The organism is Pseudomonas sp. FYR_7 (assembly GCF_043106155.1).
In the GTDB taxonomy this organism is placed as follows: Bacteria; Pseudomonadota; Gammaproteobacteria; order Pseudomonadales; family Pseudomonadaceae; genus Aquipseudomonas; species Aquipseudomonas parafulva_B.
On record NZ_JBICMI010000050.1, the window covers coordinates 1 to 80831 of the forward strand.

At 63.1% G+C, this 80831-nt stretch carries 78 protein-coding genes and 1 pseudogene; 47 read left to right on the top strand and 32 right to left on the bottom strand.

Translation table 11 applies throughout. The features are described 5' to 3' along the window. Window positions 1-492 precede the first annotated feature (492 nt). Entirely contained in the window at window positions 493-870 is a 378-nt protein-coding gene (locus ACF8R3_RS12470; RefSeq protein WP_392515676.1) for a hypothetical protein, read from the top strand. Window positions 871-943: 73 nt separating this feature from the next. Here the strand turns inward: ACF8R3_RS12470 and ACF8R3_RS12475 are convergent, their stop codons facing one another. Beyond that, a complete protein-coding gene (locus tag ACF8R3_RS12475) occupies window positions 944-2929 on the bottom strand; it encodes a hybrid sensor histidine kinase/response regulator (protein WP_197844435.1) in 1986 nt (661 codons plus the stop codon). A 262-nt stretch (window positions 2930-3191) separates the two neighbouring features. On the opposite strand from ACF8R3_RS12475, the gene ACF8R3_RS12480 reads away from it, so the two are divergent. The 8 genes from ACF8R3_RS12480 to lnt all read left to right on the top strand — a co-directional run bounded on the left by ACF8R3_RS12480 (window position 3192) and on the right by lnt (window position 10687). After that, the gene (locus tag ACF8R3_RS12480) at window positions 3192-3989 is read left to right on the top strand and encodes a hydroxymethylpyrimidine/phosphomethylpyrimidine kinase (protein ID WP_058638963.1); all 798 of its coding nucleotides are present in this window, start codon (window positions 3192-3194) and stop codon (window positions 3987-3989) included. A gap of 13 nt (window positions 3990-4002) precedes the next feature. Next, window positions 4003-4626 (top strand): thiamine phosphate synthase, encoded by a 624-nt coding sequence (thiE, locus tag ACF8R3_RS12485; protein ID WP_058638962.1) that lies wholly within the window; start codon window positions 4003-4005, stop codon window positions 4624-4626. Between the two features lie 16 nt (window positions 4627-4642). Next, window positions 4643-5926 (top strand): glutamate-1-semialdehyde 2,1-aminomutase, encoded by a 1284-nt coding sequence (gene hemL / locus ACF8R3_RS12490; protein ID WP_058638961.1) that lies wholly within the window; start codon window positions 4643-4645, stop codon window positions 5924-5926. Between the two features lie 254 nt (window positions 5927-6180). Beyond that, on the top strand, window positions 6181-6726 hold the full coding sequence (locus tag ACF8R3_RS12495) for a tetratricopeptide repeat protein (protein WP_058603547.1): 546 nt from the start codon (window positions 6181-6183) through the stop codon (window positions 6724-6726). Between the two features lie 105 nt (window positions 6727-6831). Continuing rightward, window positions 6832-7830: a PhoH family protein gene (locus tag ACF8R3_RS12500; RefSeq protein WP_028687151.1), complete on the top strand. Its 999-nt coding sequence runs from the start codon at window positions 6832-6834 to the stop codon at window positions 7828-7830. Next, window positions 7823-8296 carry an rRNA maturation RNase YbeY gene (gene ybeY, locus ACF8R3_RS12505; protein ID WP_058638960.1) on the top strand — a complete coding sequence of 158 codons (474 nt, stop codon included), beginning with the start codon at window positions 7823-7825 and terminating at the stop codon, window positions 8294-8296. Before ACF8R3_RS12500 ends, ybeY begins: the two co-directional genes overlap by 8 nt. 25 nt (window positions 8297-8321) lie before the next feature. Next, window positions 8322-9161: an HlyC/CorC family transporter gene (locus tag ACF8R3_RS12510; RefSeq protein ID WP_023534628.1), complete on the top strand. Its 840-nt coding sequence runs from the start codon at window positions 8322-8324 to the stop codon at window positions 9159-9161. Window positions 9162-9169: 8 nt separating this feature from the next. Next, window positions 9170-10687: an apolipoprotein N-acyltransferase gene (gene lnt / locus ACF8R3_RS12515; RefSeq protein ID WP_100850736.1), complete on the top strand. Its 1518-nt coding sequence runs from the start codon at window positions 9170-9172 to the stop codon at window positions 10685-10687. A gap of 45 nt (window positions 10688-10732) precedes the next feature. Here the strand turns inward: lnt and ACF8R3_RS12520 are convergent, their stop codons facing one another. Continuing rightward, a complete protein-coding gene (locus ACF8R3_RS12520; protein ID WP_058638958.1) occupies window positions 10733-11494 on the bottom strand; it encodes a YdcF family protein in 762 nt (253 codons plus the stop codon). Between the two features lie 115 nt (window positions 11495-11609). Next, complete coding sequence (locus ACF8R3_RS12525; protein ID WP_078477937.1) at window positions 11610-11924, bottom strand: hypothetical protein; 315 nt, start codon at window positions 11922-11924, stop codon at window positions 11610-11612. Window positions 11925-12148: 224 nt separating this feature from the next. On the opposite strand from ACF8R3_RS12525, the gene leuS reads away from it, so the two are divergent. The 5 genes from leuS to ACF8R3_RS12550 all read left to right on the top strand — a co-directional run bounded on the left by leuS (window position 12149) and on the right by ACF8R3_RS12550 (window position 18196). Beyond that, the gene (gene leuS / locus ACF8R3_RS12530) at window positions 12149-14755 is read left to right on the top strand and encodes a leucine--tRNA ligase (RefSeq protein WP_145253606.1); all 2607 of its coding nucleotides are present in this window, start codon (window positions 12149-12151) and stop codon (window positions 14753-14755) included. Between the two features lie 61 nt (window positions 14756-14816). Continuing rightward, on the top strand, window positions 14817-15422 hold the full coding sequence (lptE, locus tag ACF8R3_RS12535) for an LPS assembly lipoprotein LptE (protein WP_145253609.1): 606 nt from the start codon (window positions 14817-14819) through the stop codon (window positions 15420-15422). Between the two features lie 40 nt (window positions 15423-15462). Then, a complete protein-coding gene (gene holA, locus ACF8R3_RS12540) occupies window positions 15463-16500 on the top strand; it encodes a DNA polymerase III subunit delta (RefSeq protein WP_058603540.1) in 1038 nt (345 codons plus the stop codon). Window positions 16501-16660: 160 nt separating this feature from the next. Continuing rightward, on the top strand, window positions 16661-16825 hold the full coding sequence (arfA, locus tag ACF8R3_RS12545) for an alternative ribosome rescue factor ArfA (protein WP_027915252.1): 165 nt from the start codon (window positions 16661-16663) through the stop codon (window positions 16823-16825). 60 nt (window positions 16826-16885) lie between these two features. Continuing rightward, window positions 16886-18196: a lytic murein transglycosylase gene (locus tag ACF8R3_RS12550; protein WP_196141696.1), complete on the top strand. Its 1311-nt coding sequence runs from the start codon at window positions 16886-16888 to the stop codon at window positions 18194-18196. A gap of 82 nt (window positions 18197-18278) precedes the next feature. Here ACF8R3_RS12550 and ACF8R3_RS12555 read toward each other — a convergent pair whose 3' ends face one another. The 13 genes from ACF8R3_RS12555 to ACF8R3_RS12615 form a co-directional block, all read right to left on the bottom strand. Continuing rightward, window positions 18279-19217, bottom strand: coding sequence for an LD-carboxypeptidase (locus tag ACF8R3_RS12555; protein ID WP_196185787.1), 939 nt, complete (start codon window positions 19215-19217; stop codon window positions 18279-18281). A 108-nt stretch (window positions 19218-19325) separates the two neighbouring features. Next, window positions 19326-20342, bottom strand: a complete 1017-nt coding sequence (gene lipA, locus ACF8R3_RS12560; RefSeq protein ID WP_058603537.1) for a lipoyl synthase — start codon at window positions 20340-20342, stop codon at window positions 19326-19328. 2 nt (window positions 20343-20344) lie between these two features. Then, window positions 20345-20992, bottom strand: a complete 648-nt coding sequence (lipB, locus tag ACF8R3_RS12565) for a lipoyl(octanoyl) transferase LipB (protein ID WP_058638951.1) — start codon at window positions 20990-20992, stop codon at window positions 20345-20347. Continuing rightward, complete coding sequence (locus tag ACF8R3_RS12570) at window positions 20992-21267, bottom strand: DUF493 domain-containing protein (RefSeq protein WP_058603535.1); 276 nt, start codon at window positions 21265-21267, stop codon at window positions 20992-20994. Before ACF8R3_RS12570 ends, lipB begins: the two co-directional genes overlap by 1 nt. 72 nt (window positions 21268-21339) lie before the next feature. Next, window positions 21340-22500 (bottom strand): D-alanyl-D-alanine carboxypeptidase family protein, encoded by a 1161-nt coding sequence (locus tag ACF8R3_RS12575; protein ID WP_023534573.1) that lies wholly within the window; start codon window positions 22498-22500, stop codon window positions 21340-21342. Window positions 22501-22767: 267 nt separating this feature from the next. Continuing rightward, the gene (locus ACF8R3_RS12580) at window positions 22768-23775 is read right to left on the bottom strand and encodes a septal ring lytic transglycosylase RlpA family protein (RefSeq protein WP_058603534.1); all 1008 of its coding nucleotides are present in this window, start codon (window positions 23773-23775) and stop codon (window positions 22768-22770) included. Next, the gene (gene mltB, locus ACF8R3_RS12585) at window positions 23775-24785 is read right to left on the bottom strand and encodes a lytic murein transglycosylase B (protein ID WP_196136079.1); all 1011 of its coding nucleotides are present in this window, start codon (window positions 24783-24785) and stop codon (window positions 23775-23777) included. Before mltB ends, ACF8R3_RS12580 begins: the two co-directional genes overlap by 1 nt. Window positions 24786-24802: 17 nt before the next feature. Then, window positions 24803-25906: a rod shape-determining protein RodA gene (rodA, locus tag ACF8R3_RS12590; protein WP_049773313.1), complete on the bottom strand. Its 1104-nt coding sequence runs from the start codon at window positions 25904-25906 to the stop codon at window positions 24803-24805. A gap of 38 nt (window positions 25907-25944) precedes the next feature. Continuing rightward, window positions 25945-27834: a penicillin-binding protein 2 gene (gene mrdA / locus ACF8R3_RS12595; RefSeq protein ID WP_058603532.1), complete on the bottom strand. Its 1890-nt coding sequence runs from the start codon at window positions 27832-27834 to the stop codon at window positions 25945-25947. 16 nt (window positions 27835-27850) lie between these two features. Further along, window positions 27851-28318, bottom strand: a complete 468-nt coding sequence (rlmH, locus tag ACF8R3_RS12600) for a 23S rRNA (pseudouridine(1915)-N(3))-methyltransferase RlmH (RefSeq protein WP_027915262.1) — start codon at window positions 28316-28318, stop codon at window positions 27851-27853. Window positions 28319-28328: 10 nt separating this feature from the next. Continuing rightward, window positions 28329-28748 (bottom strand): ribosome silencing factor, encoded by a 420-nt coding sequence (rsfS, locus tag ACF8R3_RS12605; RefSeq protein WP_027915263.1) that lies wholly within the window; start codon window positions 28746-28748, stop codon window positions 28329-28331. A 43-nt stretch (window positions 28749-28791) separates the two neighbouring features. Further along, a complete protein-coding gene (nadD, locus tag ACF8R3_RS12610) occupies window positions 28792-29451 on the bottom strand; it encodes a nicotinate-nucleotide adenylyltransferase (protein ID WP_196185789.1) in 660 nt (219 codons plus the stop codon). Window position 29452: 1 nt separating this feature from the next. Beyond that, window positions 29453-30724, bottom strand: a complete 1272-nt coding sequence (locus tag ACF8R3_RS12615) for a glutamate-5-semialdehyde dehydrogenase (protein ID WP_058638946.1) — start codon at window positions 30722-30724, stop codon at window positions 29453-29455. A gap of 246 nt (window positions 30725-30970) precedes the next feature. Here ACF8R3_RS12615 and ACF8R3_RS12620 point away from each other — a divergent pair, with 246 nt between their 5' ends. After that, complete coding sequence (locus tag ACF8R3_RS12620; RefSeq protein WP_058603529.1) at window positions 30971-31639, top strand: DNA-3-methyladenine glycosylase; 669 nt, start codon at window positions 30971-30973, stop codon at window positions 31637-31639. A gap of 3 nt (window positions 31640-31642) precedes the next feature. Then, a complete protein-coding gene (locus tag ACF8R3_RS12625; RefSeq protein ID WP_392515677.1) occupies window positions 31643-32959 on the top strand; it encodes a bifunctional DedA family/phosphatase PAP2 family protein in 1317 nt (438 codons plus the stop codon). Between the two features lie 13 nt (window positions 32960-32972). Here ACF8R3_RS12625 and ACF8R3_RS12630 read toward each other — a convergent pair whose 3' ends face one another. From ACF8R3_RS12630 to ACF8R3_RS12640, 3 genes are read right to left on the bottom strand one after another with little or no spacing between them, the layout of a single operon-like run. Then, a complete protein-coding gene (locus ACF8R3_RS12630) occupies window positions 32973-33563 on the bottom strand; it encodes an LON peptidase substrate-binding domain-containing protein (protein WP_058638979.1) in 591 nt (196 codons plus the stop codon). A gap of 9 nt (window positions 33564-33572) precedes the next feature. Next, window positions 33573-34289, bottom strand: coding sequence for an LrgB family protein (locus tag ACF8R3_RS12635; protein ID WP_058603527.1), 717 nt, complete (start codon window positions 34287-34289; stop codon window positions 33573-33575). Then, window positions 34286-34648, bottom strand: a complete 363-nt coding sequence (locus tag ACF8R3_RS12640; RefSeq protein WP_392515678.1) for a CidA/LrgA family protein — start codon at window positions 34646-34648, stop codon at window positions 34286-34288. The genes ACF8R3_RS12635 and ACF8R3_RS12640 overlap by 4 nt, the downstream gene beginning before the upstream one ends. Window positions 34649-34778: 130 nt before the next feature. On the opposite strand from ACF8R3_RS12640, the gene ACF8R3_RS12645 reads away from it, so the two are divergent. The 8 genes from ACF8R3_RS12645 (at window position 34779) to ACF8R3_RS12680 (ending at window position 45143) form a co-directional block, all read left to right on the top strand. After that, on the top strand, window positions 34779-35234 hold the full coding sequence (locus ACF8R3_RS12645) for a MaoC family dehydratase (protein ID WP_058603526.1): 456 nt from the start codon (window positions 34779-34781) through the stop codon (window positions 35232-35234). A gap of 113 nt (window positions 35235-35347) precedes the next feature. Then, on the top strand, window positions 35348-36226 hold the full coding sequence (gene prmA, locus ACF8R3_RS12650) for a 50S ribosomal protein L11 methyltransferase (RefSeq protein WP_392515679.1): 879 nt from the start codon (window positions 35348-35350) through the stop codon (window positions 36224-36226). 42 nt (window positions 36227-36268) lie between these two features. Further along, complete coding sequence (locus tag ACF8R3_RS12655; RefSeq protein WP_392515680.1) at window positions 36269-37597, top strand: DUF3426 domain-containing protein; 1329 nt, start codon at window positions 36269-36271, stop codon at window positions 37595-37597. Window positions 37598-37804: 207 nt separating this feature from the next. Beyond that, entirely contained in the window at window positions 37805-38818 is a 1014-nt protein-coding gene (gene dusB / locus ACF8R3_RS12660; protein WP_058603523.1) for a tRNA dihydrouridine synthase DusB, read from the top strand. Then, window positions 38815-39135, top strand: coding sequence for a DNA-binding transcriptional regulator Fis (gene fis / locus ACF8R3_RS12665; RefSeq protein WP_023534526.1), 321 nt, complete (start codon window positions 38815-38817; stop codon window positions 39133-39135). Before dusB ends, fis begins: the two co-directional genes overlap by 4 nt. Before the next feature lie 81 nt (window positions 39136-39216). After that, window positions 39217-40824, top strand: a complete 1608-nt coding sequence (gene purH / locus ACF8R3_RS12670; protein WP_058638216.1) for a bifunctional phosphoribosylaminoimidazolecarboxamide formyltransferase/IMP cyclohydrolase — start codon at window positions 39217-39219, stop codon at window positions 40822-40824. 99 nt (window positions 40825-40923) lie between these two features. Further along, window positions 40924-42213 carry a phosphoribosylamine--glycine ligase gene (gene purD, locus ACF8R3_RS12675; RefSeq protein ID WP_058638217.1) on the top strand — a complete coding sequence of 430 codons (1290 nt, stop codon included), beginning with the start codon at window positions 40924-40926 and terminating at the stop codon, window positions 42211-42213. 149 nt (window positions 42214-42362) lie between these two features. Further along, window positions 42363-45143 carry a response regulator gene (locus ACF8R3_RS12680; RefSeq protein ID WP_392515681.1) on the top strand — a complete coding sequence of 927 codons (2781 nt, stop codon included), beginning with the start codon at window positions 42363-42365 and terminating at the stop codon, window positions 45141-45143. A gap of 8 nt (window positions 45144-45151) precedes the next feature. Here the strand turns inward: ACF8R3_RS12680 and ACF8R3_RS12685 are convergent, their stop codons facing one another. The 7 genes from ACF8R3_RS12685 to cobG all read right to left on the bottom strand — a co-directional run bounded on the left by ACF8R3_RS12685 (window position 45152) and on the right by cobG (window position 51691). Continuing rightward, entirely contained in the window at window positions 45152-45808 is a 657-nt protein-coding gene (locus ACF8R3_RS12685; RefSeq protein ID WP_196185793.1) for a hypothetical protein, read from the bottom strand. Beyond that, a complete protein-coding gene (locus ACF8R3_RS12690) occupies window positions 45801-46487 on the bottom strand; it encodes a hypothetical protein (RefSeq protein ID WP_196185794.1) in 687 nt (228 codons plus the stop codon). The genes ACF8R3_RS12685 and ACF8R3_RS12690 overlap by 8 nt, the downstream gene beginning before the upstream one ends. A gap of 55 nt (window positions 46488-46542) precedes the next feature. Next, window positions 46543-47226: a hypothetical protein gene (locus ACF8R3_RS12695; protein ID WP_392515682.1), complete on the bottom strand. Its 684-nt coding sequence runs from the start codon at window positions 47224-47226 to the stop codon at window positions 46543-46545. A 116-nt stretch (window positions 47227-47342) separates the two neighbouring features. Next, entirely contained in the window at window positions 47343-49040 is a 1698-nt protein-coding gene (gene cobJ, locus ACF8R3_RS12700; RefSeq protein WP_196126325.1) for a precorrin-3B C(17)-methyltransferase, read from the bottom strand. Then, on the bottom strand, window positions 49028-49759 hold the full coding sequence (locus ACF8R3_RS12705) for a precorrin-2 C(20)-methyltransferase (RefSeq protein ID WP_058603631.1): 732 nt from the start codon (window positions 49757-49759) through the stop codon (window positions 49028-49030). Before ACF8R3_RS12705 ends, cobJ begins: the two co-directional genes overlap by 13 nt. Next, window positions 49759-50385 carry a precorrin-8X methylmutase gene (locus ACF8R3_RS12710; protein WP_027915280.1) on the bottom strand — a complete coding sequence of 209 codons (627 nt, stop codon included), beginning with the start codon at window positions 50383-50385 and terminating at the stop codon, window positions 49759-49761. The genes ACF8R3_RS12705 and ACF8R3_RS12710 overlap by 1 nt, the downstream gene beginning before the upstream one ends. Continuing rightward, entirely contained in the window at window positions 50378-51691 is a 1314-nt protein-coding gene (gene cobG / locus ACF8R3_RS12715; protein ID WP_058638223.1) for a precorrin-3B synthase, read from the bottom strand. The genes ACF8R3_RS12710 and cobG overlap by 8 nt, the downstream gene beginning before the upstream one ends. Before the next feature lie 157 nt (window positions 51692-51848). On the opposite strand from cobG, the gene ACF8R3_RS12720 reads away from it, so the two are divergent. The 11 genes from ACF8R3_RS12720 (at window position 51849) to cycA (ending at window position 63027) form a co-directional block, all read left to right on the top strand. Then, entirely contained in the window at window positions 51849-53060 is a 1212-nt protein-coding gene (locus ACF8R3_RS12720; protein WP_058638224.1) for a bifunctional cobalt-precorrin-7 (C(5))-methyltransferase/cobalt-precorrin-6B (C(15))-methyltransferase, read from the top strand. Continuing rightward, window positions 53053-54147 (top strand): cobalt-precorrin-5B (C(1))-methyltransferase, encoded by a 1095-nt coding sequence (locus ACF8R3_RS12725; protein WP_058638225.1) that lies wholly within the window; start codon window positions 53053-53055, stop codon window positions 54145-54147. Before ACF8R3_RS12720 ends, ACF8R3_RS12725 begins: the two co-directional genes overlap by 8 nt. Next, window positions 54144-54866 (top strand): cobalt-precorrin-6A reductase, encoded by a 723-nt coding sequence (locus ACF8R3_RS12730; RefSeq protein ID WP_058638226.1) that lies wholly within the window; start codon window positions 54144-54146, stop codon window positions 54864-54866. The genes ACF8R3_RS12725 and ACF8R3_RS12730 overlap by 4 nt, the downstream gene beginning before the upstream one ends. A gap of 135 nt (window positions 54867-55001) precedes the next feature. Then, window positions 55002-55439 carry an NfeD family protein gene (locus tag ACF8R3_RS12735; protein WP_058638227.1) on the top strand — a complete coding sequence of 146 codons (438 nt, stop codon included), beginning with the start codon at window positions 55002-55004 and terminating at the stop codon, window positions 55437-55439. 25 nt (window positions 55440-55464) lie between these two features. Continuing rightward, on the top strand, window positions 55465-56319 hold the full coding sequence (locus ACF8R3_RS12740) for an SPFH domain-containing protein (protein WP_058638228.1): 855 nt from the start codon (window positions 55465-55467) through the stop codon (window positions 56317-56319). A 138-nt stretch (window positions 56320-56457) separates the two neighbouring features. Further along, window positions 56458-56847: a DUF2946 domain-containing protein gene (locus ACF8R3_RS12745; RefSeq protein WP_058603509.1), complete on the top strand. Its 390-nt coding sequence runs from the start codon at window positions 56458-56460 to the stop codon at window positions 56845-56847. A gap of 47 nt (window positions 56848-56894) precedes the next feature. Continuing rightward, a complete protein-coding gene (locus ACF8R3_RS12750) occupies window positions 56895-57374 on the top strand; it encodes a copper chaperone PCu(A)C (RefSeq protein WP_058603508.1) in 480 nt (159 codons plus the stop codon). 19 nt (window positions 57375-57393) lie between these two features. Beyond that, entirely contained in the window at window positions 57394-57825 is a 432-nt protein-coding gene (locus ACF8R3_RS12755) for a DUF2946 domain-containing protein (RefSeq protein ID WP_058638229.1), read from the top strand. Window positions 57826-57887: 62 nt separating this feature from the next. Next, on the top strand, window positions 57888-59948 hold the full coding sequence (locus ACF8R3_RS12760; protein WP_392515683.1) for a TonB-dependent copper receptor: 2061 nt from the start codon (window positions 57888-57890) through the stop codon (window positions 59946-59948). Between the two features lie 57 nt (window positions 59949-60005). Beyond that, window positions 60006-61373 (top strand): PepSY domain-containing protein, encoded by a 1368-nt coding sequence (locus ACF8R3_RS12765; RefSeq protein WP_058638230.1) that lies wholly within the window; start codon window positions 60006-60008, stop codon window positions 61371-61373. 238 nt (window positions 61374-61611) lie between these two features. Next, entirely contained in the window at window positions 61612-63027 is a 1416-nt protein-coding gene (gene cycA, locus ACF8R3_RS12770) for a D-serine/D-alanine/glycine transporter (RefSeq protein ID WP_058638231.1), read from the top strand. Between the two features lie 65 nt (window positions 63028-63092). On the opposite strand, the gene ACF8R3_RS12775 is transcribed toward cycA, so the two are convergent. Next, the gene (locus tag ACF8R3_RS12775; protein WP_230375031.1) at window positions 63093-63254 is read right to left on the bottom strand and encodes a hypothetical protein; all 162 of its coding nucleotides are present in this window, start codon (window positions 63252-63254) and stop codon (window positions 63093-63095) included. A gap of 579 nt (window positions 63255-63833) precedes the next feature. Here ACF8R3_RS12775 and urtA point away from each other — a divergent pair. From urtA to ACF8R3_RS12805, 6 genes are all read left to right on the top strand, one after another. Beyond that, a complete protein-coding gene (gene urtA / locus ACF8R3_RS12780; RefSeq protein ID WP_027915294.1) occupies window positions 63834-65099 on the top strand; it encodes an urea ABC transporter substrate-binding protein in 1266 nt (421 codons plus the stop codon). Between the two features lie 86 nt (window positions 65100-65185). Next, window positions 65186-66673, top strand: coding sequence for an urea ABC transporter permease subunit UrtB (gene urtB / locus ACF8R3_RS12785; RefSeq protein WP_058638232.1), 1488 nt, complete (start codon window positions 65186-65188; stop codon window positions 66671-66673). Further along, window positions 66673-67752 (top strand): urea ABC transporter permease subunit UrtC, encoded by a 1080-nt coding sequence (gene urtC / locus ACF8R3_RS12790; RefSeq protein WP_058638233.1) that lies wholly within the window; start codon window positions 66673-66675, stop codon window positions 67750-67752. The genes urtB and urtC overlap by 1 nt, the downstream gene beginning before the upstream one ends. Next, on the top strand, window positions 67749-68606 hold the full coding sequence (gene urtD / locus ACF8R3_RS12795) for an urea ABC transporter ATP-binding protein UrtD (RefSeq protein WP_058603499.1): 858 nt from the start codon (window positions 67749-67751) through the stop codon (window positions 68604-68606). The genes urtC and urtD overlap by 4 nt, the downstream gene beginning before the upstream one ends. 72 nt (window positions 68607-68678) lie before the next feature. Next, window positions 68679-69377, top strand: coding sequence for an urea ABC transporter ATP-binding subunit UrtE (gene urtE / locus ACF8R3_RS12800; protein WP_027915298.1), 699 nt, complete (start codon window positions 68679-68681; stop codon window positions 69375-69377). Window positions 69378-69408: 31 nt separating this feature from the next. After that, window positions 69409-69930, top strand: coding sequence for a GNAT family N-acetyltransferase (locus tag ACF8R3_RS12805; RefSeq protein WP_058638234.1), 522 nt, complete (start codon window positions 69409-69411; stop codon window positions 69928-69930). 90 nt (window positions 69931-70020) lie between these two features. On the opposite strand, the gene ACF8R3_RS12810 is transcribed toward ACF8R3_RS12805, so the two are convergent. After that, window positions 70021-70326 carry a chaperone modulator CbpM gene (locus tag ACF8R3_RS12810; protein ID WP_023534557.1) on the bottom strand — a complete coding sequence of 102 codons (306 nt, stop codon included), beginning with the start codon at window positions 70324-70326 and terminating at the stop codon, window positions 70021-70023. Window positions 70327-70328: 2 nt separating this feature from the next. After that, complete coding sequence (gene cbpA, locus ACF8R3_RS12815; protein WP_027915300.1) at window positions 70329-71285, bottom strand: curved DNA-binding protein; 957 nt, start codon at window positions 71283-71285, stop codon at window positions 70329-70331. A gap of 163 nt (window positions 71286-71448) precedes the next feature. On the opposite strand from cbpA, the gene ACF8R3_RS12820 reads away from it, so the two are divergent. Beyond that, on the top strand, window positions 71449-72717 hold the full coding sequence (locus tag ACF8R3_RS12820) for an Hsp70 family protein (RefSeq protein WP_058638235.1): 1269 nt from the start codon (window positions 71449-71451) through the stop codon (window positions 72715-72717). 120 nt (window positions 72718-72837) lie between these two features. On the opposite strand, the gene ACF8R3_RS12825 is transcribed toward ACF8R3_RS12820, so the two are convergent. Both ACF8R3_RS12825 and ACF8R3_RS12830 read right to left on the bottom strand, forming a co-directional pair. Then, window positions 72838-73845 carry an AI-2E family transporter gene (locus tag ACF8R3_RS12825; protein WP_182140183.1) on the bottom strand — a complete coding sequence of 336 codons (1008 nt, stop codon included), beginning with the start codon at window positions 73843-73845 and terminating at the stop codon, window positions 72838-72840. A 71-nt stretch (window positions 73846-73916) separates the two neighbouring features. After that, complete coding sequence (locus ACF8R3_RS12830) at window positions 73917-74204, bottom strand: PsiF family protein (RefSeq protein WP_100850707.1); 288 nt, start codon at window positions 74202-74204, stop codon at window positions 73917-73919. Window positions 74205-74396: 192 nt separating this feature from the next. Between ACF8R3_RS12830 and osmE the strand changes: the two genes are divergently transcribed. Continuing rightward, complete coding sequence (gene osmE / locus ACF8R3_RS12835) at window positions 74397-74738, top strand: osmotically-inducible lipoprotein OsmE (RefSeq protein ID WP_027915304.1); 342 nt, start codon at window positions 74397-74399, stop codon at window positions 74736-74738. Between the two features lie 49 nt (window positions 74739-74787). Continuing rightward, window positions 74788-75318: a bacterioferritin gene (locus tag ACF8R3_RS12840; RefSeq protein ID WP_058603494.1), complete on the top strand. Its 531-nt coding sequence runs from the start codon at window positions 74788-74790 to the stop codon at window positions 75316-75318. Between the two features lie 446 nt (window positions 75319-75764). Here the strand turns inward: ACF8R3_RS12840 and ACF8R3_RS12845 are convergent, their stop codons facing one another. Next, entirely contained in the window at window positions 75765-77831 is a 2067-nt protein-coding gene (locus ACF8R3_RS12845) for an AsmA family protein (protein ID WP_392515684.1), read from the bottom strand. Window positions 77832-78170: 339 nt separating this feature from the next. Between ACF8R3_RS12845 and ACF8R3_RS12850 the strand changes: the two are divergent. The 3 genes and pseudogenes from ACF8R3_RS12850 to ACF8R3_RS12860 form a co-directional block, all read left to right on the top strand. After that, window positions 78171-78419, top strand: a pseudogene (locus tag ACF8R3_RS12850) (phage infection protein); the annotation flags it as partial. 143 nt (window positions 78420-78562) lie between these two features. Beyond that, entirely contained in the window at window positions 78563-79195 is a 633-nt protein-coding gene (locus ACF8R3_RS12855) for a TetR family transcriptional regulator (RefSeq protein WP_196121428.1), read from the top strand. Window positions 79196-79257: 62 nt separating this feature from the next. Beyond that, window positions 79258-80358, top strand: a complete 1101-nt coding sequence (locus ACF8R3_RS12860) for an AGE family epimerase/isomerase (protein ID WP_145253655.1) — start codon at window positions 79258-79260, stop codon at window positions 80356-80358. Window positions 80359-80831 lie beyond the last annotated feature (473 nt).

An 80831-nucleotide genomic window follows, 5' to 3' on the forward strand; every position in this document is an offset into this window, starting at 1 on the left:
GCTCATAGCATTTCCAACCTACCACATTCGCAAAGGTGCGCTTGATCCACTCGATTACCAGAATTTTCCAGCCTCCCTTAAAAAGAAGATCAACACCGCATCCTGGCTGAACACAGTAGCGTTCACTTGGCTAACAGTCGGTTACTTTTTCCTACTACCAAGGTGAAACTGTTTACTCATTACACGCACCATGGATCCACGCTGATGATTGGGTATTCGACGCATCTGGGCGAGCTGGCAAGTAGGCCAGGTACTCGAAGCTCGCACGGCGGACGGGAATACAAAGCCATGTTGAAGAACACTATTTACTGAGCCTGACGATTTTGGCTTGCCCAAAATGGTCGGGGCCAAAGCAGCTAATGAAGTGATACTTATTTCTTCCAGAAGAACTGCCTTGACGGTGCTGCATATGACATCTTGACCCCTGCAACAGCGCCTCTGACGGGAAGCCTTCGTGCATGCAATTAAGCGAAAACTTTCGAGGCCTTGAGAATGATCAAGAATTTTGACATTACGTTTCAATTACTTTTTCTTGCCACTCCCTTTGCCCTCGGACTGACTGGCCTCGTCATGGATCTGCGTATCGCAGGCTCCAAAGAATACAAAATCATGATTGGGGCCCTGCAGCGCAGTGCGTGCCTACCCTTTATTGTCACCCTTTGTGGTGAAAAGACTTTGCGTGCGAGAATGTTTGTGACATTCATGGTCGCCGGGGTCATAAAGTATCCAAAATCAGGTATTCGACAAGGCATGCTTGACGCACAAGACTATGAGCAATTTCCACCATCCATGAGAAAGCGGATTGTGGCCGCCTCATGGCTGAACACAGTCGCCTTCGGCTGGTTAATCATAGGTTCTTACTTTCTTTGATACCCCGAGTCGCACGCCCACGTTATCGCACTGTCCATTTAGCTAACAGCAAATCGTCCTAACCTACCGATGCTTACCGCCAACGCCGCCCCTCACTCCCCTGCACAGCCACCTGCCCCTGCGAAATCGCCAACTCCACACTCATCTCGAACCGACTGCCCACCCCAGGCGCCGATTGATGTGACAGCCGTGCCCCCAGCAATTCGCTCATCTGCCGGCAGATGGCAAGGCCAATGCCCAACCCGCCGTAGCGCCGGGTCATGGACCCATCCACCTGGAAAAACCGCTGGTAAAGAATCGACTGGTCAAGGTCTTCGAAACCGATACCCGTGTCGCTCACGGTAAACGTCAAGGCCAGTTGATTAGGCCCCCTGTGCTGTCCGCGAACCTGGATCATCACACCACCCTGATGGGTGAATTTCAGGCCATTGTCCACCAGACATCCCAGGCAGCGGGCCAGCTTCGGCCCATCGCCCACCAGTCGGTCGGGCAGGTCCGCCGGGATGTCCACACTTAAATACAGGCCCTTGCCCAGTGCCTGGCCGGCATAGCCAGCGCGCACGCCGTGCAGCAGTGCCCGCAGGTCGAAAGGTGCTGGCTGCGCACGCAGCCGCCCTGCCTGGAGTTCGGACAAGGTCAGGATGGCGTCGACCATGTTCATCATGCCCTGGGCCGAACCCACCGCTGTCTGATGAAAGCGGGCCATTTCCGCGTCCATCGGCAGGGTATGCATCAACTCCAGGGAACCGATCACGCCATTCATTGGGGTGCGCAGTTCGTGGGTGGCGCAGGCCAGAAACTCGTCTTTGAGCCGGTTGCTGTTGGCCAGTTGCTGGTTGAGTAGCTCCAGTTGCTGCCCCGTTTCACGCAGGGTACGGGCCTGCTCATCGCGCAGCGTCTTGATGCGGTCGGCCAGGGCCAGCGATAGCAACGCCACTTCCAGCGCAGCACCCAACTGACTGGCATACATGGTCAGGAACATGTTCGGCAGGTAGCCCAGCACCATCAGCGTGTTGACCAGCCCCCCGAGCAGGAACGCGGTCCAGGCGATGATGAACCAGCGCGCCACGCGCAGCCCGCGCCGCCAGGCGTTGAGCCCTGCACACAAAACGCCCAGGCTGAACACGAGCGCCAAGGCGGTGGCAAGGCGCATGGCCACGCCATAGGGCACGCTCACGGCCAGCACCATCACCACGGCACCGCCCAGCATCAGCGCCTGCAGCAACCGGTCGAAGCCGCGGCTTTGATGGCGAAGTTGCAGAAAATGCCGGGCGAACTGGGAGCCGAACAGCGCAGCTGCGCCGACGAACAACGGTGTGCAGGCATTGGCCCACCATGGGCTGTCGGGCCACAGGTAAGCGATGCCGGCGCCATTGACCGAGACCTGGTAAAGACCGAAGGAGGCGATGTAGAGGATGTAGTACAGGTAGCTGACGTCCCGCACGCTCAGGTACAGGAACAGGTTGTACACCAGCATCACCAACAGCACCCCGTAGATCATCCCCAGCACATACAGGCGCGTGGCCTGGGCTTCCAGGTAGGCCTGGGGCGACCAGAGGGCCAGCGGCGCCTGCACCGAGCCCTGGCTATGCAGCCGCAGGAAGACGGTGGTGACCTGCCCAGGCGGCAATTGCAGGTTGAACAGGTAATTGTCCTGCCGAACCTCCCGACTTGAGTAAGGCAGTGCGTCACCGGTGCGCTGGGCCAGGTGAAAGCGCCCGTCCGGGCCCTTCAGGTAAAGCTCGAGGTGGTCGAGGGGTGGGTAGGCCAGTTCCAGCAACCAGTGCCGGGGCATGCCCGGCTCCGCGTCAGGGTGCAGCTCGAGCTTGAGCCAGAACACCGACTTGGAAAACCCGGCATTGAGCACGTCTTCAGGGTGGGAAAGAAAATGCTGTGCGAAGTCGGGCGCACTGACCTCCGTGATGCTGGCGCTGCCGTCCGGGTCTTCGTAGACCTGCATGACCTTGCCCAGAGGCAGGTGACGGGTGGCCGCGGTGATGTCCACCGCCTCGGCGAATGCGGGCAGCAAACCCATGAGCATAATCAGCAAATAGCGCATACAGCCCCAGCATGGCCTGTCCGGTCGCGTCGCGGTTGCCCCCTTTCCGTTTGAGACGACGAAATCCTGCAGAACCTGTTTATCGATTTATCTGCGCACTCTAGCACAGCTTCTAGGTGCATCGAGCGGCGGCACAAAACCCACAGGACCGCTCTGGCACGGGCATAAGCGGCGTTGAGCGTTGCCCATCTCGCACCAAAAAATCCACCGACCTGCACGGGCAAGGTCCGCACAAACAGGTTTGGTGGTAAGCTCGCCGACCATGAATACCTACGCCTCCCGCCCCGTTGTCCTCTGTCTCTCCGGCCACGACCCCAGTGGCGGCGCCGGCTTGCAGGCAGATATCGAAGCCCTGCTTGCACAAGGTTGTCATGCCGCGCCCGCGGTGACCGCCCTGACCGTGCAGGATACCGTCAATGTCTCCGACTTCCGCGTGCTCGACCGTGAGTGGGTGCTGGCCCAGGCCAATGCCGTGCTCACCGACTCCACGGTGGCTGCGGTCAAGCTGGGCATGCTCGGCTCGATCGACATGGTCGATACCGTGGCCGAGCTGCTGGCTGCGCACCCGCACCTGCCGTTGGTGTGCGATCCGGTGCTGCGCGCAGGCGGCGGCGGGCGCCTGGGCAAGGATGAAGTAGGCTATGCCCTGCGTGAACGCCTGTTGCCGCTGGCGACCATCACCACGCCAAACCTGCCCGAAGCCCGCATTCTCGCCGAGTTGCCCGAAGGCAGCGCCGACGAGTGCGCTGCCAGGCTGCTGGAGTTCTGCCCGCACGTGCTGATCACCGGCGGACACGGCGACGAGGTCGAAATCCACAACCGTCTGTACAGCCGCGACGGTCACCGCAGCACCTCGACCTGCCAACGCCTGCCGGGCAGCTACCACGGTTCGGGCTGCACCCTGGCCAGCGCCCTGGCGGGTCGACTGGCCTTGGGCGAGCACCTGGAAAGCGCCGTGCGCACCGCCCTGGACTACACCTGGCGCACCCTGCGCGATGCGGAGCAGTTGGGACGGGGCCAGTTCGTGCCTCGGCGCCTGCCTCTGGATTTCTGCTCCTGACTCGAGGTGCTCGATGACCCTACGCGGCCTGTATGCCATCACCGACAGCCAACTGCTGGCCGGCCGATTCCTGTCTCATGTGGAGGCAGCGCTCGAAGGGGGTGTATGCCTTCTGCAGTACCGGGACAAAAGCGATGACGCCGCGCGGCGCTTGCGTGAAGCGCAGGCACTCCAGCAATTGTGCGAGCGCTATGGCACTCAGCTGCTCATCAACGACGATGCCCAACTGGCCAGGCACCTTGGCGTGGGCGTACACCTGGGGCAAACCGATGGGCCGCTGACCCCTGCACGCGCCCTGCTGGGCAGCGCGGCGATCATCGGCTCGACCTGCCATGCCAGCCTCGACCTGGCCGACCAGGCAGCCCGCGAAGGCGCCAGCTACGTCGCCTTCGGCCGCTTTTTCACCTCCAGCACCAAACCCGGCGCTCCGGCTGCCGACGTCCGTCTTCTGGCGCAGGCTCGCGCCCAGGTGAACCTGCCGATCGCCGCCATCGGCGGGGTCACCCTCGACAATGCCGCCGCACTGGTGCACCACGGTGCCGACCTGCTGGCGGTGATCCACGGCTTGTTCGGTGCCGACAGTGCGCAGGAAGTCACCCGCCGCGCCCGCGCCTTCAATGCCTTGTTCGCATCCTGATTCGAGAGAACTTTCCATGTCCCGTTCCGAAGCACTTTTCGCCCAAGCCCAGAAACACATCCCCGGTGGTGTGAACTCGCCCGTGCGCGCGTTCAAGAGCGTGGGCGGCACCCCATTGTTCTTCAAGCATGCCGAGGGCGCCTACGTCGTCGACGAAGATGACAAGCGCTACGTCGACTACGTGGGCTCCTGGGGCCCGATGATCCTGGGCCATGGCCACCCTGACGTGCTGGACTCGGTACGTCGCCAGCTGGAACACGGGCTGTCCTATGGCGCCCCGACCGCCATGGAAACCGAAATGGCAGACCTGGTGTGCTCGCTGGTGCCTTCCATGGAAATGGTGCGCATGGTCAGCTCGGGTACCGAAGCGACCATGAGCGCCATCCGCCTGGCCCGTGGCTACACCGGCCGTGACGCGATCATCAAGTTCGAAGGCTGCTACCATGGCCACTCCGACAGCCTGTTGGTCAAGGCCGGTTCCGGTCTGCTGACCCAAGGCGTGCCCAGCTCGGCCGGCGTGCCCGCCGACTTCGCCAAGCACACCCTGACGCTGCCCTTCAACGACATCGCCGCCGTCGAGAAGACGCTGGCTGAAGTGGGCCAGACCGTAGCCTGCATTATCGTCGAGCCGGTTGCCGGCAACATGAACTGCGTACCGCCGGCGCCGGGCTTCCTCGAAGGCCTGCGCGAGCAGTGCGACAAGCATGGGGTGGTGTTGATCTTCGATGAAGTGATGACCGGTTTCCGGGTTTCGCTGGGTGGTGCGCAGGCGCACTACGGCATTACCCCCGACCTGTCGACCTTCGGCAAGATCGTCGGCGGCGGCATGCCGGTCGGCTGCTTCGGCGGCAAACGCGAAATCATGGGCTGCATCGCCCCGCTGGGCCCGGTCTACCAGGCGGGTACGCTGTCGGGCAACCCGCTGGCCATGGCCGCCGGCCTGACCACGCTCAAGCTGATCAGCCGCCCGGGCTTCCACGCCGAGCTGACTGACTACACCAGCCGCATGCTCGACGGCCTGCAACAGCGCGCCGATGCTGCCGGCGTGCCGTTCGTGACCACTCAGGCTGGCGGCATGTTCGGCCTGTACTTCAGCGGGGCCGACGACATCGTCACCTTCGATGACGTAATGGCCAGTGACGCCGGTCGCTTCAAGCAGTTCTTCCACCTGATGCTCGAGGGTGGCGTGTACCTGGCGCCGAGCGCGTTCGAGGCTGGCTTCACCTCCATCGTTCATGGCGACAAAGAGCTGCAGATCACCCTGGATGCGGCTGAAAAGGCCTTCGCAGCCCTGAAGTAACCCGGCGCCTTCCCACCTTGGTAGCTGGTAGTACCCGCTATCACGGTGGGTATACCGGCCATCGCCAGGGGCATACCCCATGGGAACGGGCGCATGTGCAATGAGGCCATACAGGTAACGAAGGGGTCCTGCCATCAGCCTGTTTCGCCACGCCGACATAAATTCGAGTAAAACTTTGTAAGGTTGGCGCTGCTTATCCCATAATGTGCCACCAGAGACATTGGCCGCAGCTTTGCAGAGGTAAGTCGATCCCCATGAACCGCACCGGCCGCGCCCTCACCCTGGGCTGCCTGTTGCTTCTCCAGCCCCTGCTGGCCCTGGCGGAGGGCGGTAACTCGTTGCTCATCCCGACGACGGGTCGCTGCACCTTGAACGTGCAGCCGCAGGACCTGGCCAGCGCACTCAAAACCTGTGAACAGGTGGCCGATGCCGGCGATGCCCAGGCACAGTACGAGCTGGGCGAGTACTTCTATGCGCAAGCGCCGAAAAACCTCAATAAGGCACTGGACTGGTACCAGAAAGCGTCCCTGCAAGGCCATGCCGAGGCCCAGTACCGCCTTGGGTCGATGTTTTTCCGCGGCGAAGGGGTCAAGGCCAACAACGTGCAGGCCTACATCCTGTTGAAGATGGCGGCAGTCAACGGCGCTGAAGATGCCCTGGACATGGCGGACGAAGTCACCGAACAGATGCCCAGGGACGACCTGGAGCATGCGACGCAGGTGCTCGGCCAGATCTTCCGCAAGTACCTGCTCGAGCTGCAGAACGCCGAGGGTCGCTCGCCGTTCTCCCCGCTGCCCTAGGCTTTGCTTGCAGAATGCCGTTGAGCCCATCAGGACTTTCGCCACTGCCATTCAAGGGTTATTCTTGAGCTCACACTCATTGCCGTCGGGCGGCTAAAAACGACCTTGAACGCACCCATCGAACCCCATCGTTTCATCCTCGAACCTTTCGAGGCCCACCGTTTCGCCAACTTGTGTGGCCAGTTCGACGAGCACCTGCGCTTGATCGAACAACGCCTTGCCATCGAGATCCGCAACCGCGGCAATCAGTTCGAACTGATCGGCGAATCCAAGACCACCCATGCTGCCGAGCAACTGCTGCGCCGTCTCTACCGCGAGACCCAGGCCACCGAGCTGTCGCCGGAAACCGTGCACCTGTACCTTCAGGAATCGGCCGTCGAGCACATCGACAACCCGGCGGTGAACGAGGTCAGCGTCTCGCTGCGCACACGCAAGGGCAATATCCGACCACGGGGCGCCAACCAGCAGCGCTACGTCAAGGAGATCCTGGCCAACGACATCAACTTCGGCATCGGCCCGGCCGGTACCGGCAAGACGTACCTGGCCGTGGCGTGTGCTGTCGACGCACTGGAACGTGAACAGGTTCGCCGCATCCTGCTGGTGCGCCCGGCCGTTGAAGCTGGCGAGAAGCTCGGGTTCCTGCCTGGCGACCTTGCACAGAAGATCGACCCTTATCTGCGCCCGCTCTACGATGCCCTTTATGAAATGCTGGGCTTCGAGCACGTGGCCAAGCTGATCGAGCGTCAGGTCATCGAAATTGCGCCGCTTGCCTACATGCGCGGTCGCACCCTGAACAACAGCTTCATCATTCTCGACGAAAGCCAGAACACCACGCTCGAGCAGATGAAGATGTTCCTCACCCGTATCGGCTTCGGCTCCACGGCGGTGATCACCGGCGACATCACCCAGGTCGACCTGCCCCGGGGCACCAAGTCGGGCCTGGCGCATGTGATCGAAGTGCTGCGGGACGTGCCGGGCATCAGTTTCACCCACTTCCAGCCCAAGGACGTGGTACGTCACCCCTTGGTGCAGCGCATCGTAGAGGCCTATGACCGCTTCGAAGCCCGCCAGGCCACTCCCGAGGCGCCCGGCAAAAATGCTTGAACTGGACATACAACGGGCGACACAGGCTGTCGCCCCGGTCGATGCCGACTTTCGCCGCTGGTGCGAGCTGGCCTTGCAGCAACGCAAGGCCGACTCGGAGATGACCATTCGTCTTGTGGACGAAGCGGAAGCGCGCGAGCTTAATCACACGTATCGGCACAAGGACTATGCGACCAACGTGTTGTCCTTCCCGGCCGACGTGCCAGACGAATTGCTCGACATCCCCTTGCTGGGCGACCTGGTGATCTGCGTCGCGGTGGTCGAACGCGAGGCGGCCGAGCAAGGCAAGTCGCTGGCGGCGCACTGGGCGCACCTGGTCATACACGGCTGCCTGCATCTGCTCGGTTACGACCACATCGAGGATGAGGAAGCCGAGGAGATGGAAAGCCTGGAACGAGAATTGCTAGCGCAACTGGGTCACCCGGACCCATACGCCGATGACGAAACCGAATCAACCCCACACTGATAGACCAAGGATCACGAGAACCGCCATGAGCGAAGATCGATCGAGCAACGGGCAGAAGTCCTGGCTGGGTAAACTGACCCAGGCTTTTGCCCATGAGCCGAAAAACCGCCAGGAGCTCCTGGAGCTGCTGCGCGAAGCACATCAGAACAAGCTGCTGGACAGCGAGGCGCTGACCATCGTCGAAGGTGCCATCCAGGTGGCGGACCTTCAAGTGCGTGACATCATGGTGCCGCGCTCGCAGATGAACAGCATCAAGGCTGGCCAGTCGCCTCGCGAGTTCCTGCCGGCGGTGATCGACGCGGCGCACTCGCGCTACCCGGTAATCGGCGAAAGCCATGACGATGTGCTCGGTGTCCTGCTCGCCAAGGACCTGCTGCCGCTGATTCTCAAGGAGAACGGCGACAACTTCGACATCAAGACGCTGCTGCGCCCGGCCACTTTCGTGCCCGAGTCCAAGCGCCTGAACGTGCTGCTGCGCGAGTTTCGCGCCAACCACAACCACATGGCCATCGTCATCGATGAATACGGCGGCGTGGCTGGCCTGGTGACCATCGAGGATGTGCTCGAACAGATCGTCGGTGATATCGAAGACGAACACGACGTCGAAGAGGACAGCTACATCAAGCCGCTGCCCAACGGCGACTTCCTGGTCAAGGCGCTGACGCCGATCGAGCACTTCAACGAGTCCTTCGACAGCGCGTTCTCCGACGATGAGTTCGACACCGTCGGCGGTTTGGTGATGAGTGCATTCGGCCATCTGCCCAAGCGCAACGAAACCACCGAAATCGGCGCGTACAAGTTCCGCGTGCTCAACGCCGACAGCCGCCGGATACACCTGCTGCGCCTGACCCCGATCAACCGTTAAGGAACGACATGCGCTGGATCACCCGCCCCGGCTGGCCCGGTAACCTGCTGGCCCTGGCGGCCGGCGCTTCTACCCTCCTGGCCCTGGCGCCATTCGATCTGTGGCCACTGGCGCTGTTGTCCATCGCCGTGCTCTACCTGGGCCTGCGCGAGCTTAGCCCGCGCCAGGCCCTGTGGCGTGGCTGGTGGTTCGGCTTCGGCCTCTACGGCGCCGGCACCTGGTGGATCTACGTCAGCATGACGAACTACGGCGGCGCCTCGCCGCTGTTGGCCATCGCGCTGCTGGTTGCGTTCTTTGCGGCCTTGGCCTGGTTCTTTGCGCTGCCCACCTGGTTGTGGGCACGCTGGTTGCGGCGCAACGAGGCGCCGCTTGCCGATGCCCTGGGCTTTGCTGCCCTGTGGGTGGCGCAAGAGGCGTTTCGTGGCTGGTTCCTCACCGGCTTCCCGTGGTTGTACGCAGGCTACAGTCAGCTGGACGGCCCGCTGGCCGGCCTGGCGCCTCTGGGCGGGGTGTGGCTGGTGTCGTTTGCGTTGGCCCTGACGGCTGCGCTGCTGTGCAACCTCAACCGTTTGCGTACCCGCCCGGGCTTTCTTGCCATCGCCTGCGTGCTGCTGCTCACTCCCTGGGCAGTAGGATTGGCACTCAAAGGGCATGCCTGGACTACTCCGGCAGGCGACCCACTCAAGGTCGCTGCCATTCAGGGCAACGTCGAACAGGACGTGAAGTGGGACCCGGCGCATATCGACGCCCAGTTGGCCCTGTACCGCGACCTGAGTTTCAGTTCAAAACCTGCGGACTTGTTGATCTGGCCGGAAACGGCGGTACCTGTGCTCAAGGACCAGGCGCAAGGATACATCGACATCATGGGGCGCTTCGCCGCAGACCGGCATTCGGCCCTGATCACCGGCGTGCCGGTTCGCGAGGTGGTGCACCGTCAGCGTCGCTACTTCAACGGCATCACCGTCACGGGCGAAGGCGACGGCACCTACCTCAAGCAGAAGCTGGTGCCCTTTGGTGAATATGTCCCGCTGCAGGACATGCTGCGGGGGCTGATCGAGTTCTTCAACCTGCCCATGTCGGATTTCGCCCGGGGCCCTGAGGACCAACCGCTGCTCCAGGCCAAGGGTTATCAGATCGCGCCTTATATCTGCTACGAGGTGGTCTACCCCGAGTTTGCCGCCGGCCTGGCGGCACGTAGCGACTTGCTGCTGACCATCAGCAACGACACCTGGTTCGGCACTTCCATAGGCCCGCTGCAGCACTTGCAGATGGCCCAGATGCGTGCGCTTGAAGCCGGCCGCTGGATGATCCGGGCCACCAACAATGGCGTGACGGCCTTGATCGACCCGTTCGGGCGCATCACGACCCAAGTGCCTCAGTTCCAGCAGGCAGTGATGTACGGCGAGGTGGTGCCGATGCAGCAGCTGACGCCTTATCTGCAATGGCGTTCCTGGCCGCTTGCAATCGTTTGTGGGTTGCTGCTGGTCTGGGCGTTGATGGCCGGGCGTGTGGCCAGGGCAGTGTGACGGGGCTTTGAAGTTGACGTTCCAAGGGGCTGTTGCTCAGCCCTTTCAGTAGAACAACCGATACCCCACCAGCCCAGCCACCTCATTGAGCAACTGCCCGCTCTGCCACATGGCCCGGCTTTCCGGCAGCCAACCACCGAATGGCCGCGCCGGATCACGGCCGAGGAAGCCGACTGGCGCGGGTACCACTTCGAAACCTGCCTGCTCGAAGCTCCAGCGTGAGCGCTGCATGTGCCAGGCCTGGGTCACCACCACGACGCGGCGTATCCCCAACGGCTCAAGCACACTCGCCGAGTGCTGGGCATTTTCCCAGGTGGTGCGGCTCGCCTGCTCCAACCACTTCACCTCAATGCCGAAGTCGTCATGCAGGCTGTCGGCCATCAGCTGCGCCTCGCTGGGTGGTGTGCCGTAGTGCAGCCCGCCGCTGGTCAGCACCGGTAGCCCGGACGCCTTGGCCAGGCGAGCGGCAAAGCGCAGCCGCTCCAAGGCCGTGGGCGTCGGCTGGTCGACACCCGCCCAGGCAGGGTCGCCCCGTTCACGCCCTGCGCCCAGCACGACGATGGCATCGGCCCGCTGCTTGAGGCCAGCCCAGTCCTGCCCGGCTAGCGCAGGCTCCGTCTCCAGGGCTCTTGCCAGGTACTGAACGGCCACCGGCAAGCTGGTCATCCACAGCCCGCCTAGCCCTGCCACAAAGCACACAGCGGCCAGCCGGGGGCGACGCCTGCGCAGCCACCAGGCTGCAAGCAGCAGGAGAAACAGCACGCCTGGGGGTAACAACCACTGTTTGATGAAATACCGAATGGGCATGCACACCTCCTTCGAAGGTGTGCAGACTAAAAGCATCGGCGCCGGCCAACAACATGGCCGGCGTCGATCAAGGTCGGATTACTGTGCAAACCCTTGAAAGGCGCCGCGCAAACCCCTAGCGGCGGGAGGCCTTGCGTGGGCGTGGCGTGCGCACTGTGCGCTTGATGTCCTTGAGCCAGATGATCCTGGCCGACGCAGGTTCAGCTTGCGGCCTAAGGTTTGCAGCCTCGTCGGCGCGTTTCTGGAAGGTATCCAGATAAGTTTTGATCACCTCGAACTCGGCGCGGCTCAAACCACGCAACTCCAACTCGGCTGGCGCCTCGTCCCGAAGCCGCATGGACGTTCTGGCTGTATCCAGGGCAAGCCCGAGCCTATCGATCAGGCGCTCATAGAGTTCTGGTTTTCCTGCAGGTAGCTGCGACTCTCCCATTCGTTCACCTCATTGAAGATAACGATTATCTCCCCCACCCGAGAGCTTAGCGTCGTTGCGAAAAGCAGCCCGACGCTGCGACCAGCGGCCATTCGCAACGAACGTTTCCCACGATGCGCGGCGCTGCTGTATGCTACGGCGTTCACTCCCGATGACACCGGAGTGCCGGACGCAGCGAGGTTCGCTGCCTGGAAAGGTCTCCTCTCTCTCAGCCAAAAGTAGCCATGCACGAACAATACACGCCCCGTGATATCGAAGCCGCCGCCCAGACATTCTGGGACGAGCAACAATCGTTCGCTGTTACCGAACAGCCAGGCAAGGACACGTACTACTGCCTGTCGATGTTCCCGTACCCGAGCGGCAAGCTACACATGGGCCACGTGCGCAACTACACCATCGGCGACGTTATTGCCCGCTACCAGCGCATGCTGGGCAAGAACGTCCTGCAGCCAATGGGCTGGGACGCTTTCGGCATGCCTGCCGAAAACGCGGCGATGAAGAACAACGTCGCCCCGGCCAAGTGGACCTACGAAAACATCGACTACATGAAGACCCAGCTCAAGAGCCTGGGCCTTGCCATCGACTGGGCCCGCGAGGTCACCACCTGCAAGCCCGACTACTACCGTTGGGAGCAGTGGCTGTTCACCCGCCTGTTCGAGAAGGGCATCATCTATCGCAAGAACGGCACCGTTAACTGGGACCCGGCTGACCAGACCGTGCTGGCCAACGAACAGGTCATCGACGGACGCGGCTGGCGTTCCGGCGCGCTGATTGAAAAGCGCGAAATCCCGATGTACTACTTCCGCATCACCGACTATGCCGACGAGCTGCTGGAAAGCCTCGACGAGCTGCCGGGCTGGCCTGAGCAGGTCAAGACCATGCAGCGCAACTGGATCGGCAAGTCCCGCGGCATGGAAGTGCAGTTCCCGTACGATCAGGCCAGCATTGGCCACACCGGCACGCTGAAAGTCTTCACCACCCGCCCGGACACGCTGATGGGCGCTACCTACGTGGCAGTCGCCGCCGAGCATCCGCTGGCCACCCAGGCGGCCCAGGGCAACCCGGCGCTGCAAGCCTTCATCGATGAATGCAAGGGCGGCAGCGTGGCCGAAGCGGACATGGCCACCCAGGAAAAGAAGGGCATGGCCACTTCCCTGCTGGTTGAGCACCCGCTCACCGGTGAGAAGCTGCCGGTATGGGTCGCCAACTACGTGCTGATGCACTACGGCGACGGTGCAGTCATGGCTGTGCCAGCCCACGACGAACGCGATTTCGAGTTCGCCCGCAAGTACGACCTGCCGGTCAAGGCCGTGGTGCGTACCAGTGCCGGTGACGAGGTCGGTGCCCAGTGGCAGGCCGCCTATGGCGAGCATGGCCAGCTGATCAATTCCGGCGAATTCGACGGCCTGGATTTCGCCGGCGCCTTCGACGCCATCGAAGCGGCGCTGGTGCGCAAGGACCTGGGCAAGTCCCGCACCCAGTTCCGCCTGCGCGACTGGGGCATCAGCCGCCAGCGTTACTGGGGCTGCCCGATTCCGATCATCCACTGCCCGTCTTGCGGCGATGTGCCGGTGCCGGAAGACCAGTTGCCGGTTACCCTGCCCGAAAACGTGGTACCGGACGGTGCAGGCTCGCCGCTGGCGCGCATGCCCGAATTCTACGAATGCAGCTGCCCCAAGTGCGGCGCTGCGGCCAAGCGCGAAACCGACACCATGGACACCTTCGTCGAGTCCTCGTGGTACTTCGCGCGCTACGCCTCGCCCAACTACGAAGGCGGCATGGTAGACCCGAAAGCGGCCAACCACTGGCTGCCGGTCGACCAGTACATCGGCGGCATCGAACACGCCATCCTGCACCTTCTGTATGCGCGCTTCTTCCACAAGCTGATGCGTGACGAAGGCCTGGTGACCTCGAACGAGCCGTTCAAGAACCTGCTGACCCAGGGCATGGTCGTGGCCGAAACCTACTACCGCGTCGCCAGCAACGGCGGCAAGGACTGGTTCAACCCGGCCGATGTCGAAGTCGAGCGCGATGCCAAGGCCAAGATCGTCGGCGCGCGCCTGAAGACCGATGGCCTGCCGGTTGAAATCGGCGGCACCGAAAAGATGTCCAAGTCCAAGAACAACGGCGTCGATCCCCAGTCGATGATCGAACAGTACGGCGCCGATACCTGCCGCCTGTTCATGATGTTCGCCTCGCCGCCCGACATGAGCCTGGAGTGGTCCGACTCAGGTGTGGAGGGCGCCAGCCGCTTCCTGCGCCGCGTCTGGCGCCTGGCTCAGGCCCACGTTGCCCAGGGCTTGCCTGGCAAGCTGGAGGTGGCAACCCTGGATGACGCGCAGAAAGTGATCCGCCGCGCCATCCACGCCGCCATCAAGCAAGCCAGTACCGATGTAGGCCAGCACCACAAGTTCAACACCGCCATCGCCCAGGTGATGACCGTGATGAACGTGCTGGAAAAAGCGCCACAGGCCACCGCGCAGGACCGTGCCCTGCTGCAGGAAGGCCTCGAAGCCGTCACCCTGCTGCTGGCCCCGATCACGCCGCACATCTCCCACGAGCTGTGGAAGCAACTGGGCCATGACCAGGCCGTCATCGATGCCGCCTGGCCTGCAGTGGATGAAGCCGCGCTGGTACAGGACACCGTGACCCTGGTGGTGCAAGTCAATGGCAAGCTGCGTGGCCAGATCGAGATGCCAGCCGCAGCCAGCCGCGAAGAAGTCGAAGCCGCCGCGCGCAGCAACGAGAATGTCCTGCGCTTCATCGATGGCCTGGCTATCCGCAAGGTCATCGTAGTGCCGGGCAAACTGGTCAATATCGTCGCCAACTGATGGCAACGCCCGTTCGCAGGCTCTGCGCACGGGCGGAACAGGCTCACGAGGGAGCAACAACATGATCAAACGCAATCTGCTGGTAGTTGGCCTGGCGGTCATGCTCAGCGCCTGCGGGTTCCAGCTGCGCGGCACGGGCACCAGCGAAATGAGCGTCAAGGAGATGGACGTCAGCGCGCGCAACGCTTACGGCCCGACCGTGATTCAACTGCGCGAAGTGCTCGAGCGCAGCGGCGTGAACGTCCACGCAGGCGCACCTTACCGCCTGGTGCTGACCAACGAACAGGAGCGCCAGCGCGCCGTTACCTACAACAGCGGCAACCGCACGGCGGAATTCGAGCTCACCACCGAGCTGGACTACAGCATCCAGGGCCTGAACAACCTGGAGCTGACCAGCGACAAGGTCGAAGTGCGCAAGGTCTATGTGCGTGACGCCTCGAACATCACCGGTTCCGAGCAGGATGCCAAACGCGCCCGTGACGAGATGCGCCGCGACTTGGTCAATGCCATGATCGTGCGCCTGCAAAACCTCACCCCTGCCCAGCTCGATGAATTGCAGCGCAAGGCCGATGAGCGTGCCAAGGCCGAAGCGGATGCGCTGGAAGCCGCGCGTCGCCAGCAGGCCGAGACACCGCAGCAGTCGCCGCTGGAAGTGCCGGGCAACTGAGCCCGTGCAGGGCGCTGTCTGGCGCCCTGCCCCCGATGCCATGAAACTCGCCCCCGCTCAACTCACCAAACACCTGCAAGGCTCACTCGCGCCCGTCTACGTGGTCAGCGGCGATGACCCGTTGCTGTGCCAGGAAGCGGCCGACGCCATCCGCAGCGCCGCCCGCCAGCAAGGTTTCGACGAGCGCCAGGTATTCAGTGCCGATGCCAACTTCGATTGGGGCACCCTGCTGCAAGCGGGTGCGAGCCTGTCGCTTTTCGCCCAGCGACGCCTGCTGGAACTGCGCCTGCCCTCGGGCAAGCCGGGTGACAAGGGCGCTGCCGCGTTGCTGGAATACTGCGCCCGCCCTGCCGAAGACACGCTGCTGCTGATCAGCTTGCCAAAGCTCGATGCCAGCGCGCAGAAGACCAAATGGGGCAAGGCACTGGTCGAGGGTGATCATTGCCAGTTCATCCAGATATGGCCCGTGGACGCGCATCAGTTGCCCCAATGGATCAATCAGCGGTTGCAACAGGCAGGCCTGAGTGCCCAGCGTGACGCCGTGGACCTGATTGCTGCGCGCGTGGAGGGCAACTTGCTCGCGGCCGCGCAGGAAATCGAAAAGCTCAAGCTGCTGGCCGAGGGCAACGTCATCACCCTGGAAACGGTCCAGGCCGCGGTGGCGGACAGCGCGCGCTTCGATGTCTTCGGGCTGGTCGACGCCATTCTCAAGGGTGAAGCCGCCCATGCCTTGCGCATGCTCGAAGGCCTGCGCGGCGAAGGCGTGGAGCCCCCGGTGATCCTCTGGGCCCTGGCCCGTGAACTGCGGCAACTGGCGGGCCTGGCCCAGCAGTTCAGCCAGGGCGTTCCCCTGGACAAGGCCTTCAGCCAGGCACGCCCACCCATCTGGGACAAACGCCGCCCCTTGGTTAGCAAGGCCCTGCAGCGGTTACCCGCCCAGCGCTGGTCGCAGCTGCTGCAGGACGCCCAGCGTATCGACGCCCAGATCAAGGGCCAGGCGCAAGGTTCTCCCTGGACAGGCCTGGCGCGCCTGGTGCTACTGATGGCCGGCCAGCGCCTAGCGCTGCCTGCCCAATAGTCGAAGCCCTGCCTATAGAGCCCGCGCTTGTTGGCCATGGCCGGCAAGCCGCCTCATGAGGCCTGGATGACACTCACGACCATATAAACAATCAATTGGCCTGCCCACGGCCAAGCCTGCACAGTGCAGCCCGCACCGTCCCAACGCAGGAACCACCTTCATGAGCAAAAAACCAAACAAGCAAGGCCATAACAAGGCCAAGTCCATCGTCGCCCAGCCCCTGTTCCGTTGCCGTCAGGAACGGCCGGAGAAAGGCAAGGGCAGCTACCGCCGCGAAGCCTTCCAATCGAGAGATTGGGAGGCTTCTTACTTTTTGGCGGCATGAAGGCATCCGTAGCGCAGGCATGATATGGTCATCACCTGACCTGCAGACCTGGACCTGTGCATGCTCTACCGTCTTTTTCCTCGTTGGGAAACCCGCCAGCTCGTTGCGGCCTCCAGCTTCATCCTGCTCGTTGCCTGTGCGGAAAAACCCACGGCAGCCGATGCATTGCCCCTCGCCCAGGCGCAGCCGGCACCTGTCGTGAATGCACCTGGCAAGGCGCCAGACAGCAACCCAGATATCCAGCCGTCCCAAACCTTTGCCCAGTGGCAAGCAGGTTTCCGCCAACAGGCCCTGCAAGCGGGCATTGCCCCGGAAATTTTCGACAAGGCGTTTCTCGGCGTCACGCCGGACCTGGACGTGATCAAGGCTGACCGAAGCCAGCCAGAGTTCACCCGGCCAGTCTGGGAGTACCTGGAAGGTGCCTTGTCCCCCGTGCGCGTACGCAACGGCAAAAGGCTGCTGGAGCAGAACGCCGAGCTGCTGACCCGCCTGGAACAGCGCTACGGCGTTGATCGCCAGATCCTGGTCGCGGTATGGGGTATGGAAAGCAACTTCGGCCAGTTCCAGGGCAGCAAGTCAGTGATCCGCTCCCTGGCCACCCTGGCCTACGAAGGACGACGCCCACAGTTTGCCCAAGACCAGCTGATTGCCGCCCTGCAGATCATCCAGCACGGTGATATTCAGCCTGATGCGATGCGCGGCTCCTGGGCCGGCGCCATGGGCCAGACCCAATTCATCCCGACCACCTACAACACCCATGCCGTGGATTTCGACGGCGATGGCCGCCGCGATATCTGGAACAGCACGCCCGATGCCTTGGCCTCCACTGCACACTACCTGCAAAGCTCAGGCTGGAAGCGTGGCCAACCCTGGGGGTTCGAGGTGCAGGTACCGGCAGGCTTCGATTATTGGCAAGCTGACGGGACCTCGCGCAAGCCGATCGCCGAATGGTTGGCCATGGGCCTGACACTGCCTGCTGGTACGCAGTTGCCAGCCGGTAGCAATGAGTTGCCAGCCGCCCTGTTGCTGCCCGCTGGCGCGCGAGGCCCGGCATTCCTGGTTCTCGACAATTTCCGCGCCATTCTCAAATACAACAACTCATCGGCTTACGCGCTGGCCGTCAGTCTCCTGAGCGATCGCTTCACCGGCTGGGGCTTCATCGCTGGCAGCTGGCCCAAGGACGACACCCCCCTGAGCCGTAGCGAGCGCATGGAGTTGCAGAATTTGCTCAATGCCAAGGGCTTTGAGGCGGGCAACGCCGATGGGATCATTGGCGCCAACACCCGCAAGGCCATCCGTAATGCCCAGCAGGGCCTGGGCTGGCCAGCCGATGGCTATCCGACGCACAAGCTCCTGGAGAGCCTACGGTAGCCACACGCTCTCGCTGACTGGCAACAATGCGGGTCCCCCTGGGCACGGTAACCGTGACCCTGGGGTGGCCTTGGCGCCAGGCTCATGCCTGGAACAACGCCTGCTCCAGCACCAGGCGCTGCCGCTCGCTGTCCAGCGTTACTCGGGCACCTAGCGGCAGGCAGATATTGGGGTCACAGTGCCCACTGCGCCATCCGGCCAGCACAGGGACGCCCAGTGGGCCGAACGTGTCGCGCAGCAGCGGTGCCAGCGCCGCCGCGGTAATGCCAGCAAAGTCCCCTACCAGCACACCCCTGATGCCTTCTAGCTTGCCGGCTAGCCGTAACTGCGTCAGCAGGCGATCGACTCGGTACAACGGCTCGTTCACGTCTTCGATGAACAGGATGCAGCCCTGGGTATCCAGCTCTGCCAAGGTCCCAAGGGTCGCACCCAGCATCGACAGGTTCCCACCCAGCAGCGGGCCACTGGCAAGGCCGGGGAAGACCGTGTGCAAGGTGAACTGCGTCGGGTGCGTGATCGGGTCACCGGCTGCCACCTGCCCGCTCAACTGCGCCACCAGCGACGATTCGGTCGGTGCCTGCTTGCCACCCAGCAGGTCGGCGTTGAGCATGGCCCCGTGGAAGCTGATCATCCTCGTGTGACGGTAGAGCGCCGCATGCAAGGCGGTGATATCGCTGTAGCCAATCAAAGGCTTGGGGTGGTGTTGCAACAGCTCGAAATCGAGCTTGTCCAGCAGGCGCATGCTGCCGTAGCCGCCACGCATGCACAGAACCGCGTCGATGGACGGGTCCCGGAAGGCGTCGTGCAGATCCTGTAGCCGCTGCGCGTCGGCGCCTGCCAGGTAGCCCTCGGACTGAGTCGCACCTGGATAGACCCGGCAGCGGTAGCCGCGCTCGGCGAACCACTGGGCCGCTTTGTGCACATCCAGACGCGCCGGGCCTGCCGGGGCAACCACGGCAAAGCAGGCATCGGGCTCAATGGCCTTGCGCAGTGGCAAGGCAGAAGGTTCTACGCAGTTCATCGGGCAACTCCATACGGCTTGTCACAAACAGCTTACGGCTTGGCTGGTAGAAAAAAAAATGCCGACGCGGCCTTGCGGCGCATCGGCATTTCTCTTTTTACGGTCAGATCAGAGTTTGATCTTGGCTTCGTGCGCTTGCTGGTCGGCATGGTAGGACGAGCGCACCAGCGGGCCGGAAGCGACGTTCTTGAAGCCCATGCGGTAGCCTTCCTCGGCGAACCAGGCGAAGGTGTCAGGGTGCACGAAACGCTGTACCGGCAAGTGGCTGCGCGATGGCTGCAGGTATTGACCCAGGGTGAGCATGTCGATGTCGTGCTCGCGCATGCGGTGCATGACCTCGATCACTTCTTCGTCGGTCTCGCCCAACCCGAGCATCAGGCCAGACTTGGTAGGAACATGCGGTACCAGCTGCTTGAACTTCTGCAGCAGGTCCAGCGACCAGTCGTAGTCCGAACCCGGGCGAGCGGCCTTGTACAGACGCGGCACGGTTTCGAGGTTGTGGTTGAACACATCCGGCGGCTCCTGAGCCGTGATCGCCAGCGCGACGTCCATACGGCCCCGGTAATCCGGCACCAGGGTTTCAAGCTGCACGCCTGGCGACAAAGCGCGGATTTCGCGGATGCAGTCGGCGAAATGCTGGGCGCCGCCATCGCGCAAATCATCACGGTCAACCGAGGTGATGACCACGTACTTCAGGCGCAGGTCGGCAATGGCCACCGCAAGGTTCTTCGGCTCGTCCACGTCCAACGGCTTGGGACGGCCATGCCCCACGTCGCAGAACGGGCAGCGGCGCGTGCAGATGTCGCCCATGATCATGAAGGTGGCGGTGCCGCCCGAGAAGCACTCGCCCAGGTTCGGGCAGGAGGCCTCCTCGCAGACGCTGTGCAGCTTGTGCTTGCGCAGCAGTTGCTTGATGCGGTCTACCTCGGGCGAGACCGGGATACGCACACGGATCCAGTCAGGCTTCTTGGGCAGCTCGTCAGTGGGGATGATCTTGACCGGGATGCGCGCGACCTTGTCGGCGCCTCGCAGCTTGACCCCAGCTTCGACCTTCTTGGGGGCGGAGCGCGGCGTAGCGTCCTGGGTTGGGATCAGGTTCGGCACGGCTTCTTGCACAGTAGTCATATTCAGTCGATTCCGCCCGTGAGGGTCGTCTGCTCTGCGTAGTCGAGGTGCTTGACCAGCTGTTCGCGCAGCCTTGTCCTGACCTCGTCGAGTTCGATCGGGCCTGCCAGGTCACGCAGCTGGGTCATCGCCAGCCCCGCATAACCGCAGGGGTTGATTCGGCAAAAGGGCGCCAGGTCCATGTCCACGTTCAAGGCAAGGCCATGAAAGGAGCGGCCGTTGCGGATACGCAGGCCAAGCGAAGCGATCTTCGCGCCGTCGACATACACACCGGGTGCATCGGGTTTGGCAGCGGCCTGCACCGCGTAGCCATCGAGCAAAGCGATCAGGCTGCGCTCGATGCGGCTGACCAGGTCGCGTACGCCAAAGCCCAGGCGGCGTACATCCAGCAGCAGGTAGGCCACCAGCTGGCCTGGCCCATGATAGGTCACCTGGCCACCACGGTCGGCCTGCACCACGGGGATATCGCCCGGCACCAGCAGGTGCTCGGCCTTGCCAGCCTGCCCTTGCGTGAAGACCGGCGGGTGTTCGACCAGCCAGACTTCATCCTGGGTATCGGCAGTGCGCTGCTCAGTGAAACGCCGCATGGCCTCGAGCACCGGCTCATAGGGCTGCAGGCCAAGTTCGCGGACACCGAGGCAGCCGGGCATCACAGCACCATTTTCACGATGCCGGTGGCACGCAGGGCGCTGTTGATGTCGTGGAGCTGGTTTTCGCTTTCGGCCACGATGTGCAGTTGCACGGTGGTGTACTTGCCTTCCTTGCTCTGGCGTTCGGCCAGCGTGGAAAGATCGACCTTGGCGTATTTGCTGAGCACTTCGATCACGGTGTCCTTGAAGCCGACACCAGTGTCACCAATGACTTTGATCGGGTAGTCGGCACAGGGAAATTCGATTTTATGAGACTTGACGTCTGGTTCGCTCATGGCGGAAACGGCCTCGCAAGCCGTGGCAACAACAACACCCCTGCGATCACGCGGGGGTGTGCAGGTCACGTGTCAGTTGAACAACCCGTAGAAGAATAGACGGATGCTATCCCACATACGGCGGAAGAAACCACCTTCCTCGACGCCATCGAGGGCGATCAGGTCGGCGCTGTGAACCACTTTGTCGTCCAATTTGACTTCAACCTTGCCGATCACGTCACCCTTGGCAATAGGTGCGGTCAGTTGTGGGTTCATGGTCATCGAAGCCTGCAGGCGCTTAAGCTGGCCCTTGGGCATGGTCATGGTCAGGTCTTCGGCAAGGCCTGCCTTGACTTCGCTGGTGGCGCCTTTCCAGACCGGCGCCTTGGTCAGCTCGGTGCCTTTCTGATAGAAGGTCTGGGTTTCGAAGAAGCGGAAACCGTAGGTCAGCAGCTTCTGGGTTTCGGCAGCACGGGACTGCTCGCTATTGGTACCGAACACCACGGCGATCAGGCGCTGCCCGTCACGTACGGCCGACGCCACCATGCAGTAGCCAGCCTCTTCGGTGTGGCCGGTCTTCAGGCCGTCCACGGTCTTGTCACGCCACAACAGCAAGTTGCGGTTAGGCTGCTTGATGTTGTTCCAGAAGAACTCTTTCTGCGAATAGATGGCGTAGTGAGCCGGATCGACGTTGATGATCGCACGGGCCAGGATCGCCATGTCGTGAGCAGAAGAATAATGCTCCGGGTTCGGCAGGCCGGTGGGGTTCATGAAGTGACTGTTGGTCATGCCCAGGTCGGCAGCGGTCTTGTTCATCATGTCGGCGAACGCGTCTTCGCTGCCGGCGATGTGCTCGGACAGGGCGACGGACGCGTCGTTGCCGGACTGGATGATGATGCCGTGCAGCAGGTCGCTGACGGTCACCTGGCTGCCCACCTTGATGAACATGCGCGAGCCCCCGGTGCGCCAGGCGTTTTCGCTGACGGTCACTGGGTCGTTTTCGCCGATCTGGCCACGGCGGATGTCCAGCGTGGCGATGTAGGCGGTCATCAGCTTGGTCAGGCTGGCTGGCGGAAGACGCTCGTCACCGTTGTTCTCGACCAGCACGTTGCCGCTGGACGCGTCCATGAGTACGTAGGACTTGGCTGCCAGTTGAGGCGGCGCGGGCGTCATCTGCTCGGCCGCGAAGGCTACCGGAGTGAGCAGGAGCAATACGGGCAAGCAAAGTCGTTTGGCAAGGTTGGTGATGTTCATCCGTCTCTCGAAAATCGCTTAATGGTCTGGAGATGTTTTCTGGGCAAGCACACGGCCCAGCACCGGTCAGTCTAGTTATTGGCCTGAGGCCTGGCCCGGCAACGTGCGACAGGGTGCCGCTGCGGGCAAAACCGGCATTGTACATGGCTGGGCCTGTCAATTCATGACAAAACCGCCACATTGCACCGTGCTTGCCCTTGGGTGAACCCTACACGCAGGCTGTTCATACCATGCGCGAGGGGTCGGTCATCCTGCCGGTACGCCTGGTCAGTCAGCTGTGACCAGCTTGGCCTGCCCTAGGTTCGCCAGGCGAATGCTGTTCTGCGCCTGCTGGACTTCACCCTGGCTGTTGATCGGCCCCAGGCGTACACGATGCAATGTCTGCTGGTTACGCACGACCGAGCTGATGAATACCGGTGCGCTGACCATGCTGCTGAGCTTGGCGCGCAGCAGCTCGGCCGCATCCGGGTTGGCGAAAGCGCCGACTTGCAGGAAGCTGCCGCCAGTGCCAGCAGGCACGTTGTTGCCGCCCACCTGCACCGGCACCACCGGTGCTGCATGCTGCTGTGGCGGCGGCGTCCACTGCTCTACCCGACCGGAGCTGGCCGGGATCGCCTGGGTCTGGGCCACCTGGGGCTCCTTTAGCACCATGGGTGGCGTCTGGCCACGTTGTGCCCACCACTGCTGGGGGTCGATGCCTTCGACGCGCACATGGGCAGTGCCGATCTCGGCGTAGCCCAGCTTCTTCGCCGCCGCGTACGACAAGTCGATGATGCGATCGGAATAGAACGGGCCGCGATCGTTTACCCGCAGGATAACGCTGCGACCGTTAGCCAGGTTAGTCACCTTCACATAGGCGGGCAGTGGCAGTGTCTTGTGCGCGGCACTCATGCCGTACAGGTCGTACAGCTCGCCGTTGGCGGTGTTCTGGCCATGGAACTTGGTGCCATACCACGACGCCGTGCCCTCGGCGCGGTAGTTGCGCGCATCCTGCATCGGGTAGTAGGTCTTGCCCAGAACGGTGTAGGGGTTGGCCTTGTAGTTGCCGGTGTGCAGGGTGGGCGTGGCATCGGGGATCTTGTTGACGTCCACATCCCACCACGGTGCACCGTCCTTGTGGGCACGGTTGATGTCCAGGCCGGGCTGGCTGCGCACCACGCTCGCACCGCTGGAACTCTTGGGCGCCGGGCGGCTGGAGGAGCAACTGACCAATGCCAGGCCGATGGCTGCGCAGGTGATCAGTTTGAAGGAAGTGGTAGAGAAAATTGCGCGCATTAGTTGACGCCCCGTGCTTGGACCAGCTGTTGCGCAAGCTGATGCACCGCCATGGCATACATCACGCTGCGGTTGTAGCGAGTGATCGCGTAGAAATTCTTCAGCCCCACCCAGTACTCGGGGCCGTTCTCACCCTCCAGGCGGAAGGCCGTGACGGGCAGATCATCGCGCAGCGAATCATGAACCGACCAGCCAAGGGCACGCAACTGTCCGACCGTGCTGGCCGGCTCGATACCGGTGGTCAGGCCTTGATCGGCGCGCTCGCCCTGCACCGTTGCGCGGCTGACCACTTCCTGTCCGGCCATCCAGCCATGGCGCTTGAAGTAGCTCGCCACGCTGCCGATGGCATCATCGGGGTTGGTCCAGATGTTGATGTGCCCATCACCGTCGAAGTCCACGGCATAGTTGCGAAAGCTGCTGGGCATGAACTGCGGCAGCCCCATGGCCCCGGCATAGGAGCCCTTGAGGGTCAGGGGATCGAGTTGTTCTTCACGGGCCAGCAGCAGGAACTCACGCAGTTCCTTGCGAAAGAATTCGGCGCGGGGGGGATAATCGAAGCCCAGGGTGGACAACGCGTCAAGCACCCGGAAGTTACCCGTGTTGCGCCCGAAGAAGGTTTCAACGCCAATGATCGACACGATGTATTGTGCCGGCACCCCGTATTCCTGCTCGGCCCGCGCCAGCACGGCCTCGTGCTGACGCCAGAAGTCCACGCCCCGCGCGATGCGCGCGTCGGTGAGGAACATGGGGCGATATTCCTTCCAGGGCTTGACCCGTTCGGCGGGCCGCGAAATCGCATCGAGGATCGACTGCTTGCGCTGCACTTCACGGAACACGCCCATCAGTTGTTCTGGGGCAAAACCATGGTCGCGGCTCATCTGGCCAACGAATTCGGCCACCTGGGGCGAGTTGTCGTAGTCGCCGGCCTCGGCCAGCTGTACAGCGCCAAACAGGCTCACCGCACCAAACCACGGCGCACAACGGGTAGCCCAGTTACGCACTGCTTGCATGTAATTGTTCACCTTATTCAAACCTGTGCGATCCACTTTCGATGCGTGTGGATCGACATCAGAACGCCAAACGCTGACAGCAGCGTCACTAATGAAGTTCCGCCATAGCTAATGAAGGGCAACGGCACGCCGACGACGGGCAAAAGGCCACTTACCATCCCGATATTGACGAACACGTATACAAAGAACGTCATGGTCAAGCTGCCTGCCAGCAGCTTGCCGAACAATGTCTGTGCCTGCGCCGTGATCATCAGGCCCCGGCCGATCAGCAGCAGGTAGACGATCAGCAACAGGCAAATGCCCACCAGGCCGAACTCCTCGCCCAGCACGGCGATGATGAAGTCAGTGTGGCTTTCAGGCAGAAAGTCCAGGTGCGACTGGGTGCCCAGCAGCCACCCCTTGCCGAACACGCCGCCAGAACCAATCGCTGCCTTGGACTGGATGATGTTCCAGCCCGTACCCAGCGGGTCGCTCTCCGGGTCGAGGAAGGTCAGCACCCGCTGCTTCTGGTAGTCGTGCATCACGAAGAACCACATGGCCACCGCCACCGGCACCGTGGCCGCCAGCACGCTGAGAATCCAACGCCAGCGTAGGCCGCCCATGAACAGGACGAAGGCACCGGAGGCCAGGATCAGCAACGCCGTACCCAGGTCCGGCTGGCGCACGATCAGGATGAACGGCACGCCAATCAATACCAGGCTGATGGCCACATGCTTGAGGTGCGGCGGCAGGGTGCGCTTGGACAGGTACCAGGCGATGGTCGCCGGCATGATGATCTTCATGAACTCGGAGGGCTGGAAGCGAATCACCCCGGGTATGTTGATCCAGCGCGTCGCACCCATGGCGTTGTGGCCCATCACGTCCACCACCACCAGCAGCAACACCCCGGCGAGGTAGGCCAGTGGCACCCAGCGCGCCATGAACCGTGGCTCGAGCTGGGCGATGACGAACATCGATACCAGGCCGATGCCAAACGAGGTGGCCTGCTTGAGCAACAGGTCCCAGTTCTTGCCGCTGGCCGAATACAGCACGAACAGGCTGCCTGCGGCCAGGGTCAGGAGGATGATCAGCAAAGGACCATCGACGTGGATGCGCTGCAGGAAGCTGGCGCGCCGACGCATCACATCCTCGCTGGAGAGCATGCGATCGAAATTGTTCATCACAGCGGCGACTCCTGAGTAGCGGTAGCCGGCGCAAGCTCAGGCTTGAGCCGGCCGTTTTCGTCCAGCAGCCAGGCATCCATGATCTGGCGCACCACTGGCGCAGCCACCCCAGAACCCGACTCACCGTTCTCGACCATGACCGACACCACGATCTTGGGGTCGTCTGCCGGAGCGAAGGCCACGAACAAGGCATGGTCGCGGTGACGCTCCTGAAGTTTGTTGCGGTCGTACTTCTCGCCCTGCTTGATGGCCACCACCTGGGCGGTACCACTTTTGCCGGCGATGCGGTATTGGGCGCCGATGGCGGCCTTGCGGGCAGTACCGCGCGCGCCGTGCATCACCTGCTCCATGCCATGGGTCACGCGCGCCCAATCGGCCTTGTCGCGCAGCACGATGTCCGGCATTGGGTTTTCGTCCACCGGCGGTTCCCCTTCGATGGTCTTGGCCAGGTGCGGCCGATTCCACACACCCTTGTTGGCAATCAGCGCCGTCGCCTGCGCAAGCTGCAGCGGCGTGGCCTGCATGTAGCCCTGGCCGATACCCAGGATCAGGGTTTCGCCCGGGAACCAGGCCTGCCGGCGCGTGGCCCGCTTCCATTCCCGCGACGGCATCAACCCTGCGGACTCTTCGAACATGTCCAGCGACACCCGCTGGCCGATGCCGAACTTGTTCATATAGCTGGACAACCGGTCGATGCCCATCTTGTGGGCCAGGTCGTAGAAGTAGGTGTCGTTGGAGCGCATGATGGCGGTATCCAGGTCCACCCAGCCGTCACCCGAGCGGTTCCAGTTACGGTATTTGTGATCGTAGTTGGGCAGCTGGTAGTACCCAGGGTCGAACACACGGCTGCTTGGGGTCACCGCGCCGCTGTCCAGGCCGGCGATCGCCACGGCGGGCTTGATCGTCGAGCCGGGCGGGTAGAGGCCGCGCAGGATGCGGTTGAACAGCGGCCTGTCGATCGAATCACGCAGTTCGGCATAGGCCTTGAAGCTGATGCCAGTGACGAACAGGTTGGGGTCGAAGCTAGGCTGGCTCACCATGGCGAGCACTTCACCGGTGCGTGGGTCAAGCGCAACCACCGCGCCACGGCGCCCGGCCAGGGCGGCCTCGGCCGCTTCCTGCAACTTGATGTCCAGGCTCAGCACGATGTCCTTGCCAGGCTTGGGATCGGTACGCTTGAGCACCCTGAGCACACGGCCGCGGGCGTTGGTCTCGACTTCTTCGTAGCCGACCTGGCCGTGCAGCGTGGCCTCGTAGAACCGCTCGATGCCGGTCTTGCCGATGTGGTGCGTGCCGCTGTAGTTCACAGGGTCCAGGGTTTTGAGCTCTTTCTCGTTGATACGGCCGACGTAGCCCACCGAATGCGCGAAATGCGCCCCCTGTGGGTAGTGACGTACCAGCTGGGCGACCACTTCCACCCCTGGCAAGCGGAACTGGTTCACCGCCACACGGGCGATCTGTTCCTCGTTGAGTTCGAACAGGATAGGTACCGGCTCGAACGGCCTGCGCCCCTGGCGCATGCGCTTTTCGAACAGCGCGCGGTCGTCTGGGGTGAGTTCCAGTATCTCGACGATGCTGTCCAGTACCTGCTGCCAGTCTCCGGCACGCTCCCGGGTCATGGACAGGCTGAAGCTGGGCCGGTTGTCGGCGATCACTACCCCGTTGCGGTCGAAGATCAGCCCGCGTGTCGGCGGGATCGGCTGCACGTGCACCCGGTTGTTCTCCGACAGCGTGGAGTGGTAGTCGTACTGGATGATCTGCAGGTAGTACAGCCGCGCAATCAGCACGCAGATGAGCAGCATGACCGCCACGGCGCCGACCACGACGCGGTTGCGCACCAGACGGGCGTCTTTTTCGTGGTCCTTGAGGCGGATCGGCTGCGACATCGGGCTGCTTACAGGCTCATTTGTGGTAGGGATGGCCGGACAACACCGTCCAGGCCCGGTAGACCTGCTCGCCGATGAGTATCCTGACCAGCGGGTGCGGCAAGGTCAGCGGCGACAGGGACCAGCGCTGATCGGCGCGGGCGCACACTTGCGGCGCAAGCCCTTCGGGCCCGCCCACCATCAAATTCACCGTGCGCGCATCCAGGCGCCAGCGGTCCAGCTCACCTGCCAGCTGCTCGGTGCTCCACGGCTTGCCATGAACCTCAAGGGTCACGACGCGCTCGCCGGGTTGCACCTTGCTGAGCATGGCTTCGCCCTCCTGGCGAATCAGGCGGGCGACGTCGGCATTCTTGCCGCGGGTGTTCAGCGGTATTTCCACCAGCTCGAGCGACAGTTCGGCCGGCAGGCGCTTGACATACTCATGCCAGCCCTCCTCGACCCACTTCGGCATGCGCGAGCCGACCGCGATCAGGCGCAGACGCACGGCGCTTTCCTTATTCGCGATCTTTGAGCTTGTCGGAGTACTCGTGGACATGGTCCGGGCTGTGGTGCTTGCCATCGGCGGCGCGGCTCTGCTCGGCACCCTGCCACAAGCGTTCGAGGTCGTAGAACTGACGTGCAGCCGCGGTCATCATGTGCACGATGACATCGTTGAGGTCCAGCAGCACCCAATCGCTGTCGCCCTTGCCTTCCTCACCCAGCGGCTGGGCGCCCTTGGCCTTGACCGCCTCGCGGACCTTCTCGGCCATGGCGTTGATCTGACGGTTGGAGGTACCGGTGGCGATGATCATGTAGTCGGTCAGGCTGTGCTTGTCACGCACGTCGATGACCTGGATATCCTGGGCCTTGACGTCTTCCAGCGCTGCCGTGGTCACTGCGACCAGTTCGTCGCCGTAAATTTTCTGCTTGGTCATATAAAACTCGTTCAACTCGTAGGATGAGGTGCCAGGGGCACCGTCAGTTGGGCGCACGATACAGTTCGTGCGCCTCGATGTAGGCCAGTACGGCGTCCGGCACCAGGAACCTCACCGACCTGCCGCTGGCCAGCAGCTGTCGGATCTGTGTAGCCGACACCGCAAGCGGTGTCTGCCAGACGAACGAAATGTTTCCCGCCGGGCCGGACATGGCGGTGGGATCGCTCTGCGAACGGGCAGCCAGCAGGTTGCGCAGTTCGTCGGGGGGGTCTACGTCCGCATCCGGGCGTTGCAGCACCAGGATGTGGCAGTGTTGCAGCAGTTCTTCCCAGCGGTGCCAACCGGGCAGTCCGCAGAAAGCATCCCAGCCCAGCACCAAAAACAACTGGTCGTCAGCAGCAAGCTCGGCACGGATCGACTCCAGCGTATCGATGGTGTACGACGGTTTGTCCCGTGCCAGTTCACGTGCGTCCACGCTCAGGCCTGCAACGCCCGCGACGGCGCCCTGCACCATGGCCAGGCGATCGTGCGCGGCCACTTGCGGCGTTTCTCGGTGCGGCGGGCGAGCATTGGGCAGCAGGCGCAGCTCGTCCAGGTCCATGAACTCGGCGACTTCCAGCGCACTGCGCAGGTGGCCGATGTGAACCGGGTCGAAGGTGCCGCCAAGAATGCCGACGCGGCGCACTGCCTGGGCCTGATTCAACTCAGCAGGACTCCTGGCCGCGCAGTTGACCGTCGCCGATCACCACGTATTTCTCGCACGTCAGGCCTTCGAGGCCGACCGGGCCACGGGCGTGAAGCTTGTCGGTGGAAATGCCGATCTCGGCACCCAGGCCATATTCGAAGCCGTCGGCGAAGCAGGTCGGGGTGTTGAGCATGACGGAGGCCGAGTCGACTTCCGCCATGAACTGGCGCGCCTGCCCCTGATGCTCGGTGATGATCGAGTCGGTATGGTGCGAGCCATAGTGGTTGATATGTTCGATGGCCTGATCCAGGCCTTGCACCACACGGATGGACAGTACTGCATCGAGGTACTCGGTGTGCCAGTCATCTTCGCTGGCCGCGTGCGCGTCGATCAGCGCACAGGTACGCTCGCAACCGCGCAACTCAACGCCCTTTTCCTGGAAGCGGCGCGCCATCTCGGGCAGGAAGCGCTCGGCAACCTGCTGGTCCACCAGCAGTGTTTCCATCGCCCCGCAGATGCCGTAACGGTAGGTCTTGGCGTTGAACGCCACGCGCCAGGCCTTGTCCAGGTCGGCATGCTGACTGACATAGACATGGCAGATACCGTCGAGGTGCTTGATGACCGGTACCCGGGCGTCGCGGCTGATGCGCTCGATCAGGCCCCGGCCGCCGCGCGGCACGATGACATCGACGAACTCGGGCATGCTGATCAGCGCGCCCACCGCCTCGCGGTCGGTGGTTTCCACCACCTGGACCACGGCCGCGGGCAGGCCTGCCGCCGCCAGGCCGCGCTGGATGCAGGCGGCAATGGCGCGGTTGGAGTGGATGGCTTCGGAGCCGCCGCGCAGGATGGTGGCATTGCCTGACTTCAGGCACAGGCTGGCCGCGTCGATGGTGACGTTCGGGCGTGATTCGTAAATGATGCCGATGACGCCCAGCGGCGTGCGCATCTTGCCGACCTGGATGCCCGATGGGCGGTAGCTCATGTCGCGAATGGCGCCGACCGGATCAGGCAGGCTGGCCACCTGGCGCAGGCCGGTGATCATGCCATCGATGCGCGCCGGGGTCAGGGCCAGGCGGTCGAGCAACGCGGCTTCCAGCCCGGTGGCACGGCCGTGGGCCAAGTCCTGCTCGTTGGCTGCGATCAGCACGTCACGCCCTGCATCCAGCGCGTCGGCGGCAGCGTGCAGCGCACGGTTCTTCTGCGCGGTACTGGCACGGCCGATTACCCGGGACGCTTCACGGGCTGCGCGACCCAGGCGGGTCATGTAGTCAAGAACGGACTCAGTCATGGGCTCGGTGTCTTGGCGGTGGGGAAACGGCTGATTATAACTGTCGCGCAGGTGTACGCCCAGCGGTGGGTGGCGGATGGTAAAAAAAGCTGTGGGTAATCCGTAGGAAAGATGTAACCGGGCTTATCCATAAAAACGCAGAACTCTGTGGAAATCGCTGCCGTGCGCCGTCGCATATTCGCAGGTTTCAGATTCGGTTAAGGTAGCGCTTGTTACCCTCATGCCTTTAGCCTGCGAAGTCCTTGCATGCCAGCACTGCCAGACAGCTTTTTCGACCGCGACGCCCAGACCTTGGCCAAAGCCCTGTTGGGCAAGGTTATCCGCCACCGCCAGGGCAACCTGTGGCTTGCCGCCCGCATCATCGAGACCGAGGCCTATTACCTCGCCGACAAGGGTAGCCATGCGTCGTTGGGCTACACCGAAAAGCGCAAGGCGCTGTTTCTCGATGGTGGGCACATCTATATGTACTACGCCCGCGGCGGGGACTCCCTGAACTTCAGCGCCCAGGGCCCCGGCAATGCGGTGCTCATCAAGTCTGCCTACCCATGGCAGGATGCCTTGTCCGGGCCAGACAGCCTGGCGCAGATGCACCTGAACAACCCCGACGCCAGCGGCAACCTGCGCCCCGTCGAGCGCCTGTGCGCAGGGCAGACGCTGTTGTGCCGGGCGCTAGGCCTCAAGGTGCCACAGTGGGATGCGCAGCGCTTCGACCCGCAGCGGCTGTATGTGGACGACTGCGCCAACCCGGTGCCCCGGGTGATCCAGGCAGCGCGCCTGGGCATTCCCCACGGGCGTGACGAGCACCTGCCGTACCGCTTCGTCGATGCCGCGTACGCCCGGTTCTGCACGCGCAACCCATTGCGGCGCGGCCAGGTCGAAGGCCGTGACTTCTCCATCATCGAACAAGAGAACTGAACCATGGAACAATGGCTCGACGGCCTGACCGGTTGGCTGGGCGCCAACCCACAGTGGCTGGGCGTCGCGATCTTCCTGGTCGCGTGCATCGAATGCCTGGCCATCGCCGGCATCATCGTCCCCGGCACGGTGCTGCTGTTCGCGGTAGCAGTGCTGGCAGGCAGCGGCGTGCTGGGCCTTGGCGAAACCTTGCTGCTGGGCTTTTTGGGCGGGTTACTGGGTGACGCGCTGTCCTACATGATCGGCAAGCATTTCCACCAGAACATTCGCCGCCTGCCGGTGTTGCGACACCACCCGGAATGGATCGGCAGCGCCGAAACCTACTTCAAGCGCTATGGCATCGCCAGCCTGCTCGTAGGCCGCTTCATCGGCCCGTTGCGGCCCATGCTGCCAATGGTCGCAGGCATGTTCGACATGCCCCTGCTGCGGTTCATCGCCGTTAGCCTGGTGGCAGCCGCAGGATGGTCGATCGCCTACCTGCTGCCCGGTTGGGCCACGGGCGCTGCCATGCGCCTGCCCCTGCCCGAAGGCTTCTGGCCCCAGGCCGGCATCATTTTTGGCACGTTGGCGGTGATCATCGGCCTTAGTCTGAGCACCAGCATCCGCGACCGCCGGCACGGCACACGGCTGATTGGTGCCCTGTGCCTGCTGGCCTTGGTCGGGGTGTTTCTCGGTTGGCCTTACTTGCACGACTTCGACGACGGGGTGATGACCCTGGTCCAGGAGCATCGCAGCCAGGCCATCGACGGCGCCGTGGTGGTGGTGACGCGGCTCGGGGATTTTCGCACGCAATTCTTTCTGGGCGGGCTGCTGACAGGTTTGCTGCTGGTGGTGCGTCAGTGGCGGCACGCTTTCTTCGCCGCGGGGGCGCTGATGGGCACCGCCATCGCCAACGGCACGCTCAAGTGGCTGTTCGCCCGGGCCCGCCCGGAAGTGCTGACCGACCCGCTGACCAGCTACAGCATGCCCAGCGGCCACAGCTCGGCGTCGTTTGCGTTCTTTCTGGTGCTGGCGGTGCTCGCCGGCCGCGGCCAGCCACCGCGCATGCGCCTGACCTGGATCATGCTGGGTTGCATTCCGGCATTGGCCATCGCCCTGTCGCGGGTGTACCTGGGTGCACACTGGCCCACCGACATCCTGGCCGGTGCCCTGCTGGCCTGCTGCGTCTGCGCGGTCAGCCTGACATTGTCACAGTACCGGCAGACCCTGCCGGCCCTACCCCTGAGGGTCTGGTGGCTGGTGTTGCCGGCCTGCATCGCCTTGCTGGCCTTCTTTGCCACCCACGCCCTGCCCCACGCGCTGCTCAGGTACCAGTACTGACGCCAGGCGCTATTCAGGCAAACAGCTCACCCTGGATGCGCTCAAGCAACCTGTGGATCTCGCCCAGCCGCTGCTCGGGCGAGTCTTGGGCCAGCAAGTCCAGCTTGTCTTGCTCGGTGAAGGGCAGCAGATAGGCCAGTTGGTTGGCCAGTGTCTGACGCCCGTCCACGGCCCGGGGCATGTCGAGCGCCTCGACCATCGGATGTTCGCCCAAGGCCAGCAGCAGCGCCAGCAAATCGTCGTCCGCTTCCTGCAAGGGGCTGTCTTCAAGATCAGGCAGCCACTGCACCTGCCCCACCAGCAGCTGATCCTTGAGCACTTCGGTGGCCTGCAGATCGAAACGCCGCACGCCTTCGACGCGAATGCCCAAAAGGCCGTTTTCCTGCTGGACGAAATCGCGGATCACGGCTTCGCAGCCAATGGACGCCACCACGGGCGGCGCCTTGCCGACCTGCTCGCCCTCCACGATGCAGACCACACCAAAGCCTTCGCCCTGTTTCATGCAACGCCCGATCATGTCCAGGTAGCGGGCTTCGAAAATCTGCAGGTCGAGAAAACACCCTGGAAACAGCACGGTGTCGAGGGGAAACAGCGGTAGCATCATCATCACTCCTCAAGCCACCAGGCTGACGGCCAGCGGCAGGAACACTGCCGTTGCCACGCCCATCAGGCTCATCGCCAGCGCGGCGAAGGCGCCGCATTCGTCACTTTCCTGCAAGGCCACCGAGGTGCCGACCGCGTGGGCCGTGATGCCCAGGGACATGCCCCGCGCTTCAGGGCTGAGCACACCGCAGCGGCTCAACAAGGCAGGCCCGAAAATGGCCCCGATCACCCCGGTAATCAGCACGAAGACCGCAGCTAGCGCCGCCACCCCACCGATCTGCTCGGCTACCAGCATCGCGATGGGCGAGGTGACGGACTTGGGTGCCATGGTCATCAGGATCATGTGCTCGGCGCCAAACCACCACCCCAGCAACAGGCAACACACCGTGGCGAACAGGCCTCCGAGTACCAGCGTAGTCAAGGTCGGCCAGAACAACTGACGAATGCGGCGCAGGTTCAGGAACAGCGGCACCGCCAAGGCCACGGTGGCAGGGCCCAGCAGGATGTTCATGATTTCGGTGCTCTTGCGGTATTCGGCGTAGTCGATGCCGCATAGCAGCAGTACGCCGATGACCAGCGCCATCGACACCAGCACCGGCTGCAGGAAGATCCAACGGGTCTTCTCATACCCGGCCAGCACCAGCTGATAGGCCCCCAAGGTCACGCCAATGCCGAACAACGGGTGGTGGACCACTGCATTCACTGCGCCTTGCCAGTCGAGCATCATGGCTGGTCCTCGCGCCGGGCCTGACGATGAATGAGTTTCTGCATCAGCACGCCCACTACCACCAGCGTCAGCAGGCAGGAAATCAGCAGCGCGCCGACAATGGCCCAGAAGTCGGCGGCGATGTCGCGGACATACACCATCACCCCCACGGCAGGAGGCACCAACAACAGCGGCAAGTAGCGCAGCAGGCTGCCGGCAGCTTCATTGAGGGGGGCCCCCACCTCGCCGCGCACCATCAGAAAGCCCAGCAGTAGCAAAAGGCCAATGATCGGCCCCGGCAAGACGGGAACCAACAGATGATTGACTGCCGTCCCCAACAGCTGGAACAGCACCAGCCAGGTCAAACCCCGCAACAGCATAACGTTCTCCTTCAGGCGTGCGGCTCATTATAAGCATGGGCACGCTGCCAGCGCCGAGCGCAACTTGACCGGCCTGGCCAGGCGTGTTGATCTTGCACGCACGTACCATTTAATACCCATGAGGCTCACCATGCCGCTAGTGCCGGTCACCGCGCTTACCCAATACATCGGCAAGTCCCTCGGCCACTCGGCCTGGCTGACCATCGACCAGCAGCGTATCGACCGTTTCGCCGAGGCGACTGGCGATCATCAGTTCATCCACGTCGACCCGCAGCGAGCGGCGCAGACCGTGTTCGGCTGCACCATCGCCCATGGGTTTCTGACCCTGTCCCTGATACCTGCGCTGATCGAAGACATCCTGGTCTTGCCACAGGGGTTGAAAATGGTCGTCAACTACGGCCTGGACAGCGTGCGCTTCATCCAGCCGGTGAAGGTCGACAGCCAGGTGCGCCTGCATGTGGAGCTGGCCGATGTGCAGCAAAAGCGCCCCGGCCAATGGTTGCTCAAGGCTATCGCCACACTGGAGATAAAAGACGAGGACAAGCCCGCCTACCGGGCCGAATCCCTGTCCCTGTGCTTTGTCTAGGCACCGGCACCTGGCAGGCGCAGGCGTCTCTACAAACCCCACGCACTCGCGTAAACTGCCAGGCTCCCGCGCAGCCTTGGGCTGCCCTTCTGGATCTATCAAAGGTACACGCCATGCCCTGGCTGCAAGTACGTCTGGCCATCAGCCCGGAACAAGCCGAAACCTACGAAGACGCGCTGCTGGAAGTCGGCGCGGTGTCGGTCACCTTCATGGACGCCGAAGATCAACCCATCTTCGAGCCAGACCTCAATACCACGCCGCTTTGGTCGCACACCCATCTGCTGGCCCTGTTCGAGGCCGACACCAACCCCGAGCAGGTATTCGCGCACCTGCGCCTGCTGACGGGGGTCGAGCTGCCCCAGCACCAGGCCGAAGTGATCGAAGACCAGGACTGGGAACGCAGCTGGATGGACAACTTCCAGCCGATGCGCTTCGGCCGCCGGCTGTGGATCGTGCCCAGCTGGCACGATGCCCCGGAAAAGGAGGCCGTGAACCTGTTGCTCGATCCTGGCCTGGCGTTCGGCACGGGCACGCACCCCACCACGGCGCTGTGCCTTGAATGGCTCGACGGTCAGCAACTGCAAGGCACCCAGGTCCTGGACTTCGGCTGTGGCTCGGGCATTCTGGCCATCGCTGCACTGCTGCTGGGCGCGCGCGAAGCGGTAGGCACGGACATCGATGTGCAGGCCATCGAGGCCTCTCGCGACAATGCCCAGCGCAACGGCATTGCCGACGAGCTGTTCGCGCTCTACCTGCCCGAGCACATGCCTGCCATGCAGGCCGACGTGCTGGTGGCCAACATCCTGGCCGGGCCATTGGTGGCGCTGGCACCGCAACTCAGCGGCCTGGTTCGCCCGGGCGGCCTGTTGGCGCTGTCGGGCATCCTCGCCGAACAAGGTGAAGAAGTGGCTGCCGCCTACGCTGCCGATTTCGACCTGGACCCCATCGTCGTTCGCGATGGCTGGGTGCGAATCAGTGGTCGCCGCCGCTAGTCGAACCCAGAATAGCCCTCAGCACAGCCTCCGGATCGCCGCATGACCGACAGTTTCGTCACCCAGTGCCCGCATTGCCAGACCAGCTTTCGTGTCACCCACCACCAGTTGAGCGTGGCCCGTGGCGTGGTGCGTTGCGGCCAGTGCCTGCAAGTGTTCAATGCCGCCAAGCAGCTGCTGGCACAGAACCGCAGCGCCCCCCCTCAGGCGAACCCGCTGCCGGCAACCGAGGCAGCGCCGTCGCCTGCCGCGCCCACCCCCGTGCAAGGGCACCCCATCGCCCCGGACGACGAGGCCTGGGCCCAGACCGCCCAGGCCTTGGACGAACTCGATCTGGACAAGGAACTGGAGCGCCTGGAACGCCGCCACGCGCCTGTACAGGTGGGTGAGGCCGACCAGACGCCCGTGCTGCAGGCACGGCGTCACGAGGAGGACACAGAGGAACACCTGGACGAGGTCTTCGGCACTGCAGCCGGCGAGCCGTTTGAACCGGAACAGGCTGATGCCGCCCCCGTGCTCAAGCCCGCCCCCCAGGCAGATTCACGGCGCGAGGCGCGTACCGAGCCGACCTTCACCGCTGACCTGAACACCGATGCAGAAGGTGAGCCGCCGCTGGGCAGCATCGTTACGAATGAAGATGAGCCGAAACTGGGAGCGCCGCTGCGCCCCGATGACGATGACGATGTGTCGATTGCCGGCCTCACCGCGCACGACGACGAACCTTTGGCAACTAGCCTGCGCGCCGACGATGAGCTCGACGAGGCGCCGTTGCCCATGGGGCGTCTGGAGCCTGAAGTCACTGACAAGGTCGAACGCCCAAGGCGCAAGGAACCCCTGGTGGATGTGGTGGACGACCCGCTGCAACTAGGCTGGGAGAAACCGGCCCCGGCCTGGGGCAAGCGTTTGTTATGGGGTGGCTTGACGCTGATCGCTGCCGCCACGCTAGCCTTGCAGTATGTGTGGTTCCATTTCGACGAGCTGTCCCGACAGGACCAGTATCGCCCACTGTTCGAGCAGGTGTGCCCGGTCGTGGGCTGCCAGGTCCCCTCTCGCGTCGATGTGAACCGGATCAAGAGCAGCAACCTGGTGGTGCGCAGCCACCCGGACTTCAAAGGGGCGCTGATCGTGGACGCCATCATCTATAACCGCGCACCTTTCGCCCAACCGTTTCCACTGCTCGAACTGCGCTTCTCGGACCTCAACGGCCAACTGATCGCCAGCCGCCGCTTCAAACCGGCCGAATACCTGTCCGGGGAGCTGGCCGGACGCGGCGAAATGCCCAGCCAGACCCCGATCCACATCGCGCTGGATATTCTCGACCCAGGTCAGCGAGCGGTGAACTACAGCCTGAGCTTTCGCTCGCCGGAATAAACCCAGGCGGCCTACCCGATACGCTGCCGGCACGCCGGCCATGATGCCGCTTGTCCGGGTCTGACGACCCGGAGCCCAAGGTGCAGGGGCGGCAACCCGCAGTTGTTCAGATTTTATCCAAATCCATCTTTATCCGGTCATCCAGAGCGGGTATCATGCCAACCCTTTTTCGAACCTCAAGATTCGGCCCCACAACAGGGAACACCTATGTCGGCGGTACGCATCGGCCCTTATACACTGCGCAATAATCTGATCCTCGCACCCATGGCTGGGGTCACGGACCAGCCGTTCCGAACACTTTGCCAGCGCATGGGCGCAGGCATGGTGGTGTCGGAAATGGTCTCCAGCGACCTGTCCTTGTGGAACAGCCGCAAGTCGAGCCTGCGCCGCATCCACGAAGGCGATCCCGAGCCCCGCTCGGTCCAGATCGCCGGCGGCGATGCACAGATGATGGCGGCGGCTGCACAGGCCAATGTCGCCGCGGGCGCCCAGATCATCGATATCAACATGGGCTGCCCGGCAAAAAAAGTCTGCAACAAGGCGGCAGGCTCTGCTTTATTGAGAGATGAAGCCTTGGTCAGCGAAATTCTGCACGCCGTCGTGGGCGCCGTGGACGTGCCGGTGACGCTGAAAATCCGCACCGGCTGGGACCGGGCCAACAAGAATGGCCTGAACGTGGCGAAGATCGCTGAACAGGCTGGCATCCAGGCGCTTGCGGTGCATGGCCGCACACGCGCCGACCTGTACACCGGTGAAGCCGAATACGACACCATCGCCGCTATCAAGCAAGCGGTGTCCATCCCGGTCTTCGCCAACGGCGACATCACATCGCCGGAAAAGGCCAAGGCAGTGCTCGACGCCACGGGCGTGGATGGCCTGCTGATCGGCCGGGCCGCTCAAGGGCGGCCCTGGATCTTTCGCGAGATCGAGCATTACCTGCGCACTGGCGAGCATTTGCCAGCGCCGCAGCTGGACGAGGTGGAACGCATCCTGCTAGAGCACCTGGCCGCCCTGCACGCCTTCTACGGCGATGTAATGGGCGTGCGAATCGCCCGCAAGCACGTGGGCTGGTACCTGGCGACACGACCCGGCGGCAAGGAGTTTCGCTCCCGGTTCAACGCTTTGGAAGACACACAAGCGCAGTGCGCCAACGTTCGCGCGTTTTTCAGTGAACGTCGACAGAGCCTTGAGACAGAGGACGGACAAGGGGTGGCCGCATGACGATGATGACCGAAACATTTGTGAGTGGAACAACGCCCGTGAGCGACAACGCCAACCTGAAACAGCACCTGAACACGCCAAGCGAAGAGGGCCAGACCCTTCGCGACAGCGTCGAGAAGGCGCTGCACAACTACTTCGCCCACCTCGAAGGCGCGACCGTCACGGACGTGTACAACCTGGTGCTCTCCGAAGTCGAGGCGCCGCTGCTTGAAAGCGTGATGAGCTATGTGAAGGGCAACCAGACCAAAGCCAGCGAGATGCTCGGGTTGAACCGAGGCACGCTGCGCAAGAAGCTCAAGCAATACGACTTGCTGTAAGCCAGAATCCCGATCGAAAAAGGCGCCTGTCTCAACACAGACGCCTTTTTTGCTGACTCCACCGCGTTATTGGAACCCGAAATGACCGACCAGACTACCCGCCTGCCAGTCCGCCGCGCCCTGATCAGCGTCTCCGACAAGACCGGTATCCTCGAATTTGCCCGTGAGCTGCAACTGCTCGGGGTCGAGATACTGTCCACCGGCGGCACCTACAAGCTGCTCAAGGACAACGGTGTCAACGCGGTGGAAGTGGCCGACTACACCGGCTTCGCCGAAATGATGGATGGCCGGGTCAAGACCCTGCACCCGATGATCCATGGCGGCATCCTCGGTCGTCGCGGTACCGACGACGCGATCATGAACGAGCACGGGATCAAGCCCATCGACCTGGTGGCGGTCAACCTGTACCCCTTCGAAGCCACCATCTCCAAGCCTGGCTGCGACCTGCCGACCGCCATCGAGAACATCGACATCGGCGGCCCGACCATGGTCCGCTCGGCTGCCAAGAACCACAAGGACGTGGCCATCGTGGTCAACGCCAGTGACTACGCCAGCATCGTCGAGGGCCTGAAGGCCGGCGGTCTGACCTACGCCCAGCGCTTCGACCTCATGCTCAAGGCCTTCGAACACACCGCCGCCTACGACGGCATGATCGCCAACTACATGGGCACCGTGGACCAGGCCAGGGAAACCCTGAGCACCGAGGCACGCGGCGATTTTCCGCGCACCTTCAACACCCAGTTCGTCAAGGCCCAGGAAATGCGCTACGGCGAGAACCCGCACCAGCGCGCGGCGTTCTACGTGGAAGCCAAGAAAGGCGAAGCCAGCATTTCCACTGCCGTGCAGCTGCAGGGCAAAGAGCTGTCCTTCAACAACGTGGCCGACACCGACGCTGCGCTCGAGTGCGTCAAGAGCTTCGTCAAGCCGGCCTGCGTCATCGTCAAGCATGCCAACCCGTGTGGCGTGGCCGTAGTGCCTGAAGACGAAGGCGGTATCCGCAAAGCTTACGACTTGGCCTACGCCACCGACACCGAATCGGCCTTCGGCGGCATTATTGCCTTTAACCGCGAGTTGGACGGCGAAACCGCCAAAGCCATCGTCGAGCGCCAGTTCGTCGAGGTGATCATCGCACCGACGATCTCCCAGGCTGCGCGCGAGGTGGTTGCAGCCAAGCAGAACGTGCGCCTGCTCGAATGCGGCGAGTGGCCAGCGGAGCGGGCTGCCGGCTGGGACTTCAAGCGAGTCAACGGCGGGCTGCTGGTCCAGAGTCGTGACATCGGCATGATCAACGCCGATGACCTGAAGATCGTCACCCAGCGTGCACCCACCGAGCAAGAGATCCACGACCTGGTGTTCGCCTGGAAAGTGGCCAAGTTCGTCAAATCCAATGCCATCGTCTATGCCAAGCAGCGCCAGACCATCGGTGTTGGCGCGGGCCAGATGAGCCGCGTCAACTCCGCCCGTATCGCCGCCATCAAGGCCGAACATGCCGGCTTGCAGGTGCAGGGCGCCGTCATGGCCTCGGACGCATTCTTCCCGTTCCGCGATGGCATCGACAATGCGGCCAAGGTCGGCATCAGCGCGGTCATTCAGCCCGGCGGCTCGATGCGTGACGCCGAGGTAATCGCTGCCGCTGACGAAGCCGGCATCGCCATGGTGTTCACCGGCATGCGCCACTTCCGCCACTGATTCAGGGCAATCGGCCGCACCCAGGCAGGCAACTGCTGCGGTGCGACCTGGCACAGCGAGAGGCACAGCCTTTTGCTCGACAGATCTAGAGGTTTTGACATGAAAGTTTTGATCATCGGCAGCGGCGGCCGTGAGCACGCCCTGGCATGGAAAGTCGCCCAGGACCCACGCGTCGAAAAAGTCTTCGTGGCTCCAGGCAACGCTGGCACCGCCATCGAGGCCAAGTGCGAGAACGTCGCCATCGACGTTTGCGCTCTGGAGCAACTGGCTGACTTTGCCGAGAAGAACGTCGACCTGACCATCGTCGGCCCGGAAGCGCCACTGGTCATCGGTGTGGTCGACCTGTTCCGCAGCCGTGGCCTGGACTGCTTCGGCCCGACCCAGGGCGCTGCCCAACTGGAAGGTTCCAAGGCGTTCACCAAGGACTTCCTGGCCCGCCACAAGATCCCGACGGCCGACTACCAGAACTTCACCGAGATCGAACCGGCCCTGGCGTACCTGCAGGAAAAAGGCGCGCCGATCGTGATCAAGGCCGATGGCCTGGCCGCTGGCAAGGGCGTCATCGTCGCCATGACCTTGGCAGAAGCCGAAGCCGCCGTGCGAGACATGCTCGCGGGCAATGCCTTTGGTGAAGCGGGTTCGCGCGTGGTCATCGAGGAATTTCTCGATGGCGAGGAAGCCAGCTTCATCGTCATGGTCGACGGTCACAACGTGCTGCCCATGGCCACCAGCCAGGACCACAAGCGCGTCGGCAACCAGGACAGCGGCCCGAACACGGGCGGCATGGGTGCCTACTCCCCTGCCCCTGTAGTCACTGACCAGGTTCACCAGCGGGTCATGGATCAGGTGATCTGGCCGACCGTGCGCGGCATGGCTGAAGAAGGCAATGTCTACACCGGCTTCCTGTATGCAGGCCTGATGATCGACAAGGCGGGCAACCCCAAGGTCATCGAATTCAACTGCCGCTTCGGCGACCCGGAAACCCAGCCGATCATGCTGCGCCTGGAGTCGAGCCTGGTACTGCTCATCGAAGCAGCCTTTGCCAAGGCCCTGGACAAGGTCGAGGCGCAGTGGGACCCACGCCCTAGTCTGGGTGTGGTGCTGGCCGCAGGCGGCTACCCTGGTGACTACGCCAAGGGCGCAGCCATTTCAGGCCTGGAGGCGGCCGCAAAAATCGAAGGCAAGGTATTCCATGCGGGCACTGCCTTGAAGGACGGTGACGTGGTTACCGCTGGGGGGCGCGTGCTGTGCGCCACGGCCATGGGTGAGACCGTCGAATCCGCTCAGCAGCAAGCGTATCGCCTGGCCGAGCAGATCACCTGGGACGGCAGCTTCTACCGGACCGACATCGGCTACCGGGCCATTGCCCGGGAACGTGGCGAGCAATAACCGCTTTATCGCTGCACTGTCGAGGCGCCCGGACCTGTGCAGCCGGGCGCACGGCAACCGGCTCGTTGGCGTGCCCGCGGGCCTTGCCTTCAACTCCAAACGCCGCGCATAGTTAGCACCCCGCACATGGGCCAAGAAGGGATTTCGTAGTGCGCCGGCTCCGGATTGCCTCAGCGTTGATCGTCAGCTTGCTGACCCTGATCTGCATGTTCCCCGCGATGGCGGAGCATGACAGTGGCTGGGCCCTGCTGCTCGACGAACAAGGCAACCTGCAACTGAGCGACGTGCGCTCGGACCGTTATCGCAACCAGTTCAGCCCGCTGGAGCTGGCAGAACTCGATGCGGCGCCCCCCGACCAGGCCCTGTGGCTGCATTACCGCCTAGAGCCCGGTGAGCAGGAACAACTGCTGCGCGTCTTCGCGCCTGATCTTTCTGGTCTGGACCTATACGCCCTGCAAGGCGACAAGCTGATACGCCACCTGCATCACGGCCGCCAAACCGGCAGTGCCAACCCCACATTGCGCGGCAGCGACCACGTGCTGCCATTGCCTAACAGCAAGCAAAGCCTGGATATCTACCTGCGCCTGGTATCGGAACACCAGCTGCGCCCGGCCATCAGCCTTGAGCCCGCTGCGCGCGCCGCCGCCAATCAGACCCAGCCGTTGCTGTTCGGCATGCTGTTCGGTGGCCTGGTGATGCTGATCCTGCATAACCTGATTCGCTTCATCTACAGCCGCTCGAGCACTGCCCTGATCCTGGCGTTCTACCATGGCTTGATGTTGCTCAGCGGCCTGATCCTGCTGAATCTCAGCGGCCCATGGTGGCATGTGTGGTACAGCGCCCAGACGCCAGCGGCGTACCTTACGCTGGTCCTGGCAGGGCTGGCAGGGCTGTACTTCACCCAGCGCTTCTTCGCACCGCGCAACTCGCCGCGCCTTAACCGGCTGTTGAGCGGCGAGATGCTGCTGGTGGGGGTGAGCGGGATCGTGCTGCTGTTCATCGACACCTTGCCGCTCAATCTCATGACCTATGCCTTGATGGCACTGGGCAGTGTCACGATGCTGGTGGTCAGCAGCTACCATTGGTACCGCGGTTACGCACCCGCCCGTTTGTTCGGTCTGGCGATGATCATCTTCAACGTTGGCGGGCTGGTGCTGCTGCCTGCCCTGCTTGGGCTTACACGCACCCCCACGCCTTGGTTGCTGTGCATTCTGTTGGGGCTGGCAGTGGCGAGCGGGCTGCTATTGAACCTGGCTGTCAGCGACCGGCTGCGACGCATCAATGAGGAGCGCTTCAGTGTCAGCCGCGCCTTGGCAGCCAGTGACGCCGAAATCAACGCCAAGGCCGAATTTCTGGCCAAGATCAGCCACGAAATACGTACCCCCATGAACGGCGTGCTGGGCATGACCGAACTGCTGCTGGGCACGCCGTTGTCCGTCAAACAGCGCGATTACGTTCAGACCATTCACAGCGCGGGCAACGAGCTGCTCACGTTGATCAACGAGATACTCGATATCTCCAAGCTCGAATCCCGTCAGATCGAACTCGACGATGTCCAGTTCGACCTCAACGCGCTAATCGAAGACTGCTTGAACATCTTTCGGGCCAAGGCCGAGCAGCAGAACATCGAGCTGATCAGCTTCACCCAGCCCCAGGTGCCCCGTGTGGTCAGCGGCGATCCCACACGCTTGCGCCAGGCGCTGTCGAGCCTGATGGAAAACGCGCTGAAAAACACCGACCAGGGGGAAATTCTGCTTGTCGTTGCACTGGACCAGCGCGGCGAGGTGCCCCGCTTGCGCATCGCGGTACAGGACAGCGGCGACCCCTTGCCGGCAGCCGATCGCGAGGCGCTGCTGCAGGCGGAACTGCACAGCAGGCACTTCCTGTCCAGCAATCGGCTGGGCGGCCACCTGGGGCTTGTAATCGCCAAGCAGCTGATTGGCCTGATGCATGGGGAGTTTGGCATCAAGAGCAGCACCGGCACCGGCAATACCTTGTGGCTGACCTTGCCGCTGGACCCAGCCTGCCTCGAGCAACCTCCGGCCGACCTGGACGGGCCGCTGCGCGACGCGCGGGTACTGGTGGTGGACGACAACGACACGTGCCGCAAGGTACTGGTCCAACAGTGCAGCGCCTGGGGCATGAATGTCAGCGCAGTGCCTTCAGGCAAGGAAGCCTTGGCTTTGCTGCGTACCAAGGCTCACCTTCGCGATTACTTCGACGCGGTGCTCCTGGACCAGAACATGCCCGGCATGACCGGCATGCAACTGGCCGCCAAGATCAAGGAAGACCCCAGCCTCAATCACGACATCCTGGTGGTCATGCTGACCGGTATCAGCAACGCCCCCAGCAAGATCATCGCCCGTAATGCCGGGATCAAGCGGATACTGGCCAAACCGGTCGCTGGCTACACGCTCAAGACCACGCTGGCCGAAGAACTGGCTCAACGCGGCCGCGAGCAGGCGCTGCCGGCTGTTGCACCAGGCCAGCCCCAGGCCCTCGACCTGCCCCCAGATTTCAGCGTGCTGGTCGCAGAGGACAACACCATTTCGACCAAGGTCATCCGCAGCATGCTCGGCAAGCTCAGCCTGCAGCCCGATACTGCCTCCAACGGCGAAGAAGCCCTTGAAGCGATGAAAGCCAAGCGCTATGACCTGGTGCTCATGGATTGCGAAATGCCGGTTCTGGATGGTTTCTCGGCAACCAGGCGCCTGCGCGAATGGGAAGCCGCCAACCAGCGCGTGCGCACGCCCGTCGTTGCACTGACCGCGCATATCCTCGCCGAGCACAAGGACCGCGCCAAGCAAGCCGGCATGGACGGCCATATGGCCAAGCCCGTCGAATTGTCCCAACTGCGAGAGCTGATCCAACACTGGTCCAGCCAACAGCCGGCCAATGCTGATCAGGGCATGGGCCCTGACGGCAGTTAGCCGCGCAACTAGAGCACCAGATCCCTGATGACGCGCTCGGCCGTTCGCGCAACACTGGCCTCTGCCCTGCGCCGATAATCCTCACGAAACCCTTGCAGATTGAAATGGATCACTTCCAGTCGCAGGTCTTTCACACTGATCCCGTTGCTCGCGCCCATGAACAGGAAGTCGCTGGTGTTTTTCTTCATTGAAATATCCATGTGCAGCAGCACCATGTCGATAAAACCATTCGACTGTTGAGCACAGGGCAACAACTGCACGCGCGCCTGAGTGCCCACGGTCGAATGTGCGCTGAACAGCCTCAGCGCCTTGTCATCTCGACGTAGGGCCTCTAGCGCCTGGTTGGCCGCTTCGGCCAGGCGTGGAGAGCTCGCCTGGCTGATGTGCTCGACTGCCTGCGCAGCCAGGCTGTCGCGGTCAGGCCCCGGCCGCCGCCCTACTGGCGCCAGCTTGCCATCGAAGCCAAGGGCAGCGAGGTTGCGCCAATAATTCCTGAACCAGTCAGGTTCAAGACCGTCTTTCAAATCCCCCCATGCCACCTGCTGCGCAAAGGCGTTGGCCAACAGTATGTCTGAACGTGCTTGCGGGCATACGCTTGGCAGAAAAACCAGCACGCTGCTGTGGACCAGCTGGCCAACGATAGATGATGCGTCGGTGTTAGTCATGGTTGAGCTCCTGCACGCTGATTTCGCTGCGGTGATGGGCCAGCTTGCCCTGAAGTTTTTTTGCCAGCCCCGGACCGATGAGGTTCATACGCCTGGAATCGATCAAGTATTGCCCCTGGAACTGCCAGCACACCTGCACCGCCTGAGGGTCGAACAGTTGCCAGAGCCAATCAGAATCAAGAGGCTCTCGACTCCCCAGGTTCAGTTGAGTGCTGATGATGGAATACTCAGGCAGCACCAACCGAACCTCGGCATGCGCGTAGTTCAGACCAGTGTCGCCAGGGTGTTCGCCAAGATCCCAGCGCTCCCCCGTCCGGTCATCGCGTGTTTCACTGCTGGCGCAGGCTGCCAGACACTGCGCGACAGCTTCGCGAAGACGGTGAGGCGTAGCCTGAAGAAGACTGTCGCAAAGCATGTCCCAAGGCTTGAAAGCGGCAACCGGCACCATGGATATGGTTTGCGACCGCAGCGTAGCAAGCGTGCAGCCGAAACTGCTCTGCACACGTATGTATTCATTGAGCCAGCTGTCACCATCAGCCCCGGAGACACCGCCATTGCACGCGGCCAGGTAGGCCGCCAGCTGGATATTGAGCATATCGTGCCTGCAAGACTCGCTGATGGTCTTGTCGACGAGCACCAGACTGTTGCCATTGCGCCACACGCTGTAGTTATTTGCCATTGATGCACCCTCCAGGCTCACCGAAGCCAAGGCCCCGGTGAGTCAGACCGACAGGTTAGATTTCGAGGGCCAGCAACACTTCCAGGGCGTTGTCGTCGAGCTTGGTTTCAACCACGGCGCGTACTTTCTCGTACTGGCGCTGATCGAGATTCAGTACGGCACCGCAGGCGTAGTTGGTGGTGCCGCTGCTCTCCCATTTGGCCAACAGGTAGTTGGCTTTCTTATCAGGCTTGGCATCGGTCTGGACTGCGCTCACCATCATGGCGACCTGGCCAGCACCGGTCTGCTCACACTTGTTCAGGCTCAGGCTGTTGCGGTCATCCTCCACGGATTTGCGATCCAGCAATTCGACATTCTTGGTGCTGGCAGCCAGTGCGGAAATGACGGTCTTGCCCAACCCTTCCAGCGCCGATGCCACGTCGCCGGTAAAGGCGCCACAGGCAGCCTGCAGCCCCTTGCCAACCAGGTTGCTGATTTCCAGGTGCCTGTCGCTCTGGGTAATACGCTGCACATCAACGCGCGTGGGTGTCCAACCCATCTTCGACATCAGGAACACGTACTGGTTGAACCAGGCTTGGGTTTCCTGGATCGGGTGGTGCTGTCTATTGGCGCCCTGGGTAGCAAGGGCGTGGCAGGCCTTGGCCGCGCTACGGTTAACCTCGCTCATGGTGTCCGGGAACACGAACAGGTTCATGTCAGGCAGGATTTGCAGTTCAAGGTTCTCTTTGTTGGTGGTCATGTCAAAGGCTCCAGTTAGGTCCGGTCGAAACCAGGTGGTTTCGGCCGTGAACCTAACTGCTCGACGCTGCTCATCCTGCCTCGAAACGCTTCCCCCTCGGATCGAGCTTCCGTACTTCAGGGCTTTGCGCCATACCACCGCGGCGTGTAGACCCACTGCCCGCCGTCCGGGCGCTCGAAGGTGCACGTGGTCGATGAGCCCACCAGCACCATGGTGCGCATATCGACCATTTCTGGCACCAGTTGGGCCAAAGAGACGACGCGCAAAGTCTGCCCCGGCCTACCAATGTCACGGCCAAGGACTACAGGTGTATCAGCACCACGGTGCCGGCGCACGACGTCCAGCGCGGTCCCCAGTTGGTGAGGACGTGCTTTGGAAATCGGGTTGTAGAAGGCCAGCACCAGATCGGCCTGGGCAGCGAGGTCCAGCCGTTTTTCGATGATCGACCAGGGTTTGAGATTGTCCGACAGCGACATGACACAGAAGTCATGCCCCAGCGGCGCGCCAGCCTGTGCAGCCGTTGCCAGCGAGGCCGATACGCCAGGCAGTATCTCCAGATCGACAGCGTGCCAGTCAGGATTCGTGGACTCGTGCAACGCCTCAAGGACCGCAGCGGCCATGGCGAATACACCTGGGTCGCCCGATGACACCACCACCACCGAACGGCCCCGCGCGGCCAGTTCGAATGCGTGGCGGGCGCGCTGCATCTCCTCACGGTTGTCGGTGCAGTGCAGCACCTGATCGTCCCGGAATGGGCCTGCCATTCGTACGTAGGTTTCGTAGCCGAGCACATCCTCGGCCCGTGCCAGCTCAGCCTTGACCGCTGGCACCATCAGCTCCGCTGCACCGGGTCCCAGACCGATGACGGCCAGCCGTCCACGGCGACGGCCAATCTGAGTCACCTCGACCGGCGCAGGTGCCACGGCGATGACCACCTCACCCTGGCACTGCAACCGCGCCTCGGGCAGTGCAGCGCCCACCATGCCAGCCACATCGTCGGGCCTTGCCGCAAAGCGCAATTCGACACCCAGCGCCTGCGCGGCGGCATGCAACCGGGTGTCCGTCATGGCCCGCTCATCGGCCAGCACGCAGGCCAGCGATGCCTGCGCAATACCGGCCTGCTGCAGCGCGTCACGAATCGTCTGCAGATCGCCGCTGGCGAGACCGACCACGACGGAGCGGGGGTGGATCAACAGCTCGTCTCGGCTGGCGGGGCGCGCCAAATGGCCCACATGGATGGTGCGCTGCGCGGCATCACTGGCAGGCAACTGAGCCTGCGCTAGCCACGGCGCTTGACCCTCGATGCGAACCGGCTCTCCAGCCAGCAGGTCGGACACGAAACGCTTGCCTTGTTCCAGATCCGCCAAGGCGTAACCCTGAGGCGGATTGAGCAGGCACGTACCAAAGCGCAACTCGCCGCTGGTGGTGATGGCCGCTGACACACCCAGCGCAGCGGCGATGTCGCGTGCCATCTGGTTGACGCCACTGAGGCCACCGAGCAGGGGCACCACAGCGCTGCCGTCTTCTGCCACGGCAAGCACAGGCGGCTCGCTACCTTTCTCGCCCAACAGGCTGGCCAGGCTGCGGATCACGATCCCCGCGGCGCACAAGGCGATGATCGGCGTACCACGCTGGTAAAGGCTGCGCAGCAGATCGCCAAAAGTGCTGTAATCCTGGTCTGCCCCCTGGACGCGCCCTTGCAGGCCGTAAATTGTGGCTTGGGCGTAGATCTGTTGAAGGCAACGGGCGGTGGTCAGACTGCCTTGCCCCAGGATGACGATGGCCGGTGCCACCTGCGTGTTCAGCCCTGCCATTTTTCCCCCGGCACGATGATCAGCGAAAAGTAAGGCGAGGACTGCGGGTCGACCTGGTCCAGCGGTACGATTTTCTGGTTGGCCATGGTGGCGCGTTCCACATACAGCGCACGCTCGTGCAGGCCCAGCTCACCGAGCACCTGCCGCACCTTGGGAAAATTGCGCCCCAGTTTCATGATGACGGCCGCATCGGCGTCGGCCAGGCGGCGCTTGAGGTCTTCGGCCGGCAAGACGCCAGAGAGCACCGAAAGGCTCTGGTTGCGATAGACCAGCGGTGCACCCAGCACCGAGGCCCCACCGAGCATGGAGCACACGCCAGGAATCACCTGCGCTTCATAGCGCTGGGCCAGGCGGTCGTGCAGGTACATGTAGGAGCCATAGAAGAACGGGTCACCCTCGCAGATCACCGCCACGTCACGCCCTGCGTCCAGGTGTTCGGCCACCTGGACGCTGGCTTCGTCGTAGAAGTCGCTGATCACCTGCTCGTAGGACAGGGGCGCGGGCAAGGCTTCGGTAGTCACCGGATAGACCAGCGGTAGTAGCGTCTGCTCGGGTTGCAAGTGCGCTTCGATGATGCCGAATGCGTTACCGCGCTTGCCCTTGGCGACAAAGTAGCCGACCACCGGCGACTCGCGCAGCAGGCGCAGGGCCTTGAGCGTGATCAGTTCAGGGTCGCCCGGCCCTACGCCAAGGCCGATCAGGCGTCCGCGCGGGGCCATCATTCCACCTCCGTGGCCAGGGCGTTCACGGCCGCGGCGGCCATGGCGCTACCGCCCAGCCGCCCCTGCATGATCACGAAGGGCACGCCACGGCTGTCGGCCGCCAGCATGGCCTTGGATTCGGCAGCGCCAACGAAGCCGACGGGGAACCCCAGGATGAGCGCTGGGCGCGGCGCACCGGCATCGAGCATTTCCAGCAGGTAGAACAACGCCGTCGGCGCGTTGCCGATCACCACTACGCTGCCTTCCAGGTGGGGGCGCCACAGCTCCAGGGCAACGGCGGAGCGAGTGTTGCCAGCGGCCTTGGCCAGGTCCGGTACGCTCGGGTCGCGCAAGGTGCAGATGACCGGGTTGTTCGCCGGCAGCCGTGCCCGGGTGATGCCTTCGGCGACCATGTGCGCATCGCACAGGATCGGCGCGCCACGCAGCAGAGCCTGACGGCCGGCCTGGCCGGCGCCCTCGGAGAATTGCAGGCCATCGATCGCATCGACCATGCCGCAGGCATGGATCACGCGTACCGCAAGCTTTTCGAGGTCTGCGGGAATCCGCTCAAGTCGGGCTTCCTCACGAATGATCCGGAAGGAATTGCGATAGATCTCCTGACCATCGCGGATGTAGTCAATCATCAAGGTGCTCCGTCGGCAGGTCGAGCATGGCGCCTGCTTCATTCAAGGTAATGTCAGTGGCGCGCAGGGCGCCGAACCCCGGCAGGCGGGGGTCACGCTGGTAAAGATCGTAGCGCCCGGACGCGCGGGCCAGCAGTGTGGCCGGGGCGGTGTGGGCCAGGGCACAGGACCGGGGGCAGCCAGTAAGATGCACGCTGGCAGGCGCTCCGGGCCCCAGTAATGCGGCCAGTGCCACGGCGTCGGCCTTCGTCTCGCTCAAGGCCTTGGCACAGCCGCTGGCGCCGGTGCAGGCGCTGATGCGCGCCAAGGGCTCGGCCGCGTGGCAGAGCAGCCCGACCGTCATCAGACTGCGCTGCGCCTGGTCGATGGCGCCGCGCGCCAGGTTGGGCAGCACCAGGCTCTGCCAGGGGGTCAAGCGCAGGCTGCTGTCGCCCTGTTCACGCGCGACACGCGCCGCCTCACGCAACATGGCCGGGGTGAGCCGCCCCAGTGGCGGTGCCACGCCAAGCGCAACCCCACGCCGCTGAGCCAGTGCCCCAAGCCACGACACTGGGCGAACCGGCCGGCGCCAGCCCAGCACGGCGGGGTCTTGGCGCAACGCCACGCCAAGCCCACCGGTGAAGTCGGCAGCCTTGTAGGTCTGCAGCACATGCCGCATGCGCGACTGGATTGGGGTGGCCAGGTCCAGAAAACGTTCGAGCACGGCGCGTACCAAGGTCAAGCCCTGGCTGAACGGCACCGCACCCAGTACGTCACTCTCCCCGAGGCTGCCGGCCAGGCCGAATGCGAGCCAGGGCTGCTGCTCAAGCTCAAGCACCGAAAGCCACAGGTCGTGCGGGTGATCGAGCATGGCCAGGCGTTCACCGGCATCGAGCTGAAGGGCGAACTTGGCCGATAACGCGTGAAAGCGTGGCGTGCCCTCGAGCAGGTCGAGGATTTGCCCCCCCAGCGGCCTGACGTCCAGCACCATCGCCGGGTCAAGCCCGGCCAGTGGGCTGAGCATCAGGTTACGAACATCGTCGCCGGCTGCTTCACGCGGGCCCAGCCCAGCTGCAAGCAGCGCCGCCACCAGGCGCTGGTGATCAGGGCCGACGCCACGGATTTGCAGGTTGCCCCGGTTGGTGGCCTCGATCACCCCCCCTGCGAAGCGCTCGGCGGCGCTGGCGACGGCCTCGGCCTGCTGGGCCAGCAACACCCCGCCCGGCAGTTTGATCCGGCAAATGCCGCCATCCAGGGCGCTGACGATACGCCACAACCCCGGACAAGCCGAGGGGCGAGGCGAACTGTAGGAAGCGTGAGGTGGCATCGCTGAGGTGTCCGGCAATCCGTGAAACTGCGCTTGAGTGGAGAAGGCGCGGTATTATGCCTGCTTTGGCCGCCCGCATGAAAAGCCGGTGGTCGAGCATCTTTCGGGTAAAGGCACAATTGGGCGTGCTGCACACGCACGAACTCTAGAGGTATCAATGGCACCCTGGCTCACAGTAGTAGGCATCGGCGAAGACGGTTTCAGCGGTCTGGGCAAACAGGCTCGCCGAGCGCTGCTCAGTGGGACACGGATTTTCGGCAGCCCTCGCCAGCTTGCCCTGCTGCCGCGTTGCGTGACCGGCGAACGGCTGCACTGGCCGAGCCCTTTCTCGCTAGCGCCGGTACTGGCGCTGCGCGGCTCGCCTGTGTGCGTGCTGGCCAGTGGCGACCCGATGTTCTATGGAGTGGGCGCCAGCCTGGCGCGCCAGGTGCCTGCCGACGAAATGCAGGTGCTGTCGATGCCCTCCTCGTGCGCCCTGGCTGCTGCGCGCCTGGGGTGGGCGCTGCAAGACGTGCAGGTGGTGTCGCTGGTGGCAAGGCCCCTGGCCGCACTCAACGCGCACCTGCATGGCGGCCTGCGCCTGCTGGTACTGAGCAATGATGGAGATAGCCCGGCGGCCATTGCCGCATTGTTGCGCGAACGGGGCTTCGGCCCCAGCCGCCTATGGGTCTTCGAACACCTGGGGGGCGAGGCCCAGGGCCAGTTGCACGGGCAGGCATCCACGTGGCAGCACGGGCAAACGGCTGCGCTCAACCTGGTGGCCATCGAATGCGTGGCAGCGCCCGAAGCGCCTCGCCTGCACCGCCTGGCAGGCCTGCCCGATGACGCCTACCGGCACGACGGCCAACTGACCAAGCGCGATGTGCGCGCCATCACCCTGGGCCGGCTGGCCCCCGAGCCCGGGCAGCTGCTCTGGGACGTGGGCGCGGGCTGCGGCTCGATCGGCATCGAATGGATGCGTGCACACCCGGCATGCCGCGCCGTGGCCATCGAGGCCGACGAGGGCCGTCAGGGGTTGATCGAGTACAACCGCGATGCCTTGGGCGTACCTGGCCTGCACCTGGTGCGCGGCAAGGCCCCCATGGCACTGGAAGGGTTGGAACCGCCGCATGCGGTGTTCATTGGTGGCGGGGTCACCCGTCCAGGGGTACTGGCGCATTGCTGGTCCAGCCTGCGCCCAGGCGGTCGGCTGGTGGCCAACGCCGTGACGGTGCAAAGCGAACTGGCCCTGGCCCACTTCAAGGCGCAGCACGGTGGCGAACTGACGCGCATTCATGTTGCTCATGCCCAGCCCTTGGGTGCGTTCGATACCTGGCGCCAGGCGCTGCCCATCACCTTGCTCGACGTGGTCAAGCCGGCCGATGCGTGAAGAAACCCGCGAACAGGCCGCCCCGCTGCGCAGTGGCCTGACCACCGGCAGTTGCGCCACCGCAACCAGCCTGGCGGCAGCGCGTCTGCTGCTCACCGGTGCAGACAGCGACGCAGTGAGCATCACCCTGCCCAAGGGCAAGGTGGTGCAGATGCGCCTGGAGTTCTGCCGTCTGGTCGACGATTACGCCGAAGCAGGCACGCTCAAGGACGCCGGCGACGACCCGGACGTGACCCATGGAGCACTGCTGTACAGCCAGGTGCGCCTGCGTGCCCAGGCCGGTGTGCACTTCGTCGCAGGCACAGGCGTGGGCACTGTGACCCGGCCTGGGCTGGTCCTGGCCGTGGGCGAGCCGGCCATCAACCCGGTGCCACGGCGTATGATCACGGACCACCTGCAGGGCCTGGCCGTCGAATGCGGCTACACCGGCGGGTTCGAGGTCACCCTCAACGTGCGGGACGGTGAAGCCTTGGCGCTCAAGACCATGAACCCACGCCTGGGCATCCTCGGCGGCCTGTCGATCCTGGGCACCAGCGGTATTGTGCGCCCCTTCTCCTGCGCAGCCTACATTGCCTCCATTCATCAAGGTATCGACGTGGCGCACACCAACGGCTACACCCACATTGCCGCGTGCACCGGCAACGCCAGCGAGGACACCATGCGCCGTGTCTACGGGCTGCCGGAAATCGCCCTGATCGAGATGGGCGACTTCGTTGGGGCGGTGCTCAAGCACCTGCGCAAGGTGCCGGTTTCACGCCTGACCCTGTGCGGGGGCTTCGGCAAGATCAGCAAGCTGGCCGCCGGGCACATGGACCTGCACAGCCGTCATTCGAGCATCGACCTGCCGCAATTGGCGGGCTGGGCCGCAGCAGGCGGGGCCGATCCGGCGCTTCAGGCTGCCATCGTGGCCGCCAACACCAGCCAGCAGGCCCTGGCGTTGGCCCACAGCGCCGGTGTCCAATTGGGCGATGCCGTGTGCCAGCATGCCCTGGCCTTCGCCCGCAGCGTCGTGCCTGCCCAAGTGAACGTCGAGGTGGTCGCCATCGACCGCCAGGGCGGCATCGTCGGTCGAGCGGGCCAGCCATGAAGGCGCGCATTCTGCTGCTCGGCGGCATTACCGAGGCGCTGGCCATCGCACGCCTGCTGGGCCCGGACCACATCTACAGCCTGGCCGGCATCGGCCGGGTGCCCGACGACCTGCAGTGCCAGGTACGCGTGGGCGGCTTCGGGGGGGCCGCTGGGCTGGCCCAGTACCTTTATGAAAACGGCATCACGCTGCTGGTCGATGCCACCCACCCCTACGCCGCCCGTATCAGCGCCAACGCGGCCAGCGCCGCGCAGCGTGTCGGGATCCCTTGCTGGGCCCTGCACCGTCCGGCCTGGCAGGCACAGGCGGGGGATGACTGGCGCGAAGTCGAAGACTGGCCGGCGCTGATGCAGGGCATTGGGCCCTATGCCCGACCGCTGTTCACCCTGGGCCGGGAACCCCTGCAGCACCTGGACGCCATCCCGGATGGCCAGTTCTGGACATTGCGCGCCCTGCAGGCCTGTCCTGGCAATGCGCGCTGCGAGGTGATCGGTGCTCGCGGGCCTTTCGACCTGGACCAGGAGCGTGCTCTGTTCACCGACCGGCGCATCGACGTTCTGGTCAGCAAGAACAGCGGCAGCGTCGCCACCGAACCCAAGCTGGAGGTAGCCCGCGAGCTTGGTCTGCCGGTGTTCATTCTCAAGCGCCCGACATTGCCGATTGCCGATCGGACGTTCCATGCCCTGCCGGAACTGGTGGCGGCTTTGTTCGCTATGTGACGAAAGCCCCTTGCATAGCGCCTAAGGGGGGTTGAGCTCCTACACCCCTTTGGGCATTTTCCGAGCGCCTGCAAGTGGCCACGTGTCGCAGTCCTGCCTTAAACTCGGGCGCCCCCCTCGGAAGACGTGCCTGATATGGAATTGCAATGGTGGATCTGGTTGGTGTTCGGCATCGCGCTGATGTTGCTCGAACTGGTCTTGCCCACGTTCTTCATCCTCTGGTTCGGTATCGGTGCCGTGCTGGTGGCCTTGGCCTCCCTGGCGTTTCCAGGCCTGGAGCTAGACATGCAAGGGTTGCTCTGGGTCGTGCTTTCATCGCTGACTACCCTGCTGTGGTTCAAGGTGTTTCGCCGTAAGCAGCCGGATGAGCGCTGGACCGCCGCCAGCGTGATCGGCGAGGTCGGCTTGCTGACCACAGGTGTGTCCGAATTCCAGAAAGGCCGGGTGCGCTTCCAGAAGCCCGTACTGGGCAATGAGGAGTGGACCTGCATTGCCGATACCACCATCCCGGCCGGCGAGCGGGTACGCCTGATCGCCGTCGAAGGAAATACCGCCCGCGTCATCCGGGCCTGAATCCGTAAAAAAGGAATTTGCCATCATGACCAGCCTCATCGTCGTCGGCGCCATCGCCCTGTTCGTCCTGATCACCGTGTTCAAGGGGGTACGCATCGTCCCCCAGGGTGAGGAATGGATCGTCGAGCGCCTGGGCCGCTACCACACCACCCTCAAGCCTGGCCTCAACGTCGTCATCCCCTACATGGACGTGGTTGCCTATCGCCTGCCGACCAAGGACATCATCCTCGATGTGCAGGAACAGGAAATCATCACCCGCGACAACGCCGTCATCGTCGCCAACGCCCTGTGCTTTGCCAAGGTCGTTGACCCGCAGAAGGCGTCTTATGGCGTGCAGGACTACGCCTTTGCCGTCACCAGCCTGACCATGACGTCCCTGCGCGCCATCGTCGGCGCCATGGACCTGGACGAAGCCCTTTCCAGCCGCGAGCAAATCAAGGCGCGCCTGCGCGAGGCCATGTCCGAGCAGACCGAGGACTGGGGCGTGACCGTGCGCTCGGTGGAAATCCAGGACATCAAGCCGTCCCAGAACATGCAACTGGCCATGGAACGCCAGGCGGCCGCCGAGCGGGAGCGCAAGGCCGACGTCACCCGTGCCGAAGGCGCCAAGCAGGCGGCAGTACTCGAAGCCGAAGCGCGCCTGCAGGCCGCGCGGCTGGATGCCGAGGCGCAGATCAGCCTGGCCGAAGCCTCGGCGCGGGCCATCTCGCTGGTCAAGGACGCGGTCGGCAACGAAACCGTCCCGGCCATGTACCTGCTCGGTGAGCGCTACGTCGGGGCCATGGAAAACCTGGCGAGCAGCAATAACGCCAAGGTGGTGGTACTGCCGGCCGACCTGCAGGAAACCGTACGCGGCCTGATGGGCCGCAACAAGGCCTGAACCTGAACGGCTTCGCGGTGCCAGGGCATCCCGAAGCCAGCGGCCAGGCACGGCACCTGCGTCACGTCACCGCACCCCGCCAAATTTGCTTATACTCGGCCGTACAATAGTCACCACGATTCCTGACCGGATCTCTCCATGCCCCCACGTCGGCACATTGCCTGGATAGCCTGCCTAGCGGTGCTGTTCAACCTGCTGGCCATGCCGTTGTCCTCTGCTGCGCCCAAAGGCCCGGCAGAGCAACTGCTATGGGGGGCGTTCTGTTCCAGCATGGCCAACAAGGCCAAGGTCGATGTGCAGGCCCTGGCCAAGATCGACCTGGGCCCGCAAAGCGATGACAGCGCCAGCACGATGCACTGCTGGTGCTGCCTGGGTGCCGCGCCGCCACTACCATTGGGCGGACAAGCGTTACAGCTGCATGCCTCGCCTGCACGTCTTGCCGGCCCACTGTCGCTGGATGCGCCACCCACGCCTACGCCGCGCCAGCTCAGGCCCGCGCTCAACCCCCGTGCCTCCCCGCTTGCCTGAGTGTCTCACGCCGCCTGCCTGAACCTCATTCCATCGGGACATTCATCATGCTCAAGCACGCCCTTGCCGTGGCCGCCCTCCTGCTGCCCGCCGCTTTCGCCCATGCTCACGAATACACCGTGGGCGACCTGCATATCGCCCATCCCTGGTCGTTGCAGCTGCCGCCCAATGCCCCCAACGTCGCCGCGTATTTCGTGGTGCACAACAATGGCAACACCGATGACCGCCTGCTGAGCGCCGAGTCCCCCATCAGCGATGACACCCAGTTGCACGAGCACGCCATGAGCGCGGCCGGTGCCATGCGCATGCAGCAAGTGCCAAACGTGGTAGTGCCCGCAGGCAAGGATTTGGTGTTTGCACCCAGCGCTTACCATGTGATGCTCATGCAGCCCAAGGATCGCAGCCTGCTGACCGATGGCCAGCGCTTCCCGCTGACCCTTCGCTTCGAGAAAGCCGGCCCCATCACCGTGCAAGTGGCTGTGCAGAAAGCACCGCCGACTGGCCAGCCGCAGGCTCATCAGCACTGACTGCCGCTGACAGGGCGTGATGCGCTCGTCGCCACACCGCCAGTCCCGTACCACCCGCCCTGATCGCAGGCGCGCCGGTGGCGGATGGCTGAGCCTGTTCGCCATGTGGATGATTTTCATCGGGCCGCTGGTTTCCCAGTCGATGCCCATGGATCACCATGGCGCCGGCATGACCATGCCAATGGACATGCCGATGCCGGCTGCTCATCAGCATGGCGACGCTCATCACGGCCCGAGCCAGGACGGCCAGCTTCATGTGATGTGGGAGAAGTGCGGCTACTGCAGCCTGCTGTTCAACTGCCCTGCATTGCCCCAGGCGCTCAGCCCCCTCAACCTGGCAGCCGCCCTGCCTCAGGTCCATCTTCAGCCTGCCACGCGCCACGGGCATGCCAGGCAGGCCGTTTTCCCCGGCGCCCGCAGCCGCGCACCGCCCGTTTCGATCAGTGTTTGACCCATTAGCGCACGAAGCCTGATCGCTTCGCGTCTTCTCACGACTGATCGACTGGAATCATTATGTCCGGCTGCACCCCTCTTTTGTCCCTGCGCGGGACCATTGCCGCCCTGTGTGGCTCGTTGCTGACCCCTGTCGCACTGGCGGCAGACCCAGGCCACGTTGCCCATTCATCCGCTGCACCTGAGCTCGGCCCTACGGTCATCACCGCCATCGCCCCCAGCTCGCCACTGACCGTGGTCACCAACCCCAAGGACCCTCGCCAGCCCGTGCCGGCCAGTGACGGTGCCGATTACCTGAAAACCATTCCCGGTTTTTCGGCCATTCGTGCCGGCGGCACCAACGGTGACCCGGTACTGCGCGGCATGTTCGGCTCGCGGCTGAACATCCTCACCAATGGTGGGCTGATGCTGGGCGCCTGCCCCAACCGCATGGATGCCCCAACCGCCTACATCGCCCCGGAAACCTACGACCGACTGACCGTGATCAAGGGCCCGCAGAGCGTGATCTGGGGGCCGGGCGGTTCGGCAGGCACCGTCTTGTTCGAGCGTGACCCCGAGGCATTCGGCACCCTTGGCAGCCGCGTCAATGCCAGCCTGCTCACCGGCTCCAACGGCCGCTTCGACAAGGTGCTGGACGCTGCTGCCGGCAACAGTCAGGCGTATGCACGTTTCATCGGCAATCAGTCGCGCGCCGATGACTACCATGACGGAGCTGGCGATTCGGTGCCATCGCGCTGGGAAAAATGGAACGGCGATGTCGCCTTGGGCTGGACGCCTGATGCCGATACGTTGCTCGAACTCACCGCAGGCAAGGGCGATGGGGAGGCGCGCTATGCCGGTCGGGGCATGGACGGTTCGCAGTTCAAGCGTGAAAGCCTGGGCCTGCGCTTTGAAAAATCCAACCTCGGCGAGGTGCTCGACAAGATCGAAGCCCAAGCCTATTACAACTATGCCGACCATGTGATGGACAACTACAGCCTGCGCACACCCTCTGGCAGCGGCATGATGGGCATGCCGATGGTCAGCAATGTCGACCGCCGCACGATGGGTGCACGACTCAAGGCGACCTGGCGCTGGGCCGATGTACAGCTGATCAGCGGTATCGACGCACAGACCAACGCGCATCGCCAGCGCGGCGGCATGGGCGTGGATGCGCACAAAGGCCAGGCCTGGACCAAGGATGCCGATTTTCACAACTACGGCGTGTTCGGCGAGCTGACCTGGTCGCTCAGCGGCGACGACCGGGTCATCACCGGCGCCCGCCTGGACCGCGCGTCGGCGCGGGATCTGCGCCAGGCCAGCCCGACCCGCAACGACACCCGCGCCGACACGCTGCCCAGCGGCTTCGTGCGCTATGAACACGACATGGCAGCCCTGCCGGCAACGGCCTACATCGGCCTTGGGCACGCCCAGCGTTTCCCGGACTACTGGGAGCTGTTTTCGCCTAAAACAGCGCCCACCGGGTCGGTCAATGCCTTCGACGGCATCGAGCCCGAGAAGACGACGCAGCTCGACTTCGGTGTCCAGTACCGCAGCGAACGGTTGGAAGCCTGGGCTTCGGGTTATGTCGGGCAGATCCGCGACTACATCCTGTTCGACTACCGCACTGGCATGATGGGCATGGCGACTTCGAAGGCGCAGAACATCGACGCCCGCATCATGGGTGGCGAAGTGGGTGCGGCCTACTCGCTGAGCGATACCTGGAAGGCCGATGCCACACTGGCCTACGCCTGGGGCAAGAACAGCAGCGATGGCAAGGCGCTGCCCCAGATGCCGCCCTTGGAAAGCCGCCTGGGCCTGACCTACAGCCGCGATGCATGGAGCGCAGGCGCGCTCTGGCGGCTGGTCGCAGCGCAGAACCGCATCGCCCGCAACCAGGGCAATGTGGTTGGCAAAGACTATGACGCCAGTGCAGGTTTTGGGGTGTTCTCGCTCAACGGCGCGTACAAGGTGAGCAAAAATCTGAAACTCAGTGCAGGGGTCGACAATCTGTTCGACAAGACCTACGCCGAACACCTGAACCTGGCGGGCAATGCCGGTTTCGGCTACCCGGCCAGCGATCCTCAACCGGTCAATGAGCCCGGCCGGAGCGTCTGGACCAAAGTCGATTTCAGCTTCTGACATCCACCGCGGGCGCGGCAGTGACCGCGCCCTGTGCGGGTTTACCTGGAGGTTCCCATGAGAGGAACACGCGTTTCATTCTACAACCTGGCCTGGCGTTGGCATTTCTATGCAGGGCTGTTCGTGGCCCCATTCATGATCCTGCTGGCCCTTACCGGGCTGGTATACCTGTTCAAGCCGCAGCTCGATCCATGGCTGTACCGCGACCTGATGGTGGTTGAGGCCGGCCATCATCGCCAAGGGGCCGATGTGATGCTGGCCGAAGTGCGCAAGGCGCACCCCGAAGGCCATGTGGGCCAGTACCTGCCGCCACTGAACGCACAGCGCAGTGCGCAGTTCGTGGTGCACGAAAAGAGCCGCGAGCTGAACGTGTTCGTCGACCCGTACAGCGGCAAGATCCTCGGCGAGCAGGACGGCAAGCGCAATCTGCAAGCCATCGCCCGCGCCCTGCACGGCGAATTGATGGTGGGCACCCTGGGCGATCGCCTGGTGGAACTGGCCGCAGGCTGGGGCATCGTGCTGGTGATTTCGGGCCTGTACCTGTGGTGGCCTCGCGGGCGCCTGGGCGCAGGCGTGCTGTGGCCGCGCCTGGCCGCCCGAGGCCGGCTGTTCTGGCGCGACCTGCATGCGGTCAGTGGGTTCTGGGGTTCGGCGCTGTTGCTGTTGATGCTGCTCAGCGGCATGACCTGGACCGGGTTCTGGGGCAAGCAATATGCCGATCTGTGGAACCGCTTTCCGGTAGCGATGTGGAACGATGTGCCGAAGTCGGACCAGCAGGCGCGCGAGCTCAACCATGCTCACCGCCAGACCGTGCCCTGGGCCATGGAGAACACGCCGATGCCTCAATCTGGCGCCCATGCCGAGCATGCCGGGCATCACACGATGTCCAGCCAACCGGCCGCACCGAATGTGAGCGTGCAACAGGTCGAAGACATCGCCACTGCGCGGCAGGTGGAGCCGGGCTACAGCATCACCTGGCCAACCACAGCCGACGGCGTATTCACCATCGCGGTATTCGCCGACGACCCACGCAACGACGCCACCCTGCATGTGGACCAGTACACCGGTAAGGTGCTGGCCGATGTGCGCTGGCAGGACTACAGCCCTGTGGCCCGCGCCACGGAACTTGGGGTCATGCTGCACGAGGGCAAGATGTTCGGCCCGCTGAACCAGATCGTCATTGCGCTGGTGTGCCTGATGATTCTGCTGGGTTCGGTCAGTGGCCTGGTGATGTGGTGGAAACGTCGGCCCGAAGGCGGCCTGGGCGTTCCCCCCTTGCGCCACGACCTGCCGCGCTGGAAGACGGCCGTGGTGGTGATGCTGGCATTGGGGCTTGTCTTCCCGCTGGTGGGGGTGTCGATGGTGCTGATGTGGGTGCTCGACAACATGATGATACGGCGGGCAAGGGTGGCGGCGCAGGCATAGCGGCTCGGTAGGCGGCGTGAAACCTCAGGCGAGCCGAACGGCCCGCCGAGCGTTTCACGCCTCTGCCTGTGGGCGCAGGTTCATCCTCTAAAGAGCCGACGCTTGACCCCGATCATTTCTAAAGCGCCCTGCACTCGCGATATCGTGTCGATCTGTCACGCCCGCACCTTTGCAGTGCGTGATAGCCTAGCCGGCTACGTCAGCCAATGCGACTGACCTCTACAAGGGAATGCAGCCTATGACGCAAACTGCGCCGACTCCACCCGATGACCAACACCTGCAACGCAACCTCACCAACCGACACATCCAGCTCATCGCCATTGGCGGTGCCATCGGCACCGGTCTGTTCATGGGCTCGGGCAAGACCATCAGCCTGGCTGGGCCTTCGATCATCTTCGTCTACATGATCATCGGCTTCATGCTGTTCTTCGTCATGCGCGCAATGGGCGAACTGCTGCTGTCGAACCTGAACTACAAGTCGTTCATCGACTTTTCCGCCGACCTGCTCGGTCCCTGGGCGGGCTACTTCACCGGCTGGACCTACTGGTTCTGCTGGGTGGTCACCGGCATCGCCGACGTGGTAGCCATTGCGGCTTATACCCAGTTCTGGTTTCCCGACCTGCCTCAGTGGATACCGGCGCTCACCTGCGTGGCCGTGCTGCTGTCGCTGAACCTGGTCACGGTCAAGCTGTTCGGCGAAATGGAGTTCTGGTTTGCCCTGATCAAGATCATTGCCATTCTGGGCCTGGTGGCCACCGGCCTGTACATGGTCATCACCGGCTTTACCTCCCCCAGCGGACGCACGGCTCAACTGGCCAACCTGTGGAATGACGGCGGCATGTTCCCCCACGGCATGATGGGCTTTTTCGCCGGGTTCCAGATCGCGGTCTTCGCCTTCGTGGGTATAGAGCTGGTCGGCACCACGGCAGCCGAAGCCAAAAACCCGGAGCGCACGCTGCCCAGGGCGATCAACTCGATCCCGATCCGCATCATCGTGTTCTATGTACTGGCACTGATCGCGATTATGGCCGTGACTCCATGGCGCGACGTGGTCCCGGGCAAAAGCCCGTTCGTTGAGCTGTTCGTACTGGCTGGCCTGCCAGCGGCGGCGAGCATCATCAATTTCGTGGTGCTCACCTCGGCGGCCTCGTCTGCCAACAGCGGGGTGTTCTCCACCAGCCGCATGCTGTTCGGCCTGGCCCAGGAAGGCGATGCACCGAAAGCGTTCGAGAAGTTGTCCCGCCGCGCTGTGCCGGCCAACGGCCTGTACTTCTCCTGCCTATGCCTGCTGCTCGGCGCGGTGCTGATCTACCTGGTCCCGAACGTGATCGAAGCCTTCACCCTGGTCACCACGGTATCGGCGGTGCTGTTCATGTTCGTCTGGACGTTGATCCTGCTGTCGTACCTGAGCTACCGCAAGCAGCGCGCGGCGTTGCACGAGCAGTCGATCTACAAGATGCCTGGCGGGCGTTTGATGTGCTACGTGTGCCTGGCGTTCTTCGCCGGTATCCTTGTGCTTCTGAGCTTGGAGGCCGACACCCGCTCGGCGCTGGTGGTGACGCCGATCTGGTTTGTGATCCTGGCGGTGACCTACCAGTTCGTGCGGAGCCGGCGCCAGCCGCGTACTGCCGTACGTGGGTCGTCGGGCAACTGATCAGGAAACTGTGCAGCCCATTCTCAGGCAGAACTGGCGAATGGGCGCACAACAGCCAGGCCGCTTCAGCCGTGCTCCATCCCCTTGAGCACTGCCTCGGCCAGGGCCAAACCTTTCTTTAGCGAGTTTTCCGTCGCGGTCAGTAAACTACGAAGCGGCTCTCCCACCCTTTCCAGTGCTGCGGCATTGGTTTCATAAGCCGCTTTCAGCGCGGCAACGGCGCACACAAGTGCATCCTCGCTATCGACTCCAGCCTGAACCGACAGTATTGATCATGAGCCTGATTGCAGGTGCCAAAATCAGCACTGGCGGTCACGGAACGAGATGTGCGGGGTGGATCTGGAACGATCTTCTTGAGCATGGTGCATCTCCTTGCAGCTCTCTCCTTATGACGCTCCGAGCCCATACGCCAATATGGGTGGACGGAGCCGTGCGGGTTGGCGTGCCGGCAGAGAGAACCGGTGAGCCCGAAGGCTCCCACACACGGCTCCGCCCATGACGGGTGCAGCCATGCAGAGCAAAGTCGCAAGGAGCGTCAATGCTCGATCTCTCTGTATAACGGGACGCCAATCCCGGTCGCAGAATCCACTGCGGTGCCGAACGGTACTCAAGTACTGCTTATGTGTCAAAGCTGTTCACCGCCCTGGACCCAAACCTGTGCAAGCCAACCGCGCAAGCACCAACCTGGCCCCTATCCAAGCCCCGCATAGAAGCACAACCCTTCTAGACCGTAACCTCGCGCACCACGGCACAGCCTTTGCAATCGCTTTTCTGCCCACACCACAACAACTCAGCGGAGAGAGCACATGAAGCGACGCAGTCTGATCAAGGCCTTCACCCTCAGCGCCTCGATGGCGGCGATGGGCCTTAGCTGGAGCCTACAGGCAGCCGAGACCATCAAGGTCGGCATCCTGCATTCGCTGTCCGGGACCATGGCCATCTCCGAGACGTCGCTCAAGGACATGGCCTTGATGACCATCGATGAGATCAACGCCAAAGGTGGGGTGAACGGCAAGATGCTGGAGCCGGTGGTGGTGGACCCGGCGTCCAACTGGCCGCTGTTCGCCGAAAAAAGCCGCCAGTTGCTGACCCAGGACAAGGTCGCGGTGGTGTTCGGTTGCTGGACGTCGGTGTCGCGCAAATCGGTATTGCCGGTATTCGAGGAGCTCAACGGTCTGCTGTTCTACCCGGTGCAATACGAAGGCGAAGAGATGTCGCCGAACGTCTTCTACACCGGCGCTGCGCCCAACCAGCAGGCGATTCCGGCGGTGGAATACCTGATGAGCGAGGACGGCGGCGGCGCCAAGCGCTTCTTCCTGCTGGGCACCGACTACGTCTACCCGCGCACCACCAACAAGATTCTGCGCGCGTTCCTGCACAGCAAGGGCGTAGCCGACAAGGACATCGAGGAGGTCTACACGCCGTTCGGCCACGCCGACTACCAGACCATCGTCGCCAACATCAAGAAGTTCTCGGCCGGGGCGAAGACGGCGGTAATTTCCACGGTCAACGGCGACTCCAATGTGCCCTTCTACAAAGAGCTGGCCAACCAGGGCTTGAAAGCGACCGATGTGCCGGTCGTGGCGTTCTCGGTGGGCGAAGAGGAGCTGCGGGGTATCGACACCAAGCCGTTGGTGGGCCATCTGGCCGCCTGGAACTACTTCGAGTCGGTGGATAACCCGGTCAACCAGAAGTTCGTCGCTGATTGGAAGGCCTATGCCAAGGCCAAAGGCCTGCCTGGCGCCGACAAGGCGGTGACTAACGATCCAATGGAAGCCACCTATGTGGGCATTCACATGTGGGCGCAGGCGGCGGAAAAAGCCAAATCCACCGATGTGGACAAGGTGCGCGAAGCGCTGGCCGGGCAGACCTTCAAGGCCCCTTCGGGCTACACCCTGACCATGGACAAGACCAATCACCACCTGCACAAGCCAGTGATGATCGGCGAGATCCAGGACGATGGGCAGTTCAGCGTGGTGTGGGAAACCGAGCAACCGCTGCGGGCGCAACCCTGGAGCCCCTTCATCCCAGGCAATGACAAGCGCCCTGATTACGCCGTGAAAGGCAACTGAGGCCCTGGGCTGCGCTGCAGCCCGCCCGTGGGCGGCCCGGTGTTCGGGTACGCCTGCGCGTAAGCGCTGATTCACAGGAGAGCCTCATGCTCAGATTCCTGCTTACCCTGCTACTGCTGTTGCCCATGGCAGTAGACGCCAGCGAAGGCGAGTTTTTCTTCGCCGCCAAGCCCGCCGAGCAGGCGCGCCTACTCGATACCTGGGCCGCCCAACCCGAGCCAGGCCGACTGGCACTGCTGGAAAACCTGCAGGCCGGCCGAATCGCCAAGGACGACAGCCGCAAGGTGCGCCTGAACAACCGCCTGCGCGGGCTGATCGACAATGCCCTGGCCAGCCACCGGTTACTCAGTGACGACAGCGCCACCCGGCTAGCCGCCGCCAGGCAGTTGCAAAAGAGCGCACAACCGGCCCAGGTCGCCTTGCTCGACCGGCGCTACGCCAGCGAACCGGATGCGACCGTGCGGGCAGCCTTGGGCCTGGCATTGGCCAACCTGCAGCTCGGCGCCAGCGACCCTTCGGTGCGCCTGGCGGCCGTACGCCTGTTAGGGGAAACCGGTGACCCAACGGCCCGTACGCGCCTTGAGGCGCTGTTGCAACCCGAGATGGAAACGGACCCCACGGTGCGTACCGCCGCCGAAACCAGCCTGACCCAGGTCAAGCGCAAGCTGCTGGTCGGTGAAGTACTGGGCCAGGCCTTCAGTGGCCTGTCGCTGGGGTCGATCCTGCTATTGGCGGCGCTGGGGCTGGCGATCACGTTCGGACTTCTGGGTGTGATCAACATGGCGCATGGCGAGATGCTGATGCTCGGCGCCTACAGCACCTACATGGTGCAGGTAGTGGTGCAGCGCTACGCACCGGGTGCCCTGGAGTTCTACCCACTGATCGCCCTGCCCGTGGCGTTCGCCGTCAGTGCCGGTGTCGGCATGGCGCTGGAACGTACGGTGATCCGCCACCTGTACGGCCGCCCTCTGGAAACCCTGCTGGCCACCTGGGGCATCAGCCTGATTCTGATCCAGGCCGTGCGTTTGCTGTTCGGCGCACAGAATGTCGAGGTCAGCAACCCGGCCTGGTTGTCGGGTGGCATCCAGGTTCTGCCCAACCTGATCCTGCCTTACAACCGCCTGGTGATCATCGCGTTCGCGCTGGCCGTGGTGCTGCTGACCTGGCTGCTGCTCAACCGCACGCGCCTGGGCCTGAACGTGCGCGCCGTAACCCAGAACCGCAACATGGCGGCGTGCTGCGGCGTGTCCACCGGGCGTGTGGACATGCTCGCCTTCGGCCTGGGTTCGGGCATCGCCGGCCTGGGCGGCGTGGCCTTGAGCCAGGTCGGCAACGTGGGGCCGGACCTGGGGCAAAGCTACATCATCGATTCATTCCTGGTGGTGGTGCTCGGGGGTGTCGGCCAACTGGCCGGAAGCCTCTGGGCGGCGTTCGGGCTGGGCATCGCCAACAAACTGCTGGAGCCGCAGATCGGTGCGGTGCTCGGCAAGATCCTCATCCTTGCGCTGGTCATCCTGTTCATCCAGAAGCGCCCGCAAGGCCTGTTTGCCCTCAAGGGACGGGTGATCGACTGATGAACCAGCCACTGCTTGTCACCGCTGCGCACAAAGCCGGCCCTCGCCTATCGCTGGCGCTGGGTATCGCCGCCCTGGCGCTGCTGCTCGCCTTGCCGCTGTTGTCGCTGCTGCCCGCCGACCACGCCCTGCATGTGTCGGCCTATGTGCTCACGCTGGTGGGCAAGATCCTCTGCTATGCCATCGTGGCCCTAGCCCTTGACCTGGTCTGGGGCTATGCGGGGCTGCTGTCGCTCGGCCATGGTCTGTTCTTTGCCCTGGGCGGCTACGCCATGGGCATGTACCTGATGCGCCAGGCCGCCGGGGAGGGGCTGCCAGGCTTCATGACGTTCCTGTCCTGGAGCGAGCTGCCCTGGTACTGGGCCGGCACCCAACACTTTGCCTGGGCCCTGTGCCTGGCGGTGCTGGCGCCTGGCATGCTGGCCCTGGTGTTCGGCTGGTTTGCCTTCCGCTCGCGGATCAAGGGTGTGTACTTCTCGATCATGACCCAGGCCCTGACCTTTGCCGGGATGTTGCTGTTCTTTCGCAACGAGACCGGTTTTGGCGGGAACAACGGCTTCACCAGCTTTCGCACCCTGCTGGGCTTCGACATCGCCGCACCCGGAACCCGCGCCGTACTGTTCCTGCTCACCGTTGCGCTGCTGGTCGCCAGCCTGTACCTGTGCTGGCGGTTGACGCGCAGCAAGTTCGGGCGCCTGTTGACGGCCGTTCGCGATGCCGAGAACCGGTTGATGTTCTGCGGCTACGATCCGCGTGGCTTCAAGCTGCTGGTATGGGTGCTCAGCGCCATGCTGTGCGGCCTGGCAGGCGCGCTGTACGTGCCTCAGGTCGGCATCATCAACCCCAGCGAAATGTCGCCCACCAACTCCATCGAGGCTGCTGTCTGGGTGGCACTGGGCGGGCGCGGCACCCTGATCGGCCCGCTGCTGGGCGCGGGGCTGGTCAACGGCATGAAGAGCTGGTTCACGGTGGCTTTCCCGGAATTCTGGCTGTTTTTCCTCGGCGCGCTGTTCATCCTCGTGACCCTGTACTTGCCCAAGGGCCTGGTCGGCCTGTGGAACAAAAGGAGCCAGTCATGAGAGGCCTGCCCCCGGTACACCCGGAGTTCATGCTCGAACCTGCCTTCGACCCGCAGGGTATCGGCCGCGACGCCATAGGCCTGGGCCATGCCCGCGTACCAGGCCTGGACGCGCGGCATGGCACCGTGCTGAGCCTTGAAGAGGTGAGCGTCAGCTTCGATGGGTTCAAGGCACTCAATGCGCTGACGCTGTATATCGGCGTGGGCGAGCTGCGCTGCATCATCGGGCCAAACGGTGCGGGCAAGACCACGATGATGGACGTGATCACCGGCAAGACACGGCCCAGCGCAGGCAGTGCCTACTTTGGTGACACGCTCGACCTGACGCGCATGAGCGAGTACCAGATTGCCCAGGCTGGCATCGGCCGCAAGTTCCAGAAACCCACGGTGTTCGAGGCGTTGAGCCTGTATGAAAACCTCGAGCTGGCGCTCAAGACCGACAAGTCGGTGTGGGCGAGCCTGAGGTCGCGCCTGAGCGGCGAGCAACGCGACAGGATCGACGACGTCCTGACCACCGTGCGGCTGAACGGGCTGGCCTCGCGTCAGGCCGGGCTGCTGTCCCACGGCCAGAAGCAGTTTCTGGAAATTGCCATGCTGCTGGTCCAGGAACCTCAACTGCTGTTGCTCGACGAACCCGTGGCCGGCATGACCGACGCCGAAACCGCCTTTACCGCCGAGCTGTTCAAGGGCCTTGCAGGCAAACACTCGCTGATGGTGGTCGAGCATGACATGGGGTTCGTGGGCAGCATCGCCGACCATGTGACGGTGCTGCACCAGGGCTCGGTGCTGGCTGAGGGGTCGCTTGAGCAGGTGCAGGCCGATGATCGTGTGGTCGAGGTGTACCTCGGTCGTTGAACAGGCGCACGTTTTCCCGCGTACACCGGTGAGCTGCCGGGGACGCCCAACCCGTTACTTCAGGAGCCTTGCATGCTCAAGATCGATACGCTGCACCAGTACTACGGCGGCAGCCATATTCTGCGCGGCCTTTCCTTCGAAGCCAGGCTGGGCGAGGTCACCTGCCTGCTGGGCCGCAACGGCGTGGGCAAGACCACGTTGCTGCGTTGCCTGATGGGCCTGGTGCCCGTGCGCGAAGGCAGCGTGGAATGGGAAGGCAAGCCCATCACCGCACTCAAGCCGCACCACCGGGTGCAGGCCGGCATTGCGTACGTGCCACAGGGCCGAGAAATTTTCCCGCGCTTGAGCGTCGAGGAAAACCTGCTGATGGGCCTGTCACGCTTTCCGGGGCGCGAGGCGCGTGAAGTGCCTGCCTTCATCTACGAGTTGTTCCCTGTGCTTGAGCAGATGAAGCAACGCCGTGGCGGGGATTTGTCCGGGGGGCAGCAACAGCAGCTGGCCATCGGCCGGGCATTGGCCAGTCGTCCGCGCCTGCTGATTCTCGATGAGCCCACCGAGGGTATCCAGCCTTCGGTGATCAAGGAAATAGGCGCGGTGATCCAGCGGCTGGCGCAGCGCGGCGACATGGCCATCCTGCTGGTCGAGCAGTTCTACGATTTTGCCGAGGCTTTGGCTGATCACTACCTGGTTATGGCCCGTGGCCAGATCGTGCAGCGTGGCCGGGGCGAAAACATGCAGGCCGAAGGTGTACGCGGGCTGGTAACCATTTAACCTGCACGCTTCGACCTAGCGAGACGCTGCCATGAGTCACGAAATCCGCGACGCCCTGCCTGCCGACCTACCGGCCATCCTCGACATCTACAACGATGCCGTGCGCAACACCACGGCCATCTGGAACGAGACACCGGTGGACCTGGCCAACCGCCAGGCTTGGTTCGACACCCGTGCGCAACAGGGTTACCCGATACTGGTGGCCGTGGACGGCGCCGACGTGCTGGGCTACGCCTCCTTCGGGGACTGGCGCCCGTTCGAGGGGTTTCGCCACACGGTCGAGCATTCGGTATATGTGCGCAGCGATCAGCGCGGCAAAGGGCTTGGGCCGGCGCTGATGATTGCGTTGATCGAGCGCGCCCAAGGCTGCGGCAAGCACGTCATGGTCGCGGCCATCGAAAGCGGCAACGCAGCGTCTGTGCACCTGCACGAGCGCCTGGGTTTCGTGGTTACCGGGCAGATGCCGCAGGTGGGCGTGAAATTCGGGCGCTGGCTGGACCTGACCTTCATGCAGCGGGTGCTGAGCCCAGGGGCCGATCCAGACCAGCCATGACACCGGGCCCAGGCAGTCCTCACGCAGCCTTGCCGGGTGACACAAGGCTGCACTGGCCAGCGTTCCAGCCTTGCCCGCGCCTGATGACACTCACATCTGCGTGAACCTGCCCAGGCGCTGGCGCAGCATGCTGTTCTCGTTGCGTAGCTGCTGCACCTCCTGGAGCAATTCCAGGGCCAGCGCCACGCCTTCCCATTCCAGTTCCAGCTCCTGGTGCAGCTTGGCCGCGCGCCTTGCCAGCAGCGGTGCCTGATCGTCGAACAGCCAGTCTTCAGGCCTGCGCCCGGTTGGCTCCACAATGCCGTGCTCGACGATCTCGATCACACAGTCCGCCGTGAGGTCGGCTTCCTGACACAAGGTATGCATGTCCAGTTGAACGATCAGGGTGCTGCTCATGATCACTTACTCCATTGTGCCCTCGGGTCGAACGCGGCCTTCTCGGAAAGCTTGGCCCACAGTTCCCGGGTAGATTCGTCAGAGGTGGTCGGCATGACGACCTTGAGCTGTGCATAGAGGTTGCCGCGCTGGCCCTGCTTGTCGGCCAGGCCCTTGCCTGGCACCCGCAGGCGCTGCCCGCTCTGGCTGTCGGGGCGGATGGTCAGGTTGATCCTGCCTTCGAGCGTAGGTACCGCCACCTTGGTGCCCAGGGCCGCTTCCCAGGGTGCTAGCGGCACGGTGATGATCAGGTCGTGCCCTTCGACGTCGAACAGCGGGTGCGGGGCCATGCGGATGGTCAGGAACAAATCGCCATTGGCACCGCCACCGACCCCCGGGGCACCCTGGCCCTTGAGGCGAATGCGCTCGCCATCGGTCACGCCGGCCGGGATCTTCACGTTCAGGGTCTTGGTGGTGAACCCGGTGCGCTGGCCCATGGCATTGGTTTGCGGTACCTGGAAGCTGATCTGCTTGGACTCTTTGCTCAGGGTTTCTTCCAGAAATACCGCCAGTTCAAGCTCCACATCCTGCCCTCGCCTGCCGGCACTGCGCTGTTGTTGACGGGCACCCCCGAACGGGTTGCCTCCACGACCGCCGAACATCGAGCTGAAAAAGTCCGAAAAATCGCCACTCTCGAAACCACCCCCGGCCCCGCCTCGGCTTTCCCAGCCCGGCGGTGCCTGGAACGGCCTGCCATGCTGGCCGCCGTACTTGCGGATTTCATCGAATTCGGCGCGTTTCTGCGCGTCGCCCAGCACTTCGTAGGCCTCGTTGGCTTCCTTGAATTTGTCTTCGGCGTCGCGCTCTTTGCTGACATCAGGGTGATACTTGCGGGCCAGCTTGCGGTACGCGGCCTTGATCGCCTTGTCGTCCGCCGTGGGCTCTACGCCAAGTATCTTGTAGTAGTCTTTGAAGTCCATCTAGGGATCACCAGTGTGAATGTGCGTGTTGCTGGAGAAGATAGGGATCAAGCATAGCCTTTCAAGGCCCGCTTGGGGTTGCTCCATGGCAGACGACCGGTCTTGATTCTGTCGCCAGCTGGCATACACTGCGCGGCCGTTTTGCCTCCGGAAGCCTTTTCCCATGTCCGACGTATCCCCGGCCCGCGCCCTTGGCATCGACTTTGGCACCTCCAACTCGACGGTTGGCTGGCACCGTCCGGGCATGGAATCGCTGATTGCCCTGGAAGACGGCAAGATTACCTTGCCCTCGGTGGTGTTCTTCAACATCGAGGAGCGCCGCCCTGTCTATGGCCGGCTGGCCCTGCACGAATACCTCGAAGGTTACGAGGGGCGCTTGATGCGCTCGCTCAAGAGCCTGCTCGGGTCCAAGCTGATCAAGCACGACACCAGCGTGCTGGGCAGCGCACTGCCGTTCAAGGACCTGCTGGGGATGTTCATCGGTGAGCTGAAAAACCGCGCGCAGGCTGAGGCCGGGCGTGAGTTCGACCAGGTGGTACTTGGCCGCCCGGTATTCTTCGTCGACGAGGACCCGGCAGCCGACCAGGAAGCCGAGGACACGCTGGCCGAGGTGGCACGCAAGATCGGCTTCAAGGACGTATCGTTCCAGTACGAGCCCATCGCCGCGGCGTTCGACTACGAGTCAGGCATCAGCCGTGAAGAACTGGTGCTGATCGTCGACATCGGCGGCGGTACGTCCGACTTCACCCTTATTCGCCTGTCGCCGGAGCGGCACGCGGTGGCCGAGCGCCAGAGCGACATCCTCGCAACCGGTGGCGTACACATCGGCGGTACGGACTTCGACAAGCAGCTGAGCCTGCAAGGGGTGATGCCGCTGTTCGGATATGGCAGCCGCATGAAAAGCGGTGCCTTGATGCCAACCAGCTATCACCTCAACCTGGCCACCTGGCATACGATCAACGCGCTGTACTCACAGAAGTCGCAGTTGGCGCTGGGCAACATGCGCTACGACATCGAGGACACCCTTGGCGTTGATCGGCTGTTCAAACTCATCGAGGAGCGCGCCGGGCATTGGCTGGCCATGGAAGTGGAAGCCAGCAAGATCGAATTGACCGAGCAGCCGAGTCGTCACGTCGACCTCGGCCGCATCGAACCAGGCCTTGGCGTGGACCTGTCTCGCAACCTGTTCGAGACGGCCATCGAAAGCCTGTTGGAACGGGTGCGGGCCAGTGTCACGGACTTGCTGGCCAAGGCCGGGGTCAGCCAGGGCCAGGTCAACACGGTCTTCTTCACGGGCGGCTCCAGCGGCATTCCAGCCCTGCGCAACAGTGTGGCGGCGATGTTGCCCAATGCCCGTCACGTGGAAGGCAATATCTTTGGCAGCATCGGCAGTGGGCTGGCCATTGAGGCACGCAAGCGTTATGGCGCGTGACGAAACGACGGGGTAAGGGGCGCCTGTGTCGCCCCTCGTTGACGGTAGCGCTGGCTGTAACCGCCTGACCAAGCCTGCGCCGGCCTTGTTATGTCCTGAGCAGGCCCGCCGTGGCCGCCTTCAAACCAGCTCCATCCTGCGCAGCTCGCTCTTGAGATAAGCGTAATAGACCGGCCCTGCCACCACCCCCGGCAGGCCGAACGCCGCTTCGAACACCAGCATGGCCAACAGCAGTTCCCAGGCCTTGGCCCTGATCTGCCCACCGACGATCTTGGCGTTGAGGAAGTACTCCACCTTGTGGATGACGATCAGGTAGACCAACGCCGCCGCTGCCACCCACACCGACAACGACAACCCGACGATGGTGATCAGGGTGTTGGACATGAGGTTGCCGATGACCGGTAGCAGACCCAACAGGAACGTCAGCACGATCAAGGTCTTGGTCAGCGGCAGGTGCACGCCGAACAACGGCAACACCACGGCCAGAAAGATGCCAGTGAAGGCGGTGTTGAGCAGAGAAATCTTGATCTGGGCGAAAACGATGTTGCGGAACGCCTGTACCAGCAGGTTCAGGCGCTCGAACAGGGCGGCTGCCAGAGGTTTGCGCCGGGAGATGTCGGGTATGCGCTGCAGGGCGACGATAGCCCCCAGGATCATGCCGATCAGCAAGGTCACGAACATGTGGGCCATGCCCTTGCCCACCAGTTGCAAATCACTGAGATGGCTCTTGATCCAGTCGCCGATCGCCACCTTGAACTCAGCAGCACTGGCCGGCAAATAGCCCTCGATGAACGGCGGCAACTGCCCGCGCGCCCGCTCAACCAACGCCATGAACTTGTCCAGCGAAGCGCCAGGATTTTCCGCTTCATGCAACAAGAAGCTGAACGCCCCGGCGATCAGCAGCGCCAGGCTGATCACCACCAGCGTGCCCAGCAGCGCCACTGCCAGCCAGCGCGCACGCTGCCCGGCAATCAATGGCTGCAGGCGCGGCGTGAGCATGTTGACCAGTTCGAACACCAGCAGGCCTGCCAGCAGGCTGGGCAGCAGCTTCAACGGCAACGCCAACAGCAAGCCTGCGAACACGATAATCAAACTGGCCAGGGTGACTTGGCGGGGGGTGAAGGTCATACAGCCTCAGCGGCAGCCAACGAAGAAGATCCGCAGTCTGCCAGCGTTATGCCTGCAGGCATAGGCACCGATCATTTCTTCTTCAGGCACTCACTCATGAAGGCCTTGCGCTCATCACCCTTGAGCACCTTGGCGGTGGCGTCGGCATTGCACGTCTTCATTTTCTCTTGCTGGGTTTGTGGCGCCTGTTTCTTCAGGCACGTACTCATGAAGGCCTTGCGGGCGTCGCCCTTGAGCGATTGCGCCGTGGCATCTGCATTGCAAGTTTTCATCTTTTCCTGCTGGGTGGTATTTGCCGCGAAACCTTGGGCGCTGAACAACAGCGCAACCATCAGTAACGGAATGTGCAGCCGTTTCATGTCGTGTTCTCCTGAGCCCGCGCCCAACGCACGGTGACACCTGCAGTGTAGACAAGCGCTGGCGCGAGGCCCGTTTTGCCATCAAGCGCACGACAACCTTTTGCACGCAGGCAATTGGCTAGCTCGATCGAACTCCTGGCGCTGCGTGAGGTTCAAAACCTGCACATACCCTTTTTTGCAAGGAGCGGGACGATGTTCAAGCAGACTCTGGCAATCCTTCTGGCCAGCGCCACTCTGGCGGCATGCGGCAGCCGCCCGGAAAACCCGGTGGACTATGTGACCTACCGCAACGAGCCCCTGGTCAAGCAGGTCGAAAATGGCATGACCATGCAGCGCGTCATCGCCATCGGCGGCAGCCCGTCCAACGTCATCGACCTGCCCAATGGCGGTACCTGCAACGACTACATTCTCAACCGCGACGGCAAGCAGCAGCCGTACTACGTGCGCTTCGATGCCACCGGCCATGTGGATGCCAAGGGTTTCAAGACCTGCAAACAACGTGAAGAAGACCGCGAGGCCGTCAAAGGCGCGTAAGGCTTCCGCTACCTGACTACGACTACTTGATGCTTTTTGGAGATGAAACATGAACACGACTGAAATGACCGACATTCAAACCTTGCGCCAGCGTGCGCGCGAACATGTGGAAAACGGTGCCGTGACCGAAGGCTACAATGCCGATCGCGAGCGCATCATCAAGCTGCTCAACGATTCGCTGGCGACCGAGCTGGTCTGTACCCTGCGCTACAAGCGTCACTACTTCATGGCTTCTGGCGTCAAGGCCAGCGTGGCTGCCGAAGAATTCCTGGAGCATGCCAACCAGGAATCCGAACACGCCGACAAGCTGGCCGAGCGTATCGTGCAGCTGGGCGGTGAGCCTGACTTCAACCCGGACAACCTGAGCAAGAACTCCCACGCTCAGTACGTGGCAGGCACGACCCTCAAGGAAATGGTCCTGGAAGACTTGGTAGCCGAGCGTATCGCCATCGACAGCTACCGCGAGATCATCCAGTACATCGGCGACAAGGACCCGACCACTCGCCGCATCTTCGAAGACATCCTGGCGCAGGAAGAAGAGCACGCCGACGACATGTCCGACCTGCTCGATGGGCTGTAAGACCAGTAGCAACCGACAAGGCCGCTGATGCGGTCACGCTGTTCACGCAGGGCTGCTTCGCAGCCCATTGCGGTCAGTCCGGCGCCCTGACCGGACCATTCCACCTCGGAGATCGTGAAGCACTGGCGATCTTTCCCTTGACTCTGGATTACTCAAGCCCACGACCGGCTCCGCCGGAGCGTTGGACTGGCTGCAATTGCCTGCGCAGTAGCCCCAGGATCTTAGCTTCGCAGCGCATAATGCCGGGGCTGCGCTGCGGCCCATCGCGGCACCAGGCCGCTCCTACCTTGGTTCTGTATTGGCTGAGATAGCGGGGCCTGGACTTTGCAGAAGCAACTGCCTAAGGCCGCCCCGAAGGCTAACCGATTTCTAGGTAGGAGCGCTCTAGTGCCGCGATGGGCTGCGCAGCCGCTCCAAGGTTCAGCTCGCAGGCCCATGCCCCGCCATCACTTGCGGCTTTTGACGGCCGCCGGCGCCTTACCTTCCTTCATCTGCTGCAACAAGGGTGTGCACTGGTTGGGATCATCCCCACTGCTGGGTGCGATCAGCGCCAAGAGACCGGCCGCAGGCCCCGCGACCACCCCAAGGGCAACCATACCGGCGCCGCGCAGTGCCAGCGGTACGGCCTGTACCCCGGCGCTAGGTTTGGCGAAAGCCCCCCGCACATACAGCGGCGAGCGCAGGGAGAACAGCCTCAACCCCTTGGATTCCGGCGTGATCTTCAGGTCCAGGCGCTCGTTGGCGAAGTTGGCGGTGCCGTTGATATAGATGATCGCGTTCTCGGTGTCGAAAATGAACAGGCGCGTACTGGCAAGGCCATTCTTGATACCGACATCGGCTGCGGCGCAGTTGATCTTCACGTCCTCATCACCGAAGAGTTTGTCGACGATGTAGTTGCCCACGTTCAAACCTGCGATTTCCATGAGGCTGCGGCTGATCGCGCCATCGTTGACCAGCATGCGCAGATCGCCATTGGCGCTACCGAGCAGTGCTGCCACGGAGTTGCCGCGACCGGCGATGTCGGCATCCCCATTGAGCTCGCCAAAGCTGCTTTGCATCGGTGCGAAGGTGGGGAACAGTTGCTTGAGCTTGAACCCCCTCGCAGTAAGCCGTGCACGCCCCTGCAACGGAACGTTGCGGCCGTCCAGACGAATGCGTGATGCCAGGTTGCCGCCCGCTACGCCGAACCTCAACGGCTCCAGGCGCAGCAGGCCGTCTTCCAGGATCACGTGGGCCGACAGGTCGTTGAAAGGAAGCTGCTCGCTGTGCACGATGCGCTTGCCGGTGAAGGTGACATCGGCATCCATGGCACGCCAGCGATCGGTACGGAATTCCTCGACCGGCAAGACCTTGTCGGACGGCTGCTTGCTGGCACCACCACGGGCTTTTTGCTCGGCATTGGAGTCAGCGCCGATCAGTGGTGCCAAGTCCTTGAACAGGAGCTGGTTGGAAACGAGCTTGCCCGTGAGCTTGGGCCGAGGCTTGCTGGCGACATACGCCAGGTCACCGTGAATGTCGCTGTCACCGATCTTGCCATTGAACCCTTGGTATTCGAAGGTAGCGCCTTGCTCGGCGTGCAGGTTGGCGTTGAGGTGACCATCGGTGGAATACGCTGGAGTGTCAGGCAATGTCACGCCGGTCAACGGGAACAGATTGCCAAGGCTGGCGCCTGACAGGCGCAGCCGCAGATCGAGCGCACCCAGGTTGAGCGGGTCGGTCAGGGTACCAGCCAATACCACATGGGTATCGGCGATGCGCACATCCGCTTGCAGCGGGAAGGGTTGATCGGACGCTTTGAGTGCCAGCAGGCCGCCGATCTTGCCGGTGCCGGACACGGGCTGGTCCTTGTAGCGTCCCTGCGCCTTGAGGCCAAACGCATAGTCCTGTGCAGGCGCCGACTTCTCGGCCGTGGCCTTGCCCACGATTTCGCTGAATGCAATGGGCTTGCCCAGAGGATCGATCTGGACCTTCATGCGAGCCTTGAGCGTCTGGTCGTCAAAGCTGATATTGCCTTGGTCGAAACCGATCGCGCCGATGTCCATCTGCCATTTGGACGGTTCTTCGTTCTCGTCCTTCGGGCCGAAGTCGAAATTCCAGTTGGCCCGGCCGTCCGCCAGGCGCGTCAGGCTGGCAGTCGGCTTGGTCAGGTTGATACGCGGGATGCTGACCTGGTGGAACAACAGCGGCAGCGGCGACAGGCGAAACTCCACGCGCTCCAGTGCAACCATCTGCGGCTCTTTGAGCCAGTCCGGGTTGCCCAGGGTAAGATCTTCAGCCGTGAAATGCGGCCAGGGTATCCACGCCCGCCAACCGCCTTCTTCAGGCTCGGTGCGCCAGTGCACTGCAAGGTTGCCATTGATGGCGAAGGGCCGATGCAAGGCCTCGGACACCTTTTCGTTGAGCAGGGGCTTGACGCGGTTCCAGTCGAAGGTGGCAATCACCACGACCAGGATTGCCAGCACGGTCAGCAGTGTGGTCAGGGTCCAGAGGATGATTCTGGCGGGGCGCGTCATTGCGTGAGTCTCCATGCGGCAAGGCGAAAACAAGCGTAGCGGTGAGGGGTCATGTATCTGGGACTGATGAAAGGCGTGAGGGTTTTATCTCAGGGGGAGGATAGCCAAGAATTTCCTGTGCCTGGATGCGCCTGGCTCGTCCGGTTCGCTTGGCGCACCCCGTGCGTACCCATGCCATCAAGCCCCCTGCAACTCAGCCAGGGCTCTGAATAGAGCCTTTGACGGCTGATATCAATGAGGTCGATTTTTACCATTACCCGGATGAACTTCTCTATGCCGATGCGCGGCGTAGCATTGGCTACACACCCGTTTTCCAGCCCCGCAGAGGAGCACTGAATCATGAAACGCCACCTGTTGACCCTCACCCTTTCCCTGCTTGCAGCCAATGCGTTCGCCCTGCCAGGTGCCGAGCAGCACCTGACCGCCGAATCACGTTCGAGCGCTGTTCAAAACATCCAACCGCTTGAAACACTTGCCGAAGGCGGTTCAGACCGGTTGATCGAGCGTAGCGCCCGTGTTGCCGAAGGTGGCTCCGATCGCCTGATCGAGCGCAGCGGCCGTGTTGCCGAAGGCGGTGCAGATCGCTTGTCGCAAACGGCACGGGTGAGCTGACCTTATGCAAGACGCACCGCGCTGTCGTCTGCCTGACCTACCCCTTCGAGCCCGGTCCATTGACCGGGCTTCGTTTTTTTAACTAGAGTGCCCAGCCACCCTCTATAGAAACCTGCATCATGTTGCCGCGTGCCGAACAGAAGCTACAGACCCGCCAGGCCCTGCTCGACGCCGCCTGCCTGCTCATGGAGAGTGGTCGCGGTTTTGGCAGCATCAGCCTGCGCGAAGTGGCCAAGGCGGCCGGCATCGTGCCCACCGGCTTCTACCGACATTTCCCGGACATGGATGCACTGGGCCTGGCACTGGTCAGCGAGGTGGACGATACCTTCCGCCAGACCATCCGGCTGGTGCGACACAACGAGTTCGAGCTGGGCGGTATCACGGATGCGTCGGTCCGTATATTCCTCGACGTGGTCGCTGCCCACCGTGCCCAGTTTCTATTCCTGGCGCGTGAGCAGTACGGAGGCTCGCACCTCGTGCGCCAGGCCATCGCCCAACTGCGTGAAAACATCACCGCTGACCTGGCCACCGACCTGGGCCGGATGCAGCGTTGGCAGCACCTGGACAATGCTGCGCTTACCGTCATGGCGGACCTGGTGGTCAAGACCGTGTTCGCCACCTTGCCCGAATTGATCGACAGGCCAGAAAGGGGTGAACCCCAGGCGTTGACCCCTCAGGAAAAGATCACCCAGCAATTGCGCTTCATCTTCGTCGGTGCGCGGCATTGGCAAGGCCTTGGCAACCCTGGCTGACGGGCTCGGTAAACCCGACTTCTGCTACCATGGCGCCCTGCCCGACAGCGACGAGCGCCAAGATGTCCAACCCCCGCCCCACCCTGCCCGAACTGACCCGCTTCAATCAGCACTTTGCCACGTGCATCGTGCCCCTATGGCAGGGGCCAGGCTGGAACACCGAACTGGCACTGCCCTACGAAGCGCTCGACGCCGAACATCAGCCGCTGCCTGTGCAGCGCTATCGGGCCATGGCGTGCGCACGCCAGTTGTACCTGTTCAGCAGCCGCATCGATCAACCGGGTGCGGCCGAACGCGCCGCGGCATTGTTCCGCTCCTTGCAAAAGCACTTCCATGACCCCGAGCACGGTGGCTGGTTCTACAGTATCGACGCCCAGGGCAAGCCGCTGGACCGGCGCAAGGACCTCTATACCCACGCGTTCATCGTCTTCGCCTGCGCGCACTATTGGGGCCAGGTCCGCGACAACCTGGTGGTCTCCGCCCTGGCTGCTGCGCTGGACGTCATCGAGCATCGCTTTGCCCGGGATGATGGCTTGTACGAGGCCAGCCTGGGTGAAGACTGGGGCAACCTGGGCAGTGGCGCGCTGCAGAACCCGCAGATGCATTTGGCGGAAGCCTTCCTGCAGGTGTTGGCCGTGCGTGATGACCAGGCTGTGCAGCAGTCACTTTTGCAGTTATGCACCGCGATGCAGGCCCACTTCATCGAGCCTGCCCACGGCCTGATGCTGGAAAAGCCCAGGGGCACTGTGGATAACTGGTTCGAGCCGGGTCATCAGTTCGAGTGGTTCTATTTGCTGCACACCTCGCCGCTGCTGCGTGAGACGGCGTTGCATGCTTCCATTGAGCGGGGGTTCGCCTTTGCCGAGCGCCATGGCGTGAAAAACATGGCGGTGCTGGCGATGCTGGATGTGCAAGGGCACGTGCTGGATGCGACCCAGCGTATCTGGGCACAGGCCGAATACGCCAGGGCCTTGGCATTGCGCCCTGACGCAGACGTGAAGCTGCCCCAGCTGTTGCAGGCCCTGCAGGGGCGGTTCTTGCGGCAGGCGGGATGGTATGAGTGCCGGGATGGGCAGGGCGATGTCAGCCGGCATGATATGCCGTCGACTACGCCTTATCATCTGGCTACCTGTCTGGAAGGGTTGAAGCGATTGGGTGGGTGAAGGCGGACGCTGCTAGCGTTGTTACCGTAATGCGTGGTTAGGCCTAGATTCTGGAGCCGTCCAGCGCGCTGAGAAGCTTGCGCCATTGAAATACGTTCAATGGCGAGCGTTGTCAGGACTGCTACAGTATCGAGTGCCTGATTTACTGGCGTAGTTATATTCACATTGCTACTACTCTTGTAACAGCAACAGCATATGTAAATACAAGATCCTAGTTACGCCTGTACATTCTTTGAAGACGACTCAATTACCGTGTGGGAGCGGCCTTGTGCCGCGATGGGCCGCGCAGCGGCCCCAAAATTTGAGCAATATCGCTATGACTGGGGCCGCTGCGCGGCCCATCGCGGCACAAGGCCGCTCCTACACGGGATATATATCGCGGCAAGTTTAGAAGTTATCACTCCTACTATAGACACTGTTGCTGTGGCTGTGGCTGTGGCTTTTGATCTTGCTTTTGATCTTCGCGACTTCAG

Excerpts from the sequence above, each read along its gene's own strand:
- ACF8R3_RS12845 (WP_392515684.1), bottom strand. The coding sequence starts at position 77,831 with ATGACGCGCCCCGCCAGAATCATCCTCTGGACCCTGACCACACTGCTG.
- ACF8R3_RS12645 (WP_058603526.1), top strand. The coding sequence starts at position 34,779 with ATGCCGCTAGTGCCGGTCACCGCGCTTACCCAATACATCGGCAAGTCC.
- thiE (WP_058638962.1), top strand. The coding sequence starts at position 4,003 with ATGACCCTACGCGGCCTGTATGCCATCACCGACAGCCAACTGCTGGCC.
- ACF8R3_RS12510 (WP_023534628.1), top strand. The coding sequence starts at position 8,322 with ATGAGCGAAGATCGATCGAGCAACGGGCAGAAGTCCTGGCTGGGTAAA.
- ACF8R3_RS12635 (WP_058603527.1), bottom strand. The coding sequence starts at position 34,289 with ATGATGCTCGACTGGCAAGGCGCAGTGAATGCAGTGGTCCACCACCCG.
- ybeY (WP_058638960.1), top strand. The coding sequence starts at position 7,823 with ATGCTTGAACTGGACATACAACGGGCGACACAGGCTGTCGCCCCGGTC.
- urtB (WP_058638232.1), top strand. The coding sequence starts at position 65,186 with ATGCTCAGATTCCTGCTTACCCTGCTACTGCTGTTGCCCATGGCAGTA.
- purH (WP_058638216.1), top strand. The coding sequence starts at position 39,217 with ATGACCGACCAGACTACCCGCCTGCCAGTCCGCCGCGCCCTGATCAGC.
- ACF8R3_RS12620 (WP_058603529.1), top strand. The coding sequence starts at position 30,971 with ATGCCAGCACTGCCAGACAGCTTTTTCGACCGCGACGCCCAGACCTTG.
- rodA (WP_049773313.1), bottom strand. The coding sequence starts at position 25,906 with ATGCGTCGGCGCGCCAGCTTCCTGCAGCGCATCCACGTCGATGGTCCT.
- prmA (WP_392515679.1), top strand. The coding sequence starts at position 35,348 with ATGCCCTGGCTGCAAGTACGTCTGGCCATCAGCCCGGAACAAGCCGAA.
- mrdA (WP_058603532.1), bottom strand. The coding sequence starts at position 27,834 with ATGTCGCAGCCGATCCGCCTCAAGGACCACGAAAAAGACGCCCGTCTG.
- ACF8R3_RS12740 (WP_058638228.1), top strand. The coding sequence starts at position 55,465 with ATGACCAGCCTCATCGTCGTCGGCGCCATCGCCCTGTTCGTCCTGATC.
- ACF8R3_RS12840 (WP_058603494.1), top strand. The coding sequence starts at position 74,788 with ATGAACACGACTGAAATGACCGACATTCAAACCTTGCGCCAGCGTGCG.
- ACF8R3_RS12555 (WP_196185787.1), bottom strand. The coding sequence starts at position 19,217 with ATGAACTGCGTAGAACCTTCTGCCTTGCCACTGCGCAAGGCCATTGAG.
- ACF8R3_RS12750 (WP_058603508.1), top strand. The coding sequence starts at position 56,895 with ATGCTCAAGCACGCCCTTGCCGTGGCCGCCCTCCTGCTGCCCGCCGCT.
- urtC (WP_058638233.1), top strand. The coding sequence starts at position 66,673 with ATGAACCAGCCACTGCTTGTCACCGCTGCGCACAAAGCCGGCCCTCGC.
- ACF8R3_RS12570 (WP_058603535.1), bottom strand. The coding sequence starts at position 21,267 with ATGAGCGAACCAGACGTCAAGTCTCATAAAATCGAATTTCCCTGTGCC.
- ACF8R3_RS12520 (WP_058638958.1), bottom strand. The coding sequence starts at position 11,494 with ATGCCCATTCGGTATTTCATCAAACAGTGGTTGTTACCCCCAGGCGTG.
- cobG (WP_058638223.1), bottom strand. The coding sequence starts at position 51,691 with ATGCCACCTCACGCTTCCTACAGTTCGCCTCGCCCCTCGGCTTGTCCG.
- ACF8R3_RS12475 (WP_197844435.1), bottom strand. The coding sequence starts at position 2,929 with ATGCGCTATTTGCTGATTATGCTCATGGGTTTGCTGCCCGCATTCGCC.
- ACF8R3_RS12805 (WP_058638234.1), top strand. The coding sequence starts at position 69,409 with ATGAGTCACGAAATCCGCGACGCCCTGCCTGCCGACCTACCGGCCATC.
- ACF8R3_RS12640 (WP_392515678.1), bottom strand. The coding sequence starts at position 34,648 with ATGCTGTTGCGGGGTTTGACCTGGCTGGTGCTGTTCCAGCTGTTGGGG.
- ACF8R3_RS12630 (WP_058638979.1), bottom strand. The coding sequence starts at position 33,563 with ATGATGCTACCGCTGTTTCCCCTCGACACCGTGCTGTTTCCAGGGTGT.
- rsfS (WP_027915263.1), bottom strand. The coding sequence starts at position 28,748 with ATGACCAAGCAGAAAATTTACGGCGACGAACTGGTCGCAGTGACCACG.
- ACF8R3_RS12710 (WP_027915280.1), bottom strand. The coding sequence starts at position 50,385 with ATGATTGACTACATCCGCGATGGTCAGGAGATCTATCGCAATTCCTTC.
- ACF8R3_RS12695 (WP_392515682.1), bottom strand. The coding sequence starts at position 47,226 with ATGACCACCAACAAAGAGAACCTTGAACTGCAAATCCTGCCTGACATG.
- ACF8R3_RS12825 (WP_182140183.1), bottom strand. The coding sequence starts at position 73,845 with ATGACCTTCACCCCCCGCCAAGTCACCCTGGCCAGTTTGATTATCGTG.
- ACF8R3_RS12765 (WP_058638230.1), top strand. The coding sequence starts at position 60,006 with ATGAGAGGAACACGCGTTTCATTCTACAACCTGGCCTGGCGTTGGCAT.
- purD (WP_058638217.1), top strand. The coding sequence starts at position 40,924 with ATGAAAGTTTTGATCATCGGCAGCGGCGGCCGTGAGCACGCCCTGGCA.
- cycA (WP_058638231.1), top strand. The coding sequence starts at position 61,612 with ATGACGCAAACTGCGCCGACTCCACCCGATGACCAACACCTGCAACGC.
- cobJ (WP_196126325.1), bottom strand. The coding sequence starts at position 49,040 with ATGGCAGGGCTGAACACGCAGGTGGCACCGGCCATCGTCATCCTGGGG.
- ACF8R3_RS12725 (WP_058638225.1), top strand. The coding sequence starts at position 53,053 with ATGCGTGAAGAAACCCGCGAACAGGCCGCCCCGCTGCGCAGTGGCCTG.
- ACF8R3_RS12495 (WP_058603547.1), top strand. The coding sequence starts at position 6,181 with ATGAACCGCACCGGCCGCGCCCTCACCCTGGGCTGCCTGTTGCTTCTC.
- holA (WP_058603540.1), top strand. The coding sequence starts at position 15,463 with ATGAAACTCGCCCCCGCTCAACTCACCAAACACCTGCAAGGCTCACTC.
- lipB (WP_058638951.1), bottom strand. The coding sequence starts at position 20,992 with ATGCCCGGCTGCCTCGGTGTCCGCGAACTTGGCCTGCAGCCCTATGAG.
- fis (WP_023534526.1), top strand. The coding sequence starts at position 38,815 with ATGACGATGATGACCGAAACATTTGTGAGTGGAACAACGCCCGTGAGC.
- ACF8R3_RS12745 (WP_058603509.1), top strand. The coding sequence starts at position 56,458 with ATGCCCCCACGTCGGCACATTGCCTGGATAGCCTGCCTAGCGGTGCTG.
- ACF8R3_RS12655 (WP_392515680.1), top strand. The coding sequence starts at position 36,269 with ATGACCGACAGTTTCGTCACCCAGTGCCCGCATTGCCAGACCAGCTTT.
- urtD (WP_058603499.1), top strand. The coding sequence starts at position 67,749 with ATGAGAGGCCTGCCCCCGGTACACCCGGAGTTCATGCTCGAACCTGCC.
- ACF8R3_RS12690 (WP_196185794.1), bottom strand. The coding sequence starts at position 46,487 with ATGGCAAATAACTACAGCGTGTGGCGCAATGGCAACAGTCTGGTGCTC.
- ACF8R3_RS12810 (WP_023534557.1), bottom strand. The coding sequence starts at position 70,326 with ATGAGCAGCACCCTGATCGTTCAACTGGACATGCATACCTTGTGTCAG.
- urtA (WP_027915294.1), top strand. The coding sequence starts at position 63,834 with ATGAAGCGACGCAGTCTGATCAAGGCCTTCACCCTCAGCGCCTCGATG.
- leuS (WP_145253606.1), top strand. The coding sequence starts at position 12,149 with ATGCACGAACAATACACGCCCCGTGATATCGAAGCCGCCGCCCAGACA.
- ACF8R3_RS12575 (WP_023534573.1), bottom strand. The coding sequence starts at position 22,500 with ATGAACATCACCAACCTTGCCAAACGACTTTGCTTGCCCGTATTGCTC.
- ACF8R3_RS12820 (WP_058638235.1), top strand. The coding sequence starts at position 71,449 with ATGTCCGACGTATCCCCGGCCCGCGCCCTTGGCATCGACTTTGGCACC.
- arfA (WP_027915252.1), top strand. The coding sequence starts at position 16,661 with ATGAGCAAAAAACCAAACAAGCAAGGCCATAACAAGGCCAAGTCCATC.
- ACF8R3_RS12685 (WP_196185793.1), bottom strand. The coding sequence starts at position 45,808 with ATGACTAACACCGACGCATCATCTATCGTTGGCCAGCTGGTCCACAGC.
- mltB (WP_196136079.1), bottom strand. The coding sequence starts at position 24,785 with ATGCAAGCAGTGCGTAACTGGGCTACCCGTTGTGCGCCGTGGTTTGGT.
- ACF8R3_RS12705 (WP_058603631.1), bottom strand. The coding sequence starts at position 49,759 with ATGGCCCCGCGCGGACGCCTGATCGGCCTTGGCGTAGGGCCGGGCGAC.
- ACF8R3_RS12760 (WP_392515683.1), top strand. The coding sequence starts at position 57,888 with ATGTCCGGCTGCACCCCTCTTTTGTCCCTGCGCGGGACCATTGCCGCC.
- ACF8R3_RS12860 (WP_145253655.1), top strand. The coding sequence starts at position 79,258 with ATGTCCAACCCCCGCCCCACCCTGCCCGAACTGACCCGCTTCAATCAG.
- ACF8R3_RS12735 (WP_058638227.1), top strand. The coding sequence starts at position 55,002 with ATGGAATTGCAATGGTGGATCTGGTTGGTGTTCGGCATCGCGCTGATG.
- osmE (WP_027915304.1), top strand. The coding sequence starts at position 74,397 with ATGTTCAAGCAGACTCTGGCAATCCTTCTGGCCAGCGCCACTCTGGCG.
- ACF8R3_RS12470 (WP_392515676.1), top strand. The coding sequence starts at position 493 with ATGATCAAGAATTTTGACATTACGTTTCAATTACTTTTTCTTGCCACT.
- lptE (WP_145253609.1), top strand. The coding sequence starts at position 14,817 with ATGATCAAACGCAATCTGCTGGTAGTTGGCCTGGCGGTCATGCTCAGC.
- cbpA (WP_027915300.1), bottom strand. The coding sequence starts at position 71,285 with ATGGACTTCAAAGACTACTACAAGATACTTGGCGTAGAGCCCACGGCG.
- dusB (WP_058603523.1), top strand. The coding sequence starts at position 37,805 with ATGTCGGCGGTACGCATCGGCCCTTATACACTGCGCAATAATCTGATC.
- ACF8R3_RS12550 (WP_196141696.1), top strand. The coding sequence starts at position 16,886 with ATGCTCTACCGTCTTTTTCCTCGTTGGGAAACCCGCCAGCTCGTTGCG.
- ACF8R3_RS12480 (WP_058638963.1), top strand. The coding sequence starts at position 3,192 with ATGAATACCTACGCCTCCCGCCCCGTTGTCCTCTGTCTCTCCGGCCAC.
- ACF8R3_RS12755 (WP_058638229.1), top strand. The coding sequence starts at position 57,394 with ATGCGCTCGTCGCCACACCGCCAGTCCCGTACCACCCGCCCTGATCGC.
- ACF8R3_RS12730 (WP_058638226.1), top strand. The coding sequence starts at position 54,144 with ATGAAGGCGCGCATTCTGCTGCTCGGCGGCATTACCGAGGCGCTGGCC.
- lnt (WP_100850736.1), top strand. The coding sequence starts at position 9,170 with ATGCGCTGGATCACCCGCCCCGGCTGGCCCGGTAACCTGCTGGCCCTG.
- ACF8R3_RS12580 (WP_058603534.1), bottom strand. The coding sequence starts at position 23,775 with ATGCGCGCAATTTTCTCTACCACTTCCTTCAAACTGATCACCTGCGCA.
- ACF8R3_RS12855 (WP_196121428.1), top strand. The coding sequence starts at position 78,563 with ATGTTGCCGCGTGCCGAACAGAAGCTACAGACCCGCCAGGCCCTGCTC.
- lipA (WP_058603537.1), bottom strand. The coding sequence starts at position 20,342 with ATGACTACTGTGCAAGAAGCCGTGCCGAACCTGATCCCAACCCAGGAC.
- ACF8R3_RS12625 (WP_392515677.1), top strand. The coding sequence starts at position 31,643 with ATGGAACAATGGCTCGACGGCCTGACCGGTTGGCTGGGCGCCAACCCA.
- ACF8R3_RS12525 (WP_078477937.1), bottom strand. The coding sequence starts at position 11,924 with ATGGGAGAGTCGCAGCTACCTGCAGGAAAACCAGAACTCTATGAGCGC.
- urtE (WP_027915298.1), top strand. The coding sequence starts at position 68,679 with ATGCTCAAGATCGATACGCTGCACCAGTACTACGGCGGCAGCCATATT.
- ACF8R3_RS12720 (WP_058638224.1), top strand. The coding sequence starts at position 51,849 with ATGGCACCCTGGCTCACAGTAGTAGGCATCGGCGAAGACGGTTTCAGC.
- ACF8R3_RS12615 (WP_058638946.1), bottom strand. The coding sequence starts at position 30,724 with ATGACTGAGTCCGTTCTTGACTACATGACCCGCCTGGGTCGCGCAGCC.
- hemL (WP_058638961.1), top strand. The coding sequence starts at position 4,643 with ATGTCCCGTTCCGAAGCACTTTTCGCCCAAGCCCAGAAACACATCCCC.
- ACF8R3_RS12830 (WP_100850707.1), bottom strand. The coding sequence starts at position 74,204 with ATGAAACGGCTGCACATTCCGTTACTGATGGTTGCGCTGTTGTTCAGC.